At 65.3% G+C, this 111951-nt stretch carries 96 protein-coding genes and 2 pseudogenes; 57 read left to right on the top strand and 41 right to left on the bottom strand.

Annotated features, from left to right (window positions below; translation table 11 throughout):
- The 5 genes from N826_RS44415 to N826_RS26905 form a co-directional block, all read left to right on the top strand.
- A partial coding sequence (locus tag N826_RS44415) for a PAS domain-containing protein (RefSeq protein ID WP_044433868.1) occupies positions 1-278 on the top strand: 278 nt, incomplete at its 5' end.
- 280 nt (positions 279-558) lie between these two features.
- Positions 559-948, top strand: coding sequence for a photoactive yellow protein (gene pyp, locus N826_RS26920; protein WP_044433835.1), 390 nt, complete (start codon positions 559-561; stop codon positions 946-948).
- An 87-nt stretch (positions 949-1035) separates the two neighbouring features.
- Positions 1036-1791: a methyl-accepting chemotaxis protein gene (locus N826_RS26915; RefSeq protein WP_052832109.1), complete on the top strand. Its 756-nt coding sequence runs from the start codon at positions 1036-1038 to the stop codon at positions 1789-1791.
- A complete protein-coding gene (locus N826_RS26910) occupies positions 1788-3026 on the top strand; it encodes an AMP-binding protein (protein WP_044433832.1) in 1239 nt (412 codons plus the stop codon). The genes N826_RS26915 and N826_RS26910 overlap by 4 nt, the downstream gene beginning before the upstream one ends.
- A 49-nt stretch (positions 3027-3075) precedes the next feature.
- Positions 3076-4656, top strand: a complete 1581-nt coding sequence (locus N826_RS26905) for an HAL/PAL/TAL family ammonia-lyase (protein ID WP_044433830.1) — start codon at positions 3076-3078, stop codon at positions 4654-4656.
- A 34-nt stretch (positions 4657-4690) separates the two neighbouring features.
- Here N826_RS26905 and N826_RS26900 read toward each other — a convergent pair whose 3' ends face one another.
- Genes N826_RS26900 through N826_RS26880 form a run of 5 tightly spaced genes read right to left on the bottom strand, consistent with a single transcriptional unit; the run spans position 4691 to position 9558 of the window.
- Positions 4691-5662, bottom strand: a complete 972-nt coding sequence (locus N826_RS26900; protein WP_044433829.1) for a Bug family tripartite tricarboxylate transporter substrate binding protein — start codon at positions 5660-5662, stop codon at positions 4691-4693.
- A gap of 41 nt (positions 5663-5703) precedes the next feature.
- The gene (locus tag N826_RS26895) at positions 5704-6756 is read right to left on the bottom strand and encodes an SDR family oxidoreductase (protein WP_044433827.1); all 1053 of its coding nucleotides are present in this window, start codon (positions 6754-6756) and stop codon (positions 5704-5706) included.
- A gap of 22 nt (positions 6757-6778) precedes the next feature.
- Positions 6779-7828 carry an SDR family oxidoreductase gene (locus N826_RS26890; RefSeq protein WP_044433825.1) on the bottom strand — a complete coding sequence of 350 codons (1050 nt, stop codon included), beginning with the start codon at positions 7826-7828 and terminating at the stop codon, positions 6779-6781.
- Positions 7829-7855: 27 nt separating this feature from the next.
- Positions 7856-8200 carry an AtuA-related protein gene (locus N826_RS26885; protein WP_044433822.1) on the bottom strand — a complete coding sequence of 115 codons (345 nt, stop codon included), beginning with the start codon at positions 8198-8200 and terminating at the stop codon, positions 7856-7858.
- Positions 8201-8205: 5 nt separating this feature from the next.
- A complete protein-coding gene (locus N826_RS26880) occupies positions 8206-9558 on the bottom strand; it encodes an acyclic terpene utilization AtuA family protein (RefSeq protein ID WP_044433819.1) in 1353 nt (450 codons plus the stop codon).
- 293 nt (positions 9559-9851) lie between these two features.
- Between N826_RS26880 and N826_RS26875 the strand changes: the two genes are divergently transcribed.
- From N826_RS26875 to N826_RS26805, 15 genes are all read left to right on the top strand, one after another.
- Positions 9852-11048 carry an ABC transporter substrate-binding protein gene (locus N826_RS26875; protein ID WP_211099395.1) on the top strand — a complete coding sequence of 399 codons (1197 nt, stop codon included), beginning with the start codon at positions 9852-9854 and terminating at the stop codon, positions 11046-11048.
- A 35-nt stretch (positions 11049-11083) separates the two neighbouring features.
- Positions 11084-11944 (top strand): branched-chain amino acid ABC transporter permease, encoded by an 861-nt coding sequence (locus N826_RS26870; RefSeq protein ID WP_044433817.1) that lies wholly within the window; start codon positions 11084-11086, stop codon positions 11942-11944.
- Complete coding sequence (locus N826_RS26865; protein WP_044433815.1) at positions 11941-12954, top strand: branched-chain amino acid ABC transporter permease; 1014 nt, start codon at positions 11941-11943, stop codon at positions 12952-12954. The genes N826_RS26870 and N826_RS26865 overlap by 4 nt, the downstream gene beginning before the upstream one ends.
- Positions 12951-13706, top strand: a complete 756-nt coding sequence (locus N826_RS26860; RefSeq protein ID WP_044433813.1) for an ABC transporter ATP-binding protein — start codon at positions 12951-12953, stop codon at positions 13704-13706. The genes N826_RS26865 and N826_RS26860 overlap by 4 nt, the downstream gene beginning before the upstream one ends.
- A 3-nt stretch (positions 13707-13709) precedes the next feature.
- Positions 13710-14450, top strand: coding sequence for an ABC transporter ATP-binding protein (locus N826_RS26855; protein WP_044433812.1), 741 nt, complete (start codon positions 13710-13712; stop codon positions 14448-14450).
- Between the two features lie 30 nt (positions 14451-14480).
- On the top strand, positions 14481-15536 hold the full coding sequence (locus N826_RS26850; protein WP_044433810.1) for a cyclase family protein: 1056 nt from the start codon (positions 14481-14483) through the stop codon (positions 15534-15536).
- A 10-nt stretch (positions 15537-15546) separates the two neighbouring features.
- A complete protein-coding gene (locus N826_RS26845) occupies positions 15547-16356 on the top strand; it encodes an IclR family transcriptional regulator (RefSeq protein WP_044433808.1) in 810 nt (269 codons plus the stop codon).
- The gene (locus tag N826_RS26840) at positions 16353-17489 is read left to right on the top strand and encodes a thiolase family protein (protein WP_044433807.1); all 1137 of its coding nucleotides are present in this window, start codon (positions 16353-16355) and stop codon (positions 17487-17489) included. The genes N826_RS26845 and N826_RS26840 overlap by 4 nt, the downstream gene beginning before the upstream one ends.
- A complete protein-coding gene (locus tag N826_RS26835) occupies positions 17486-17857 on the top strand; it encodes a Zn-ribbon domain-containing OB-fold protein (RefSeq protein ID WP_044433805.1) in 372 nt (123 codons plus the stop codon). Before N826_RS26840 ends, N826_RS26835 begins: the two co-directional genes overlap by 4 nt.
- A gap of 9 nt (positions 17858-17866) precedes the next feature.
- Entirely contained in the window at positions 17867-19999 is a 2133-nt protein-coding gene (locus N826_RS26830) for an acetate--CoA ligase family protein (protein WP_044433802.1), read from the top strand.
- 1 nt (position 20000) lies between these two features.
- A complete protein-coding gene (locus tag N826_RS26825; protein ID WP_147040667.1) occupies positions 20001-20981 on the top strand; it encodes a tripartite tricarboxylate transporter substrate binding protein in 981 nt (326 codons plus the stop codon).
- Between the two features lie 694 nt (positions 20982-21675).
- On the top strand, positions 21676-23520 hold the full coding sequence (locus N826_RS26820) for a sensor histidine kinase (RefSeq protein ID WP_044433799.1): 1845 nt from the start codon (positions 21676-21678) through the stop codon (positions 23518-23520).
- A 130-nt stretch (positions 23521-23650) separates the two neighbouring features.
- Complete coding sequence (locus tag N826_RS26815) at positions 23651-24655, top strand: MDR/zinc-dependent alcohol dehydrogenase-like family protein (RefSeq protein ID WP_244619590.1); 1005 nt, start codon at positions 23651-23653, stop codon at positions 24653-24655.
- An 8-nt stretch (positions 24656-24663) separates the two neighbouring features.
- The gene (locus N826_RS26810) at positions 24664-25677 is read left to right on the top strand and encodes a Gfo/Idh/MocA family protein (RefSeq protein ID WP_147040669.1); all 1014 of its coding nucleotides are present in this window, start codon (positions 24664-24666) and stop codon (positions 25675-25677) included.
- A 91-nt stretch (positions 25678-25768) separates the two neighbouring features.
- Positions 25769-26077 carry a hypothetical protein gene (locus tag N826_RS26805; RefSeq protein ID WP_044433794.1) on the top strand — a complete coding sequence of 103 codons (309 nt, stop codon included), beginning with the start codon at positions 25769-25771 and terminating at the stop codon, positions 26075-26077.
- A 285-nt stretch (positions 26078-26362) separates the two neighbouring features.
- Here N826_RS26805 and N826_RS26800 read toward each other — a convergent pair whose 3' ends face one another.
- The gene (locus N826_RS26800) at positions 26363-27463 is read right to left on the bottom strand and encodes a TRAP transporter substrate-binding protein (RefSeq protein WP_308518243.1); all 1101 of its coding nucleotides are present in this window, start codon (positions 27461-27463) and stop codon (positions 26363-26365) included.
- 242 nt (positions 27464-27705) lie between these two features.
- Positions 27706-27840: pseudogene (locus N826_RS43390) on the bottom strand (IS3 family transposase); the annotation flags it as partial.
- 443 nt (positions 27841-28283) lie between these two features.
- Here N826_RS43390 and N826_RS42065 point away from each other — a divergent pair.
- The 13 genes from N826_RS42065 (at position 28284) to N826_RS26735 (ending at position 37653) form a co-directional block, all read left to right on the top strand.
- Positions 28284-28535, top strand: coding sequence for a beta/gamma crystallin-related protein (locus N826_RS42065; RefSeq protein ID WP_084721215.1), 252 nt, complete (start codon positions 28284-28286; stop codon positions 28533-28535).
- Positions 28536-28689: 154 nt separating this feature from the next.
- Positions 28690-29136, top strand: a complete 447-nt coding sequence (locus tag N826_RS26790) for a DUF4214 domain-containing protein (RefSeq protein WP_044433793.1) — start codon at positions 28690-28692, stop codon at positions 29134-29136.
- Between the two features lie 297 nt (positions 29137-29433).
- Entirely contained in the window at positions 29434-29898 is a 465-nt protein-coding gene (locus N826_RS42060) for a transposase (RefSeq protein WP_084721214.1), read from the top strand.
- Positions 29899-30096: 198 nt separating this feature from the next.
- On the top strand, positions 30097-30609 hold the full coding sequence (locus N826_RS26780; protein WP_044433789.1) for a peptidase associated/transthyretin-like domain-containing protein: 513 nt from the start codon (positions 30097-30099) through the stop codon (positions 30607-30609).
- 5 nt (positions 30610-30614) lie between these two features.
- The gene (locus N826_RS26775; protein WP_147040671.1) at positions 30615-31226 is read left to right on the top strand and encodes a ferric reductase-like transmembrane domain-containing protein; all 612 of its coding nucleotides are present in this window, start codon (positions 30615-30617) and stop codon (positions 31224-31226) included.
- Positions 31227-31438: 212 nt separating this feature from the next.
- Positions 31439-31690 carry a type II toxin-antitoxin system Phd/YefM family antitoxin gene (locus tag N826_RS26770; protein WP_044433786.1) on the top strand — a complete coding sequence of 84 codons (252 nt, stop codon included), beginning with the start codon at positions 31439-31441 and terminating at the stop codon, positions 31688-31690.
- A gap of 2 nt (positions 31691-31692) precedes the next feature.
- Positions 31693-32133 (top strand): type II toxin-antitoxin system VapC family toxin, encoded by a 441-nt coding sequence (locus N826_RS26765; RefSeq protein WP_044433785.1) that lies wholly within the window; start codon positions 31693-31695, stop codon positions 32131-32133.
- Between the two features lie 310 nt (positions 32134-32443).
- The gene (locus tag N826_RS26760) at positions 32444-32827 is read left to right on the top strand and encodes a helix-turn-helix domain-containing protein (RefSeq protein ID WP_211099394.1); all 384 of its coding nucleotides are present in this window, start codon (positions 32444-32446) and stop codon (positions 32825-32827) included.
- Positions 32824-33717: an IS3 family transposase gene (locus N826_RS26755; RefSeq protein WP_044433784.1), complete on the top strand. Its 894-nt coding sequence runs from the start codon at positions 32824-32826 to the stop codon at positions 33715-33717. The genes N826_RS26760 and N826_RS26755 overlap by 4 nt, the downstream gene beginning before the upstream one ends.
- A 482-nt stretch (positions 33718-34199) precedes the next feature.
- Positions 34200-34769: a rhomboid family intramembrane serine protease gene (locus N826_RS26750; RefSeq protein ID WP_052832105.1), complete on the top strand. Its 570-nt coding sequence runs from the start codon at positions 34200-34202 to the stop codon at positions 34767-34769.
- 197 nt (positions 34770-34966) lie between these two features.
- Positions 34967-35869: a LysR family transcriptional regulator gene (locus N826_RS26745; RefSeq protein ID WP_044433783.1), complete on the top strand. Its 903-nt coding sequence runs from the start codon at positions 34967-34969 to the stop codon at positions 35867-35869.
- A 130-nt stretch (positions 35870-35999) separates the two neighbouring features.
- Positions 36000-37112, top strand: coding sequence for an HPP family protein (locus N826_RS26740; RefSeq protein ID WP_211099393.1), 1113 nt, complete (start codon positions 36000-36002; stop codon positions 37110-37112).
- A 271-nt stretch (positions 37113-37383) separates the two neighbouring features.
- Positions 37384-37653: a hypothetical protein gene (locus N826_RS26735; protein WP_044433781.1), complete on the top strand. Its 270-nt coding sequence runs from the start codon at positions 37384-37386 to the stop codon at positions 37651-37653.
- Positions 37654-37988: 335 nt separating this feature from the next.
- On the opposite strand, the gene N826_RS26730 is transcribed toward N826_RS26735, so the two are convergent.
- Entirely contained in the window at positions 37989-38744 is a 756-nt protein-coding gene (locus N826_RS26730; RefSeq protein ID WP_147040673.1) for a hypothetical protein, read from the bottom strand.
- An 87-nt stretch (positions 38745-38831) separates the two neighbouring features.
- On the opposite strand from N826_RS26730, the gene N826_RS26725 reads away from it, so the two are divergent.
- On the top strand, positions 38832-39374 hold the full coding sequence (locus N826_RS26725; protein WP_044433779.1) for a hypothetical protein: 543 nt from the start codon (positions 38832-38834) through the stop codon (positions 39372-39374).
- 13 nt (positions 39375-39387) lie between these two features.
- Here the strand turns inward: N826_RS26725 and N826_RS26720 are convergent, their stop codons facing one another.
- The 10 genes from N826_RS26720 to N826_RS26675 all read right to left on the bottom strand — a co-directional run bounded on the left by N826_RS26720 (position 39388) and on the right by N826_RS26675 (position 47528).
- Positions 39388-40410 (bottom strand): TRAP transporter substrate-binding protein, encoded by a 1023-nt coding sequence (locus N826_RS26720; RefSeq protein WP_044433778.1) that lies wholly within the window; start codon positions 40408-40410, stop codon positions 39388-39390.
- A 79-nt stretch (positions 40411-40489) separates the two neighbouring features.
- Entirely contained in the window at positions 40490-41101 is a 612-nt protein-coding gene (locus N826_RS40525) for a hypothetical protein (protein ID WP_147040675.1), read from the bottom strand.
- 181 nt (positions 41102-41282) lie between these two features.
- Positions 41283-42044 (bottom strand): class II aldolase/adducin family protein, encoded by a 762-nt coding sequence (locus N826_RS26710; protein ID WP_044433777.1) that lies wholly within the window; start codon positions 42042-42044, stop codon positions 41283-41285.
- Positions 42041-42862: an MBL fold metallo-hydrolase gene (locus N826_RS26705; protein ID WP_052832101.1), complete on the bottom strand. Its 822-nt coding sequence runs from the start codon at positions 42860-42862 to the stop codon at positions 42041-42043. Before N826_RS26705 ends, N826_RS26710 begins: the two co-directional genes overlap by 4 nt.
- 37 nt (positions 42863-42899) lie before the next feature.
- The gene (locus N826_RS26700) at positions 42900-44021 is read right to left on the bottom strand and encodes an ABC transporter substrate-binding protein (RefSeq protein WP_044433775.1); all 1122 of its coding nucleotides are present in this window, start codon (positions 44019-44021) and stop codon (positions 42900-42902) included.
- Between the two features lie 40 nt (positions 44022-44061).
- The gene (locus tag N826_RS26695; RefSeq protein WP_084721218.1) at positions 44062-44517 is read right to left on the bottom strand and encodes a hypothetical protein; all 456 of its coding nucleotides are present in this window, start codon (positions 44515-44517) and stop codon (positions 44062-44064) included.
- 28 nt (positions 44518-44545) lie between these two features.
- Positions 44546-44998 carry a hypothetical protein gene (locus N826_RS26690; protein WP_044433772.1) on the bottom strand — a complete coding sequence of 151 codons (453 nt, stop codon included), beginning with the start codon at positions 44996-44998 and terminating at the stop codon, positions 44546-44548.
- Between the two features lie 38 nt (positions 44999-45036).
- Complete coding sequence (locus N826_RS26685; protein ID WP_044433770.1) at positions 45037-46041, bottom strand: dimethylarginine dimethylaminohydrolase family protein; 1005 nt, start codon at positions 46039-46041, stop codon at positions 45037-45039.
- Positions 46042-46102: 61 nt separating this feature from the next.
- Positions 46103-46846, bottom strand: a complete 744-nt coding sequence (locus N826_RS26680) for an SDR family NAD(P)-dependent oxidoreductase (RefSeq protein ID WP_044433765.1) — start codon at positions 46844-46846, stop codon at positions 46103-46105.
- Entirely contained in the window at positions 46839-47528 is a 690-nt protein-coding gene (locus N826_RS26675) for a TetR/AcrR family transcriptional regulator (protein ID WP_044433763.1), read from the bottom strand. The genes N826_RS26680 and N826_RS26675 overlap by 8 nt, the downstream gene beginning before the upstream one ends.
- Before the next feature lie 271 nt (positions 47529-47799).
- Between N826_RS26675 and N826_RS26670 the strand changes: the two genes are divergently transcribed.
- From N826_RS26670 to N826_RS26650, 5 genes are read left to right on the top strand one after another with little or no spacing between them, the layout of a single operon-like run.
- Positions 47800-48933 (top strand): ABC transporter substrate-binding protein, encoded by a 1134-nt coding sequence (locus tag N826_RS26670; RefSeq protein WP_044433762.1) that lies wholly within the window; start codon positions 47800-47802, stop codon positions 48931-48933.
- 14 nt (positions 48934-48947) lie between these two features.
- Positions 48948-49793: an ABC transporter permease gene (locus tag N826_RS26665; RefSeq protein ID WP_044433761.1), complete on the top strand. Its 846-nt coding sequence runs from the start codon at positions 48948-48950 to the stop codon at positions 49791-49793.
- Entirely contained in the window at positions 49793-50590 is a 798-nt protein-coding gene (locus N826_RS26660) for an ABC transporter permease (RefSeq protein WP_044433759.1), read from the top strand. The genes N826_RS26665 and N826_RS26660 overlap by 1 nt, the downstream gene beginning before the upstream one ends.
- Positions 50591-50640: 50 nt before the next feature.
- Entirely contained in the window at positions 50641-51561 is a 921-nt protein-coding gene (locus N826_RS26655) for a polysaccharide deacetylase family protein (protein WP_211099392.1), read from the top strand.
- Between the two features lies 1 nt (position 51562).
- Complete coding sequence (locus tag N826_RS26650; RefSeq protein ID WP_147040677.1) at positions 51563-52714, top strand: ABC transporter ATP-binding protein; 1152 nt, start codon at positions 51563-51565, stop codon at positions 52712-52714.
- 19 nt (positions 52715-52733) lie between these two features.
- Here N826_RS26650 and N826_RS26645 read toward each other — a convergent pair whose 3' ends face one another.
- Positions 52734-53624, bottom strand: a complete 891-nt coding sequence (locus N826_RS26645; RefSeq protein ID WP_044433756.1) for a LysR family transcriptional regulator — start codon at positions 53622-53624, stop codon at positions 52734-52736.
- A gap of 87 nt (positions 53625-53711) precedes the next feature.
- Between N826_RS26645 and N826_RS26640 the strand changes: the two genes are divergently transcribed.
- On the top strand, positions 53712-54782 hold the full coding sequence (locus tag N826_RS26640; protein WP_044433755.1) for an aldo/keto reductase: 1071 nt from the start codon (positions 53712-53714) through the stop codon (positions 54780-54782).
- 119 nt (positions 54783-54901) lie between these two features.
- The gene (locus tag N826_RS26635) at positions 54902-55453 is read left to right on the top strand and encodes a nuclear transport factor 2 family protein (protein ID WP_044433851.1); all 552 of its coding nucleotides are present in this window, start codon (positions 54902-54904) and stop codon (positions 55451-55453) included.
- 141 nt (positions 55454-55594) lie between these two features.
- Here N826_RS26635 and N826_RS26630 read toward each other — a convergent pair whose 3' ends face one another.
- Positions 55595-57568, bottom strand: coding sequence for a S9 family peptidase (locus N826_RS26630; RefSeq protein WP_044433754.1), 1974 nt, complete (start codon positions 57566-57568; stop codon positions 55595-55597).
- Between the two features lie 194 nt (positions 57569-57762).
- Here N826_RS26630 and N826_RS26625 point away from each other — a divergent pair, with 194 nt between their 5' ends.
- Positions 57763-57960 carry a hypothetical protein gene (locus N826_RS26625; RefSeq protein WP_044433752.1) on the top strand — a complete coding sequence of 66 codons (198 nt, stop codon included), beginning with the start codon at positions 57763-57765 and terminating at the stop codon, positions 57958-57960.
- Positions 57961-58039: 79 nt separating this feature from the next.
- On the opposite strand, the gene N826_RS26620 is transcribed toward N826_RS26625, so the two are convergent.
- From N826_RS26620 to N826_RS26595, 6 genes are all read right to left on the bottom strand, one after another.
- The gene (locus N826_RS26620; RefSeq protein ID WP_044433750.1) at positions 58040-59428 is read right to left on the bottom strand and encodes a M20 family metallopeptidase; all 1389 of its coding nucleotides are present in this window, start codon (positions 59426-59428) and stop codon (positions 58040-58042) included.
- Entirely contained in the window at positions 59425-60450 is a 1026-nt protein-coding gene (locus N826_RS26615; protein ID WP_044433749.1) for an ABC transporter ATP-binding protein, read from the bottom strand. The genes N826_RS26620 and N826_RS26615 overlap by 4 nt, the downstream gene beginning before the upstream one ends.
- Positions 60447-61415, bottom strand: coding sequence for an ABC transporter ATP-binding protein (locus N826_RS26610; RefSeq protein ID WP_044433747.1), 969 nt, complete (start codon positions 61413-61415; stop codon positions 60447-60449). The genes N826_RS26615 and N826_RS26610 overlap by 4 nt, the downstream gene beginning before the upstream one ends.
- Before the next feature lie 2 nt (positions 61416-61417).
- Positions 61418-62338 carry an ABC transporter permease gene (locus N826_RS26605; protein WP_044433745.1) on the bottom strand — a complete coding sequence of 307 codons (921 nt, stop codon included), beginning with the start codon at positions 62336-62338 and terminating at the stop codon, positions 61418-61420.
- A 3-nt stretch (positions 62339-62341) separates the two neighbouring features.
- Positions 62342-63259, bottom strand: a complete 918-nt coding sequence (locus N826_RS26600; RefSeq protein ID WP_044433743.1) for an ABC transporter permease — start codon at positions 63257-63259, stop codon at positions 62342-62344.
- A gap of 76 nt (positions 63260-63335) precedes the next feature.
- On the bottom strand, positions 63336-64874 hold the full coding sequence (locus N826_RS26595) for an ABC transporter substrate-binding protein (RefSeq protein ID WP_244619591.1): 1539 nt from the start codon (positions 64872-64874) through the stop codon (positions 63336-63338).
- 182 nt (positions 64875-65056) lie between these two features.
- Between N826_RS26595 and N826_RS26590 the strand changes: the two genes are divergently transcribed.
- The gene (locus N826_RS26590; protein WP_044433740.1) at positions 65057-65842 is read left to right on the top strand and encodes an IclR family transcriptional regulator; all 786 of its coding nucleotides are present in this window, start codon (positions 65057-65059) and stop codon (positions 65840-65842) included.
- Positions 65839-67014 (top strand): M20 family metallopeptidase, encoded by a 1176-nt coding sequence (locus tag N826_RS26585; RefSeq protein WP_044433738.1) that lies wholly within the window; start codon positions 65839-65841, stop codon positions 67012-67014. The genes N826_RS26590 and N826_RS26585 overlap by 4 nt, the downstream gene beginning before the upstream one ends.
- A 260-nt stretch (positions 67015-67274) precedes the next feature.
- Here N826_RS26585 and N826_RS26580 read toward each other — a convergent pair whose 3' ends face one another.
- The 9 genes from N826_RS26580 to N826_RS26540 all read right to left on the bottom strand — a co-directional run bounded on the left by N826_RS26580 (position 67275) and on the right by N826_RS26540 (position 89911).
- Positions 67275-67466 carry a hypothetical protein gene (locus tag N826_RS26580; protein ID WP_044433736.1) on the bottom strand — a complete coding sequence of 64 codons (192 nt, stop codon included), beginning with the start codon at positions 67464-67466 and terminating at the stop codon, positions 67275-67277.
- Positions 67467-67532: 66 nt separating this feature from the next.
- On the bottom strand, positions 67533-70706 hold the full coding sequence (locus tag N826_RS26575; protein ID WP_063772327.1) for an efflux RND transporter permease subunit: 3174 nt from the start codon (positions 70704-70706) through the stop codon (positions 67533-67535).
- On the bottom strand, positions 70703-71809 hold the full coding sequence (locus N826_RS26570; protein ID WP_044433734.1) for an efflux RND transporter periplasmic adaptor subunit: 1107 nt from the start codon (positions 71807-71809) through the stop codon (positions 70703-70705). Before N826_RS26570 ends, N826_RS26575 begins: the two co-directional genes overlap by 4 nt.
- Before the next feature lie 81 nt (positions 71810-71890).
- A complete protein-coding gene (locus N826_RS26565) occupies positions 71891-72823 on the bottom strand; it encodes an SGNH/GDSL hydrolase family protein (RefSeq protein WP_147040680.1) in 933 nt (310 codons plus the stop codon).
- A 58-nt stretch (positions 72824-72881) separates the two neighbouring features.
- Positions 72882-77000 (bottom strand): non-ribosomal peptide synthetase, encoded by a 4119-nt coding sequence (locus N826_RS26560; protein WP_052832100.1) that lies wholly within the window; start codon positions 76998-77000, stop codon positions 72882-72884.
- A complete protein-coding gene (locus N826_RS26555) occupies positions 76997-83392 on the bottom strand; it encodes a type I polyketide synthase (protein WP_063772326.1) in 6396 nt (2131 codons plus the stop codon). Before N826_RS26555 ends, N826_RS26560 begins: the two co-directional genes overlap by 4 nt.
- 793 nt (positions 83393-84185) lie before the next feature.
- On the bottom strand, positions 84186-86018 hold the full coding sequence (locus tag N826_RS26550; protein WP_211099391.1) for a hydantoinase B/oxoprolinase family protein: 1833 nt from the start codon (positions 86016-86018) through the stop codon (positions 84186-84188).
- 17 nt (positions 86019-86035) lie between these two features.
- A complete protein-coding gene (locus N826_RS26545; protein WP_044433729.1) occupies positions 86036-87838 on the bottom strand; it encodes a hydantoinase B/oxoprolinase family protein in 1803 nt (600 codons plus the stop codon).
- Positions 87839-87847: 9 nt separating this feature from the next.
- Entirely contained in the window at positions 87848-89911 is a 2064-nt protein-coding gene (locus N826_RS26540) for a hydantoinase/oxoprolinase family protein (RefSeq protein ID WP_044433728.1), read from the bottom strand.
- A 175-nt stretch (positions 89912-90086) separates the two neighbouring features.
- Between N826_RS26540 and groEL the strand changes: the two genes are divergently transcribed.
- From groEL to N826_RS26485, 11 genes are all read left to right on the top strand, one after another.
- Positions 90087-91658 (top strand): chaperonin GroEL, encoded by a 1572-nt coding sequence (groEL, locus tag N826_RS26535; protein WP_169789420.1) that lies wholly within the window; start codon positions 90087-90089, stop codon positions 91656-91658.
- A 189-nt stretch (positions 91659-91847) separates the two neighbouring features.
- Positions 91848-92984, top strand: a complete 1137-nt coding sequence (locus N826_RS26530) for an ABC transporter ATP-binding protein (protein WP_052832096.1) — start codon at positions 91848-91850, stop codon at positions 92982-92984.
- 81 nt (positions 92985-93065) lie between these two features.
- On the top strand, positions 93066-94271 hold the full coding sequence (locus N826_RS26525; protein ID WP_044433725.1) for a type 2 periplasmic-binding domain-containing protein: 1206 nt from the start codon (positions 93066-93068) through the stop codon (positions 94269-94271).
- Positions 94272-94398: 127 nt separating this feature from the next.
- Positions 94399-95337 (top strand): ABC transporter permease, encoded by a 939-nt coding sequence (locus N826_RS26520; protein WP_044433724.1) that lies wholly within the window; start codon positions 94399-94401, stop codon positions 95335-95337.
- Positions 95338-95363: 26 nt separating this feature from the next.
- Positions 95364-96209, top strand: coding sequence for an ABC transporter permease (locus N826_RS26515; RefSeq protein WP_052832094.1), 846 nt, complete (start codon positions 95364-95366; stop codon positions 96207-96209).
- Between the two features lie 25 nt (positions 96210-96234).
- Positions 96235-97662, top strand: a complete 1428-nt coding sequence (locus N826_RS26510; protein WP_084721212.1) for an aminotransferase — start codon at positions 96235-96237, stop codon at positions 97660-97662.
- Positions 97663-97811: 149 nt separating this feature from the next.
- Positions 97812-98459, top strand: coding sequence for a GntR family transcriptional regulator (locus tag N826_RS40520; protein ID WP_052832092.1), 648 nt, complete (start codon positions 97812-97814; stop codon positions 98457-98459).
- 35 nt (positions 98460-98494) lie between these two features.
- Positions 98495-98677 carry a hypothetical protein gene (locus N826_RS26500; protein WP_044433722.1) on the top strand — a complete coding sequence of 61 codons (183 nt, stop codon included), beginning with the start codon at positions 98495-98497 and terminating at the stop codon, positions 98675-98677.
- Positions 98678-98734: 57 nt separating this feature from the next.
- On the top strand, positions 98735-100753 hold the full coding sequence (locus N826_RS26495) for a hydantoinase/oxoprolinase family protein (protein WP_211099390.1): 2019 nt from the start codon (positions 98735-98737) through the stop codon (positions 100751-100753).
- Between the two features lie 25 nt (positions 100754-100778).
- A complete protein-coding gene (locus tag N826_RS26490) occupies positions 100779-102470 on the top strand; it encodes a hydantoinase B/oxoprolinase family protein (protein WP_044433720.1) in 1692 nt (563 codons plus the stop codon).
- 198 nt (positions 102471-102668) lie between these two features.
- Entirely contained in the window at positions 102669-102908 is a 240-nt protein-coding gene (locus N826_RS26485; protein ID WP_044433718.1) for an RNA polymerase sigma factor, read from the top strand.
- Positions 102909-102919: 11 nt separating this feature from the next.
- Here N826_RS26485 and N826_RS43385 read toward each other — a convergent pair whose 3' ends face one another.
- The 4 genes from N826_RS43385 to N826_RS26465 all read right to left on the bottom strand — a co-directional run bounded on the left by N826_RS43385 (position 102920) and on the right by N826_RS26465 (position 106315).
- Positions 102920-103114, bottom strand: coding sequence for an anti-sigma factor family protein (locus tag N826_RS43385; RefSeq protein WP_147040684.1), 195 nt, complete (start codon positions 103112-103114; stop codon positions 102920-102922).
- A 209-nt stretch (positions 103115-103323) separates the two neighbouring features.
- A complete protein-coding gene (gene nagA, locus N826_RS26475) occupies positions 103324-104463 on the bottom strand; it encodes an N-acetylglucosamine-6-phosphate deacetylase (RefSeq protein WP_244619592.1) in 1140 nt (379 codons plus the stop codon).
- The gene (locus tag N826_RS26470; protein WP_044433713.1) at positions 104463-105506 is read right to left on the bottom strand and encodes an SIS domain-containing protein; all 1044 of its coding nucleotides are present in this window, start codon (positions 105504-105506) and stop codon (positions 104463-104465) included. The genes nagA and N826_RS26470 overlap by 1 nt, the downstream gene beginning before the upstream one ends.
- Positions 105503-106315, bottom strand: coding sequence for a GntR family transcriptional regulator (locus N826_RS26465; RefSeq protein WP_044433837.1), 813 nt, complete (start codon positions 106313-106315; stop codon positions 105503-105505). The genes N826_RS26470 and N826_RS26465 overlap by 4 nt, the downstream gene beginning before the upstream one ends.
- Before the next feature lie 282 nt (positions 106316-106597).
- Between N826_RS26465 and N826_RS26460 the strand changes: the two genes are divergently transcribed.
- Positions 106598-107491 carry an N-acetylmuramic acid 6-phosphate etherase gene (locus N826_RS26460; RefSeq protein WP_044433711.1) on the top strand — a complete coding sequence of 298 codons (894 nt, stop codon included), beginning with the start codon at positions 106598-106600 and terminating at the stop codon, positions 107489-107491.
- Positions 107492-107533: 42 nt separating this feature from the next.
- Positions 107534-109009 carry an N-acetylglucosamine-specific PTS transporter subunit IIBC gene (nagE, locus tag N826_RS26455; RefSeq protein ID WP_084721210.1) on the top strand — a complete coding sequence of 492 codons (1476 nt, stop codon included), beginning with the start codon at positions 107534-107536 and terminating at the stop codon, positions 109007-109009.
- Between the two features lie 107 nt (positions 109010-109116).
- Here nagE and N826_RS26450 read toward each other — a convergent pair whose 3' ends face one another.
- Together N826_RS26450 and N826_RS42055 are read right to left on the bottom strand one after the other, a co-directional pair.
- On the bottom strand, positions 109117-109797 hold the full coding sequence (locus tag N826_RS26450) for a hypothetical protein (protein ID WP_147040686.1): 681 nt from the start codon (positions 109795-109797) through the stop codon (positions 109117-109119).
- Between the two features lie 175 nt (positions 109798-109972).
- Positions 109973-111336, bottom strand: a pseudogene (locus tag N826_RS42055) (ISKra4 family transposase); the annotation flags it as partial.
- Positions 111337-111951 lie beyond the last annotated feature (615 nt).

The raw sequence follows: 111951 nt of genomic DNA, 5'->3' as shown, positions 1-111951 counted from the left end.
CGACCTGCGCCGCTCAGGCAATCCACCCCGCCGCCAACTTGACGGTGCCCGCCGGCCGTCATGCCGAACTGATGATCGGCCGGGACTTCTTCCGTGAAATCGCGCCCTGTACGTTCACACCCGAGTTTCACGGCCGGTTCCAGGACGGCATGGAGCACGGCGATCTCAACGTCATCTTCAGCTACGTCTTTACCTTCACCCAGCCGGTCAGGGTGCTGATCGAGATGCGCTCCGGCCGCCAGCCGGGCACCGCATGGATCTTTCTGAGATGGGCTTAGGGGCACTTCGGATGGATGGGCCACGGCCCAACCGACGAAGCAGGAGCCTGTAGGTTGGGCCGTGGCCCAACAAACACTGTCCTCACAGGTCAATCTCTTCGACCCCTGGCATTATAGGCAAAATGGACTATCAAAAGATCTTATAGCATATGCATAAAGAATAATATTTAAATAAAATAGTTACCTATTTAGGATATTCATTATTTAAATAACGCTATATTGAAGTAGTGGCAGTGATGGTGATCTTGCCCCTGCACAGATAATAGTTTCGAGGGACCAAATGCTCAAAGATATTCAGCTTGTCGAGTTCGGTAAATCCGACATCGAGAACGTCATGGCAAAGATGTCCGGCAAGGATATCGACAATCTTGCATTCGGCGCCGTCCAGTTGGATCGCGATGGTCGCATAATCCAGTACAATTCGGCGGAAGGGCAGATCACCGGCCGCGACCCGAAGTCCACGGTCGGCAAGAACTTCTTCACGGAAGTGGCACCCTGTACCAATACCCCGGTCTTCAAGGGCGCCTTCGATGCCGGCGTCAAGGCCGGCAACCTGAATTCGGTGATCGAGTATACCTTCGATTACAACATGAAGCCGACCAAGGTGAAGGTTCACATGAAGAAGGCGCTGGTCGGCGACAGCTACTGGGTTTTCGTCAAGCGCCTCTGATCCAGATCGTCCACGCGCCGCACCGGCCCGTTCGTGAAAGGGCCGGTGCGGTCTAACCTCTGAGACCTTCGCCAAGAGATCAACGACATGGACCTTTCCAGCCGACAAGCCCTGCCGCAGGCATCGGTTCAGATGCAGGACATCGCCGAGCGGATCGGAGGAGTCGCGGGAGACGCCGAAGGCAAACTTTCGCTGATCTCAGCCTATGCCGAGCAATCGTTCATGAGCGTCGACGAAGCGGCGACGGCGGCCGATCAACTGTCGGGCGCCGTCCGGCAGATAGCTGGCGAGACCGCGCGAGCCGCCGGCGGTGCCCAGCAAGCGGCGCTCGACGTACGCCGCTCGGCACAGGTCATGGAGGACTTGCAGGACGCGGCGCAGAAGATCGGCGACGTCGCCTCGCTGATCCGCGAGATCGCGCGCCAGACCAATCTTCTGGCCCTCAATGCCACGATCGAGGCCGCGCGTGTCGGCGATGCCGGACGAGGGTTCGCCGTCGTCGCATCGGAAGTGAAGGCTCTGTCCTGGCGCACGGCGGAGGCTACCAAATCGGTGGCCGCCCAAGTCGCCGCGATGCGCCAATCGGTGTCGCAGGCCACCGAATGCATCACCGGCGTCGGGCGCACCGTCGCGGACTTCGAACAGATAGCCACCGGGATAGCTGCGGCGGTCGAGCAACAGTCGGCGGCGACCGAGTCGCTGGCGGGTTCGCTCAAGGAAGCTGCCGCCGGCACCCGCGAGATCTACACCGGCCTCGACGGCTTCGCCGGCGCGATCACCGCCATGATCGAGATCGAAGCTGATGTCCGGACCCTTGCCGCGACCGATCGAGAGGCATCATGAGCCTCACCCCTTCCGGACAGTGGTGGGCCGATCAGGACTTCCTTACGCGGGTCGTGACCGACCTGCTGACGGGAGAACTGCGGCGGCTGCGGCCGGGTAGTCCCGCACCTTTGTCGCGTGTCCTGGGTCCCGGCCTTCAGATCGGCGCACCGAGAACCGGAGCGGCCGGCCCGGAATCTGACGGCCTGGGAGCCGACAGCCTGGAACTTGTCAGCCTTGCGACGGCACTGGTCGAGGCGCTTCACCTTCACCGGTCCGGTATCGAGGACTACCTGCTGGTCCGCCGGACCCTGGGCGAGTGGATCGAAATCTGCGCCGCCGGTCTCGCCCGCTTCGACGAGGCGTTGACGTTCCGCACTTCCGGCAGCACCGGCAAGGCGAAGTCCTGCACCCACGCAACCTCGAGCCTGACCGAGGAAGCCGATTTTCTGGCCGGGCTGCTGGGACCCATACGGCGCGTCGTCACCCTGGTGCCCTGCCATCACATCTACGGCTTCCTGTTCACCGTGATGCTGCCCCGAGTAGCGGGAGCGCCGGTTGTCGACGCGCGGGGACGGATGCCTTCCCGGGTCTGCGCCGATCTGGCCGACGGCGATCTTCTAGTCGCGACGCCCGACATGTGGGCCGCCGTCGCACGATCCGGCGCCGTCCTGCCCTCCGGCGCGGCCGGAACCTCCTCGACCGCCCGTCTGGATGCGGGGGTCGCCCGCGCGGTCAGGGATCAGGGGCTTGGCCGGCTGGTCGAGGTCTATGGCTCCAGCGAGACGGGCGGGATCGGCTGGCGGGACGACGCGGACGGCCCGTTCCATCTTTTTCCCTATTGGGAGCTTTCCCAGGACGGATCAGCCGTCAGCCATGTGCGATCCGGCAAGGCAGGGACGCTGCCCGACCGCACCGTGATCGTTTCGCCAGGACGGTTCAGCCTGACCGGCCGCCTGGATGCCGCCGTCCAGGTCGGCGGCGTCAATGTCTTCCCCGGGAAGGTGGCTGACGTGCTGCAAAGCCATCCCGATGTCGCGGAAGCGGCGGTCCGGGCCTTTCCGGTCGAAGGGGGCGAGCGGTTAAAGGCTTTCGTGGTGCCGTCGTCGGGACGGTCCGACGAGGCCATCCTGGACGATCTGATCCCCTGGGCTCATGCCCGGCTCACCACGGAGGAGCGTCCCCGGTCCTGGACCGTCGGCATGGCGCTGCCTCGCGACCCCATGGGCAAGCTGGCCGACTGGCCGCTTGGCTGAAAGCCCGGCGACACGCTCAATAAGACGCCCAACGACGGGAGAGACGCGGATGGATTCCTATACGATCGCGGCGCCGCCGGTAGATCTGGGCAGCCAGTTAACCTTGCAGGACATCGGCCGGATAGCGGCGGGCGGGGCCGTCACGATCGGTCCCGCCGCCCAGCAGCGTATGGCGGAGGCCAGCGATGCACTTGCCCGCATGGTGAAGGAGCGGCGGCGCATCTATGGCGTCACGACGGGCTTCGGCCCGTTGGCTGAACATCATGTCTTGCCGGAGCAGGCGGAGAGACTTCAACGCAGCCTCGTCTACCACTTGGCGTCGGGTGTCGGCGCGCCGCTGCCGGTCGCCCAAGTGCGGGCCGTCATGGCGGCGCGGGCCGGCACCCTCGCAAGGGGCTTTTCCGGGATCGGGGCTTCGACATTCTCCCTCCTGCTCGACCTGCTGAACCAAGGCGTCTCGCCGGTCGTGCCGGAAATGGGGACCGTAGGAGCCAGCGGCGACCTGACGCCGCTGTCCCACATCGCCCTTGTCCTGCTCGGCGAGGGAGAAGCGTTCGTCGACGGCGAGCGTCTATCCGGCGCCGGCGCATTGGCGCGAGCCGGCCTGCACCCGATCCGTCTGGGCCGCAAGGAGGGGCTGGCGCTGGTCAACGGAACGGCGGCAATGACGGGAATCGCGGCGCTGAACGGCGTTCGCAGCCGCGCGCTGCTGGACCTGAGCCTGCGTGCTGCCCTTGCGAATGCGGAACTGTTCGGAGGACACCAGGAGGCATTCGACCCGCGTTTCGGCACTGTTCGCCCTCATCCGGGACAGCTCTGGGCACATGCCGAACTGGGACGGCTGGCCTGCGGAAGCACCCGGCTGACCGGTTCGGAGCAGCCGCCTCCGGTTTTGGAAACCTTGCCGGACGACGACGGCGTCCTGCACTACCGGGCCATGCCGCAGGACCCCTACAGCATCCGGTGCGTTCCTCAGTTGCTGGGGGCGGTGCGCGATCAGCTCGACCACCACGACCGCATCGTCGAAACGGAACTGAATAGTGCCACGGACAACCCGCTGGTCTTCGCCGACGACGGCCATGTCCTTCACGGTGGAAACTTCTTCGGTCAACATGTCGCCTATGCTTCCGACAGTCTCATGCTGGCCGTCATCGGGATTGCCGTGCATGCGGAACGCTGTCTTGCCCGGTTGACCGATCCGCGCCGAAATGAGGGATTGCCTGCCTTCCTCACCGGCGGGACGGTCGGACTGGACAGCGGCATGATGGGTGCCCAGGTCACCGCTACCGCACTGGTGGCGGAAATGCGGTCGCTGGCGATCCCGGCATCGATCCAGTCCATTCCGACCAATGCCGACAATCAGGACGTGGTTACCATGGGCACCATCGCGGCGCGCAAGACTGCGCGATTGGTCGAATTGTGCGGACACGTGTTGGCTATCCATGCCATTGCCTTGAGTCAGGCGATCGACTTCGCCGGCGGTCCGTCGGCCGGCTTCGCGGCGTCGAGCCGCACGCTGGCGGCACGCGTGCGGCGCACGGTTCCCCCACTCGGCCGGGACCGGTCCCTGGCGGCGGACATCGCTGCCTTGGCCGACGACTTCCTGTCGCTTGCCCCCGAGCGCGCCTGACGCTTCGCTCTGTCAGGACTTGCCCAAACCAGCCTCACTCCACCTTCACGCCCGTCGCCTGAACGACTTCGCGCCACCGCGTCACCTCGTAGGCGATGACCTCGGCAAACTCGGCGGGAGTGTTTCCGACCGGCTCGGCGCCAAGGTCCGCAAGCCGCTTGGCGCCTTCCGGGCTTTGCAGGATTTCGCCGACGGTTTGCTGGAGACGGTTCACGATCTCGGGCGGCGTTCCCGCCGGAGCCAGCATCCCGAACCATGCGGCGACCTCATAGTCCGGCAAGCCGCTCTCCCGCATCGTCGGGACATCTGGAGCGCTGGGGGCGCGTTCGGCCGTTGTCACGGCGATGGCGCGGACCTCGCCTGAACGAATATGGCCCATCGACGACGGAAGATTGTCGAAGGCCATCTGGATATGGCCGCCGATCAGGTCGGTCAGCATGGGACCGCCGCCCTTGTAGGGGACGTGGACGATGTTGACCTTCGCCATCATCTTGAAAAGCTCGCCGCTCATGTGCGGCGACCCGCCCAGGCTGGTCGAGCCGAAGTTCAGCTTGGCCGGCTCCGCCTTGGCGAGCGCGATCAACTCGGAAAGGTTCTTCGCGGGCACCGAGGGATGCACCATCAGGACGTTGGGCGTATTCGCCACGACCGTCACCGGGGCAAAATCCTTGATCGGATCGTAGGGAAGGTTGGGGAACAGGCTGGCGTTAATGCCATGGGTGTTGATCGTGGCAAAGACGAGGGTGTAGCCGTCCGGCTCCGCTTTGGCGACCATCGAGGTGCCGATGACGCCGCTGGCGCCTGGGCGGTTGTCCACGACGAACGGCTGGCCCATCCGCTCGCTGAGGCCGGTCGCGACGATCCGGGCGAGAACGTCGGTGGTGCCGCCCGGCGGGAAGGGAACCACGATCCGGACCGGCTTATCGGGGTAATCCGCCGCCAGCGCGGGGACGGTCATGGCCGTGGCCAAGCACAGGGCTAGGCCGAGATAAAGCTTGCCTATCATGTCGACTTTTCCAGTATGCATTTGACGAAATCGCGCCCCTGCTAGGGGATGATCCTGTGTTCCCGCAGAAAGCCGAGCTGACGCTCGAACATGCGGTAACTGTCCTCGCACCCGTCGAAGCCGCACCGGCGCAGCTTGGTCGTGTCGAGGATGTGGTCGTATTCCCGGTTGAAGCAGAAGTCGCCGAAGGCCCAGGAGACGATGTCGCGGTACCGATACGGTTTCAGCCCGTGCTTTGCCACCAAGCCGTCCCAGACGTGCTCATGCACCGCCATCTGTTCGACCAGCGGAATCCGCTGAGGCTCCGCCACCGCCATGTCGAGCAACTTCCCGAGCTGTGGCCACAGGCTCGACCACCGGAAAAGATCGCCGTTGGTGATGTTGAAGACTTCGTCGCGGGCCTGCGGGCTTTCGCCGGCCCAGAGTATAGCCTTGGCGATCAACGTGGCATCGACTGCCTGCGACAGGACCCGGTAGGCGGCATCGGTGCCGGGAAATCGGAGCGGTAAGCCCAGCTCGCGCGAGATCGCGGCGTAGACGGCGATCACCGTCGTCAGGTTCATCGGGTTGCCGACGGCGAAGCCGTAGACGAAGGTCGGGCGGAAGATCGTCCAGCTCCAGTCGCGGCGTTGCTGGAGTTCGGACAGGTAGTCCTGCTGGTCGTAGTAGAAGTTCGGCGGCATGTGGCGCGGGTCGGTCTCCCGCGCGGGTGTCCGGAACGGGCCGAGATGGCTGCCATAGGCCTTGGCGCCCTGGAGCAGCGTCACATGGCGCAGACCGGGCGCACCGTCGCCGGCCGTTTCCATCAGGTTCCGCAGCATGGTCAGGTTCGGCGCCACCTCCTCCCGCCGCGACGGCCGGGGCTGCCACGCGGCGTAGACGATGTGGCTGAGGTCTCCAAGGTCGGAGAGCTGGCGTTCGCAGTCGGCACGGTCGAGCAGATCGACGGACCGGAACTCGGCCCGCGTCGGAAACTCGGGCCGGCGGCGCGCCAGCCCGATCAGCTCGATATCGGGATCGTTTTCGCAATGATCCACCAGCGCTCGCCCGATGACTCCCAGGGCGCCGGCGATCAGGATTCGTTTCGGAGGCATGATCCGGTCTCCCACTCCAGCGTTATGGAATCATCCTCATCTCCCGCAGGCGGTCGAAGAGGCGGGTGAACATCTCTTCGTCATCGACGACATCGTGGAAGCCGAAGCGGCGGATCTTGGTCGTCTCGGAGATGCTGTCCCAGTTCTGGTGGAACTGCATGTCGCCGAACTTCCAGGAGACGATCTCATCGAACTTGTGCGGCTTCAGACCGTGGTTTCGCACGATCTCGTCCCAGACGGGACCTTTGTCCGCCATGGCATCGACCAGCCGCAAAGTCTGGAGCGGCGCCTCTTCCATGCCGAAGTACTCGGCAAAATGCCGCCACATATGCTGCCAGCGGAAGAGGCCGCCATTGGTGACGTTGAAGACTTGCGCGGAGCAGCGCGGCTCGGTCGCGGCCCAGACCGCCGCCCGCCCGAGCAGTTCGGCATCGACCATCTGCTGAAGCGCACCAAAGCAGCCGGGATTTCCGGGGAAACGCAGCGGCAGGCCGAGTTCCTTGGAAATCGTGGCATAGACCGCGATCGCCGAGACAAGGTTCATCGGCGTGTTCACGGCGATGCCGCAGATCGTGCGCGGCCGCAGCGCCGACCAGCTCCACGACTTGCCCTTGCTGCGCTCGGTCAGAAAATCCTGCTGGTCGTAATAGAAGTTGGGCGGCATGTGGCGCGGGTCGGTTTCCCGTGCCGGCGTCTTGTAGGGACCGAGATGGGTCCCGTACGCCTTGGTGCCCTGCATCAGGTTGACGTGTTCCAATCCTGGCGCCATCCGCTCGACGACCTCGACGGTGTTGCGCAGCATCGCAAGGTTTGGCGCCACCTCCTCCGCCGGGGTCGGCCGCTCCATATAGGCGGCGAAGAAGATATGCGTGACGTCGGTCAGGTCGCTCAGCTTCGCTTCCGCATCGGCCCGGTCCGCCAGATCGACCGAGAGGTGGCGTGCTGCGCCCGGTTCTTCCGGCCGCCGGCGCGAAAGCGCCGTTATTTTCCAGTCGGGAGATTGGGAGAGGGCCGCGACGATGCCGCGGCCGGCGACTCCCAGTCCCCCGACCACGAGGGCATGGTTGGTCATGGTGGCCTCCGGTCGAATGCCGTACGGTCAAAGGCCGCGTAGCTGGTTGGCGAGACGGTCCGGCACGTCGAGTTCGAAACCGAGGATCGCGGCGGACAGCGCCTTGCCGTAGTTGTCGAGGCAGAGGCTGCGCGATACGCCGCCGCCCAGTGCTCCCTGGGCCACGAAGTTGAGCGCCCACAAGTGGTCCACCGCGTAGCGGTCCACCGGCCCTTTGATGGCGCCGCCGTAATAGGCCTTGAACCGCTCGGCGGTCAGCTGCTCCTTGAGCAGCGGATAAAGGTCCTCGCTATAGGCGATGGCCATGATGTTGGATGTGTTGCCCTTGTCTCCCGAACGGACATGGGCGACGTGCTGCAATTGGACACGCATGGCGGTCAGCTCTCGTAGATGGCTATGCTGGACTGGACCTTCTCGCGCGGCACCAGCGACGACCAGACGCCGATGATCTCGCGGGTCCGGTCCTGGTGAGGCACCCGCTTGCCGGTCATGGCGATGCCGGAAACGGCCATGCCGTCAACCTCACGCCCGACCTTGACCGCTTCCGCGCGGGTCTTGGTGCGGGCGGCGACACGGACGGCGATCTCGTAGGGTTCCGGCAGGTCCTTCGGCGTCGCGTCGCCATGGATCGCGTTGAGGCCGAGGAAGTCGATGCGGACCTCCTCCGCGTCGAGACCGACGATCTTGAAGCGCTCTTCCAGGATCTGCTTGGCGAGCTTCGCCCGCCGCAACGCACCCGGCCCGGCGTAGAAGAACATATCTTCGCCGATGAAGCCTTCCATGCAGCCGATCGAGACCTTCAGAGTCGGGGTGCGCGGCTTGCCGCCGATGCCGGTCACGCGCACCCGGTCGGGGCCGATTTCTTCCAGCTGGGTGGTGGTGAAATCGACCACGACATCGGGGGTCAGGTAATTGGCCGGGTCATGGACCTCGTAGAATATCTGTTCCTTGACCGTCATCAGGTTGACGGCGCCGCCGGTCCCCGGAAGCTTGGTGATGACGGCGGAGCCGTCCTCCTCGACCTCGATGATCGGGAAGCCCAGGTTCCACGGCTCGGGCATGTCCTTGAAGCCCGGATCGGGGAAATAGCCGCCCGTCACCTGCGATCCGCATTCCATCAGGTGACCCAGGCCGATGCCACGGCCGAGCCTGACATGGTCGGAGGGGTCCCAGCCGAACTCATGCATCATCGGCGCCATGAACAAGGACGGGTCGGCGACGCGGCCGGTGATGACGATCTGCGCACCCTGGCGGAGGGCCTCGACGATCGGTTCGGCCCCGAGATAGGCTTCAGCCGAGACGAGGCTGTCCTTGAGGGTCGAGGTCGGCTTGCCGTTTTCCAGGATCGTGTCCGTCAGGTCGAGCACGCGGTCGGTGATGACGCTGCCGGACACGGCGGCGACCTTGACGCCACGGGCACCCAGTTCGCGCAGCCAGTGGGTGACACGCTGCGCCGCCCCATCCGGATTGATCCAGCCCTGGTTGCTGATGATCTTGGTGCCGCGCTTGATGCATCCGGGAAGGACCGCTTGCATCCGGTCGTCCAGATATGTGTCGTAGCCGGGAAAATCGGGATCGCGCCGTGCCCGGACCTGGGCTGCCGAAACCGTCGCTTCCGCCATCGTCTCGAAGCAGAGATAATCCAGGTCGCCGTGCTCGGCGTTAAGTCGCGCGGGTTCGACCCTGTCGCCCCACCAGGCCGAGCCGGAACCGATCCGGAGCCTCTTCATGGCATGTCTCCCATGTTGTCCGCCTCTTCTGGGCTGTCGTTGCCCGCCGCCGCCAAGCTACCGCCTCATTCGGATCCAGTAGTTCCATAAGATGGAACACATGACTTCTCTGAAAATCGGGTGACTAAGCTATACAGGCACGGGAAACCAATGTTGTACTCGAAAATTTTTAAAATCAAGGCTCTTCAACGCCAGATAATTGTTCCATCCATCGGAATCGTAACTTGACAGAGACGGCGAGTGGGGGTGAGAGTTACGGCCAGAGAAGATAAAAAAATTGTCCGGGAGGAAACATGAAAGAGCGAATGCTCCGCGTGGGGATCGTGCGTGCTCTGGCAGCGGCTGGCGTCCTCGCCGCATCGGGCCTCATCTCGCAGACGGCACTGGCGGAAGAGCCGATCAAGATCGGCTGGCTGTCTTCACTCACCGGTCCGCTCTCTTCGGCGGCGGTGGCCGAAAACCAGGGCGTGCAGTATGCGGTCGAGGAGATCAACAAGGCGGGCGGCATCAACGGCCGGCAGATCGAGCTTCTGACCCGCGATACCGCCGGCGATCCGACCAAAGCCGTCAACTTCGCCCAGCAACTGCTGTTCCGCGACAAGGTCAACTTCATCATCGGCCCGGTCAATTCGGGCGAGTCCCTGGCGACCGGACCGATCGCCGCAAAGGCCGGCGTTCCGAACATCGTCATCGGCAGCATCGATGAACTGACCGATTCGAAGAAGTTCCCGCTGGCGTTCCGCGCGATCAACACGAATACCCAGTGGATCAAGTCGGCCAACGACTACGCGCTCGACGTCCTCAAGCGCAAGAAGGTGGCGGTGATCGGCGACACCAGCGGCTACGGCACCTCCAGCGCTAAGACCGCCGCCGAACTGCTGAAGAAAGCCGGGGTGGAGCCGGTCTACTCGGCACTGGTCGATCCCAACAAGACCGATCTGAGCGACGAGATCAGCAAGGCGCGCGCGGCGGGGGCCGACGTGCTGATGCCGTGGTCGGCCGCCACCGGGTTGCTGGGGCGGCTGCTCAACACTCGCGGCAACATGCAGTGGGACGTGCCGGTCGTCGGCCACCCCGCCCTGATGGCGCTGCCGATCAAGGAATTGCTTAACAAGCCGGAATACTGGGATGGCGTCTACGCGGCCGGCTATGTCAGCACGACCTACGGCACGGACGGCAAGCTGCCGGAGCGGACGCAGGCGCTGATGGATGCGATGCGGCCGAAATTGGGCGGCGAAATCAACTTCACCTTCTGGTGGGTGGCGCTCGGCTACGACACGGTCAAGGTGATCGAGCATGCCGTGAAGAAGGCGGGTTCGACCGAGCCGAAGGCCTTTCAGGCGGCGATGGAGAGCACGACTGGGCTGGACGGCGTCTATGCGACCTATAGCTGGGGTCCCGACCAGCGCAACGGCTTCCCGGATTCAGGCATGGTCGTTAACCGCGCCAATACTTTCAAAGACGGCAGTTTCGAGCTGGCTCCGCAGTAATCGCTCTCTTTGAAACTCCCGTCCGGGAAGACATCATGCTTCTTGTCATCGTTTCCGGCCTTGCGGTCGGCGCGCTCTATGCCGCCACCGCCCTCGTCTACAACGTCATGTTCTCCACGTCGAAGGTGCTGAGCGTCACGACCGGCCATCTCTGCATGCTGGGCGGGGTGTTCGGAGCGTGGCTGGTGTCGGACCTCGGCGTCCCATCTGTGCTTGGCCTGGCGGGTGCGGCGCTGGTCGGCGCGGCCTTCGGCTTCCTGACGGAAATCGTGGCGATCCGGCGGGTCCTGTCCCGCCCGGTCGAGCATCTGTGGCTGCTGACCACGCTCGCCATGGCGACGATGGTCCAGCAGGCGGTCGGACTGTGGTGGGGCACCGAGCCCCGCCCCTTCCCCCGCCTGATACCACAGGACTTCTCGGCCGGAGTCATGGACCAGAAGTACTGGCTGCCGATCGTCACCGTCATCGTCATGGTGCTCGGGCTGGAGTTCTTCTATCGGCGCACGATGTACGGCAAGGTCTTCGTCGCCATGTCGGAAGACGTCTTCGCGGCGCAGGCGCGGGGCATCGCCACCAGCCGCGTCAGGAGCCTTTCCTACGTCATCGCCGGGGCGCTCGGCGCGGTGGCGGGCTTCGCCGCCGGACAGCTGACCTTCGCCTTCTTCGCGGTCGGCCACGGCTTGACCTTGTACGGCTTCATAGCGCTGGCCGCCGGCGGGCTGGGCAGCAATGTCGGTGCGCTGGTCGGCGGCTTGGCGCTTGGCCTGTTCAGCACCTTCGCCACGTATTTCTTTGGCGGTGAATATCAGCAGACCATCGCGGTCGGTCTGCTGATCGTCGTCCTGCTGCTCAAGCCCGAAGGCATCTTCGGCCAGCGACAGGTGCGCGCGGTATGACGAACACCCGCTCTCCAGCCGGCTCCGCCGGCCTTCTCGCCGGCGGCGTGGCGCTCGCCACCCTGCCCCTCTGGGTCGGCGACTTCTATCAGCTGCATCTGGCGCAACTCATCGGGGTCTACTGGATCCTGATCGTCGGCCTCAACCTCGTGGTCGGCTTCACCGGGCAGCTTTCGATCGGCCATGTCGGGCTGCTCGCCATCGGCGCCTATACCTTCGCCTTCCTGGCCGGAACGCACGAGCTGAACCCCCTGTTCGCCATCGCGATAGCAGGTGTGATCGGCGGGTTGTGCGGCCTGCTGCTCGGCCTGCCCTCGCTCCGGCTTCCCGGCTTCTACTTCGCCATGACGACCATGGCCTTTTCGCTGATCGTGACCGAACTGACGCTGGCGCAGGACGAGATCACGGGCGGCGGCATCGGTCTTGCCGTACCGGGAGTCAGCGCGCCGTTCGACACTCCGGACGGCCTCTATTGGCTGATCCTGATCGTCGGCGGGCTGGTCACGTGGCTGACCTGGAACGTGTCGCGCTGCATGTGGGGGCGGTCGCTGATCGCCATCCGCGACAGCGAGATCACCGCCATGGCGGTCGGCATCTCGCTGTTCCGCGCCAAGCTGATCGTCTTCGTCTTCAGCGGCGTTACCGCCGGCGTCGCCGGCGCGCTGTTCGCCTCCCTGCAAAGCTACATCACGCCCGATACCTTCGTGTTCGAACTGGGGCTGTTCTTCTTCGTCTGCATCATCATCGGCGGGCGCGGCAGCATCCTGGGGCCGTTCATCGGGACCATCATCCTGACGGCGCTGCCGGAACTGGTGGCGCCGCTCGCCAAGCTGGGCAACTTCTTCTACGGCCTGACGCTGCTGGCGGTCGTGCTGCTGATCCCCGAGGGGCTGCAACGGCTGTTCGAGGTCCTGGCCGAGAAGCTGCGGCCCCGGCGGATCGAGAGCCATGTCGTGACGCCCGACCTGACGCGGCTGGCCGCAGCAATCCGGGAGGGGCAAAGCTCGTGACAGCCTTGCAAGTGACCGACGTCACCAAATCGTTCGGCGGCCTGACCGCTCTGGATCAGGTCTCGCTCGAACTCCGCCCCGGCGAGGTCCACGGCCTGATCGGTCCCAACGGCAGCGGCAAGACGACGCTGCTCAACCTTCTCTCCGGGTACTACGAGCCGACCAAGGGCGATATTCGACTGGACGGCGAGGACCTGTCCCGGACGCGCGTCCAGCACCGGGCACGGCTCGGCATCGCGCGCACGTTCCAGAAGCCCCGGCTGCTCGGCACCATGACCGTGCTCGACAATGCGATGCTGGGCGCCTGGCGCGATGTCGGATCGAACTTCCTCGGCACCGCCCTGTCGCTCGGCCGCACCAGGCGGGAAGAGCGGGAGTTCGCAAGGCGCGCCGGGGAGCTGCTGATGGGCGTCGGGCTCGGCCATGCCGTCCACCGCCGCGCCGACCTGCTCGAACACGCGGAACAGCGCTTCCTGGAGATCGCCCGGGCGCTCGCGATGCGGCCGAAGTTCATCATGCTCGACGAGCCGGCGGGGGGACTGACCGCGCTGGAGACCGAGCATCTCGGCAGGATCATCCAGGTCATGCGGGATGCCGGACTGGGCGTCCTGCTGGTCGAGCACCACACGGATTTCGTCTTCCGCATCTGTGACCGGGTCACCACGCTGGACCTCGGCAAGGTCATCAAGCGGGGAACGCCCGACGAGGTCCGAAAGGACCCCGAGGTCATCCGCGTGTATCTGGGAGCCTGACCCATGCATGACATGATCCCGACCCAACCGGCCCAGACCCTGCTGAAGGTCACCGACCTTCATGTCGCCTACGGCAAGGCGGAAGTCGTGCATGGCGCCTCGTTCGTCGTCCCGGCCGGCAGGCTCGTCGTGCTGCTCGGCCGCAACGGCGCCGGCAAAAGCACGATGCTCCACGCCATCTCCAGCCTGATATCGAAGAAGGGCGGCAAGATCGAGTTCGACGGACAGGACATCACGGCGAGCGGCCCGATCGAGATCGTCCGTGCCGGAGTCGTCCAGGTCCTCCAGGGCCACCGGGTGTTCCACAGCCTCACCGTGGAAGACAACCTGCTGATCGGCACCTTCGCCCGTAACCCGCGCGGAGACCGTTCGAAGCTTGACCGCGTCTACACCCTGTTTCCGGAGCTGAAGGAAAAGCGCCATCAGGCCGCATCACGCCTGAGCGGTGGGCAGCAGCAGATTCTGGCGGTTGGCCAGGGCATCGTCGGAGATCCCCGGCTGCTCATCCTGGACGAACCCTCGCTTGGGCTGGCCCCGATCATCATCAACCGCATCCTGGATGTCGCCACGGAACTCTGCCGCGAGGGCATGGCGGTCCTGCTGGTCGAGCAGCTGGTCGAAAAGGCCCTTCAGCACGCCCATCACTGCTATCTCGTCGAAACCGGCCGCATCGCCTGGGAAGGCACGCCGGAAGAACTGCGCGGCGGCGACATGCTGCACCGCGTCTATCTGGGCGGCGGCTGAGGCCGAAGAATTCACGGGAGGAATAACGAAATGACGACGTCACAACGCTGGAAGAACCGGCCCGACGGGTCCAACTGGGGCGATTTCGGTCCCGACGATCAAGTCGGACGGTTGAATCTTTTGACGCCGGAGAAGGTCCGGCAGGGCGTCGCGGAAGTCCGCGAGGGGCTTGCCTTCTGCCTGAGCCTGCCGCTCGACTATCCCGGCGGCAACATCCTCAACCCGCGCCGCCATCCGCCGGCACTGCGGCCGACGGTGCGCAACGGCCGGCCGAACATGAACTACCGGCTCGGCGACGACGATCCTGATGTGACCGACGTCATCTGCGACGACCTCGTCATCCTGCACACCCAGTACTCTACCCAGTGGGACAGTCTGGCCCATGTCGGCCAGCTTTTCGACGCCGACGGCGACGGTAAACCGGAAGCGCTCTACTACAACGGCTTCCGCCCGGACGAGCATGTCAGGGGGCCGAGCGATCCGAAGGATGCCGGCGGAGCCAATATCGCGGAGGCACGCAGCACGTCGGAGGCGCAGGCGCTCGGGATCGAGAAGATGGCGGAAACCTGCGTCCAGGGACGCGGCGTCCTGATCGACCTGCACGCGCGCGTCGGCCGGGAGCGGGTAGCGGTCGGCTACGATCTGCTGATGTCCATCATGGAAGCGGACGGCGTCGAGGTCGAAAGCGGCGACATGGTCTGCCTGCACACCGGCTTCGGCCAGCTTCTGCTGGAAATGGGCAGAAAACCGGACCCGGCGAGCATGAGCAACGCCTGCGCGGTGCTGAACGGCCGGGACGGCCGCCTGCTGAACTGGATCACCGACAGCGGACTGGCGGCGCTGATCGCCGACAACTACGCCGTCGAAGCCCATCCGGCGGTGAACCATTCCGGCTGCTGCGCGTCGCTGCCGCTGCACGAGCACTGTCTGTTCAAGCTGGGCATCCATCTGGGCGAGTTGTGGCTGTTGACGCCCCTGGCGGACTGGCTACGGTCGCGGAAACGCCATCGTTTCCTTCTTACGGCGCCGCCCCTGCGGCTGCCGGGTGCCGTCGGATCGCCCGCGACACCGGTGGCGACAGTCTGATGGAAAGATCATGCCGATTACATCGTCGCCGCTCAATGCCATCCAGAAAGCGTGCGGCATCCTCCGCGCGCTGTCCGCCAAGGCTCCACTACGCCTCAGCGAGATCACCGCTGCGGCGGGACTGAACAAGGTGACGACGCTCCGCATTCTCGACACGCTGGTCCAGGAAGGCTTCGTCCGCCGCCTCGACGACGAAGCCACCTATGTGCTTGGCCCGGAAATCCAGGCGATGATAGCACCGCTTCAGCAACCCTCGGATATCCGGGAGATGGCGCGGCCCAGTCTGGTAAGGCTCGCCACGCTGTCGGAAGACACTGTCCTGCTGTCGGTCCGCAGCGGTAATGAATCAGTCTGCATCGACCGCGAGGTCGGCGTCTTCCCGATCCGGGCGAACTACCTGGATTTCGGAAGTCGGCGTCCGCTGGGCGTCGGCGCCGGCTCGCTGGCGCTGCTCGCTTGGGCACAGGACCCGGAAATCGACGCTGTTCTGGAAGCCCTGGCGCCCCAGTTGAAGTCCTATCCGAGGATGACGCCGGAGATCATCAAGGCGGAAGTCGCGACGGCGCGCGAACAGGGCTACACGCTGCTCTGCGACAAGGTCGTGGACGGCATGGCCGCGATCGGCATCCCGGTCTTCCAGGGTTCCAACCGTGTCCCGATGGCAGCCATCAGCATCGCGGCCCTCACCGACCGGATCAGGACGCGGGTCCCGGAACTGCTCGACGGACTGCGGCGCGAAGCCGAATTCATCGCCCGGGCGTTCGACCTGCCCACAACCCGCGCACCATCTAGACCATCCCAGCGGAGGAAAGCCAAGTGAGCTGGATAACCGGCGTCGGCCTGACACCCTATGGCCGGCTTGAAGGACGTTCCACCGTCGATCTGATGAGCGAGGCCGCGACTGCGGCGCTCGCCGACGCGGGACTGGAACGACGCGACATCGACGGCCTGATCTGCGGCTACTCGACCACCCTGCCGCACCTGATGCTCTCGACCGTGTTCGCGGAGCATTTCGGCCTTCATCCCCACTACGCCCACGCGATACAGCTTGGCGGAGCCACCGGCTGCGCCATGGGAATGCTGGCGCATCTTCTGGTCGAGAGCGGTGTCGCGAAGAACATCCTGGTCGTGGCGGGAGAGAACCGGCTTACCGGACAGACCCGCGACGCCGCGATCCAGACCCTGGCCCAGGTCGGGCACCCGGTCTACGAGGTCCCGCTGGGACCGACGATCCCGGCCTATTACGGCCTCGTCGCGTCGCGCTACATGCACGAGCGTGGGGTAAGCGAGGAGGATCTGGCCGAGCTTGCGGTACTGATGCGCCGTCATGCCCTGATGCATCCCGGTGCGCAGTTCAAGCAGCCGATCACCGTCGCCGACGTCATGGCCTCGAAGCCCATCGCGGCGCCGCTGAAGATCCTGGACTGCTGCCCGGTTTCGGACGGTGGTGCCGCCTTCGTCGTCAGCCGGGAGCGGACCGGCGAAACCGGCGTCCGGATCATCGGCGCCGGTCAGGCCCACACGCATCAGCATATCAGCGCGGCACCCAGCCTGACGCGGTTCGGCGCCGCTGAATCGGTCGAACGCGCCCGGACGGCTGCCGGGATAGCGCTTCGGGATATCCGCTACGCCGCCATCTACGACAGCTTCACGATCACGCTGACGATCCTTCTGGAGGAGATCGGCCTGTGCGGTCGCGGCGAGGCGGGGTCGCGCGCCAGGGACGGCTACTTCGATCATGACGGCGAATTGCCGCTCAACACCCATGGCGGGCTGCTCTCCTACGGCCATTGCGGCGTCGCGGGAGCCATGGCCCATCTGGTCGAGGCGCATCGCCAGATGACAGGCCGCGCGGAGTCCCGTCAGGCGAAGGATGCTTCGCTGACCCTGCTGCACGGCGACGGCGGCGTCCTTTCCTCCCATGCCAGCCTGTTTCTGGAGCGTGTACGATGAACCCTGAATCCAGGAACGAAGCGGCGGACTGGACGCGCGGCGGCGAGGCCGTCGTCTACCAGACTTGCGCCGATTGCGGCACCGCCTGGTATTTCCGCCGCGACTTCTGCCCGACCTGCGGCGGCGGCCATGTCACCGACCGGCAGGCTTCCGGCCGGGGGACGGTCCATGCGGCCAGCCTCGTGACACGGGCACCGTCGGAAGACCTGCGCGCGCTGGCTCCCTACCTGATCGTCCTGGTGGATGCCGAGGAAGGCTTTCGCATGATGGCGCATGGCGACAGGAGCCTGAAGATCGGCGACCCGGTGACGGTCCGCTTCGTCCGCTTCGCCGACCGTCTCCTCCCCTATTTCGATCCCAGCACCTGAAGGGGCGTCATGCCTGACAGCAGTCTCAAGGCCGTGCTCGATCCGAAATCGATCGCGATCATCGGAGCGTCCGACAACCCGAACAAGATCGGCGGCCGTCCGCTCGTCTATCTGTCCCGCTTCGGCTATCGCGGGAAAGTCTATCCGATCAACCCCAAGCGTACCGAGACGCTTGGTTACAAGACCTATCCGGCGCTGAGGGATCTCCCGGAAACCCCCGAGGTCGCCATCGTCGCCGTTCCGGGAGACGCGGCGCTGGCGGCAGTGGACGAGTGCGCCGACCTCGGCGTCAAGGCGGTCGTGCTGATGAGTTCCGGCTTCGGCGAGAGCGATCCCGTCGGCGGCAAGGAGAAGGAGCGCCGGATGGTCGAGCGGGTACGTGCCAAGGGCACGCGCATCATCGGCCCGAACTCCCAGGGTCTCGCCAATTTCGGCACCGGCGCGATCCTGAGCTTCTCGACCATGTATCTGGAAGCGGAACCGGCGGACGGTCCGGTCGCGGTACTGAGCCAGAGCGGAGCTATGGCCGTTGTGCCCTATGGCCTGATGCGGCAGCGCGGCATCGGCGTGCGCCACTCGCACGCGACCGGCAACGACTGCGACGTCACGGTGTCGGAACTTGCGGCGGCGGTTGTCGAGGACCCCGAAGTCAAGCTGCTCCTTCTCTACCTGGAAAGCATCCCTGATCCTGAAAACCTGGCGGAGGTGGCGCGGATCGCCCGCGAGCGCGACCTGCCGGTGATAGCCCTGAAGTCGGGGCGCACCGCAGCCGGTCAGGCGGCGGCCAGTTCCCATACCGGAGCGCTCGCCAACGAGGACCGCGTCGTCGATGCCTTCCTGGAACACCATGGCATCTGGCGCGTCCGCGATACCGCCGGACTGGTCGATGCCGCTGAGCTTTACCTGAAAGGCTGGCGGCCCAAGGGGCGGCGGCTGGTCGCCATCAGCAATTCGGGCGCCGTCTGCGTGATGTCGGCGGATGCCGCTTCCATGGCGGGAATGCCCATGGCGAAGCTCGCCGACGAAACCAGGGCCGAGCTTGGGCGCATCCTGCCGAGCTTCGCCACGACGACCAACCCGATCGATATCACGGCGGCACTGCTGACCAACAGCCGCCTGTTCGGTGATATCCTGCCGGTCATAGCGAAGGACCCGGCGGCCGACGCCTTCGTCATCGGCGTGCCGGTGGCGGGGGTCGGCTACGACGTCGATGCCTTCGCCCGCGATACCGCGACATTCGCGGCACTCACCGGCAAGCCGCTGGTCGTGGCGGCGCCGCAGCCGAACGTCATGGCCCGCTTCAAGGCCGAGGGGCTGCCGGTGTTCACCACCGAGACCCAGGCGGTCGATGCGTTGAACCAGTACATATCGCACCTTGAGCTGATGAATCGCGCCAAGACGCACCGCGCCGATGCTCCCTTCGTCGCCAAGCCTCGGGATCGTGCTTCCGCGTCCTCCACCCCGGTCATGCTCAACGAGGCGGACAGCCTCGCTCTTGCCCAGTCGCACGGGCTGCCCGTCGTAGCGCACCGGCTTTGCCGATCGGCGGAAGAATGCGTCGAAGCGCTTCAAGCCATCGGCGGCCCCGTCGCGGTCAAGGGATGCTCGGCCGACATCGCGCATAAATCCGAGCTAGGCCTTGTCCGCCTCGGCCTGAATACGCCTGAGGAGGTGACCGACGCCTGGCACGGGATGGAGCGGATCATCCGAGACAGCGGCAAACGCTTCGACGGCGTCATTGTCGCCGCGATGCGCAAGGGACGGCGCGAGATGATCATCGGCGCGCACCGCGACCCGGTCTTCGGCCCGGTCGTCATGGTCGGCGACGGCGGCAAATACGTCGAGGCGCTGCCCGACCTTCGGCTGCTGCTGCCGCCTTTCTCGGCGGACGAGGTCGCGGAAGCGCTGGCGCGCCTGCGGATCGCGCCGGTTCTGGGGGGCGTGCGGGGAGAGCCGCCGATGGACCTTGCAGCATTGTCGGAAGCGGTCGCCGCCGTCGGCCGGCTGATGATGGACCCCGCCGCCAAGATCGTCAGCCTCGACCTCAATCCGGTGCTGGTCGGGAGCGCAGGCGAAGGGTGCGCCATCGTGGACGCCGTGATTTTTCGCGAGAGCGCCAACGATACCATGGGAAACAAGTGACATGCTGACACGCAGGGATTTTCTTGCCGCCGCCGCCGCCGGGCTGGTCGTCGCGGGCACAGGCGGCGTAGCGTCGGCGCAGTCCGCATATCCGGCCAAGCCGATCCGCCTCATCGTGCCCTATCCGCCGGGCGGTTCGACCGATATCGCCGCCAGGGTCGTGGGAGAGCAGATTTCCCAATCGCTCGGCCAGCGGTTCGTCGTCGATAACCGGCCGGGTGCCGGCGGGAACATCGGCATGCAGCTTGCGGCCACCTCCGACCCGGACGGCTACACCGTCGTCGTCGGCACCACCGCCCACGCGATCAACATGACGCTGTTCAAGGACCTGTCCTACGACACGGTGAAGGACTTCGAGCCGATCGCCCTGCTGACCGAAGTCCCCCTGATGCTGGTCGTAAACCCGTCCGTCAAGGCGCAGACGGTCGAGGAACTGATAGCGCTGGCCAAGCAGGAACCGGGGAGCCTGGATGTCGCCAGTTCCGGCAACGGCCAGTCGACCCATCTTGCCGCCGAACTGTTCAACGCCATGGCCGGCGTCAAGATGACCCATGTTCCTTATAAGGGCAGCGCCCCCGCCATCACCGATGTCGTGGCTGGACATGTACAGCTGATGTTCGACACCGTCATGTCGGCACTGCCCCATGTTCAGGCGGGTAAGCTGCGTGCGCTCGCCGTCACCAGCGCCAAGCGGGCTCCGGTCGTCCCGGACGTCCCGACCATCGCCGAAGCGGCCCTGCCCGGTTACGAGGCGATAGCCTGGAACGGCCTGTTCGCCCCCAAGGGCACGCCGCGCGCCATCGTCGATCAACTCAATGCCGAGACCGTCAAGGCCGTCCAGTCGGACAAGGTGAAGGAGCAATTCGCCAGCATGGGCGCTACGGCGCGACCGACCACGCCCGACGAGTTCGGAAGCTATGTCCGGAACGAGGTTACCAAGTGGGCGAAGGTCGTGAACGAATCCGGTGCCAGGATCGAGTGATCGTTCCGGAAGCTGTTTGCAGACGGGCCGCTTCGCAACGGCGGCACCGGCGCGGGGATGAAGTCTTGCGCGAACCGACAGCTGACATGGTGAAAAACGAGTTCGATCCTTCCCGGCGAAACGAGGGACCCGTTGCTCGATAAGTCATATGCGGCCTAAGACTAAAATCCCCCGCAGTGTCAGGAAGAATACTTCCTGGCACTGATGCCCATCAAATTGGCGCAAAGGAAACCCTCATGGTTATTGTATGACTTTCAGATGAATACGTGACGAAGCTAGGAATGTTCTCGCCTTAAAGGAAGATTTTAGCTCCATAATCTAAGTTGTTGATTTATATAACATTTTCAGCCATCTGTTTGATCGGCCCTGCGGCTGGAAGATGCCATGAAATCTTCTCCCAGGGCTTTTCAAAACATATATCTATTTTCTAGCTGTCATTCCAAGTAAAGAGTTATTAATTTATTGAAGACAAAACATCTTAGGTCTCAGGTGTATTTGGTTTTTAGGTAGCATCATGTTCGTTGCAGATGTCCGTGAACAATCCCCGTCCTTGTTCGATGATGCCGAGGATACCTCCCCTTCGATGCGATGCGGAGCAATCCCCGAAGGACCGCCAGCGCCTGTCCGGGGAGCCATGGACAGACCATCCCCATACCGGGACATTTCGGCTTGGGCCACTTTGACAGGCTCCATCATGGGGCTCGATGTCGGCAATGATCGCGTCGAGTTCATCTGGGCGAGCGACGTCGGGGCTCGACAAAAAGCGGATGCCACGCCGCCTGCCGCCCAGGACTACCGCCGTCATTCCTATCATGCCAGCTGTCACTGGATTCAGGTAGATGCCGGTGCGAAACGGTGCGATCCCCTGGGACAAGGCGAAGAATCGATCCTCGACGCGCTGGTGCGCGGGAATCCTCTGGAAAGTGTCCTCGAAGACATTTGCCGTCTGGTCGATGTCTCGATCGTGAGGGGCCGCTGTTCGGTTCTGCTTGTCGGCCATGACAGCGGTCCTCTGCGGTGTGCGGCCCGCCCTGGTCTGCCTGCCGGGTACGGGATGGCAACCGGTGAGATCCCTTTCGACCCATCGGCCGAAGCTTGGCGCTCCGACGCCGTCGGGAAAGAAGCACCGACCGTTGCCGACATCTTCTCCGATCCTGCATGGGGTGCGTTCCGCGAGTTTGCGCTTTCCCAAGGCATCAGGACATGCTGGTCGTTTCCCCTGCTGGCCGATGACGTTGTCCATGGCATCCTCGCCATCCACCATGAAGAGAAGCGGCGTCCGGATGAGAGGGAAATCGCCGTCGCCCGGCGGCTGGCGAGACTGGCGGCCGTTGCCGTCTTGCGGCGGCCGGCTGATGAGCCTCTCCGACGGAATGCGGAGCGGCATGCCCTGGCGGCGCAGGGGGCCGATATCGGCATCTGGGACTGGGACATCGAACGAGACACGCTGTACTGGTCGCCGCTTCTGAAAACCATGGCCGGATTGAGCCCGGAAGACGAGCCGGTTCCAGGCACGACGTTCAACGACCTCCTGCATTCCGAAGACCGGGAGCGGGTCGAGGAAGTGCTCGAGCGACATCTGGCCGAGCGTCAACCGTTCGATACCGACTGTCGTCTCCGGCTGCCGGACGGCGGCCACCGCTGGGTCCGGATCAAGGCCCAGGCGACGTGGAACGCGGATGGGCAGCCGGTCCGCCTTGCGGGATGCCTCTACGACATCACCGACCAGAGACGGGCCGAGGACAAGCTGCGAGCCGCATGGGATGCAGCGGAAACGGCGAGCCGGGCGAAGTCGCTGTTCCTCGCCGCCGTTTGCCAGGAACTGCAAACCCCCCTCGACACGATCCTCGGCATGGAGGAGATCTTAAAGGATGCCGTTCCCAATCTACCGGGTACACGCAGGCAGGAGAGTAGCGCCACCGTGTTCCGCAGCGGCCAGCAGCTTCTCGGACTGATCGACAGCATCCTCGATATGGCCAGACTTGAAGCCGAGCAGGTGGAGTTTCACGAGGAAACGGTCGCCTTGGCCGCGGTTCTCGATGAAGCCATCCAGTCCGTCCGCTTATCGCAGCGGGAGCCACGGCACCGGTTGACGCTTGACCTTCCAAGCCCGCTGCCTGTCCTGTCAGCCGATCGGCGAAGCTTGAAGCAGGTGCTGATCAACGTTCTGAGTGACGCCGTCAAATCCACGTCGAACAATGGCCGCGTCGCCGTAAGGGTCGGCAGGATCGGCGAGGACCTTGAAATCGTGGTTGAGGATGATGGCACCGGACGTATCCATGACGTCGCCCCCAGTGTCCTGCACCCGCTCTATCGTATCGAAGACATCATGGCCCGGAGGCGGCAGGACATTACCCTCGGATTGTTCGTCGCGAAAGTTCTGGTCGAGCGGCATGGCGGGACCATCCAGGTAGAGAGCAAGCCGGACCGGGGCAAGATCGTCTACATCAAGCTACCGGCCGAGCGCTTGCCGGGCGGCATGGTGAGGCAGGTCGATGGACCAAGGGCTTGGCGCCATATCGCCAGGCATGTGATCTGACGACAGGCGCCGATCCTCCGGCTTCGGCTTCGACGCGACGGCTGCGGCGACGCCGCCGACGACACAATGATGAACATATAGGCCCATCAGACCTTGTCTAACCGTGCCGTGTGCATTGATGGAGAGGGATTTGACGGGTAGTGCTACGATGGACGGGAATGTCGCCTCGACGGGGTCGATGCGTGCGGTGGTTGTGGCCGCCGCCGGACAAATCCAGGTGAAGGAATCAGAGCTTCCCCATCCCGGCACCGGTCAGGTGCGCGTACGGCTGGAGGGATGCGGCGTGTGCGCTTCCAACTTGACGCCGTGGTCCGGACCGGACTGGATGCAGTTCCCCACCGAACCGGGCGCCCTCGGACACGAAGGATGGGGCGTGGTGGACGCGGTCGGGGACGGGGTCGAAGGCATATCGGTCGGCGACCGGGTTGCGGCTCTCTCGTACAAGAGCTACGCCGAGTACGATCTGGCCGATGCGGACGCAGTGGTCGTCCTGCCGGACAGCCTCGCGGGGCAGCCATTCCCCGGCGAGCCTCTCGGCTGCGCCATGAACATCTTCCGCCGAAGCGAAATCGAACCGGGGCAGACGGTCGGCATCGTCGGCATCGGCTTCCTCGGCGCTATCCTCACCCGGCTGGCCACCGACGCCGGCGCGCGGGTCATCGCGATCTCGCGCCGCCCCTTCTCGCTGGACGTGGCCCGCGCCATGGGGGCCGCCGAGACCGTCCTGATGGACGACCATAACAGGATTATCGAGCGAGTGAAGGAGTTGACCGGCGGCGTCTTCTGCGACCGCGTGATCGAGGCGGTGGGCAAGCAGTGGCCGCTCGACCTCGCTGCCGAGCTGACCCGCGAGCGCGGCCGGCTGATCGTCGCCGGGTACCACCAGGATGGACCGCGCCAAGTCAACATGTGGCTCTGGAACTGGCGCGGCCTAGACGTGATCAATGCGCACGAGCGTGACCGCGAGGTCTACATGCGGGGTATCCGCGAAGCCGTGGCGGCGGTGGCATCAGGGCGTCTCGACCCAAGATCCCTTTATACCCACAGCTTTCCCCTGGACCGGCTGGACGACGCGCTCGATGCGACCCGCGACCGGCCGGATGGGTTCCTCAAAGCTCTGGTTACCATGCGATGACGCGGATCATGCCTGAAATTCCGCCTGTCAGTCACACGGCCCGCCCGCGCCTTGGCTTCCTGGGCGTGGGGTGGATCGGCCGTCATCGCATGAACGCGATCCTGAAGACGGACAAGGTCGACATCGTCGCGATAGCCGATCCGTCGCTGGAAACGGCAGCGGAGGCCGGGCGGTCGGCGCCGGATGCTAAGCTCGTTTCCACGCTGGACGAACTTCTGGACATGGAACTGGATGGGGTGGTGATCGCGACGCCCAGCGCACTGCACGCGGAGCAGTCCATACGGGCGCTGGAGCGCGGCGCCGCGGTCTTCTGCCAGAAGCCGTTGGGACGAACGGCGGAGGAAGTGAAAGCCGTCGTGGCTGCGGCGCGGCGGGCGGACCGCCTCCTCGGTGTCGACCTTTCATACCGCTTCACGGAGGGGATGCGCCGTATTCGCGAGGTGGTGCGCTCCGGGGAACTGGGGCATATCTACGCGGTGGATCTTACCTTCCATAACGCCTACGGGCCGGACAAGCCTTGGTTCTACGATCCGGTGCTCTCTGGCGGCGGGTGCGTCATGGACCTGGGGGTGCATCTGGTGGACCTTGCCCTGTGGACATTGGATTATCCGCTGGTCTCCGATGTCTCCGGAAAGCTGTTCGCGGGCGGTGAGCCGCTCGGTGGGCGTGCGGACCGGGTGGAGGATTATGCGGTTGCCACGGCGGACCTGGCGACCGGAACCACGATGCGGCTCGCCTGTTCATGGCGCCTGCAGGCGGGCTGCGACGCCATGATCTCCGCCACGTTCTACGGGACGGACGGCGGCGTGGCGCTCCGCAACGTCGACGGCTCCTTCTACGATTTCATCGCGGAACGGTACCGCAGCACCGCCCGCGAAACTCTTGCGACCCCTCCCGACGACTGGGGTGGGCGTGCTGCGGCGGACTGGGCGGAGCGTCTGGCCGCGGGGGAACGTTTCGACCCGGAGGCGGAGCGGCTGGTCGATGTAGCCTGCGTCCTGGACCGGATTTATCAGCGGTAGGGTCCTTCGGCCGCGAAGCCGGTGCGGCTTCGCGGCGGTCGGATGCGGAACGATAGAGGGTGTGGCGGCATCTTGCCCGGGGACTGGCGCTATGCTTGAGCTGAGGGATTTTGCCCTGAAGATCGCGGCCACGCTTCAGGCCGTGAAAGAGCCCGATCCCTTGCGCCTGGAGCTTTGGAACCACACGCCGGCAACCGCGGCTTACCTGATAGCCGCGGTGATCGAGGAGTGCGGCGATGCGGACATCGCGCTGGCGAAGGTGAGGATCGATCCCTACGTGGCGGTCGCCATGGACAATCCCGCCACCGGGGCCCGCCGGTCATACGGGAACGTCACGATAGAGGCCGATGCCGCCCTGTTTCAGCGCGTGGAGTTCCACCGCTCGGCAGGCTGTTCGTAGGCGTCCGGCCCCGCTCTCACCGATTGCCGGGCGGCGTCCATATGGGCATCGAGGCATCGTCACGGTAACTTGGATCGGACGTGCGACGACGCTGGTGAATGGGGCCATGAGCGGACAGGAACTGCTGGGCTGCGGATCTGTTGGCTATCTACGATAACCGCAGGCATACCCTGCCGCCCTCCGGCGCGGCTGACGCCTAGCAATGCTTGCAAGGGTTTGAATCCTGAGATGCTTCTGATGGCAACAGCAGGTGCGCTTGATGTCAAGCGCACCCACGAAGCATAATCAGCTGCGCCCGCGTGCCCGGATCATGAAGGTCTCGTAGCTGTATTCTGCTATCTGCTGCCACAGATACTGATCGTTGCGGAAAGCCGACATGTGTTCATGAAGGCGTTTAAACAGCGGATTTTGGGAGCTGATCTCCGCGTACATCTCGTTCGCGGCCTTGTAGCAGGCTTCCATTACGTCGGGAGGAAAGGCACGCAGTTGCGTGCCGGCAGCGACGAGGCGGCGAATGGCGGCCGGGTTGACCTGATCGTACTTGGCGATCGTCATGGTGTTCGCCTGATGCGCCGCTGCGGTTATCAGGGCGTGGTCGAGAGGGGTGAGTTCATCCCATTTCTGCTTGTTGATGAACAGGAAGATAGCCGATGCTCCTTCCCACCACCCCGGATAATAATAGTACGGTGCTACCTTGCTGAACCCGAGGCGTTCGTCGTCATACGGCCCAACCCACTCGGCTGCATCGATCGTGCCGCGCTCCAGCGCCGGGTAGATGTCGCCGGCCGGAATTTGCTGCGGCACGGCACCGAGCTTGGCGATGACCTGACCGGCGAGCCCTCCGATCCGCATTTTCAGACCTTGCAGGTCTGCGACGGATTTGATTTCCTTGCGGAACCAGCCCGCCATCTGCGCATTCGTGTTGCCGATCGGAATCCCGACCACATTGTACTGGCTGAACAGCTCGTTGAGGAGTTCCAAGCCGCCGGCCTGGAAGAACCAGGAGTTCTGCTGGCGCGTGGAAAGGCCGAACGGCACGGAGGCGCCGAAGGCGAAAGAAGGGTCCTTGCCGATATAGTAGAAGGGCGCCGTGTCGCAGCACTCCACCGTCCCGTTCTGAACCGCGTCGAGCGCCTGGAAACCGCCGACGATCTCTCCGGCGGCGAAGTGCTGGATCTGGATGCGCCCCTGCGAGATTTCGCCCAGGACCTTGATGAAGGTGTTGCCTGCGCCATAAACTGCATCCAGGGACGCGGGATAGCTGGACGTCATGCGCCAGCGATGCTCCGCGCCTGGGGACTGCGCTATCTGACTCTGCGCCAGCACGGGACTACCGGCCATCACGGCGGCCAAGCCGCCTGTCATCATATCACGGCGTTTCATCATGAGGATTCTCCCCTTCCGGGCATTTCTGGTTTGCGGCCGGCTGCCCATCACCGGGCCGCATTGGATGTCAAAAGGACATCGTCACATTAACTCGAAATGCGAATGGATCGCATAATAACTTGCCCTTGCAGGATCTTTCTACGCAGCGATAGGCGGTTTTGTGGCATAACGTGCGCATGAAAATTTCAGGTGCGGGTGCCGGCGGAAGTTAATGCAACAGTGCCGTATAGCTCCGCCTGGGCGAAATACGGCGATGCCTTGCGCAGAATCTCGTTTGCCTGACGCTGCTCCCGGTCGTCGCTTGTCGGACCGGCCCGCTTGCCCTGGTCGCGCTCGGCCTGTCGGACCCAGCCCCGCAAGGTCTCCGCAGGAGATCCGTCGTATTACCCGGCGTCTGATCCAGCGTCGCATCGAACCAGCTTTCGTTGTCGCCCAGTCCGTCTGGCGCCGATGTCATCAGGCCATGGGCCAGAAATCATACTTCAAACGGAAATCGCAACTGTGATGCTATTCTTATTACAAACTATGGTGAATTAAAAATTCGGCATATCGATATCTGCGCGTATCGTCTCATGTGATGCAATTTTTTAAAGAGCAGCATCATAAAAACTCTATAAGTGCGGATCAATTTCGATGAGCGATCGGCGTACTGCCTTCAAGTTATAAGTCTGTTGAGTTTGACGACTATCATGTGTAAATATGTTACTGTATATTCCAAAATAATCAGTTAGAAAATACGCCTTCAACAGCAAAGTGAAAATGCATTATAATATGATAATCCTTCGTGGTATCTTCTCAGTCATAACCAAGGAGATGTGAGATGACAATAGCAATCCTATATGAGCACGCAAACTTCGAAGGTGACTTCTTCGTTCTGAGGTCAGATGAAATGAGTTTAGCGGACGAGGGCTGGGACAACAAAGTTTCATCAATGATTGTAATCGGGGGAGATCTGAATGCATACAAAAATGCCGATTATACAGGAGAAACAAAGTATTTTTCAGAAGGAAAACACTACTGGGTAGGCAGTTTATGGGATAATGAGATTTCATCGGTGGATCTCTGGGGGTAGCAAACAGCATTAGATAACGTTTTCATATTACAAAACAGCATAATGAAGGTTGTTAAAGTAAAAATACACTAAATGAAGAATAATAAGATCGATCTCATAGGCGATCATCCTACCCATAAACAGGGCAATCTACTGTCACAAGGTGCTTTTACAAATGTCAGACATTCGCGAGTTGAGGATCCGCAAGGCTGCGGATGGTACCTTAGCGTCAGACACCGGACACATGGTGGCGCAAGTCTGCCGACTTTACGACGCAACCCTTGATCGCATACCGGATCCAAGTGGTCTGAAACACTGGGTGAATGTAATTGAAAGCAAAAGCCTTAGCCTCGAGCAGGCTATTGACGGCTTTACCTCGTCACAGGAGTTTCAGAACAAGTACGGAAGACAGGACAGTGCTGATTGGGTGCAAATGCTTTATGAAAATGTGCTAGGTCGACAGCCAGATGAGGGTGGTTACCAGAACTGGCTGGACGCGGTAGACAAAGGCATGAGCCGTTCCGATGCGATGATGGGTTTCTATGAGGCGACCGAGTACGTCGAACTAGCACGGCTGGCGCAAACAACGTCCGATGGTGATGATGGGATTTGGCTGAATTAAACGTGAAGCGACCGCTAAATGCCGCGCAGGTTTTACGGTGTATCACTGCGCTGCGGGTGGCTGTACTACTTAAATATTCTCGAAATAATGCTGAATATTTGGCTCCGACCTGTCTGATCACTCAGTTGTTTTGTCGAAAATGGACCCAGATCAAGCAATGCTGATCGAGCATCTGAACGGGCTTTTTCTTTTGGCTCGCTCGACCTGACAGGCTTCCTCAGGGAAGTATGCCGACATAGCACGAACATTTCAACTTAGTGGTGTGTTCGGCAAATAGACTGAGATTGTCGTGCTTGCATGCTGGACTCTGGATCGGCTGGTGGGCTACCTGTCCGACCACGGCATCGCCATGCGGCGCGGCCTTGGACGCACCCTTACGATCGCCGCACCACGGCCAAATGGGTTGACTTCCTCGGCGAGGTCGAGGCCCGGATCGATCCCACCGTCGAGCGGATTTATGCCGTGGTAGACAATCTCAGCACTCACCGCGCGCCCGGCGTGCTGCTGTTCAGCCTGCTCCATCCGCACTGGGAGTTCGTCTTCCAGCCCAAATATGCAGCCTATCTCAACCTGATCGAACCGTGGTGGAAGGTGCTCCGCTCCTTTGCCTTGACCCGTAGGGCAGCGAAGCAAAAGGCCGCCGGATCGAAACCTGGGCCGAGATCGAGCAGGCCGTTGAACGTGCCACCACCTACTGGAATGAGCACAAGCATCCTTTCATCTGGGGACGCCGGCGGCGCCTCCGCCAAGCCCGCCGTCTAGGTGTCGCCTCTCTCCCAGTAATCTCATTGATTTAGCGGATGCACCACTTAGTGGCCGGCTTCGTCAGAATACATAGGCGAAACGCCACCGTTGCCATGACAATGCCCGACTCAGGCTTCACCCTGCGCCTCGATCACCTACATAGGTTTTGTGGACGAGGAGGCGTACGCGCCATCCATGACGAGAGGAGACATCGGAATGAACTCTGCCCCGCAGACACGCCGGACCTTGCTCATGGCAGGAGGTTCCGCCGCTGGAGTGGTGCTTGCGACTGGCGTCTCGGCCCTTTTCGCGCCTGCTCGCGCGCAGGGCCTCGCGCCGACGCCGACGATGCAGGGCGGCGCTAACAACTACCTGCCCGGTGCCTCCGTCGTGGAGCGCATCGGCCGTGGCGGTTTTTGGATGACGGGTACGGTGCGGCGTGCGGGCGACGGTGCCCCACTCCAGGGCGTGCGCATCCAGATCTGGGCGCATACGACCGAGGGGCACGAGCGCGACCCGGAAAGCCATGGGGCAACCCTGACAGATGCCGACGGCGTGTTCCGGATGGAAATGCCGCAGATTGTACCGGCTTTCGGCCAGCCCCACGGACATCTCGCCTATGACGCGGACTTCGACGACAAACGGTTCGAGACTGTCTTTCTGCGCCCGGTGATGCGCAGCGCACGCGAGACGAACCTGAGCGCGCACTTCGTCCTGCGGCCGGCGTGACCCGCTTGCCTTCCTTTCGCGCGATCTTCATCTGGGCTGCCCTCGGGGCCGCCCTCGTCCTGCCGATCGCAGTGGCGGTGACGAGTCCGCTGCTTGCATGGCGCCAGCCAGTCTACATCGTGGCCGGCCTCGCGGGGGTGGTCGCGCTCGCACTTCTCCTCCTGCAACCTTTGCTGGCGGCGGGATACCTGCCGGGCCTGCGTGCTAGACACGGGCGCCGAGCGCACGCCTTGATCGGGAGCGGGCTCGCGGCGGCGGTCGGCATCCATGTCGCGGGCCTGTGGCTGACGAGTCCGCCGGACGTGATCGACGCCCTCCTCTTCCGCTCGCCGACGCCTTTCTCCGCCTGGGGCGTGATCGCGATGTGGGCGGTGTTCGCCGCCGCACTCCTGGCCGCGCTGCGACGGCGGTTGCGCATTAGGCAGAGGGTTTGGCGTCTGATCCACACGACGCTTGCGATGGTCGTCGTCCTTGGCAGTGTCATCCACGCGTTGTTGATCGAGGGGACGATGGGGACGTTGTCGAAAGCCGCGCTTTGCGTCTTGGTGGTGGCGGCCGTCGTCAAGGCAATCTTCGATACGCGGTCCCAAATCCTGCCGGCGCGCCGAAAGGCTTGAGCGGGCACCTGACCTTGCCCCGCCAGATAACGTGTTGCGTGGAGGGGGAAGAGGCAAAAGAGTCCCCATTCCCGCTGTTGATCAGGCAATGCGGATGGAGTTCGAGCATCCAAGGTGCATGCCAGATCAGCAATCTCCAACACCCTTGGTTCGTGCTTGATCAGGACAGACGAAATAAATTATGACTATCGGTAGTCATTTGGAGATGCACTATGAAGCAGATTCAGCTCAAGGACGCCAAAGCGACGCTTTCCGCCGTGGTCGATCGGGCCGTGGCCGGCGAGCCGACCGTCATTACCCGCCACGGCCGTAAGGAAGCCGTGCTCGTTTCTTTTGAAGAATGGGAGCGGGTTTCCAAAGTTCCGAGCTTTGCCGATCTGCTGCTGGCTTTCCCCGGCGACGCGGAAGACATTCCCGAACGGTTGCGGAAGCCTGCCCGTACGTTGACTGAAGACAGCCTCTGACCGTGTATCTCCTGGACACGAACATCATATCGGCCGATGCGCCGACCAAGCGCCAGGTCGGCGTGGAGGCCTTCGCGGCTTGGATGCGTGCGTATAGCGACCGGCTCTATCTTTCGACGATCACTATTGCCGAGATCGAGGCGGGCATCGCCCGCGCCGTCAGACTCGCCGCAACGGCCAAGGCGGAGAAGCTGCGCCGCTGGCTTGGCGCCGTCGAGCATTTCTATGCCGGACGCATCCTGCCGTTCGATATCGAAGAAGCACGTCACGCCGGCTTGATTCTCGACCGTGCGCGCGCCCATGATCCCGGTTTCGAGGACATCGCCATTGCCGCCACGGCCGCCACGCACGGACTGACCGTTCTGACGGCCAATGAGCGCCATTTTGAACCACTGGGCATTGCCTTCGTCAATCCCTTGAAACAACTGCCCTCCACGCAATGACTTGGCCGGCATTGCTGTTAGGCCAAGACAATGGAGTGCCACAAAATGCGCGACCTGTTCCGGCCAACTAGGGTTATGACCGTAACGGCTGATTCCCGCCAGCAATGGCGAGTTATCGTTGGGCCGTGGCCCAACAACGGCCCGCATGTGAACGGGAATCATTCGTTTGGATCAGAACACTAGCCGGTGCCGATTCACAACTCGGAACACCATGCGATTAAAGACTATGTCCAGAGTCACCTGACCGGAATGACCGAAGCGTTGACCCGACTGATCTGCCGTCGATGAAGTTGGACACCGGATTGTCCATATGGAAGAACCGATGGGAAATCCGAAGAACAACCCGAAGCTGCCGACGGACTCTAGCGAGAAGGCTGGACCGACGGTTATTCAGCGCTGGAGCGCCACTCGCAAACGCGAGGTGGTCCTCCGGCTGTTGCGCGGCGAGTCCCTCGATGCGATCTCGCGCGAGATCGGCGTCGAGGTCTACCGGCTGGAGCGCTGGCGTGACAGGGCGCTGGCGGCAATGGATGCTGGCCTGAAGGAGCGTAGCGACGATGATCCTCTCCAGGCTGGTCTCGACGCCGCCCACAAGCGGGTCGGCGAACTGAGCATGGAGAATGAACTGCTGCGCGCCAGGATCGGACGCCTAGAGACCGGCACGCCTTTTCCTCGGGCGAGGTCGCGCAGATGAGCGCGGCGATCTCGCCTTCGACCCACCGGCCCTACGGCGTGCAGCGGGTCTGCCGCATCTGGGCTGTGCCGCGCTCGACCTTCTACCGGGCAAGTCGCCCGACCGACTGCGCTCCCGCCAAGCCACGAGGACCCAAGCCGCCGGTCGATGACGCCAGTCTGCTCGCTGTCATTCGGGCAGACCTCGCCGCCTCGCCATTTTCCGGCGAGGGGCATCGCAAGGTTTGGGCCCGCCTGCACTATGGCCTGGGTCTGCCGGTCGGTCGCAACCGCGTCCTGCGCCTGATGCGTGATAATCAGCTGCTCTCGCCGTTCCGGCGGCCGCCACGCCCGGCCAACGATCATGACGGCACCATCCTGACCGAGGCTCCGGACGTGCTGTGGGGAACCGACGCCACCCTGGTGCAGACGGCCGAGAAGGGCCGGGTCTGGGTGTTCGCCGCCATCGACCACTTCAACTCCGAGGTCGTCGGGCATCATGTTTCGACCGACGGCTCGCGCTTCTCGGCGCTCGAGCCGATCAGTCAGGCGGTGACATCCCGGTTCGGCGGGATTGCGGCCGATGCCGCCCGCGGCGTGTCGCTGCGCCTGGACAGCGGGCCGCAGTATACGTCCCACCACTTCTCTCGCCAGATCAGCCACTGGGGCATGGCGCTGAGCTACGCCTTCCCGCACCAGCCACAATGCAATGGCGTCATCGAGCGGTTCTTTCGAACCCTCAAGGAGCAGGCGATCTGGGGCCAGACCTTCCGCACCGCCGCCGAGGTCCAGGCAGCGGTCAGCAACTTCGTCGCCCGCTACAACGCTGCCTGGCGACTGGAGCGGCTGGGCTATCTCAGCCCCCTCGACTACCGCGCCCGTCATCTTCAGCAGGAAAGCCTTGCCGCATGATCCATCCCGATGTTCGATTACGGGCTGACCATCCCGCCGTCCCGACCTGCCACTCGGCAGGCCGCCGCGCGCAGAACCGGTCAAGCAGGGCCGCAGGCCCCCGCGATAGCGGCTTGTGCTTGACCGGGCCGAGCACGGTGGCATTCTTCCCTCAGGTCGCAAGCCCACAACCCAAACCAGCCACACCGTAACCCTTCTCCGGTGTCCAACTTATTGGGGGCGGTACAAGCGTTGACCCGACATGGTCGATGAAAGCGTGGATGTCGCACTTCGGATTGCGCCGTTGCCCCAGTCGACCTTGATCGCGCTGCTCATCGGTGAGGTTCGGCGTCTGCTGTGCGCCTCTCCGGATTATGGCAAGAATGAATAGTTCATGCCTTTGCTTCCAACCGGGTATCGTGATTTTCCATCTTGACCCGGATGCGGTGGCGGCGTCATGCCCACATGTTTTTTCCGCCGAATCCCACTACCCAGGTATTGCCTTGCCCAGGATCGAGTTCAATGCGCCGGTGACGGTATGCTACGCGCTGGCGGCTTTAGCAGCGACAATCTTGCCGGTGCAGGGAAAACTGGCGATCCACGGACCGATCCGGCTGCTGGATGGCGACTTCCTCCTGTCGCTGTGCACCTGGACACTGGCCCATGGCGGCATGACCCACCTGCTGTCCAACTTCGTGGTGATCCTGCTGGCGGGGCCACTTCTGGAGGACCGTTTCGGGTCATTGCGGATGCTCGGCGTGCTGATCACGGCATCGGTGCTGGTCGGCTTGGCGCACTGCGTCCTTGATCCCGGCGGCGGTCTCATCGGCGCCAGCGGCACCGTGTTCTGCCTGATCATGCTGACCGCCATGCTGGCCGGACGGTCGGGCACGATCCCGCTCACGATGCTGCTGGTAGCGGCACTCTACCTCGGCCGCGAATTGATGGGGTTGTTCGCTAACGACGGCGTATCCCAATCCGCCCATATCCTCGGCGGGCTCCTTGGCATCGTGCTGGGCTTGGTCATGCGTGGCGGCTCTTCCGCCCGCTACCCTGCATCTCCTCGCTCCTGAACCTCGTCCAAATGCGAAACCGCTCATCGGTTGAGATGTCAGCGGACAGACCCTCGCCCTGGTCTTGCTGGATCAAGAGCTTCAAACCGCAGGAAAAATAACCAATTCGATAATGCCGGAGCGATGACAATCGCATTGACTCTCATTCCAATATTGAGAATGTTGACACATGTATCGTTCTCGGTTTGAGATTTTCAGTGGATTTATCGGATCTCCATATCTTCCGCACCGTCGCGACGGAGTGCAGCGTAACGCGCGCCTCGCAGACCCTGGCGCGTGTGCCGTCGAACGTGACGACGCGGGTCCAGCGGCTCGAACAGGATCTCGGCGTACCGCTCTTCAGCCGGGACGGCAAAAGAATGACCCTGACACGCGAGGGCTTGGCTTTTTTGCCCTATGCCAGTCGCATTCTGGATCTGGTGGCGGAGGCGCGGCAGGTGGTCAACCCCACCGAACCGTCCGGCCTTTTCCGCGTCGGAACGATGGAGAGCACCGCGGCCAGCCGCTTGCCTGATCTGCTGGCGCGGTTCCATGCTCTCTGGCCATCCGTGTCCCTTCAATTGACCTTGGGTGCAACGCGTGATCTAACGCAGGGCGTGCTTGCCCATAGGCTCGATTGCGCCCTGATCGCACGGCCGATGAAAGGACTGGGCGACGAGGAAGCCGGCTTCGACCCCGATCAGTTGCAAACGGAACACGTCTTCGTCGAGAACCTCCTGATCGTTCTTCCGCCTGATCATCCGGAAATATTGAGCCCTGCTGATCTCCGTGTCGACACCCTCGCGGCTCTGGAGCCCGGCTGCACCTATCGGCGCATCGCAGAGAAATGGGCACGCGGGGGAAAGCCCGTGCGAACGCTGGAGCTCAATTCCTATCATGCCGTCCTCGCCAGCGTCGCGACGGGAAACTCGATCGGCGTCATGCCTCAATCGGTACTCGACCTGATGCAGCGGCCAGACGGCACCAAAACTTATCAGCTTGGTCCAGTCGATACTTTGCTGGTGCGGCGCAAGGATAGCCGCTCACCGATCTTCAACGCGTTTCTCGACGTTCTTACCAAACGTCACAGTCGTGGAAGCGTCGCCGAACGCGATTCGTAGACCTCGCCAAGCACCTGCAGCAGTACCGGGGCCGCCTTGCGCCGCCTCGCCCAGCTTTCGGCCCGCCTCAATGAAAAAAACGACGAACCCGCATCCGGGCTCAAAGCCCCCTAGCCGTTCCCGCCTGTTCATGCCCATCCTTGCCGGTGCGACGCTGCGGGAGCGGATCATCGGCTGCCTGGGAGCGTTGATCGGCATCACCCTCACCGGTCTGATTTGCAGCCGTCTTCCAGGCAACAGTTCGTATTGGCCCTTGATTGTCGCGCCGATCGGAGCCTCGGCCGTACTCCTGTTCGCTGTCCCCGCCAGTCCGCTTGCCCAACCCTGGCCGATCATCGGCGGCAACACGATTTCTGCGCTGGTCGGTGTAGCCGTGGCTCATGCGGTTCAGGATCCGGTCCTGGCGCTCGGAGCGGGCGTCGCCCTGGCCATCGCCGCGATGTCGGCCACCCGCTGCCTGCACCCGCCGGGCGGTGCCGCCGCTTTGACCGCCATTCTGGGCGGTCCGGTCGTTACCACGTCGGGCTTCCTGTTTCCTTTCATACCGGTGGCGCTCAATTCACTCATCCTGGTGGCCCTCGGGATTCTCTTCCACAAGTTCTCCAGGCGCAGCTATCCGCATGTTCCGGCACCGGCGCCAGCAAACACGCATCATACGCTCGATCAGCCGCCACAAAGGCGTGTCGGCTTCCGCAGCGAGGATGTCGACGCGGCATTGGAAGCGCTGGACGAGACGTTCGACATTGATCGTGACGATCTCGATCGCCTGCTGCGGCAGGTCGAGTTGCAGGCCATGGTCCGGTCGCATGGCGTTCTCAGGTGCCGGGACATCATGTCCCAGGATGTCGTCAGGATCAGCCTCGATGAATCCGCCATCGCGGCGCGCACCCTGTTGCTGGCCCACAACATCAGGACTTTGCCGGTCGTGGACGAAGAAAATACCCTGGTCGGGACCGTCGGCCTCCGCGAACTGGCGACCGCGGCGGATCGGATCGCCCGCCTTCTCTCAAGTGCGGCGACGGCATCGCCGGACGACCCCGCCCTGAAGTTGATTCCCGTCCTGACCGGCGGCCATGCTCACGCCGTGATCATCGTCGACGAACGGCACTGCATCCTGGGCCTTATCACACAAGCGGACCTGCTGGCGGCAACGGCACGGACGCTGGCCGAGAATTCACTTTTCGAGGCGGATTCGGACAATGAGCACGTCAAAACGGAGATTGCCGGCATGCTTGGCCCGTGAGGATCGAACTATACCCTTCGTAACAGGGCTATTCAATGCAGCAGGATCCTGTCATCCATGCAACGGCATAGCAGTCGACGGCATTAAAAAGCCTGAGCCGCTGTTCGCAGATGTTTTGGACGATGACGATCCCGGACCGCTCGCTGGAACCGCTGCCTTCTCCACCGGTTGGATGTCGCGTGTCGAACGTAGCAGAGCTGGTCCGACCGTCCTTCCAACTGTCGGCTGCTGATCTCGCCCGTTTCAGAATCTTGTAACCAGGAGTAAAGCCATGAGTATTCGCTGCCGTTGCCTGCTTGTACGAGAGGGTAACAAGCCTGTCTGGAGCGACAAAGACCTGAGACTCGATCCGAGCATCGGGGAATTGATCCAGTTCGAGGAGGGCGGTGCGCTCTCTACGTTCCGTGTCGGCGAGGTGATGCACACGCCCGGCTTGGAGGGCGTCGATTTCGCCCTGGTGCTGACGGAGCAGCCTGGCACACGGGGCCGGCCGTTCCGCGAATTGTTCGAGGAGTGGGCGGCTACGGGCTCGACGCGTTAACGGGCCCGTTTCAGGTGAACGCCGCATGGCTCGACCCCATCAAGGTTCGAGGATGTGGCCGAACAGGTTCCACCACTATAGCTATGTCAGGTTTCGCGCCAGCTTGCCGTCGGGCGGGTGATTGGGGGTAGAGGTGCGCCTCCGATCAGGGGAAATCACCAGTGCCGGGTCTGCGGGCGGACTCTTCCGCTGCGTCCTTGATGAAGTGCGCGGCTTCCTCCCACCAGCTACCCATTGTGATGAGCACGTGCCCGTCGGCGGGCCACGTGTACGTGCTCATCACGATGGATCAATCTGGCCTCTCGGCCCCGACGCTTGCGCACCTTGTCATCGACTCAGCCATTGCCGTCCAGCAGATCGACCGCGCGGGCATAAACGTCGTCATCGACCTTGCAGCCGATCCAGCTCTCGCCGCGCGGCGGCTGGGGGCAATGACTGGCGCCCACTTCCTGGGTCACGACGGCGTCGATAAGCGCCCTCACGCGATCCGGGTGTTTGATCTCTCCATTGGGACCGAACAGGTCGAGGTCGTCGCTCGGAGCGAGACCGACGGCGCGCGCCGCACGCGTCGCGGTGACCGGGGCATTCGTCTGGTTCTCGACGCAGCCGCCACCATCCCGCCGCTCGGCGGGCGGCAGGGAGGGAGCGCCCGAACAGTCACCGGATGGCGAGTAGCGCCGAAGGATCTCCGCCGCCGATTTCGCGTTGTGGCGATCGTGATAGACCCGCATCAGTTCGATGAAGCTGCTGATCGAGTAGGCCGGATCGTCGAACCGGGCGAAGCCGTGCCGATTGGCGCCGGTCTGCCCAGGCCATTCACCGGTGATGTTTGGACCCTTGATGGCGACCCAGTTGTTGTTGCGGAGGGCGAAGGGAGCATTGTCCGGCTCGTATGTCACGGGTCCGAATGCATTCCCGCCCTGCCGGGCAAGCAAGCCCCTGGCGGTTTGTTCTTCAGCGGTTCGTTCATCGGCGGATCGTTGCTGCGCTCCCGGCATTGCAGCGTCCTGCTGGGCCAGGGCAGCGCTGGCAGAAAAAAGCGTCAGGGCCATCACCGCCGCGCAAGTAGCCTTGTTTGGTGAGTATGCCATGTGATTTCCTTCAGCGGAGCGAAGACAAGAATGCGGTTTCTTCGGCGATCACGAACCCAACAGGAGGTGCAGTGTGTCAGTTCCCCGATGGGGCGCCAGCGGCCGAATGCGCTGCTGGTTCTGACTTTCCTTGCGATCCTTACCGCTGGAGCGCCCAGCCCGCGCGCGGCGGACTGTCCAGCCGGCAGCAACGACTACAAGACCTACCAAGGAGATCTCGCATTCGAGCGCTTTAGCCACCAGAGCCTTGGAGCCAACGTCTGTTATCCGATCCGGGTGTTTCCCGTCATGAACCCGACGGCGGGCGGCTTCCGTTTCACCTCCGACGACGGCCTGTCGTGGTTTTCGGTATCGAGCGCTGCGCTGAGCCAGGAAACCTCGATCCGCGACGTGATGGATCGCGCCAAGCGAAACCTGCTGGCCAAGGCGGCGTCGATCACGTACGAGCGCTCGAAGGAAAACTGGTTCGTGCTGAGCGGCCATGACGGCGACCGCATCTACTACCAGCGCACGGCGATCAGCAGCGCCTCGTCCGAGGCCAGCACCCTGTTCATCGATATTCCGACCGAGCAGAAGCCCTTCTACCAGGACATCATCGCGCGCATGTCCTGGTCGTTCCGTCCGCGGTGACCGGCTGTGCGGATCAGTTCCGGGTACCGACCTTCTCGATTTCCTCATAGGTCCGGGCCACCAGATCCTCGCCGATGGTCTTCGTATGCTTGTCGATTACAGGCTGGAGCTGCTCCTTCATTCGAGCCGTTTCCTGTGCATCGATCTCGTTGATCTGCATTCCCTTGGCCCTGAGTTCATCGACGATCTTCGCGTTGGTCTCCCGCGTCAGGCCGCGCTGGTAGGCACGCGCCTCGACGCAGGATTCCGTGAGAATGCCCTGTTCATCCGGTGACAGCCCATCCCAGAACTTCTTGCCGATCATCACGACGTAGGGGGCGTAGGAGTGCCTGGTAACGCTCAGGTACTTTTGAACTTCGTCGAACTTGCTGGCATGGATGATACCAAAGGGATTTTCCTGCGCGTCCACGGCCTTCATTTCCAGAGCCGTGAAGAGTTCGGTGAAGGACATCGGAACGGCATTGGCGCCCAGGGTATTGAAAGAGTCTATGTACACGGGGCTCGTCATCGTCCGGATCTTCAGTCCTTGGAGGTCCTCGGCCTTGGTGATCGGGTGCTTGCTGTTGGTCACATGCCGGAAACCGTTTTCCCAGAAGCACAGACCGACGAGATTGCTGCCCTTCAGCTTGTCGAGCAGTTCCCGCCCGACGGGGCCGTCCAGGACCGTATCGGCCTCTTTTTCATTCGCGAACAGAAACGGCAGGTCGAACAGGGCGAATTCCTTGACGTTCGAGACGACCGCCGCCGACGACGGGATGACCATCTGCTGGACGCCACCGATGGTCGCCGAGATCATCTGCGTTTCGGAGCCGAGCATGGTTGCCGGGTAGCCCTTCACCTTGATCTTGCCACCGCTCTTGTCGCTGACGAGCTGCGCGAACCGGTTCACGCCCTGCCCCAAGGGATGCTCTTCGGGAATACCGTAGCCGAGCTTGATCGAGCGTTCCTTGATGTCGGCTGCGTTTCCGGCATTCGACGTCAGGAGCATTGCCGGAATGCTCAAGCCTAGCAGCAGGCCTTTGATGGACATATTCATGGTGTTATCCTCCCGTATATTTCTTCTGTTATTGCGGCCGGTTTGAAAACCTAACCTTGCTTCAAGGACCGCCCAAGGGTCAGATGTTCGTGGATCTGTCGGCCCATGCGCCCGTGCGCACCGCGTCGTCCTTCGCCTCCGACCATCCGCTTTCCCAAGCGATGTGCATCGGCGTGTCGCGGGAATACGGATTGTCATTGATGTCCAGCCCGTCGTTGAAGGCGGCGATGCCCCGGTCGAACTCCGCTATCCGGGGGTCGTCGCCAGGAGGGCTCTCGTCGCCGACCGTCTTCATCGGGTGGCCGGCTCTCGCCTCGACGAAGGCGCGGAACTCCGGGTATTCCATTAGAACGCTGTCGTCGATCCCTCCGGGATGATCGCTCAGGGCTTGCATGCCGCGCGGTGTGATGGCCAGCCGGCCATCATCGAGAGGCGCCAGCAGAACCGCCTGGACGAGATGTTCTTGCACGTCCGACAAGTGGGTCCGGAACTCCTCGTCGGAGACCGGAGGCGACTCACCCACGGATTTCAGGTTCTGCTTCAGCCTCTTGATCGCGTCTTCAAGCGAAGCCGGTCCCTGGGCTGCCACCTTCAGCAAGGTCAGCATCAAGTCGGCTTTATGAAGCAGCGGATAATCGGTGAGTTCCATCGTTTCGGCCCTGCCCTGTGTCGGCTTTCCAACCTCGGTCACGGCCGGGAAGTTCCCGAACGCATCCGTACGTCGTTCCGGTCCGGAACTCAGGGAATCCGGCGCACCGAGCGCTATTCCGGCATTCTGCGCCGTCGCCGGGCCGGCTTTTCCGCCATCCGCAGCTGCTCGACAAGTATGTTCTTCAGGGCCAGCGCGACACGCCCCGTCCGCAAACAGACGGTCAGTCCCGATAGCCGGGATCAAGGCGATCGAGTTTCCGCAGCAGCGCCGGCCACATACGCGTTCCCTTGGGCGTGGCGCCGGCCTCGAACTGGGTGGCGGCGTGGGCCACCAGCGGTTCGGGCGGAATCGCCAGTTCGGCGCCGGTCTGCATCGCCGCGACCTGGATGCGGCAGCTCATCTCCAGGTAATACATGTGGTAGAAGGCCTCGGCCACCGAGCGGCCGACCGTCAGCAAGCCATGGTTCGCCAGGATCATCGCGGGCTTGCCGCCAAGATCGCGGGCGAGGCGGTCGCGCTCCGACAAGTCGAGCGCGATGCCCTCGTAGGCGTGGTAGGCGACGTCGTCGTAAAACTCCATGCTCATCTGGTTGAGCATCAGGAGCGGGCTCTTGAGGGCGGCGACCGTCATCCCGGCCAGGGTGTGGGTGTGCATGACGCAGAGCGCGTCGGACCTGGACATGTGGATCGCGGAGTGGATGGTGAAGCCCGCCGGGTTGACCCGCTGGCTGCGGTCTTCCGCCAGACCGGGCTCGGCCCCGGGCTTGGCGAGGTGGCCGTCCAGATCGACCGTGACGAGGTCGCTTGCCCGGATCTCGTCAAAGGTCATGCCGTAGGGGTTGATCAGGAAACGATGCCCCTCCCCCGGCAGCCGAACTGACGTGTGGGTGTAGATCAGGTCGTCCATGCCGTAGTGGGCCAGCAGCCGGTAGGCGGCCGCCAAGTCGATCCGCAGTTGCCGTTCGTCCGCTTCGTGCATCATGTCGGTGCCATTTCCGATGTTGGGGACTGATTGGTCCGTTGCCGCCCGGCGATGTAGAGGGACGCGATCTCCCGCATCCGGTCGCCGCCGAACTCGCCGCGGTGGCCGCCGTGGACGACGCGGACCGGCAGGTCGATCAGGCGGCGCATGGTCTCCACATAATCCCGTATGTCAGAACCTGGCAAGTCATCGATCAGGATGCCGTCGTAGATGACGTCACCGGCGAACAGCGTTCCCGTGCCCTGTTCCCATAAAGCGATGCCGCCGGGCGAGTGTCCGGGCAAGTGGAGCACCTGGAACCGGCGGTCGCCGATGTCCACCTCGTCACCCTCCCCCACCAGCCGCGTCGGTTCGACCCCTTCGGAGCGGCAGGCGGCGATATCGAAGCCGGGCCATGGGACCGCGTCCACCAGCAGGCCGCCGGTGTCGAACCCGGCCTCGGCCAAGCCGCGCAGGGTATCGGGGTCGAACTGGTCGAAGGTCAGGCTGCCCACCGCGGCGGTGGTCCGAAGCGTTTCGGCTTCCGCCGGGTGGACCAGGATCTCGGCGTCGCGGAATTCCGGATGGCCACCCCGGTGATCGACATGGGCGTGGGTGGTGAACAGGACGAGCGGCTTGTCGATCAGGGGAGCGATGGCGTCGCGCAGCCGGCCGACGCCCATGCCGCTGTCGATCAGGAGATCGCGCGCGGAGCCCTTGACCAGATGGCAGTTGGCCCGGACCAGCCGGTGGCAATGGGGCTCGGTGATCCGGTGGACGCCGGGTTCGACCTCCTCGATCGTGAACCAGGGATCGGCCACCGGCGGCGTTCCGGTCATCGCGGTTTCCTTCATTGGGAATGATGTCGAACGGGCGTCAGCCCGCGATGGCGTCGATCCACTTGTTGAGCGCGTCGTCGTAGTGGTCGGCGTACCACAGCTCGTCGCGGATCACCTGCTTGGCGAGGTTTTCCGGATAGCCGGGGTCGATCCGGCGCTGCTCTGCGGTCAGGAGCGCCGACGCCGCCGGATTGGACGGCGAATTGCCCAGCTTGTCCAGCAGCACGATCTGGCGTTCCGGGATCAGGGTCGAGGCGATGAACTTCTGGACCTTGGCGCCGGCCGGGTTGCCCTTGGGAACGACCCAGGCGCCCGGACAGTAGTTGGCCCCTTCCCAGATCCACTTGACCCTGCCGCCGGTGTCGCGTTCCAGCACGCTGGAGCGCGTGCTGTAGATGCAACCCATCACGATCTCCCCGTCCAGGAACATCTGCTGGGTCTCCGACCCGCTGTCCCAGAAAATCAGGTGGTCCTTGATGGTCCGCATCTTGGCGATGGCCCGGTCCATGTCGAGCGGATAGAGGTTCTCCGGCGCCACGCCGTCGGCCAGGAGGGCGCCCTCGGCGGCTCCCATCATGTATTTCCACAGGGTGCGCTTGCCGGGATACTTCTCGACGTCATAGAAGTCGGCCCAGCCGGTGGGAGTTCTGCCGCCCATCTTGCCGGCGTCGTAGGCGATCACGAAGCTGAAGCCGTAATTGGCGATGCCGTGCTCCCAGGCCCAGCCCTCGCGGATCATCGACTTGTCGACGACGGAATAGTCGATCGGCTCCAGGTAGCCCTTGCGTCCGAGATCGATGGCGATGAAGCCGTCGGCATCGCAGACGTCCCAGATGACGTTGCGCTCATCGACCTGAGCCCGGATCTTGCCCGGCAGCGGAGCGCCGCCGACGATGCTGACCGGCGTGCCGCTGTCCCGGGTAAAGGGGGCGCCCCAGGCATCCGCCATGAAGGTGGCGGCGTCGCCGCCGAAGTTGGAGACGACGATCTCGTTGGCTTGGGCCAGCGCGTCGCCGGCGCCAAGGCCGGCCCCTGCCAGCGGCACGGACAAGCCCAGGGCGCCGGCGAGCTTGAGAAAATCGCGGCGCTCGATGCGCCCCGCCTTGAGGTCGTCCAATCCGATCTGGAGCCTGTCCAGCTTGAAGGCCTTGAGTGACATGGGGCCGGTCTCCTTGTGGTGAGCGGTGGGCGTCGGGAACTCAGCGATGGTCCTTGGAATCGCCGCGGGTGACGTGCGGGACGATGGCGACAGCACCTGCGGCGTCGACCGCGTAGCCGCGCACGCCCGCGAAGGAGATCTTGTGACGGTCGAGCAGGGCGACGGCGGCGTCCTCCTGACCGGCGGGGACATAGAGGAAGAAGTGGCGCTCGCCCGTCTCCGTCAGGTTGTCCGCCGTCAGCGAACAGGTCCGCCATGCCGCCACCGGGGCGTCTTCCAGCGTCTCCACGACCTCGCCGATCTCGCGAACCTCGCCCTTGGTGTTGACGATGACGATGTCCGGGAAGTGCTCGGCGCCCTCGAACGGGATCGAGCGGGTCGGACGGTCGACATTGGTCAGCGTGACGTAGTCGGTGGGCCAGTCGGTCTGGTCGTGGAAGGGAAAGCGGGTCCGCGCCACATGGCGGACGACCGCGTCGTGCTGGGTGCTGGGCATGTCCTCTCCGATCTTATTGGTGGCCACTTTATTGATGATCGTAGCGGTCACCCCGGGTCAGGAAGGGCGTCACCCGCACGGTCTCGCCATCGACTTCCCACTCGCGCAGGCCGGCGAACGAGATGCCGTTGTCGTCCAGTTCTTGGAGCGCGTCGGCCGCCAAGCCCTTCGGGACGTAGACGAAGAGGTTCTTGACGCCCGTCTCGTTCAGGGTGTCGGCGACTGCCGAACAGGCGGCCCAGCGCGCCACGGCGGCGGCGTCGATCGCGGTCTCGACCTCGCCCAGGCGGCAGGGTTGGCCCCGTTCGTCCAAGATGACGATGTCGGGCGCGATCGGACCGTCCGGGGTGTCGATGACGTGGGAACCTGAATTGGCGATGGTGGTGTAGCCGGCGGGCCAGTCAGTCTGGCCCGGAAACGGAAAGCGGTTGGCGGCGACGAAGCGGACGACGCGGTCGTGGTCCGTGGATGTCCAGGGCATCGGCCCCTCCTTCGAAGTCAGGGGATGAGCCGGCGGGATCAGACGGGGTCGCGGATCAGGGGAGCGGTCGAGCAGTGCGGCCCGCCGCCGCCCGAGCACACCAGATCGTACTGGACCGTGATCACCTCGACGCCACGGGACGCGAGGCGGTCGAGCGTGTAGCCCGATGCTCCTTCCGTGATGATCACGCGCCGGGGAGCCACCGCCAGACCATTGATGATCCAGGGGTTGTCCTCGTGGTGGACCTCGATCGTCTCGATGCCGAGCGCCTTGAGCTTTTGCAGGAAGCTGAAGGGAAGCTGCGTCGGATTGATCAGCGCCAGATCGGGCGCGATCATCAGGAAGACGCCGTCGATGTGCAGGCGGTAGCCGGTCAGGTCGATCCGGATCAGCTCGACGCCCTGCGAGCGCAGCACCTCCGCGATCTGGAGCGCGCCCTCCTCGTTGCCGCGCGACGAGACGCCGAACACGGCGGTCTTGTCATTGAGCCAGGCGAAGCCGCCGCCCTCGGCCACGGCGGTGCCGGACAGCGTCCGCAGGATGGGACAGCCAAGCGCGGCCAGCGTCCGCGTCGCCGGCACCTCCTCGCCCCGCCGGATGCGCGGCCCGAGCCGAGTCACGATGGCGCCGCCGCCGACGCCGATCACGGCGTCGCGGGTGTAGCAGGACTTCATCCGGCCGGGCGCCGGGCCGTCGAGCATGACGACCTCGACCCCCTCGGCCTTCAGCACCGCGACATAGGCATCGTGCTGGGCCCGCATGCCGGCGAGGTCGGGGCCTTGGGCGCCGCGCCAGTACCAGCCTTCCTGGATGTCGCCGAAGGCGCCCATCTCCAGGCGCTTGGAGGTGTCGACGATCCCGACCTCCGGGCCGGGCCGGTGCATCAGCACGACGCGGAGGCGTCCCACGTCGTTGGTGCAGCCCCACGGCCTGCCCCACCAGCGCGTCAGCTGGTCCGGATCCTCGAAGGCCGGTTCGGCCTCCGACGGGAATATCTTGATCAGCTGGTTGTAGCGCCAATCGTTCTCGGTCATCACGCTCATGGCACGGGATTTCCCTGTTCGGTCGCTCCGGCGATCCGCGCGGAGTCACAAGTGTTGGATGTCAAATGCCGACGATCGGATCGCCGCCGTTGGGGCAGACGAGCTGCCCGGTCATGAAGCCGCCGCGCGGACCGGTGATGAACAGGATCCAGCCCGCGATCTCGTCCGGTTCGGCCCAGCGCTTGACGAGGTTGAGCTGGGCTTCCTCGTCAAGCGCCTCCTGGCCATAGCGGAGCGTCATGCCGCTGCGGACGACACCCGGCGCCAGCGCGTTGACGAGGATGCCGTGCGGGGCGAACTCGCGCGCCCAGGACTTCGCGAAGCCGATCACGGCGGCCTTGGCGGCGGCGTAGTGGCTGGAACGCTCGAACCCGACCTGACCGCGGTTGGAGGCGATGTTGACGATGCGGCCGTAGCCCTTGGCCTTCATGCCGGGCAGCACCGCGCGGGTCGCCGCCAGCGTGCCCCAGACATGGATCTCGAACAGGCGTTCGTAGGCGGCGCGGTCGATATCCTCGATGACGGCGTTGAAGCCCGGCACGCCCGCGTTGTTGACCAGGATATCCACCCCGCCGGTCTCCTCGACGCTGCGGCGCAGGCTGGCCTCGTCGGCAACGCTGTAGGCGGCCCCGACCGCCTCGCCGCCCGCCCGCTTGATGGCGGCGACGGTGGTGGCGACACGCTCCGGATCGATGTCCTGGACGATGACGCGGGCCCCGGCGGCGGCGAACAGGCGGGCGGTCGCCTCTCCGATCCCGCTGCCAGCACCCGTCACCATCGCGACCCGGCCAGCGAATTCACTCATCCCGTTGCTTCCTCTTCGATGCTGGTTTCGGCCCTGTTGATTTGGGCTTGGGCGCCTTGGGGTTTGGTTGGGCGATCACCCCGGCGAAGACGAGGTCGAGGTGCCGCTCCACCGCCTCCTTGAGGTCGTCGATCGTCATCTCGTCGTCGGAGACGAGGCGGCTGAAGTGGTAGGTGCCGATGGCGGTCACCAGATCGGCCAGCACCTCGAGGTCAACATCCTTCTTGATGGTGCCGCGCTCCTGGAAGCCGGTCAGCATCAGGACGTAGTGGCGCTTGATCAGCCATTGGAAGCGAAGCGACACGCGATGGGCGGTGCCGCGCGGCTCCCGGTAGGGGGCGGACAGGATCGCCCGCCAGCATTCCCGGCTGAGGGTGCGCAGCGCCTGGTCCGCCAGCAACTTCTCGAAGGCGCGGATGGCGTCCATCGGATCGGCGGGCGGATCGCGCACCAGCGCCCGCCGTTCCGGCAGGGACGCCCGGACGTGGCGCACCGCCAGCGTCGTCAGGATGTTCGCCTTGGTCGTGAAGTAGTTGTAGACAGTGGCGGGCGCCACCTGGGCCGATTCCGCGATCTCCTCGATCCGCGTCGTCTCGTAGCCTTGGGAGGCGAACAGCTCGGACGCGACGTTCAGAACCTGCTCGACCCGGGCTTGCCGGTGCCGCGCCCTCAAACCAGCCATCGGAAAAAACACCCTCGATCCGCCGCCAACACGAGGAATGATACGCGACGCGAACTTGGAGTCGACTCTTTTTTTAGACTTGACTTCAAATTGCGCTCACCCGAGCATTGTCGCTGAAAACACCCCTCGCGGATCATGACGGGGGGAGCCCGCCGGACGCTCGCGATCCGGTCGGCGCCAAGCAATTGCTACAGGGAACGGGTTCGTCCGTCGGGAACCACGCGCGGGGCGTCGATCAGGGTGACGTCCGCTGGGAGATGAGGGAATTCACATGACGAGATCCACATTCAACGACGACCTGGTCGAGATCGCCGCCGACGAGCTACGGGCTGGCCGCCTCGCCCGCCGCGACTTCCTGAAGGTGCTGGGCGCCGCCGGACTCCTGCCAGCGGTTGGGGCCGGTTTGGGAACGCTGCCGTTCGGGTCCAGCCCGGCGGCGGCCAAGGCGGCGGAGCTGGTGCTGTGCAACTTCGGCGGCGATGCCGTGGCCGGCATGGGCGAGGCCTGGGGCAAGCCGTTCACCGCCGACACCGGCATCCCGGTACGGGTCGATGGCGGCAGCCCGCTGGCCGGCAAGATCAAGGCGATGGTCGAGTCAGGCTCGGTCAGCTGGGACATCTGCGACGGCGACGGCTTCCTGTGCAACCAGCTGGGCAAGCAGGGCCTGCTGGAGGAGGTCGACTACGGCGTGGTCGACAAGTCGCTGGTGCGGGACGGCTGGGCGTGGCCGCACGGCATCGCCAACTACACCTACAGCTTCGTGCTGGCCTACCGGAAAGACATATTCCCCGACAAGCCGCCGACCTACGCCGACTTCTTCGACACCGCTAAGTATCCCGGCAAGCGGACCATGTGGAAGTACCAGATGGGCGCCATGGAAGCTTGTCTGCTGGGAGACGGCGTCAAGCGGGACGCCCTGTACCCGGCGGACCTGGATCGGGCCATCGCCAAGGCGCGCTCGCTTGGGGACGACGTGATCTATTGGGAATCCGGGGCCAGCAGCCAGCAGATGTTCCTGGATGGCGAGGTGGTCATGGGCAACATCTGGAACACGCGGGCCAGCATCCTGGAGCGCGACACCAAGGGCGCCGTGACCTGGACTTGGAACGACGGCGTCTTCTGCCCGTCGTCCTTCGTGATCCCCAAAGGCAACCCGGCCGGCTCGGAGGCGGCGCAGAAGTTCATGGCCTCGATGCTCGACCCCGCCCGTCAGGTCAAGCTGCTCCAACTGCTCGGCAACGGCCCGTCCAACCCGGCGGCCTCGGCCATGCTGCCGCCCGAACTGCGCCGGATCGATCCCGGTTACGCCGACAATGTCGCGGTCCAGGCGATCCGCAGCGAGGAGTGGTACGAGATGAACTACGACGCGGCGGTCGAACGCTGGATCGACGGCATCTCCGGCTGACGGAGGACGCTGAAGTGGCGAAGAGGCCCTTATCCGGGGAGCCTTATGTCGGGTTCCTCCTCCCGGCGGCGCTGCTGGTCTGCGGGCTGTTCCTGATCCCGATCGGGCAGCTGGTGGCGCTGTCGTTCGGCGGGCTGGACGCCCCGACGCTCCGCTGGTACGAGCAGGTCGCGGCGACCGACAGCATCCACCGCATCCTGCTGACGACCTTCCGGATCGTCGGGCTGACCACGGTGATCGCGGTGGTGCTGGGCTATGCCGTCGCCTATGCCATGGCCCACATGGGCGAACGGCAGCGGCTGGCCCTGCTGCTCTGCGTGCTGGTGCCGTTCTGGCTGTCGGTGCTGGTGCGGGCTCTGGCGTGGCTGATCCTGTTGCGGAACAATGGGATCGTCAACGAGGCGCTATTGGGATCGGGGCTGATCGCGGCGCCTCTGCCGCTGGTCCGCAACGAGCTTGGGGTCGTGATCGGCATGGTGCACTACCTGGTGCCTTATGCCGTCTTCCCGATCTTCGCGACCATGCGCGGGCTGGACGGCCGCTTGATGATGGCGGCGCGCAGCGTCGGCGCCTCGCCGTTCCGGACATTCATCGACATCTACCTGCCGCTGACGCTGCCAGCCCTGTTCGGGGCCGGGCTGCTGGTCTTCGTGTTCGGCCTGGGCTTCTTCGTGACGCCCGCCATCCTGGGGGGTGGCCGGGTCGTGATGCTGAGCGAGTATGTCAGCATCTCCGTGCTCCAGACGCTGCGCTGGGGCTTGGCCGCCGCCTTGTCGGTCGTGCTGCTGGTGGCGACGCTGGCGCTGATCGCGATCGTCAGCCGCGTCACCGGCGTGCGCCGGATGCTGGGAGCCTCGTGATGGATCTTCGGGGCTGGGCGAGGCCCATGATCTTCGCGGTCGCCTGGGTGATAGCGCTGTTCCTGCTGCTGCCGGGGCTGGTCACCATTCCGGTGGCGTTCAACGACAGCCGCTTCATCGCGCTGCCCCAGGGGGCGTGGTCGCCGCGCCACTTCGAGACGCTGTTCACCTCGGCGCCGTGGCTGTCCAGCATCGCCGACAGCCTGGGCGTGGCGCTGGCCTCCACCGTGCTGGCGGTCTGCCTCGGCACCGCCTGCGCCGTCGGGTTGTGGCGGGTGAGGCCGTGGCTGGCCGGGCTGGTCGGCGCCATCATGCTGGCGCCGATGATCTTCCCGCCGATCGTCAGCGCGCTGGCGCTGTACCGCGCCTGGGTCGCCATCGGGCTCTACGACACCTGGGCCGGCGTCGTGCTGGCCCACACCATCCTGGCGATCCCCTATGTGATCATCGCGGTCACGACATCGCTGTCCATGCTGGACGCACGGCTGGAGCAGGCCGCCCGCAGCCTGGGCGCGACGCCGCTGCGCACGATGATCGACGTCATCCTGCCCAACATCCGCACCGGCGTCGCGACCGCCGCCGTCTTCGCCTTCATCGTGTCATGGGACGAGATCGTCGTCACCATGTTCGTGTCGAGCCGGGCCGTCTACACGCTGCCGCGCCGCATGTGGGACGGCATCCGCGAGAGCGTCGACCCGACAGTGGCTGCAGTGGCGGTGGTGCTGATGGCGCTGACCGCGCTGGGCGTCCTGGCGGCGATCGTCGTCTCGCTCCGCCGTCCCGCCCGAAACCCCTGAGCCCGCAAAGCCTGCCCGAAATACCTGCCCGTGGATACCTGAAGGACCCCATGCTTCCGCCCCTGATCCAGAACCCGCCGCCCTGGCCCAACGGCGCCCGCTGCGCCGTGTGCTTCTCGTTCGACATGGACGTGGAGAGCCTGCTGCACCTCAACCACCGGGAGGCGGCGCCGTCGCGGCTGGCGACCTCGTCGGCGCTCCGCTACGGCCCGTTCGTGGCGATCCCCCGGATCATCGACATCTTCCGGCATTACGGTATCAGGCAGACGGTGTTCGTGCCGGGCTGGTGCATCGAAGCCTATCCGCACGCGATCGAGGCGCTGGTCGAGGCGGGGCACGAGATCGGCCATCACGGCTGGCTGCACGAGCGGCCCAACACCCTGTCGCCCGGCGACGAGGCGCGCGTGCTGGACCGCGCGCTGGAGGCCTTCGACAGGATCGTGGGCTCCCGGCCGACGGGATACCGGGCACCGGCCTACGCGCTGTCGGAACACACGCCGGACCTGCTGGTCGAACGGGGCTTCACCTATGACGCCTCGCTGCTGGGCGACGACGTGCCGTACCTGCTGAAGTCGTCCAAGGGGACGCTGGTGGAGCTGCCTTCCGACTTCGCGCTGGACGACTGGGTGCAGTACGTCAACATGAAGGAATTCGGCTTCATGATGCCGATCCAGGCGCCGGAGCGCGCCATGGAGGTGTTCCGCGCCGAGTTCGACGCGGCGTGGACCTATGGCGGGTTATGGGTCTCCGTCTGGCATCCGTTCGTCTCGGGCCGGCTGGCGCGGGCCGACGCGATGGCCCGGCTGATCCAGCACATGATGGACAAGGGCGATGTTTGGTTCGCGCCGATGACCGAGATCGCGGCCCATGTCCAAGGCTTGGTGGACCGGGGCGAGTGGACGCCCAGGACCGACGAGGTGCCGTTCTGGGCGGCGCCGGTCGATCATCTCGTGACGCCGAGCCGAGGCTGACATGGCGATGACGTCGAGCGTTCCGGAAGGCACTTCCCCGCCCTCCCCCATGGCCGGGCCCCGTATCGAGCCGCGTGTCGCGCTGTCGATCCGTGAGCTGACGAAGCGGTATGGCTCGGTCGCCGCGATTGACCGGCTGTCGCTGGATATCGCCTCGGGCGAGTTCCTGAGCCTGCTGGGACCGTCGGGCTCGGGCAAGTCGACCATCCTGATGGCAATCGCCGGCTTCGTCGATCCGGACGGTGGCGACATCCTGCTGGACGGGCAGCCGGTCGGCGGATTGCCGCCGGAGAAGCGCGGCTTCGGCGTGGTGTTCCAGGGCTACGCGCTGTTTCCGCACATGACGGTGCGGGGAAACATCGCCTACCCGCTGAAGCTGCGGGGAATCCGGGGCGCCGAGCTGGACCGGCGGGTCGAGCGCGCGATCGACCTGGTGCATCTCCAGGCCTTCGCCGGGCGGATGCCGAGGCAACTGTCCGGCGGCCAGCAGCAGCGGGTGGCGTTGGCCCGCGCCCTCGTCTTCGATCCGGCGGTGGTGCTGCTGGACGAGCCGCTGTCGGCTCTGGACAAGAAGCTGCGGGCGGAGCTTCAGTTCGAGCTGAAGAGCCTGCACCAGCGGCTGGGCACGACCTTCGTCAACGTCACCCACGATCAGGAGGAGGCGATGACGATGTCCGACCGCATCGTCATCCTGCGCGACGGCCGCGTCCAGCAGATCGGCACGCCCGACGCGCTGTACAATACGCCGGCCACGCGCTTCGTCGCCGACTTCCTCGGTCGGGCGAACTTTCTGGAAGGCGAAGCCGGGCCGGTCTCCGGCGGCTGCCTGACGATCGGCATCGACGGCGCCGGCGTGCGCCACCGCCTGCGGGACAGCGAGCCGCGGATGGGGCGGACGGCGCTGCTGGCGCTTCGCCCGGAACGGCTGTCGGTGCTGGCGCCGGATGCGGCGGTCGGCGACCGCAACCGGGTGGAGGGCCGCGTGGTGACATCAGCGTTCGTCGGCAGCCAGCACATCCACGTGGTCGAGACGCCGCTCGGCGTGCTGGAGGCGCACACGCCCGCCTTCGGGGCGGGAGTGCTGAGGAAGCCCGGTGAAGCGGTGGCGCTGGCTTGGCCCTGGGACGGCGGCGTGCTGGTCGAGGATCGGTGATCCGGATAAGGCGGGCGCGCTATCGCCACCGCCGTACATGCTCGACCAGAGCGCGCAGCTTCGGGGCGAGGTTTCGCCGGTTGGGAAAATAGAGGAAAAAGCCCGCGAATGGCGGACAGTACTCCTGGAGGAGAGGCACCAGCTGACCGGACGAGACGTAGGGCCTGAAGGTCTCCTCCATCCCGAACGTGATGCCTCCCCCCGCGCAAGCCGTGCGGATCATCAACCACATGTCATTGGTGGTGATCTGAGGATTGACCGCCACATCGAACTCACGTCCGTCTTCACCGAACTCCCAGCGATAAGGTGCTGTGTGGGGTGCGGGACGCCAGCCGATACAGCGATGCCGGGCCAGGTCGGAAGGGTGGGAGGGCTTCCCGAAGCGCTCGATATAGGAAGGCGCGGCAAACGCGCCCTGACGTTGCTCGCCGGACACCGCGACGGCGATCATATCCTGATCGATCACTTCACCCAGCCGGACCCCTGCGTCATATCCCTCCGCGACGATGTCGAATTCCTCGTCCGTGACGGTCACATCGATCTGAACGGCAGGATAGGCTTCCGCGAAGCCCGACAGCAGCGGCCCTGAGATGAATCGCTCCGCGATCGAGGACACGGCCAGCCGCAAAAGGCCGCTCGGCGCACTCATCCGATCGGCGGTGGCGTCCAGGGCCAGACCGACCTCGGCAATGGCGGGCGCGACGCGCCGGTAAAGCTGCTCGCCAGCCTCCGTCAGGCTGACGCTCCGTGTGGTTCGCTGAATGAGTGCTACACCCAACCGATCTTCGAGGCGGCGGATCGTCTGACTGATCGCAGGCCGTGTGACGCCCAAATGCTCGGCCGCCGCGCGGAAGCTTCGTGCCTCCGCAACCGCCAGAAAAACCGAGATGCCATTCAAATCCATAGCCATTGGTTAGTCAAGCTTACCAGCGTGGTCATCATTGGGCAAGTTGTCCACCCATCTTAGAGCATCTATTCTTGGCTGGAAGAACTGGAGATGGTGAACAATATGAATCTCGACAACTACAAGCTATTGGGACGCTCAGGACTGCGGGTTTCACCGATTAGTCTTGGCACCATGACCTTCGGGGCGGATTGGGGATGGGGCGCCGACAGCGGCGAAGCCCGTCGCATATTCGATCTTTATGTCGATCGGGGCGGCAACTTCATCGATACTTCGGTGAACTACACCAACGGCGCCGCCGAACGATTCCTCGGAGAATTCCTCGGCGACAAACGCGAGCGGCTCGTCCTTGCGACGAAGTTCACGATGTCCCGCGACCCCGGCAACCCCAATGCCGGCGGGAATCATCGCCTCAACATGGTACGGTCCGTCGAGCAGAGCCTCAGGCAGCTCGGAACGGATCGAATCGATCTCTTCTATCTGCACGCATGGGACATGACGACCCGACCGGATGAGGTAATGCGGGCTCTGGACGATCTCGTCCGGTCCGGAAAGATCCTCTATCCCGGCATCTGCAATACATCCGCATGGCGGGTCGCGGAAATGCAGACGCTCGCCGACCTGCGCGGCTGGTCGCCCTTCGTAGCGCTCCAGATCGAATACAGTCTCGTCGAGCGCACCGTCGAGCATGAGCTCATGCCGATGGCCGCGGCCTTGGGGCTCGGCGTGCTTCCGTGGTCGCCGCTAGGCGGCGGCGTGCTGACCGGCAAATACTCGCGAACGGACGTTCAGGATTCACGCGAGGCGGCCGTGTCTTCCAGCCGCAAGGGCGTCATCGCCTCGTCCGGGCATCTCACCGAACGCTCGATCGAGATTGCGCACGAGGTTCGCGCCGTGGCCGAGGAAGTGGGCTCGACGCCGTCCCGGATAGCGCTCGCATGGACGCTGACGAACCCCGCTGTCGTGTCACCCGTCATGGGTGCCCGCACCCTTGCCCAGGCGGAGGACAACCTGGGCGCCTTGGACGTCGTGCTGTCGCCGGACCAGCTCGATCGCCTGAACCGGATAAGCGATCCGGACCCGATTTTCCCGGCCCGCTTCATCGATCGGCCCCTGGTCCAGCAACTGATCTTCGGCGGTGCTTCGGTAGCTCGCCGCACCTGACCTTTGAAGGAGACCAGCATGGAAAGGAGACCGGCATGCGGCTCCTTCCAGGCTCGACCATAGCCGCCACGAGCGCGGGCCTACCCATCCTTCAGCAACCTGACGAAAGGATCGATCCCATGGCTATCCTTCCCCTGACCGGCCGCCTCGCCGGTGCGAGCCGCAAGCTGCTGATCGCGTCGGCATTCCTGGCCATCATCGGGCCGGCGCATGCCGAGACCACTGCTCCGGACGCCGGTATCGAGATCCAGGACACGGTCATCGAGACGCAGAACAAGGCCATCGTCGGCGAAGCGTTCGAGAAGTGGCGGGCAGGCGGTAACGTCTTTGCGGAGCTTCTCGCGCCCGACGTCGTCTGGACGATCCATGGCTCCGGCCCGGTCGCCGGCACCTATCGTGGTCTCGATCACTTTGTCGAACGAGCCGCCACCCCCCTGAACAGCCGTCTCACGACCCCCGTGACGCCGGAGGTCCATTATATCGTCGCCGATGGAGAAATGGTGATCATCCGCTTCAGCGGATCGGCCACGACGACCTCGGGCGCGCCTTATCGCAACCAGTTCGTCTGGATATTCCGGATGAAGGACGGCTCTGTCGTAGAGGCCGAGGCCTTTCTGGATCTCGTCGCTTACCAGCAGGTTGTCGAAAACAACGAGCCGCGTGCGCGATAGCCGCCGGTCGCGAACTCAGCCGAGGTTCAGTCCCCCATCGTCAGCCGGCCCCCAGCCCCCCGCACGGTGGCCCGGCCGGCGAGGAGCCATGCGTATCCAAACAGGTTCTGCGATGCCCCCCAAAACACTATGCTGGCGCCCTTACGGCGGTGCCCAATTATCGATTTCGACAGGCTCGATCACATCAGCCGGATCGAAGCCGAAGATGCGGCCATAGAACCACAGCTCGGCCTCCAGCGTCCGCCTGATGGTCGCTCCTTGCCGGAAGCCGTGCCCCTCGTTCTCGAAGGTGAGAAGCGCGACGGGGAGGCTCTTGGCGCGAAGCGCAGCCGCCATCATTTCGGCCTGATTGGGCGGCACCACCTTGTCGTCCATCCCCTGGAACAGGATCACCGGGCAATCGATCAAGTCGAGATGATGGATCGGCGAGCGCGCCCTGATGATCTCGCCCGACGTTTCCAGAGGCCCGATCAGGCGGTCGAGGTAACGGGATTCGAACTTGTGGGTGTCGTCATACAGGGCCTTCAGGTCCGAAATGCCGTAGTGGCTGGCACCCGCCCGGAACCGGTTGGTGAAGGTCAGGGCGCATAGCGTAGTGTAGCCGCCGGCGCTGCCGCCGGTGATCGCGATCCTGTCGGGATCGGCCAGACCCTGGTTCACCAGATACGTGGCCGCGGCATTGCAGTCCTCGACATCCGCCACGCCCCACAGGCCGTCGAGCGCCCGGCGATAGACCGTGCCGTAGCCGCTCGATCCGGCATAGTTCACGTCCACGACCGCGAAGCCCCGGCTGGTCCAGTACTGGATGGGCAGGCTCAACTGGGAGGATGCCGACGCGGTCGGCCCGCCGTGACTCTTGACCAGCAGCGGCGGCAAGGCACCTTCCGGGGCCTGGTGGTCCGCGTTTGTCGGTGGATAGTAGAAGCCATAGCCGGTCCTGCCGCCGGCGCCGGTGAACTCGATCGACTGCGCCAGCGAGATCATGCCTTCGGGGAGATCGACCGGTGCCGAGCGGCGCAGCACCCGTACATCGCCCTGGGGCGGCACAAGGGCGATGGAAGCGGGCTCACGTCCGCTGCCCGCCAGCAGAACCAGGGTGCCGTCGGACATCGCCTTGACCGCTCCGATCTGATCGAACGGAATCTGCGCCGGCACGGGTGTCAGCCCGTCCCCGATGCCGGTCAGCAGGGACCAGACGCCGTTCCGGGTGCAGGCGGCGGCGATCCGGTCAACGCCGGTCCCGGTGAAGGCATAGGTCGCCTGCCCGAAATTCCAGTAGGGCCGGGCGAATTCCGCCGCCATGGGAAGCAGCCCGACGCCGGCGCCGGAGCCGTCCCAACGGGTCAGGTTCCACCACCCGCTCCGGTCCGAGACGTAATGCAGCGCTCCGGACGGCGACCAGGACGGCTGCACGATCGCGATGTCATCCCCGCCATCGACCACCACGCTCTCCCCCAGCATGCCGGAGGTCAAAACGCCGGCCACCATCAGCCTCGTCCCGTCCCAAGGCATGTTGGGATGGTTCCACTCGATCCAGGCAAGCCGGTCCCCGTCGGCGTCAAGCCGGGGAGCGCCGTAGAAGTCGGCTCCCGTCGCGATCGCGACGGGGGCTTGCGGTGCCGCGGGCCGCGCCGCCACCGACACAAGGACGTTGAGCGGTTCCGCATCGCCCTGCCGTCCGTGAAGTTCGCCGACGGCGATCAGCCTGTCACGGCGCGCATCGAAGATGAGATCGGCGAAGCGCCAGCCGCTCCCGACAGGGCCGCCCTCATCGCCTTCGAGTGTCACGGGCACCGGTTCCGCGTCCTCATCCAGCCTCCAGATCCGCTGGTCGATGAAATTGACGAACCAGACCGTGCCGCCGGCCGCCACATAGCTGGCGCCGCCATATTCGTGAACCCGGCTGCGGCAGGCGAACGGCGATGCGAGAACGTCGCGGATGACGCCGTCCTTCGTCCTCTTCACGATGACGCTGCGGCCCTTCTCCGAGGGCCGGCTCTCGATCCAGTAGATATCGCTGCCATCGACGCCGGGTTCGGCCAGCCCGACGGCCTCGCCGACGATCAGGTCCGTCGTAATGGGCGACTTCCAGGCTCCGTAAGGGGCAGTGCGCATCTCGATGAAGTTCCTCGCCGGTGAAACGGGGTGGAAAAGGCCGACCCTATTGGAAATTGCCGGAATGCAAAACACCCGAACCTTCCAACAGGGGAAATGCTGGCGGAATTCGGGCATCTTCCCGACGATTGACTTCCCATTCCAGCTCACGCGGCAAGCGTCAAAAATCATAATCGGGGGAAGGACACCGAGCCATGGCAAGCGTGACCCGCATGATCGTCGCTATCGCCGATGCCTACCCGGCGCAGCCGGTCATGATGATCGTGCCCTACCCGACCGGCGCGGACCGGGAAACTGCCAGTGCCGTGAACGAGCAGGAGATTAGGTCGAACCCGGAACCATGGCGAGTTGTCGTTGGGCCACAGCCCAACCTACAGGCTCTTGCTTCGTAGGTTGGGCCGTGGCCCGACAACGGCCCGCATGTGAACGGAAATTATTCTTTTGAATCAGAATGCTAGCGGCCCGTCGGTGTCAGCGGGCCGGCACTTCGGCTTCCCCCAGGTCCCAGTACAGCCCGGCCATCATCGCCAGACCTTCCCGGGCGATCGCCACCGGCAGGTGCTCGTTGGGCGCATGCTGCGAGCAGGACGGATAGGAGTGCGGGACCCAGACGGTCCGCATGCCGAGGATCTCGGAGAAGGTGTCGTTCGGCAGGGAGCCGCCCAGGTTGGGCAGGATCGCCGGCTTCTTCCCCGTCGTCCGGGCGATCGAGTCCACGGCCCAGGTCACCCAGGGGTCCTCCGGATCCAGGCGCGTCGCCCGGAAGATCTCCTCCCGCGACAGAGCGGCCTGCACCATCGGGAAGCCGTGCCGGTCCAGGTGCCGGCGCACGGCGGGAAGCACGGCCTGGGCATCGACCCCCACGACGAAGCGGAGCTGAAGGCGCGCCCAGGCGCGCGGCGGGATGGCGTTGACCGGCGTCTTCGGATTGCCGGTCTCATAGGCCAGCACCTCCAGCGAACACCAGCCGAACACCCGCTCGGCCGGAGTCAGGCCGGGCTCGCCCCACCAGGGCTCGACGGCGGGACCGTCCGGTCCGCCGTCCACCTCGCAGTCGGCAAGCGCCCGGCGAACGCTCGCGGGCACCTCGGCCGGCACCAGCTCGGGCACCCGGATCTGACCGGTCGGGCCGACCAGGCTGGCGATGGCGTGGGCGAGCTGGATGCCGGGGTTGGACAGCAGGCCGCCCCAGTTGCCGGAATGATGCCCGCCATCCCGCGCGTCGATCCACAGGTCGAAGGTGACGCCGCCGCGCGAGCCGAGGAAGACGGTCGGCCGCTCCGCCGAGAGCCGGGGACCGTCGGAGGCGATCAGCACGTCGGCGGCCAGCCGGTCCCGGTGCTCGGTGCAGACTTCCCGCAGGCCCGGCGAACCGGTCTCCTCGCCCATCTCGATCAGGTACTTGGCGTTGAAGCCCAGTTTCCCCCGGGTTTCCAGCACCGCCTTGAGGCCGCCGAGATTGATCGAGTGCTGGCCCTTGTTGTCCACGACGCCGCGCCCGTACCAGCGGTCGCCGACCTCGCGCATCTCCCAGGGCGACAGCCCCTCGCTCCAGCCGTCGTCCAGGCCCCGGATCACGTCGCCGTGGCCGTAGCCAAGGACGGTCGGGCGCGACCTGTCCTCGATCCGCTCGGCGATCAGGAACGGCCCCCCGGCGCGCTCGTGCCGGACGGTATCGCAGGTGAAGCCCAGGGCTTCGAGCGCCGGCCGCATCTCCTCCTCGACATAGGCGTCGAGCAGGGGCTTCCGCTCGGGGTTCTGGCTTTCGGTCCGCAAGGCGACACGGCGGGCGAGGTCCGTGCGGAAGGCGCCGGAATCGAAATAGTCTGTCGCACGGGCGATGGCGGCGTCGCGGCTCATGACGGGCGGTTTCCCTGGTTGTTGGCAGTGTTGTAGTCCGGATCGTGCAGGTGGCAGGCGACGAGGCCCGCCGGGTGCTGCCCCAGCGCGCGCGGCACGACCGTCGCGCAAGGGCCGAAGGCGTTGGGGCATCGCGGATGGAAGACGCAGCCCGAAGGCGGGTTCAGCGGGTCGGGGAAGGCCAGGCCAAGCCCGGTCTCGGGGATGCCCAGCCCCGGCTCCGGCGTCAGGATCGACGCCAGCAGCGCCGTCGTATAGGGGTGGCGCGGATTTGCGAACAGCTCGGCAGTCTCAGCCAGTTCGACGACGCGGCCCAGATACATCACGGCGACCCGGGTGGCGATGTGCTCGACCACGGCCAGGTTGTGGCTGATGAAGACGTAGGTGAGGTTCAGTTCGCGCCGCAGGTCCAGCAGCAGGTTCAGGATCTGCGACTGGACGGAGACATCGAGCGCCGAGGTCGGCTCGTCGCAGACCACGATCTCCGGCTTCATCACCAAGGCCCGCGCGATGGCGACGCGCTGGCGCTGGCCGCCCGACAGCTCGCTGGGATAGCGGTCGGCGAAGCGTGCCGGCAGGCCGACCAGGTCCATCATCTCCAGCGCCCGCCGCCGCCGCTCGGCGGCGGTGCCGATGCCGTGGACGTCGAGCGGGAACGACACGATGGAGGCGATCCGCCGGCGCGGGTTCAGCGAGGAGTAGGGGTCCTGGAACACCGGCTGGACCTGACGCGCCACGGCGCGGCGGTCCAGTGTCGACAGCTCGCGCCCCTGGAAGCTGATCGTCCCGGTCGAGGGCGGCAGCAGGCCCAGCAGGATGCGGGCCAGGGTGGACTTGCCGCAGCCGGACTCGCCGACGATCCCCAGCACCTCGCCCTTACGGATGGTCAGGTCGATGCCGTTGACCGCGTGAAGCGTGCGCTTCCGGTTGAACAGGCCGGCGCCGACCTTGAACGAGCGGGTGACGCCTTTTGCTTCGATAAGGGGCGCTTCGATAAGCGGAGTCTCTGCAAGTGCGGTCATGCGTCCTCCAGGATGCAGCGCCAGGCGTGCTCGCCCTGTGTCTTCACGGGCGGGGTCTCGGCACAGACGGGCCGGGCGTGGGGACAGCGATCGCGGAAGGGGCAGCCCTGGATCCCGCCGACCAGCGACGGGACCACGCCGGGGATCACGCCCAGCCGCTCGCCGGGTTTGGTCCTGCCCGGCAACGGGATGCAGTCCATCAGCCCCTGGGTATAGGGGTGGCGCGGGTGGGTGAAGATCTCGGCCGCCGTGCCGTTCTCCACGACCTCGCCGGCATACATCACGGCGACCCGGTCGGCGATGCGGCCGACCACTCCCAGGTCGTGGGTGATCAGGACCAGGGCGATGCCCAGCTCGCGCTGCAATTCGGCGAGCAGGCGCAGGATCTGCGCCTGGATCGTCACGTCCAGCGCCGTCGTCGGCTCGTCGGCGATCACCAGGTCGGGGCCGCACATCAGCGCCATGGCGATCATGATGCGCTGCCTCAGCCCGCCGGAGAGCTGGTGCGGATACTGGCCCAGCCGGTCGCCGGCCGCGGCGATGCCGACCTTCTCCAGCAGGTGGACCGCCCGCTCGCGGGCCTCCGCAGCACCCGCCTTCTTGTGGCGGCGATAGCCCTCGGTCAGCTGGTCGCCGATCGTGTAGGCCGGGTTCAGCGCGGTCATCGGTTCCTGGAAGATCATCGCCATGCGGTTGCCGCGCAGCGCGTTGACGGCGCCCTTGCCGCTGCGGGCGAGATCGACGCCGTCGAACGCCAGCCGCGAGACGCGGCGGGTCGCCGCCCGGGGCAGCAGGTCCATGATGGCGAGCGAGGTTACCGACTTGCCGCAGCCGGATTCACCGACCAGGCACAGCGTCTCGCCGCGCCCGACCGAGAACGACACGTCGCGGACGGCTTGCAGGGTTCCCCCGGCGGTCCTGATGTCGACCGACAGGTTCGCCACTTCCAGGATGGGACGGGTCATGGTCAGCCCCGTCCTTCCGGCGCCACGACGTCGCGCAGCCCGTCGCCCGCCAGGTTGATCGACAGCACCAGCAGCGCCAGCAGGGTTCCGGGTATCGCGATCAGCCAGAACGAGAAGAACATGTAGGTCTTCGCTTCCGAGATCATCAGACCCCAGGAGGGCAGCGGCGGCTGCACGCCCAGGCCGAGGAAGGACAGCGCCGCTTCCAGCAGGATGGCGCTCGCCGCTTCGAGCGTGGCGACGACGATCAGCTGGGGGAAGACGTTGGGCAGGATCTCGCCCAGGATGATCCGCGGCGTCGAGGCGCCGGCCGCCTCCGCCGCCGTCACGTAGTCGAGCGCGCGGGCCTGCTGGGTGGCGCTCCGCATGACGACCGCGAAGCGGTCCCACTTGAGCAGGCCCAGCACCAGGATCACCACCGGCAGCGAGCCGCCGACCATGGCGACCACGGCCAGCGCCACCAGGATCACCGGCATGGCGAGCCGGGTCGTGATCAGGAAAGTCACGATCAGATCGGCCTTACCGCCGAAATAGCCCGCCAGCAGCCCCAGGGTCGTGCCGATCAGGCCGGAGATGACCATCACCGACAGGCCGATCAGCAGCGAAATGCGGGCGCCGTAGAGCAGGCGGGAGAGATAGTCGCGGCCCAGGTTGTCGGTGCCGAGCAGGTGTTCCCAGCCGCCCTTGGCGTACCAGAACGGCGGGACCATGCGCTGCGACAGGTTCTGGGCATAGGGATCGTGCGGCGCCAGCACGGGCGCCAGCAGGGCCACCGCGACGATGACGAGCAGCAGCCCGACGCCGAAGACGAAGCTCTTCTGGCCGAACATGCGCCGGCGCAGCCGGGCTCCGGCGCTCAGCTCGGCCACCGCGGCGGCGCTGGATGGGGCGGAGGTGGCGGGAGGAAATGCTGTTCCGGTCATGGCTCAAGCCACCCGAATCCGCGGATCGAGCCAGGCATTGGCGATGTCTCCCAGAAGCGTGAGCAGCACGTAGATCACCGACAGCATCACCACCACGGCCTGGATCACCGGGAAGTCCTTGTGGGTGATGCTCTGGTAGGCGAGGAACCCCAGCCCATCCAGGGCGAAGATGGTCTCGATCACCACCGACCCGCCGAGCAGGTATCCGAGCTGGACGGCGGACAGCGCCACCACCGGGACGATGGCGTTGCGCAGCGCGTGCTTGAACACGACCGTGCGGGTCGGCAGTCCCTTGGCGCGCGCCGTCCGCACGTAGTCGGCCGACAGCACCTCGACCATGCCGGCCCGGACCAGCCGCATGAAGGCGGGCGCCGCGTAGTAGCCCAGCGCCACCGTCGGCATCACGAAATGCAGCCAGCTTCCCGAGCCGGAGACCGGCAGCCAGCGGAACGTGATCGAGAACAGCATGACCAGCAGCAGCGCGAAGAAGAAGTTCGGCATGGCCTGCCCGAACACCGCGACGGCGAGCGCCGCCCGGTCGATCCAGCTGTTGGCGAAGACCGCCGCCAGCACGCCCAGCGGGATCGCGACCAGCAGCGCGAACGCCAGCGAGAGCAGCCCCAGGAGCAGCGTCACCGGCGCCTTGGCGAGCACCAGGTCGACCACGTCGGTCTTGAAATAGAGCGACTGCCCGAAATCGCCGCCCAGCGTCTGCCCCAGCCAGATCAGGTATTGCACCGCCAGCGGCCGGTCCAGCCCGTAGGCCTGCCGGATCGCCTCGATATCGATGTCCCGTGCGCCCTCGCCGGCGATGGCGATGGCGGCATCGCCCGAGGTGCGCAGCAGGACGAAGGATATGATCGAGACGGTGAGCGCCACGAGCAGCGCGAGGCCAAGCCTCTTGATGATGAAAAGTGCCAAGTCGAGGTCCTTTTCTGCGAAAGGCGGACGGGACGCCGTCCAGGCTCCAGTCGGCGCCCCGCCCGACGGAGGGGCCTCAGTTCCAGGTCATCTCCCAGAAGCGCGGCATCTCGTCGGCGTAAGCCTTGAACTCGAGGTCCTTGGCCGCGACGTAGTAGACGGGAAGCGAGTAGAGCGGCACCGCGTAGGCCCGCTCGGCGATCAGCGCCAGCGCCTTGCCGTAGGCTTCCTTCCGCGCTTCCGGATCGACGCTGGTGTCGCCCTTCTGGAGCAAGTCGCGCACCTCCGGGTCGCGCGTGATGTCGTCGCTCTCGAACTTGAAATAGACCGGCGTCGAGGCGGACACGTCGTTGACCGAGAACGAGCCCCAGGTCTGGTGCGTCAGCATGGCCTTGTTGCCGCGGATCTGTTCCCGCATGGCCGCGTATTGCAGGAAGTTGAGGTTCGCCTTGATACCGGCAGCCTGGAGATAGCCGATCATGGCCTCGGTCTGGTTGCGCTCCCGATAGGCCACGATGTTCAGCTCGATCCCGTTGGGGAATCTGGCCTCCTTCAGCAGCTGCCGGGCCTTCGCCGGATCGTACTCGTAGCGCGGCGCGCCCTCGTCGGTGCAGCCGAACTGCTCGGGGAAGCAGATTGTGTGGATCACCCGCGACCCGGCGCCGACGATCTCCTTGACCATGGTCTCGCGGTCGATCGCGTGGATGATCGCACGGCGCACCCGCTCGTCCTTCAGGGCCGGCGCCGGCGTGTTGTCCAGGGTGTTCATCTGCATGAAGACGATGCGCATCGTCTCGCCGCTGACGACCTTCAGGTGCGGCACCATTCCGATCTGATCGGCCTGGTCCTTGGGCACGTGCATGATCAGGTCGACGCCCTCGGACAGCACCTCGGCCATCTGGGTCTGGCGGTCGGGGATGAAGCGGATCTCGACCGTCTCGATCGGCCCCTGCTTCTTGGGCGAGTCCTTGAAGTAGTCCGGGTTCTTCTCCAGCGTGATCGACTTGCCCATCTCGTGCGCGGCCACGCGGAAGGGGCCGGTACCGACCGGCTTCTGGTTCTGGCCCTGCGGGCCGACCTTGGCGTAATACTCATTGGGGTGCATGACCACCGGGCCGGACAGGTACTCGATCGCGGCCGGGAAGACCTGCTTGGTCGTCACCCGGACCTTGTACTTGTCCAGCTTCTCCGCTTTCTCGATCCAGGCGACGTTCTGCTGGGTCGTGACGCCGCTATCCGGCTTGGAAACGAAGTTTAGGGTATAGACGACATCGTCGGCGTCGAACTCCTCGCCGTTGTGGAACTTGACGCCCTCGCGCAGGTCGAACTCCAGCGTCCGGTCGTCGACCTGCCGCCAGGATTTCGCGAGCTGCCCCTTGTACTCGCCCGTATCAGGGTCGCGGTAGATCAGCGTGTCCCAGACATGCTGGCCGATGATGACGCCGATCCGGACGTTGTTGAAGAAGGGATCGACGTTCTCCGGAGCCTGGTCGTAGGCGAGATGGACGCTGTTGTCGGATTTTCCGGCCAGGGCCGGCTGGGCGAGCAAGCCGGTGCCCGCCAGAAGGGCCGCCGCGAGCAGGCCGATACGCATCTTCCCAGTGCCTATTGTCATCGTCGGTCTCCCTCCGTTGCTTGCTGTGCGCATGCCGATGAAGTCTCCCTGGGGACGTTTTCCGTCCGTTGCCTTTTCGGGTAGCCGTGCGATAGCGTATTGCATGGCGATACGGATTTGTGATCATTTAATACCGTATATTATTTGCGGGCAACCCCAATAATCAGCCCTATGGAGCATCCATGACGCGGGACGCATTGCTGGTGCAGTCGGTGGAGAAGGCGCTGCGCGTCCTCCAGGCGTTCGACGGCGGAAACCGTTTCCTCGGGCTGACGGAGATCGCGGCCCGCTGCGGCGTGGACAAAAGCGCCGCCCAGCGCTTCGCCCACACGCTCCATCTCGCGGGGTATCTGGAGAAATGCCCGGAAACACGGCGCTACGGCCTCGGCAAGCGGCTGCTGGAGGTCACCTACAACTATCTCCGCTCCAACCCGCTGATCGAGGCGGCGACCCCCGCGCTGATCGAACTGCGGCGGTTTTCCGGGCAGCACATCAAGCTGTCGCTGTTCGACGACACCAGCGTCATCTACGCGATCCGGCAGCAGAGCGAGCGGGAGTATTTCGCGGCCTCGCTGGTCGGCCGCCGGGTGCCGACCTTCTGCGCCGCGGGCGGCCGGGCAATCCTGGCGGAGCTGGAGCCCGCCCGCGCGGCCGACATCGTCGCGCGCTCCGACCTGGCTCCGCTCACGCCCAAGACGCTGGTGGACCCAAACCTCCTGCTGGAGGAAATCGCCGCCGTCCGGCGCCAGGGGTACGCGGTGGCGGCGGAGCAGGTGCTGCTGGGCGAGGTGGTGATCGGCGCCGCCGTGATCGACGCCGGCGGCAGCCCGGTCGCGGCGGTCCATATCGCGGGCTCGCTGGCGGAATGGACGCCGGAGGAATACGCCCGCAAATTCGCCGGTCCGGCGATCGAGACGGCCCAGGCGCTCAGCCGGGCCACCGTCAAACGAATCAGGGAAGCATCATGAAAGACGCGAACGAACACGAGATCCGGGCTTGGCTGGCCGAGCGGGAACCCGCCATGCTGGCGCTGCTGGCCGAATTGGTCAACATCGACAGCGGCTCCTACGACAAGCCCGGTGTGGACGCCGTCGGCGCGCGGCTGGTCCAATTCTTCCAATCCGTCGGGATCGCCGTCCGGACCGAGCCGGTCGCGGAACGTGGCGACGCCATGCGCATGGCCACGGTTCCGGACCATGCCGGCTTGGACCATGCCGGCCGGAATTTCCTACTGATGGGCCACCGCGATACCGTGTTCCCCAAGGGCGAGGCGTCGCGCCGGCCCTTCCGCATGGAGGGTGGCCGGGCCTATGGCCCCGGTGTCGCCGACATGAAGGGCGGGCTGGTCATGAACGCCTTCGTCATGGCGGCCTTCAGGCAATTAGCACCCGGCATCCCGCTGGTCGCCCTGATGACCGGGGACGAGGAGATCGGCTCGCTCGCCTCTCGGCCCTTCATCGAGCGGGAAGCCAGAAAAGCCCGCGCGGTCTTCAACGCCGAGCCGGGGCGCGTGTCCGGCAACGTGGTCACCGGGCGCAAGGGTGGGCTCCACTTCACCTTCGAGGTGACGGGGAAGGCGGCCCATTCCGGCGTCAACTTCACGGACGGCGCCAGCGCCATCGGGGAGATGGCGCACAAGATCGTGGCCCTGCACGGCCTTACCCGCGTGCCCGAGGGCATCACCGTGAATGTCGGGCTTGCCGGCGGCGGCCAGTCGCACAACACCACGGCTCCCCATGCCAGGGGCGAGATCGACACCCGCTACGTGACCAACGACCAGCGCGACCATCTCGTCGCCTCGGTGGAGCGGATCATGGCGGAGGTCCAGGTGCCCGGCACCCGCTCCCGCGCGACCCTGCTGAGCGAGTTCCTGCCGCTGGTGCCGACGCCCGCGAGCGAGGCGGTGACCGGCGCCTATCTCTCCGTCGCCGCCGAACTCGGCCACCCGATCTCGGGCGAGTTCACCGGCGGGTGCGCCGATTCCGGTTTCACCGCCAGCCTGGGAGCGCCTACCCTCTGCGGCACCGGCCCGGTCGGCGGCAGGGCCCATACCGCGGACGAGTATATCGAGGTTCCCTCCCTGCTCGCCCGTGCCCAGATCCTTGCCACGACCGTTCTGAGGATGGCCCGCCCTGCCTGACCCGGCGGCTATCGCGGAAACGATGTGTACTCCGCTTTGGAATTCCCCTCCTCATGAACCCAGGTATCGGTGAAATCCTCTGGCGGGACATCCAAGATGAAGCATTGTACAGAAGCCGGTGGGTCAAGTCGGTGTCGCTCGATAAGGATGTACTCCACAGCGACCCCTGGCGATCATCGCCATCCTCTCGCCGACCTTGCCCGGCTCTGAAAGCCGCTTCACGCGGGCAAGATCGAGCTACGCTAATCCGCGCAGTCTCTTCACCTCCTGAGAGTGATCGGAGCCCGAGGGTGCTCCATCGGGAGGACGCCCTCCTGTTCCGCCATCTGTTCCATCCTGCGGGCGGCGGAAAAGAAGGTGGCCGCGGCTTGGGCATCGCCCTGGTTCAGCGCGCGCAGACCCAGGCTTCGGGTCGCCTTCGCATGCATTATCCAGTCGTTGTGCGTGAGCATGTCTTTCACCGGACAGGGAAGGTGGTTGCTTGATCTTGGGCGGGCAACAAGGCTCGGGTACGGTCCTTATTCGGCTGGTGACTGGCCCGGCAGCCAGTCGCCGGTCTCGAACGGTCGCTGTGGAGTAGCCTTTACAGCCGTCGGCGCTTGCTGCGGGCGTACTCGGAAAGCGGCGGCATAAAGCGCCGGGACGAAATACAAGGTCAGCAGCGTGGCGCTCGCCAGTCCACCCATGATCGCGACCGCCATGGGTCCCCAGAAGGCGGTGCGGGCCAGCGGGATCATGGCGAGGATGGCGGCTGCCGCCGTCAGAAGGATAGGGCGGGCGCGACGCACGGTCGCGTCGATCACCGCATCCCACGGAGCCATGCCCGACTCCCTGTCCTGCTTGATCTGATCGACCAGAATGACGGAGTTCCGCATGATGATCCCCGACAGGGCGATGGTGCCGAGCGTGGCGACGAAACCGAACGGCATGCCGGTCAGCAGCAGGCTGGCCGTCACGCCGATCAATCCCAGCGGCGCCGTCAGCAGCACCAGCGCCACCAGCGAGAAGCGCTGAAGCTGGATCATCAGCATGCCAAGGATCGCCAGCAGCATCAGCGGCAGGACCTTGACCAGCGAGGCGTTGCCCTTGGCGCTCGCCTCGGCGGCGCCACCGACCTCGATCCTGTATCCGTCGGGCATGACGGCGCGGATGGCGTCGAGTTGGCGATCTATGGCGGCACTGACCATGGGGGGCTGAAGTCCGCCCGTCACGTCGCCCCGGACGGTCATCACGGTCTGGCGCGATCTCCGCCACAGGACCGGCTCCTCCAACTCATAGTGAATTGTCGCAATCTGTCCGAGTGGCACCCAACCCCCTTGCGCGGTCGGGATGGGAATGTTCAGGTCGCGCCATTGGCCCAGGTCCAGGCGTTCTTCGGGCGCCGCCCTCATCACGACATCGATCAGTTCGGTTCCTTCGCGATATTGCGTGGTCACGGCCCCCGACAGCAGCACCTGGAGGACACGGGCCAGATCGTCCCGTGTGAACCCCAGCGCCTGCGCCTTTGCCGGATCGACCTGGATGCGGACGCGCTTCGCGAGTTCGTCCCAGTCCAGGTTGACGTTGGTGAGGTTGGCGTTGCCGTGCAGGGTGTCGCGGACCCGGTAGGCAAAGTCGCGGAGCATCGCCGGATCGCCGCCGATCACCCGGAATTGGACCGGGTATCCGACCGGCGGGCCGACTTCAAGCCGGCTGACCCGGATGCGGGCGGCCGGGAAGTCCTGCGGTGCCCGCGCCATGATCTCGCGGGCAAGCGCGTCGCGCTCGGCGATGCCTTTCGCCATGATGACGACCTGCGCGAAGTTGGCGTTCTGAAGCTGCTTGTCGAAGGTCAGGAAGAAGCGGGGCGACCCGGCGCCGGTATAGACGGTCCAGTCCGCGACGGCGTCCCGGCTCTCCAGGAACTTCTCCATCCTCGACACTTCGGCGGCGGTCGCCTCGAACGAGGAGCCTTCCGCCAGACGGATATCGACAACCAGTTCGAGGCGGCTGGAACTCGGAAAGAACTGGCGCGGCACATGGCCGAAGCCGATCACCGAGGCGATGAAGGCGGCGACGGTCACGCCGATGGTCACCCAGCGCGCCCGGACGCAGATCTCTATCGAATGCCGCAGCCAGCGGTAGATCCTGGTGTCGTAGATGCCGTCCTGGTCGCCGCCGGAATGCGTCCTGCCGGAATGCGCCTTGCTCCTGCCGCGCGGCAGCAGATGGTATCCCAGATAGGGCGTCACGAGCACGGCGACGACCCACGACAGCAGCAGCGCCACCGTCACGACCCAGAAGATCGAGTTCGTGTATTCGCCCGACGACGATCTGGCCAACCCGATGGGGAGGAAGCCCGCAGCCGTGACGACGGTGCCGGTCAGCATCGGGAATGCGGTCGAGCGGTAGGCGAAGCTGCCGGCTTCCATCCGACTCCAGCCCTGCCTCATCTTCACGGCCATGATCTCGACCGCGATGATCGCGTCGTCCACCAGCAGTCCCAATGCGATTATCAGCGCGCCCAATGAAATCCGGTGCAGGTCGATGCCCATCCACAGCATCGAGACCAGCGTCAGGCCAAGCACCAGCGGCACGGCGAAGGCGACGACGACGCCCGCCCGCCAGCCCAGGCTGATGAAGCTGACGACCAGGACGATGGCGACCGCTTCCACCAGCGACCGGACGAAATGGTCGATCGACGTGTCCACCACCTCGGCCTGATTGGCGACGGCGCCGACCTCGACCCCAGCCGGCAGGTTGGCCTTGATCTGCTCCATCGCCGCATCCAGTGCCGATCCCAGCGCAAGGACGTTCCGCCCCTTGGCCATGACGATGCCAAGCCCGATCGCGTCGCGGCCCCGGAACCGCATGGTCTCGACCTTGGGATCGACATAGCCTCGCCTGACCTCCGCGACGTCGCCGACGGTCATCAGCCGGCCGGCGGATTCGATGGGAATCGCGCGGATGGCCTCCACGCCGGCGAAATCGGCCTCGACCCGGACGAAGACGCGGGCGGCACCCGCATCGACCGACCCCGAGGGCAGGACCGTGTTGTTGCGGCGGATCGCCTGGATCACCTGCTCGCCCGAGACGCCGTAGGACGCCAGCCGGCGGCTGGACAGCTCGACATAGATCTTCTCTTCCTGGACGCCGAACAGATCGATCTTCTCGACCCCCTCGACCTTCAACAGTCTGGCCCGGACCTCCTCGACGATCTTCTTCATCTGCGCCGGAGAATAGTCTTCGCCCATGAAAGCCTGGATGAACGAATAGACGTCGCCGAACTCGTCGTTGAAGAACGGCCCGGCGATCCCCGCCGGCAGTGTGTCGCGGATGTCCCCGACCTTCTTCCGCGCCTGATACCACAGGTCCTGGACCTGCTCGGCCGGCGTGAAGTCCTTCAGGGTGAGGATGACGACGGATTCACCCGGCTTGGAATAGCTGCGGGTGAAGTCGTAATAGGGCATCTCCTCCAGCTTCTTTTCGATCGGATCGGTAACCAGCCGCTCGACCTCGTCGGCGGTGGCGCCGGGCCACGCCGTCCGGATCGTCATGGCTTTCCAGGTATAGGAGGGGTCTTCGGCACGTCCCAGGCTGAAATAGGCCAACAGGCCGGCGGCGGCGGACGCCAGGATCATGAAGAGCACCAGCGTCTGGTGCGTCAGTGCCCAGGCCGACAGGTTTCCGCGCATCGGGATCTTGCTGTTCATCGCACCGGCTCCGTCCAGACGCGCACTTTCTGCGTCTCGTAAAGCTTATGGACGCCCGCCGTGACGACGCGGTCGCCCTGCTCCAGCCCGTCCAGCACGGTCACCCGGTCGCCGGAATAGCCGCCTATGCCGATCGGCCGGAGCGCCACGCCGTTACCCTCGGCGTTCAGCACCCACATGGCGGGTTTGCCGTCCTGCTTGGCCAGCGCCGTCATCGGCAGCCGCGCGACATCGCCCTGCCCCGCCGTCGTAACGACCAGGCTGGCGGTCATGCCCAACTGGATGCCGGGGGGTGGAGCGTCAAGCGCGATCCTCGCCTGATATGTCCGCGTCGCGGCATCGGCGCTCGGCGCCAGTTCGCGAAGCCGGCCCTTGATCGAAATGCCAGGCATCGACCACAGCTCGGCGGTCAGATCGGACTGATCGAGCATACCGACCTGGGATTCCGGAACGTTGGCGAGAACTTCCAGTTCGCCGGCTCTCGCGATCCGGAAGACGGTCTGTCCCTGTGACACGACCTGCCCCGGCTCGACCAGCACCGAGGTCACCCGTCCGGGACCGTCGGCTATCAAGGTGGCGTAGCGGGCGTTGTCCCGTGCGATGCCGAGCTGCGCATCCAGTTCCCGGATCGCGGCATCGGCCGTTTCGACCGCGGCCCGGCGCTTGTCATATTCCTGGGCGGTAGCCCAGCCCTTCGCGTGGAGCTTAGCGTAGCGAGCGAACTCGCTCTTCGCGTTGGCGGCCAGGGCAAGGGCCGATCGCCGCTGCGCCTCCGCCGCCCGGACGCGGGCGTCCAGATCGGCGGGATCCAGTCGTGCCAGCGGCGTTCCCGCCTGGACCGGGGCACCGACATCGACAAGCCGTTCGACGACTTTGCCGCCGACGCGGAAGCCGATATCGGCTTCGATCCGCGGACGGATCACGGCGGCATAGCGCTGGACGCGCGAGGCGGGCTCCAGTTTCACCGTCTCGACCCGGACCGGCGTGGGCGGAGCCGCCGGCGCGGCGACTGTCGTCTGGTCGCAGCCAGTCAGCGCCAATGCCATGCCGACAAGCGCCGCCGCGGGCGCCGCGAAGGGGCGTCGCAGATAATGAACTCGCATGTCTCTCAATCCGGGCAAGGGAGGAACGGTCGCCTCGCCTCCCCATCCACGGTGGAACGGGAAGACGAGGCGCTGGACAGCCTATTTCGCGGCCACCGCCGCTTCGGTTTCGCCATCGGCGGGACGCTCCAGCACCGCAAGCGCCATGGCCGATCCCATCAGTTCGTGGACCCTGGCGGTCGGATACTGTTCGTTGAAGAAGACGAACTTATCGAAGTCGCATTTCCCGGCCGGCTTCAGCGCCATGCAGCTGTCGGTCATGTTGGTGAAGCCGAATTCTTCGCCATGGGCCGCCACGTTCTTGACGAAACGGCTGAATTCCCAGCGGATCAGCTCGAACGACTTCTCCTTCTCGACCTTGTCCAGCATCGTGTTGAACTTGGCGTTGTAGCTGTCGGACATTCGGGTGGCCCAGGCCTGCGGACCCGCTCCCATGCCGCGCACCGCCGGCGCCATGCCGACATCGATGAAGTCCGGCGCCATGATCGTCCTGGCTCCCGCCGCCACAAGCTCATGGATCGCGGTCTCGATCCCGGCGACCGCCTTGTCGAGCATCGCTTCCGCCTTCTGCGGGTCGGGCGTCATCGCCGCCATGACGACGTCGTTGCCGCCGATGAACACGAAGTACAGCGCGTCCGGATCGGCCTTGCCGCCCCGGCTGTCGAGATGGGCGCTGATCTGGGCCGGCAGGTCATGGGGACCGTTGCCGCCGGCCAGCGCGTCCACGACGGCGTAATTGGTGCCCTGGGGCTTCTTGGCCTGCTTGACGAGGTGCATGGACGGTTTCGCCTCCAGTCCGAGCCGTTCCGCCAGCACGTCGATGGCCACCGGGCCGTTGGTGGTGCGGTTCTTGTAGAACGGCGCCGGCATGTCGCCCTTGACCGAGCTGAAGTTGCCGGTGTCGGTCAGAGCACCGCTGAAAGCGACGAGCTGCGTGAAGGGCTTGGCTTGCGCTGTTACCGGCAGCAGCAGGAGTGCTAAGGCGGAAACGGAGACTTTCAGGAACGCATTCATGGTTTCTTCCCTTTCGATGAAAAGAACGGTGTGAAGTCTCGGATGCTCGGCTGGGATTTCAGGCGAGATGAGCGGCCAGCCGCCGGGCAAGCTCGGCCGCGTTGGGTCCCGACAGCATCGTGATGTGGTTGCCGGGTACCTGGTGGACGGCGACGCCGCCCTTGGAGAAAGCGTGCCAGCCAAGGCCCGCCCCGTGCCGCTCCGCCGCCGAGTAGTCGTAGTCGGCGTGGAATTCGCCGGCCTGGAACAGGGCTATCGGCACAGGCCGGAAGTCGCGCGGCGCGTAGCGCGCCTTGCTGTTGGCGACGAAGACCTTCAGGAAGCCCCGGACCTGCGCGATGCCGCCGCCGGGTGGCAGCAGGCCCGCGTCGTTCATGCGCTCCTGCACATAGGCCAGTTGCCAGTCCAGCGGCAGGGTCCGCAACTCGTCGGGGTCGATGCCAAGGTCCTGTCCGGTCCCTTCCGACAGGACGCTGCCGATCTTCGCCAGCCAGTCGGCATCATCCATCGCGCATATCGTGTTGAGGCGGTCCTGGCAGCCGACCGGCGCCGGGGCGTCAAGGATGGCGACGAGCGCCACTTCCTCTCCCAGCGCGTCTAGCCGCTGGGCGATCTCGAAGGCGACCAAACCGCCGAAGCAGTGGCCGCCGATCCAGTAGGGTCCATGGGGCTGAACCTGCCGGATCGCCGCGACGCAGTCGGCGGCGATGTCCTCGACGCTGGTCAAGGGCTCCGCCAAGCCGTCGACGCCGCGCAACTGAAGACCGTAGAAGGGCCGGTCCTGCGGCATGTTCTGGGCAAGCTCGTGGAAATACAGGACATTGCCGCCGCCGCCGGCGACGCAGAAGAACGGTGGCAAGTCGCCCGATATCTGGATGGGGACCAGCGGCGACCAGGGCCTCGCTTCGGCGTCCTCGCGCAGGCATTGGGCAAGCTGCTCGACCGTGGGATGCCGGAACAGGGCGGAGATCGGCAGTTCCCGGCCGAACTCCTTCTCGACCTGGGCCATCAGGTTGACGGCCAGCATCGAATGGCCGCCCAGCTTGAAGAAGTCGTCCTGCATCCCGACAGGACGCAGCTTCAGCGTCTTCTCCCACAGCCCGGCCAGCCGTTGCTCGACCGCGTCGCGTGGCGGCACGGCGGGCGCGGCGCCGGTCCGAAGGTTCTCGGGTTCCGGCAGCGACCGATAGTCGAGCTTGCCGTTGCCGGTCAGCGGCAGCTTGTCGATCTTCACGAAGCTGGCCGGAACCATGTATTCGGGCAGCCTGTCCGCCAGTTGGCCGCGCAGCGCCGTCACGTCGGGAACGCCCGCTCCCCTGGTCACGATATAGGCGATCAGCCTGATGTCGCCCCCATCCCGCGCCGATGCCACGACGATGGCGGCGGCGATGCCGGGATGGGCGCACAGGGCGGCCTCGATCTCGCCCAGTTCGACCCGGAAGCCCCGGATCTTGACCTGCTTGTCCAGCCGGCCGAGATATTCGATATCGCCGTCCGGCAGGTAGCGGGCAAGGTCACCGGATTTGTAGAGACGACCCCCGAAGCTTTCTTCCAGACAGCCGTCCTCCAGGAAGCGTTCCGCCGTCAGATGCGGCCGGTTCAGGTAGCCGCGCGCGACCCCTGCCCCGCCGACATAGATCTCGCCCGCGACCCCGATCGGCACCGGCTTCATGTGCCGGTCCAGCAGGCGGATTTGAAGATCGGGGATCGGCGCGCCGATGGTGCTGCGGGTCCGGACAAGGTCTTCGGCTCGGACGATCCGGAATGTCGAATGCACCGTCGTCTCGGTGATGCCGTACATGTTGACCAGCACCGGCTTCCTGTCGCCATGCCGGGCCACCCAGGGCTTCAGGCTTTGCAGGTCCAGCGCTTCGCCGGCGAAGATGATGGTGCGGAGGGTGGTCAGTTCGGGCAGCGGCTTCCGCTGCTCCGCCTGGACGAACAGGCGGAAGGCCGAGGGGCTCTGGTTCAGCACCGTGACCCGGTGCCGGGCCAGCAGGTCGATGAACTCCGACGGCGAGCGCGACACCAGATAGGGCACGATGACGATCCGCCCGCCATGCAGCAGCGCGCCCCATAACTCCCACACCGACACATCGAAGGCGAAGGAGTGGAACAGCGTCCAGACGTCGTCTGGGCCGAACCGGTACCAGTCCCGCGTTTCGCTGAACAGGCGCGCGACGTTGCCATGGGTGAGCTGGACGCCCTTCGGCTTGCCGGTCGTGCCGGAGGTATAGATCACGTAGATCAGGTTGTCCGGACCGACGCCGCTGCGGGGCCGGTGGGCCGGGCTGCGGGCGATTTGCGGCCAGTCGCCGTCCAGCAGGATCGTCTCGACCTCCACCTCCGGGACGACGTCGAGCAGGTGCGCCTGGGTCAGCAGCATGGATGCGGCGCTGTCCTCCACGATGAAGGCCAGCCGGTCGGGTGGACTTGCCGGATCGAGCGGCAGATAGGCGGCTCCCGCCTTGAGGATGCCGAGAATGCCGACGACCATCTCGAACGACCGCTCGACGCAGAGCCCGACCAGTATTTCCGGACCGGCGCCGCGGGCGCGCAGGTAATTGGCGAGCCGGTTGGCGCGTTCGTCCAACTCGCGGTACGTCATCTCCCGGTCTTCGAAGATCAGCGCCACGGCATCCGGCGTCTCGGCGGCGCGCCTTGCGAAGCCGTCATGGACGCATTCGTTCGCCGACGCCTGAACGGAGCGGGCGGGATTGCGCTGGGCCAGCCAGTCGCGCTCGGCTGGGCTCAGCATGTCGATGGACATCACGGGACGGTCGGCGTCCTTGACGACGTTCCGGAGCAGCTCAGCGAAGTTGTCGGCCATGCGGCCGACCGTCGCCGGATCGAACAGGTCGCTGTTGTACTTGAACGATCCCGTGAAGCGGCCGGCGACCTCCATCAGCTCCAGTTCGAGGTCGAACTGGCCTTCCTGCTGAGGCAGGTCGTAGTATTCCAGCTTCAGTCCACCCCAGTCGAGACTGCCGCCGGCCAGCTCCAGCGTGCTCCCCGCGCGCTGCGCCTTCTGCAACACGAAGGAGGCCTGGAACACCGGCGAATAGCTGGGGTCGCGCCGCGTCTTCAGCCGCTCGACCAGCAGCGGGAACGGATAGTCCTGGTGGTCGAGCGCTTCGAGGACGCCGGCGTGGCAACGCTCGAGGAAGGTGCGGAAGGTCGGGTCGTCGCTCAAATCGGCCCGCATCACCACAGGATTTACGAAATACCCCACGGTGTCGGCAAAGGTTCTGTCGGACCGGCCGCTGACCGGCGTGCCGACCAGGATCTCGTCCTGGCGGGAATACCGGGCGAGCAGCACCTGATATGCCGCCAGCAGCAGGGTGAAGGGCGTCGTGCCGGCGCCCTGCGCCAGTTCCTTCAGGGCGAGGCTAAGCGGCCGGTCGAGCTCGACCCTGCGGGACGCGCCGTTGAAGGTCTGCGACGGCGGGCGCGGCCGGTCGGCCGGCAGATCGAGCAGCGGCAGATCGCCGGCCAGCCGCTCCTTCCAGAAGGCTTCGAGCTGCAAGCCGCGTGGACTGTCAAGCAGACGCTCCTGGGCGGCCACGTGGTCGCCGTATGCCGGAGCGAGGCGTGGCGGCGGCAGCGGCGATCCGCTCGCGCAAGCGGCATAAAGCTCCTTCAGCTCTTCCAGGTTCACCCAGAGCGACCAGCCGTCATAGACGATGTGGTGGACCGTCAGCAGCAGCACGGCATCGTCGGCGGACCGCTCCAGCAGGCTGGCGCGGAACAACCCGCCTGCCTCGAGGTCGAACGGTCGCCGGTAGGCGGCGGTCACGCGTTCACGCAGTTCTTCGTCGGTCAATCCGGCGCAATCGACGATTTCAAGGCGTGCTTCGCGGTAGCCGGGGATGTCCTGGACCGGTACCCCGTCTTCCAGGCGGAAACTCGCCCGCAGCAGGGGATGGCGGTCCATCAGCGCCTGGAGCGACCGCCGCAGCGCGGATATGTCCAGCGGTGAAACGATGCGCGCCGCGAAGGCGACATGGTAGGCGGCGCTGTCCGGAGCGCTCCGGTGCAGGAACCACAGGGCTTCCTGCCCTCGGGACAGATGGTGTCTGGTAACCTGCTCCGCCGCCTTCCGGCGCAGCAGGTCGGCCAGCATGGCGCGGCGGTCCAGAACCTCTGGAGCCGGCCTGACGTCGATGACGGCGGTCATGCCTGAACCTTCTCCTCGGATGAAAGCTTTCTGATTTCTTCTTCGATTTCGTCGTCGCTGAGATGATCAATGCGGGCCAGCAGCCCGGCGGCCGACTGGGTGAACCGTTCGGCGTCGTCCGGCTCGTCGGATCGAACGGGGGCGGCGGGAGCGGCGTCCGGACCTGCCGAAGTCTCACCGGCCAGCATGTCGGCCATTTGCCCGGCCAGATCGTCCATGCTGTTGCCCTTCATCAGCTCCAGTACCGAGATCTTGATGCCGATCCGCTTATCGATCGCGACCTGGGTTTCCATCGCCATCAGGCTGTCGATCCCCATGTTGAGGAGCGACAGGCCGGGATCGATCCTCTCCGGCGGCAGGCGCAGGATTTCAGAGAGCAGTTCGGCCAGGATCTCCCGGATGCGCGCGTGGCGTCCGGCGGGATCGAGCCGGCACAGCGCACCGCGCTGTCCGCCGTCCGTCTCCTCGGCCACGCCGGCCGCCGGCATCAGGTGGCGATACCGGGGCGATGCCGCCCAGGCCGGGTAGGCGCCGCCCCACAGCCGCCAGTCCACGTCGGCGGCTCCGATCTGGACGGGGTTCCAGGACAGGATGCGGCCAAGGGTGTTCAGCACCCGCTCCGGCGTGAAGCTGCCGACGCCGACGCGGGCCAGATACTGCTCGACCCCTTCGTGTCGGGCCGCCATGCCGACCTCCGACACTGCTCCCAGGTTGACGCTGATCGCCGCCATGCCCTGCCCGCGCCTGTGATGGGCAAGGGCGTCCTGGAAGGCGTTGGCGGCCACGTAGGTCGCCTGACCCGGACTGCCGAGCACGGAGGCGATCGACGAGAACATCACGAAGCAGGTCAGTTCCAGGCCCTGCGTCGCCAGATGCAGGTTCCAGGCTCCCAGCGCCTTGGCCCGCATCACGGTTGCGAACTGGCTCGGCCGGATCGTGTAGATCGGTCCGTCGTCCAGCACGGCGGCGGTGTGGAAGATGCCCGTCAGCGGCGGCATTATCCCGGCGATTTGCCTGAGCAGGCCCTCGACCTGGGCCTTGTCCGCGATGTCGGCCGCCGCCGCGTGGACCCGCGCGCCCAGCGCTTCCAGGCTTCGGATCGCCTGATCGGCGCCCGGAGCATCGGCCCCGCGCCTGCCGACCAGCACCAGATGGCGCACGCCCCGCCCGACCAGCCAGCGGGAGAGTTCCAGCCCCAGCCCGCCGAATCCGCCGGTGACGAGGTATGTCCGTTCCGGATCGAACCGGACCGGCGGCAGGGCTGTCCGCGCCGACGGGTCCAGATGCGCCTCGCTGAAATCGACCACGGCGGGCGCGCCGTCCGCCGCCTGCAACGGCGGCGGTATCAGATGGCCGCTGTCGATCCGGTCGGCCACGCGTTGCAGCAGGCCGCCGAACGCCGCCGGGACGTCCGACATCAGCTTGGCTACATCGATGCGGGCCAGCGACTGGTTATGCGCCGGATGCAGGGCGCGGGACTTCGAGCGGCTGGCGTCGATGAAGCGTCCGGAGGACGTCAGCACCTCCTGAAGCCTGCCGGCGGTCTCGCCCTCCAGCGTGTTGAACACCACGTCGAAACCGCCGCCGCGCGTCCTCTCCCTGATGTCCGCGACAAAGGCCGGCGAGCCGCAGTCGAGCACCGGTTCGATGCCGAGGCCGGCAAGGTCGGGTCTCTCGCCGGCGCCCTTCGCCGCGACCGTCACCGCCGCTCCGGCCGACCGCGCCACCTGGACGGCGGCAAGGCTGAGCGGACCCGAGCCGGCGACGAGGATGCTCTCGCCCTTCGTCAGGCGCGCCACCCGAAGCAGCGCATGGTGTGCCGCCGCCAGGGGGGCTAAAACGAGACCGCTGGCCGGGGCCGAACCGATGCCGGCGTCGATCAGCATGTCTCCGCCGTGCCGGGACCGCTTGAAGCGGTTGATCGCCCGCAAGGCTTCCGACAACGACCCGCTGATCCCTCCGAGCGGCCGGGATGGACCGGTATCGCGTTTGGGCACCGGCTGGAGGCAGCGCTCCGATATGACGGCGAAGGGCGTTATCGGACCGTCGATGGGGAGGATCGCCTCCTGCCCGGTGCCGATGCCGACGCCGGCGCCGCGCCGAGTGACGACGCCGATGGCGGCGGCGCTGCCCGGCGCGAGCATGACGGCCTGCCGGATTGCGACCTCAACCTCGCCGGGGCCGGGATCGTAGCGGCGCAACTCCTTCGATCCGCCGGGCGATCCGCCGGGCGCCAAGCCGCTTTCAAGCTGGGCTGCGGTGGTATGTTCGAAGCGGCTGACCAGTCGCCGCGCGCCCCGGAGCGCCACGTCGTCGTTCTCGTCGCCGCCCAGGATTTCATGGACCAGGGCGCTTTCGGCATCGGTCCCGCCGTCGATGTCGATCATGCGGAAGCGGTGCTCGGCGAATTCGTTGACGGCGACACGGACCAGACCGGCGAGCGGAGCCTGCGATACGGCGACTTCCGCCCCGGATATCCCCGCCGGCTGGGCCTGCCGCGTCACGAAGAACACCGGCGCCTTCAACCCCAGCTCCGTCACCGCCTGGATCAGGTCGAGTGCCGTGAGGGTGTTGGATAGTCCGGCCGGATCGGCCGGGCCGTCGAGCGACCGGAGATGCACGATGGACCCGACGGGTCCGTCCGCCAGCATGCGCTGGAGCGCCGCCTTGTCGTCGGGGCCGATGACCGGATCGGCGCCGGCGGCAGTCAGATCCGCCGCCAATCGTTCGCCGACGCCGCCCTTGTCCATCAGAAGGACGAAGCGGCCCGGCGCCGGGCGGGAGGCCGCCGGCGCCTCCGGACGGGCTTCCTCGTGCCAGACGAACCGGTAGAGGTGTTTGTCCATCTCCCGCTCGTCGTCCGAAATGCCCCGGCTCAAGGCTTGCGCCTCGATGCCCCGGAACTCGGCCAGGATCCGGCCGTCGTCATCGAGCAGCCGGATGTCGCCTTCCAAGGCGCCGCCGTCGTGCCGGAGCAGCTTGCCATGGCACCAGAAGCCGCTATCGGGCGACGTGTGCAGCCGGGCCTCCCGGATTCGCACCGGGACATAGACGCTGGGGTCGTCTGTGATCCTGATCGCCGCCAGCAAAGCCTGGAAGCACGCGTCGAGCAGCGTCGGATGGAGCAGGTTGCGATGGTCCTTCAGCCCCAGCGCCTCATGGCCCTGGATGAACGCCAGCACCTCGCCGCCGTCGGCGGCACGCCAAAGCTGCCGGACGCCGTTGAACCACGGCCCGTAATGCAGCCCGCGCCCCTGCATCTCCGCGTAATGCGCGGCGGCGGTCACCTGGCAGCCGCAACGAGCCCGGATCCCAGCCAGATCGGCTGCGGCGGGCCGATCGAACGGCAGGAACGACAGGCGGCCCCGGGCATGGACGGTCCAGGGCGCCGCCTCGCGCGATCGGCCATGGACCTCGTATTCCCGCCGCTCCTGGTCGTACGTGACATGGATCAGCGGTTCGTCGGCGGGATCGATCACCATCGCCTTCGAGAACTCGAGATGCTCGATCAGGTGCGGGCCGGCACCGCCAAGGTCGCGATGCACCGCGAAGCCCAGTTCGACATAGGCGGCGCCCGGCAGCACGATCGAGCTTTCGACGCGATGGTCGTCCACATAAGGCAGCAGGTTGCGATTGATCCTGCCCTGCCACGACGGGTTTGGCGCCGCCGCCCGGCGGCCGAGCAGGGCATGGTCGAGGCGCTCCAGCCGGTCGGCAAGGGCGCCGTCCGTTTCCTGCCAGTGGGACTCCCGCTGCCAGGGGTATGCCGGCAGCCGGACGAAGGCGCCGGCCTGGGGATAGAACCTCCGCCAGTCGACCGGCGAGCCGCAGGCATGGAGGCCCGCCAGCGCCTCCGCCATGGTATCCAGCTCCGGGTGGCCCCGGCGCAGCGACGCCAGCACGTGGCCCTGGACGCCGCGATGGTCGAGGCACTGCTTGATCGATGCCGAGAGCACCGGGTGCGGCCCGATCTCTAGAAAGACGCAGTGCCCGTCGGCGATCGCCGCATCCATCGCCCCGGCGAAATAGACCGGCTCGCGGACATTCCTGAACCAGTAGCGGGCATCGAATTCGCCCTCGACGGTCTGCCTGCCGGTGACCGTGGAGTAAAGCCGGACGGCAGCGGTCGCGGGGGCAAGGCCGGCGAGGGAAGCCATCAGCTCCGCCCTGAGCGGGTCCATATAGGCGCTGTGGTAGGCGACCTCGACCTGAAGGAAGCGGTTGAAGACACCGCTGGCGGTGAGATCCAAAGATATCGCCTGGAGTTCCGCCGCATCGCCGCTCAGGGTCAGGCTCGACGGGCTGTTGATCGCCGCGATGGAAACGCCGCCACGGGACCGCAGCAACGCCGTGGCATCGGCTTCGCCCAGCCCCACCGCCAGCATGGTTCCCAGGCCAGCCGCCTGCTTCTGGACGCGGCTGCGGTGATAAGCGACCCGGATCGCATCCTCCAGGGAGAGGACGCCGGCGACATAGGCTGCGGTCACCTCGCCGACGCTGTGCCCGAGGATGGCTGCTGGTTCCACGCCCCTGGAACGCCACAAATGGGCAAGGCCGGCCTGAACGACGAAGTTGGCGGGTTGGGCGATCTGCGTTTCAAGGATGCGCGAGTCCGCCTCGTCCCGCGTCATCTCGGCCAGGATTGACCATCCGGCCAGTTCCTTGAAGATCCGGTCGCAATCCTCCGCGAATTCGCGGAATTCCGCTTCGCCGGCCAGCAGATCGCGGCCCATGCCCCACCATTGCGGCCCCATGCCTGTGAAGACGAAGACCGGCTTCATGCCCCGCGCCGAGTTGTTGCCGGCGATCGCACCGGGCGCCTGTCCGGTCGAGCGATGGAGCCGGAGCGTCGCGGCCAGTTCTTCCGAGCTTCGTCCGAAGACGACGAGGCGGCTGTCATGATGGCTGCGGTGGACGGCCGCGGATCGGCAAAGGTCCGCCAGCGCATCTCCGGACAGGATATCGAGCTGCTCGGCATAGGCTTTCGCCATGGCCTTGAGCGCGCCGTCGCCGCGTGCCGAGATCGGCAGCACGTAAGGACCGGGCCGCTTCTCCGGAGCGACCGCATCGCCGGCTTGCCGGCACGGCGCTTCCTGGAGCAAGGCATGCGCGTTGGTGCCGCCGTAGCCGAAGGAATTGACGGCGGCCAGCGCCGGGCCTTTCCCAGCCGGCATCGGCTCCAGCGCGACCGCCAGCTTCAGGCCGAGCTCGTCGAACGGGATGTCGGGGTTGGGTGTCTCGAGGTTGGCGACCGGCGGAATGGCCCCATGCTTGAGGCAAAGCGCCGCCTTGATCAGGCCGGCGATGCCGGCGGCGGCTTCCAGATGCCCGATATTCGCCTTGACCGAGCCGACCACGCACCGGTCCCCCGGTCCGCGCCCCTGCCCCAGCACGGCGCCCAGCGCCGCCGCTTCCAGCGGGTCGCCGACGGCGGTGCCGGTACCGTGGGCCTCGACGTAGCGGATGTCGCGCGGGTCGATGGCCGCCTCCACGCAGACCTGTCTGATGAGCGCTTCCTGAGAAGCCGGATTGGGAACGGTGATGCCGTCGGTGCGACCGTCCTGGTTGACGCCGGTGCCCCGGATCAGCGCGTAGATTTCGTCACCGTCGCGAATCGCGTCCGCCGCCTTCTTCAAGACGACGACGCCGGCGCCTTCGCCCCTGCCGTATCCGTCCGCCCGCGCATCGAAGCTCTTGGACCGGCCGTCCGGCGCCAGGAAGCCGCCCTTGCACATCGCTATGACCGTTTCGGGCCGGTACATGACGTTGACGCCCCCCGCCAGGGCGATGCCGCATTCGCCCCGCGCCAGCGCACGGCAAGCCTGATGCACGGCCACCAGGGACGACGAGCACGCGGTGTCCATCGTGATGCTGGGACCGCGAAAGTCGAAGACGTAGGACAGCCTGTTGGACAGGATCGACAGGGTCGAACTGACCGCGCTGTGCGATCCGATCTGATCCCGGTTCAGCGTGCCGAACTGGGTCAGCATGTTGTCGAGCATGAATCCGCCGATATAGACACCGGTGTCCGATCCGGCCATGGCGGCGGGGATAAGCCGTGCGTCTTCCAGCGCCTCCCACGTCACTTCCAGGAGAAGCCGTTGCTGCGGGTCGAGATAGGCGGCTTCGCGGGGGGACATGCCGAAGAACTGCGCATCGAATTCATCGATCTTCTGCTGCAGAAAGCCTCCGGCCCGCACATACATCTTGCCCGGTGCCGATTTGCGGCGGTCGAAGAAGGTGTCGATGTTCCAGCGGTCTTCGGGAACTTCGACGATTCCGTCACGCCCTTCCACAAGCATGGTCCAGAACGAATCCGGACACGTCACTCCACCCGGCAGCCGGCATCCAATGCCTACTATCGCGATAGTTTCGTCATGATTTTCAGCCATTTTCCTGGCGCAGCTCCTCTGCATCCGGCATCGGAATACCGGGTTGTTGCTTGCGGGAAATGTCAGGTTTTAAAAATAGATGATTATTTAAACATCATCTTCATTTTCAAATATGGATAGTTCATACAGTAAATACTGGAAATGATTTTTCTATCATCTGAACACGAAAAGGTTCAGATCTCACAAAGGCCGACCGATACAGGCAGATTCATGGGATTTCCTCTTTGAGAAACCTTGGAATAGCCGTTTTCTCGGGGATCGACGCAGAGTATGGATGGTGTTCACATTCGATACTGTGAACATCTTCACAGTTTTCGCAGTTTGCAATATGCGGTTGTTATAGCTCAGTCGTACAGGGGATGTTCAACTTTTGCGTTTTTTTGGATTCTCACCGACTGCGATATCCGAAGGAAATTTCAGTATCTTTGGGCCCGCACCACGGTGCAGGACAAGACCGCATCCCTCTTCACCAAACCGACGTGAACTACTGTTCCGCAGCCAAGTATTGTGATCTAAATTCGCACGACACGTGAGGAAATTCACATTAATCAGTTTTTTTGATGCCGTCAGATCGACCGGCATTAACAAGGCTTCGTGCGTATGATTCCTGTTCGTCCGTCAACGACATCGACGTCTTGACCGTCATGCTTACCTCCGGAAAAACTGATGCCACTGGGTAGCACCGACGGCAAGGTGCTCTCGTCACCGCCACCGCCAAAGCTCCGGCCCGCTGACGGACGGTCTCCACCGCATCGACGCTGCGGCGGAGACTGTCCGGTGCTGCGTCTTCCCTTTACGCGGAGCGCTCTTGCGCTTTCAGGCTGGCCCTCATCGCCTGTGTCGCGGACCGGTCGACGGCGAGCGGACCGACCGCATCGGCGCCTGTCGTGACCAGACCATAGACCGTCCGCGCCCGCTCGGCCGTGATCAGCCCTTCGCGCAGATCGCTCAGGACGCGCTCGGGATCGCGCTCGACCGGGGAGCCGTAGCCGCCGCCTCCGGCGGAATGGGACACGATGAATTCACCGGGTTCGAGCATGGCGCCATGGCAGGCCGGCAGGCTGGTCAGCGTTCCGTCCAGCTCGCGCTTGAACGCCTTGGAATTGCCGCCCGGACCGCCGCTGCGGGCTCCCAGGGCGGGGTTCACCGTTCCGTCCGCCGTGTAGATGACCTGCATGGTGCAGTCCTCGATCGGACCGAACTCCGCATAGATCGACGGCGCTCCCCGGAACTTGCCGGCACCTTCGGTATCGGGGATCAACCGGCGTTCGCTGACGAACAACGGATGGTGCAGTTCGTCCACCTCGATGCTGTCCTGGCGGCACAGGCCGGCGTTGCCGGCATGGATGATCGTCAGGAACCCGTCGGTGACGGGAGTGCCGGCGCCGCCGGTGATGCCCAGGAAGATCTGGTTCACGAAGGCTTCGCCGGTACGGGGATCGCGGCCCGAGATGACGCCCATGGCCGGCGGCATGATCGGTCCGGTCTCGGCCATGCCGAAACCAGGGGCGATCTCCGCGATGGCGCGCTGGACGGGGGTCGAGACCCGGTCGGCAAGGTTCGTGGTCGCGACGGAGCAGGAATAGGGGTGACGCGGAATGCCGACCACGCAGTTCTCCCGCAGATCGACCTGAATCCGCCGGAAACTGCCGGCGTTGGGCGGCACGCCGTGGTCGATCAGGCCGTTGTAGATGCCGATCATCGCGGCGGTGCGAGCACAACCTTCCGACAGATTGAGGCCGCAGGGCTGGCAATCGACGTTGTCCCGCAGATCGACGCTGATCCGTCCCTCGACCGAATCGACGTTCACCGTCACCTTCACCGGGATGCCGTCCGGCACGCCGGGGAGCGGATCGTGGGCCGAATGGACCGTCGCTTTTCCGGATGGCAGGCGCTGGATCGCCTGGATCATCTTCTGTTCGGAATAGTCGAACCAGCCATCCGCATAGTCTTCGAGCGCTTCCCAGCCGACTTCACGGCCCAGTTGGAGCAGTTCGCGCTCACCGATCCGGACGGCGCCGAGCGTCGCCAGATAATCGCCCCACCATTGCTCGGGAACGCGGATGCGGGTGCGACACATGCGGATGAGATCCTGGTTGTCCTTGTACTCGGACTGGATCTTGGCCGCCGAGAAGATCAGCGCGCCTTCTTCGTAGACGTCGGCAGCCTGCCCCATATAGGTCGTCGGCTTGGAGTTGCCGCAGTCGGCCTGATGCGCCTTGGCAAGCACGAAGAACCGCACCACGCCGTCCTCGTCCACCACGGGCACGATCAGGCAATGGTCGGCGGCGTGGGAATCGCCTTCATAGGGGCTGTTGTGCAGGAAGCAGTCGCCCGCCTTCATCTCCGGATGGTACTTGCGCACGGCCTGGCACATCAGGTCGGGGCCGATCAGAGTATGGATCGGCAGGCTTTCCGCGGAGGCCAGCAGTTCGCAGTCCGCCGTCAGGATGACGCAGGAGAAATCATGGGCGGTGTTCAGCACGCCGGAACGCGCCGTGCGGAACAGCGTGTTCTGCATCTTCCGCGCGATGCTTTCCATGCGGTTCGAGATGATCGCCATGCGCACGCCGGTCCGCGTCATGCCCGCCGCCTGCTTCTTATCGTCGAGGGATTCTGATTTCATCGGTGGAGCCTCCCTATTCAGGTGGAAGTCGTCAGGGTCATGCGCAGCGCTTCGGTCGCGGCGCGGTCGATGCCGAGTGAATCGTCGTCGGCGGCACCGGTCGTCACCAGCCCATAGATGGACCGTGCCCGTTCCGGCGTGATCCAGCCCTCGCGCAGGTCGTGCAGCACGCGCTCGGGGTCTCGCCGTAACGGAGCGCCGTAACCGCCGCCACCGGACGAATAGGACACGATCCACTCGCCGGGTTCGAGGACGGCGCCGTGGCAGGGCGGCAGATCGGTAAGGCTGCCGTCCCGCTCGCGCTTCTGCGCGCGCGACTTGCCGCCAGCGGTGCCGCCCCGTGCCCCCAAGGCCGGCGTTATCGTGCCGTCGGCGGTATAGAGCACCTTAAGCGTACAATCCTCCGCCGGCCCGAATTCCGCGCGGGCGGAGGGAGCGCCGCGGAAGCTGCCCGCCCCTTCGGTATCGGGAACGAGGCAGCGGCTCTTGATGATGATCGGGTGATGCAGTTCGTCCACCTCGATGCAATCGATCCGGCACATCCCGGCATTGCCGGCGTGGATGATCGACAGGAAACCGTCCGTCACGGGAGTGCCGGCGCCACCGGTGACGGCGACATGGATCTGGTTGACGAACGGTTCGTTCTCGTTGCGCGGATCAAGGCCGGATATGACGCCCATGCCGGGCGGCTGGATCGGCCCGGTCTCGGCCATGCCGAAGCCGGGCGCTATTTCCGCTATCGCCCGCTGGACCGGGTTGGAAACACGGTCGGCCAGGTTGGTGGTAGCGACCGAGCAGGAGAAAGGATGCTTCGGGATGCCGACGCAGCAGTTCTCCCGCACCTTGACGTCGATCCGCCGGAAGCTGCCGGCGTTGACGGGTACGGTGTGGTCGATCAGGCCGTTGTAGATCGCCACCATGGCGGCACTCATCGAGGTGCCCTCGGTGAGATTGAGGCCGCAGGGCTGGCAGTCCGGGTTATCGGTCAGATCGACACCGATCCGCCCGGCCTCGGCATCGATCACGACGTCGACCCGGACCGGGATGCCCACCGGCACGCCGGGAAAAGGATCATGGGCGCTTTCCAGGACGCGGCGGCCGCTCGGCAACCTTGAGATGGCTTCCGCCATCTTTTCCTCGGAGTAGTCGAACCATGCTTCCGCATAGGTCTCCAGCTCTCCCCAGCCGAAGCTCCGTCCGAGTTCCAGCAGTTCGCGTTCGCCGATCCGCACCGATCCCAGGGTCGCCAGATAGTCGCCCCACCACTGTTCGGGTACGCGGATGCGTGCCCTGCACATGCGGATGATGTCCTGGTTGTCCTTGTAGGCGGTCTGTACCCGGGCCGCCGAGAAGATCAGGGCGCCCTCTTCGTACAGATCGGCGACGTCGCCGAGATAGGTCGTCGGACGCGAGTTGCCACAATCGGCCTGATGCGCCTTGGCCAGTACGAAGAAGCGCAGGACACCCTGGTCGTCGACCACCGGTGCGATCAGGCAATGATCGGCCGCGTGGCTGTTGCCCTCGTACGGGCTGTTGTGCAGGAAGCAGTCACCCGCCTTCAGGTGCGGATGGTAGTCCTTGACCGTCCTGCACATGATGTCGGGACCGACCAGCGTGTGGCTCGGCAGGCTTTCGGCCGCCGCCAGCAGGCGGCAGTCGGCGGTGAGGATGACGCAGGAAAAGTCGTGCGCCGTATTGAGGATGCCGGAGCGGGCGGTGCGGAACAGCGTGTTCTGCATCTTCCGCGCGATGCTCTCGAACCGGCTGGCGAGGATCGCGGTCTTTACGCCGTCGCGGCGCGGCGGGCTTTGGCCGTGCATGCCAGCTCCTTATTGAAAGGTGATCCGCAGACCGCCGCCCTGGGTGCGCACGGCGTTGGTGTCGGGATCGACGACGACGGTGGTGAAGGACGATTCGATGATCGCGGGACCGGCGACCGGAGCGCCGGACGGCATGCTTTCGAAGCGGACGACTTCGGCATCGACCCATCCGGTCCGGCTGAAATAGATGTCACGCCGCTCAAGTGCCGCACCGTCTGCCTTCTGGATCGGCAACTGCCCGGTGCCGCCTTCGCGGAGCTGGCACTGCACCTTGGCGCGCCATGTGACGAATTCGATGTCGGAACCGGGATCGTTGATCTCGAAGATCGACTGATGGGTATCGTGGAACGCCTGCTTCAAGGCTTCGAGATCGGCGGGACTGTCGAGGCGGCCCGACGCCATCGGCACCTCGATCTCCCAGATCTGGTGCGCATAGCGCGCTTCGACCGAGAACTCCACCGTGACCTTGAGAGCGCCGGCGCCCGGCCCCTGGGCAAAGACGCGGCAGCGTTCCTCCAGGCCCGCCAGGACGCCGTTGACCTCGTCGAAGGCAAAACGGCGGCTGGTCGTGAACAACATCTGGGCATAGTCCGATGAGACGTCGGACATCAGGGCTCCGGCTGCGGATAGGACCGAACCCGCTTCGGGGATGAGCACCCCGGCGCAACCGAGCCGGCGGCCGACCGCAACAGCGTTCAGTCCGGCAGCGCCGCCGCCGCCGATCAGGACGGCGGTCGCGGGATCGATGCCCTGGTTGACGGTGATCTCGTCGATGGCTCCGACCATCTTCTCGGTCGCGAGGGTGAAGACGGCGGCAGCGGCTTCCTCGACCGACAGACCGAGCTTGTCGGCGACCTTGGTCTTCAGCGCCGTCGCGGCGGCGGCACGGTCGAGCACCATCGTTCCGCCCAGGAAGAAGTCGGGGTCGATGTAACCCAGGATCAGCGAGCAGTCGGTCACGGTCGGCTCGGCGCCGCCCTTGCCGTAGGAAACCGGACCGGGGGTCGAGCCGGCGCTTTGCGGACCGACGCGCAGCAGGCCGCCGTCGTCGACCCAGGCGATCGAGCCGCCGCCGGCGCCGATGCTCTTGACGTCGACCGACGGGAAGCCCGTCATGTGGCCCCGGAAGCGCTGGCCGATCCAGGTCTCGCGCGTCCAGGGAATCCGTCCGTCGCGCACGAGGCTGACGTCGTAGGTGGTGCCGCCGGTATCGGCGACGATGGCGGCCAGTCCGTCGAAGTCGCGGTCGGAATAGTAGCGGCCGGCCACAGGCGCCATGGCGGGACCGGAATTGATCGAATGGATCGGGGCGCGGGCTACGGCTTCGGCATCCATGATGCCGCCGCCCGAGGTGACCATCAGCGTCCGGCCGGTGAAGCCGGCTTCGCGCAGCCGGTTCGTCAGGCTGTCGAGATACTGGAACATCAGCGGCTTCAGGGAGGCGTCGATCACCGTCGCGGAAGCGCGCCGGTACTCGCGGAGAGTGGGATTGAGTTCGTGCGAGAGCGTCACCGGCACGCCGGGCAGGTGCTTGGCGAGCAGGTCTCCGACCCGCTTCTCATGCTCCCCGTTGACGATCGACCACAGCAGGCAGACGCCGACCGCTTCCACCTTGAGCGCCTTCAGCTTCTCGGCGATGGCGATGACCGCCGCTTCGTCCAGCGGCTTCCTGACCGTGCCGTTGGCTTCGATCCGCTCCGGGACCTCGAAGGTGAGGCGGCGCGGCACGTAGGGTTCGGGATAGGGCACGGTGAAATTGAACGGTTCGATCCGCCCGCCCTCGCGGATCACCAGCACGTCGGGATGCCCCTCGGTGGTCAGGAACGCCGTCCTGGCTGTGTTCCCGGTCAGGATGGCGTTGATCGCACGCGTCGTGCCGTGGATGAACATCTCGGCCTTGCCGAGGAAGCTGCGCTGCTCTTCGCCGTAATGCTCGGCGGCGAGTGCCAACGCATTGAGCACGCCGCGCACCGGATCGTCGGGCGTAGTCGATGCCTTGAACAGGCGGATTTCGTTGCCGTCCTCGACGACCAAGTCGGTGAAGGTCCCGCCGGTATCGCATGCCAGTCGCATTTTCCCTGTTCCCTTGCCTGGATGATGGAGCGGAGAGCAGCGCGGATTGAGATCACATTTCTCCGCTTATCTGTGATCACAAGGCAAATCCCATGCCAGCCCGGATGTTTGGTACAGGCCTTGCACCGCCCGAGGGCGCACCACCCTCCCCTCCCTTCACTTTCGAGGCATGGACATGACAGCGCGGATCGTGCGGTTGAACGGTGCGGCACTGGGGCCGCTGATGCATGGGGTCGACCTCGTGGCGGACCTGGTCAGCGCCACCATCGGGCCGGCCGGCCGGGCCGTGCTGACCGGACGGACCCACACCGCGCCGATCATGCTGCGGGGCGGCTACGCCGTCGCCCAGGAGGTCGAACTGGACGAGCCCGGCTACAGGGCCGGCATATCGGCAATGCGCGACGTCGCCTGGCGGACCAGCGACAAGGTCGGCGACGGCACCAGCACGGCGATCCTGATCGCCCGCGCCGTCATGAAAGGCGGCATCCAGGCGCTTCGATCCGGCGTCTCGCCCGTCGAGCTGGAACCAGCCCTATGCGCCCATGGCGAGGCGGTCGCGGCCGAGCTTCGCTCGCTTGCCCGTCCGCCCGCCGGGGACGGCGACCTGCTCGGGCTGGCGATCCGGGCCGCCGGCGGCGACATCGTGGTCGGCACGCTGGCGGCGGAGGCGCATCGCAAGGTCGGCGAAAGCGGCGTCGTCATCGTCCAGGAGGGCCAGGGAGCCGAGGATCACCTGGACATCCAGTCCGGCCTCCACTTCGACGAGGGCTGGCTGTCGCCGCATTTCGCGACCGATCCGGAGGGTCGCGGCGCTGAGATCGACGATGCCCTGATCCTGCTGCACCACGGCCGGATCGAGGCGCTTAAACCCCTGCTGCCGGTGCTGGAGATGATGGCGAAAGCCGGGCGGGGGCTGGTGATTTGTGCCGGCGGGGTCGGCGGCGAAGCGCTCGCCACGCTGATCCTCAACAAGGAGCGCTCGGGTCTGAAAGTCGCCGCCGTGCAGGCGCCGGGGGCCGGGCCGTGGCGCATGCCGATGCTGGAAGACATCGCCGCCGCCACGGGAGCCACGGTGATCGCGGACGAACTCGGCGCCAGCCTGGACCGGCTTCGCCCGGCGATGCTGGGCCGCGCCCGCAGCGTCCGCGTCTCCGGCAAGGGCGTGACCATAACCGGCGGCGCCGGCGATCCCGAAGCCGTCCGGGTCCGCTGCCAGTCGATCCGCCACGATATCGAACGCGCGCGGTATCTCAGCTTCGACCGGGAACAGCATTGCCGCCGTCTCGCCCGGCTGTCGGCCGGGGTCGCCAAGCTGCATGTCGGCGGACGGACGCCGCTGGAAATCCGCCAGCGGGCGGAGCGGGCGACTGCCGCATCGGCGGCGATCCGGGCGGCGTCGGGCGGCGTGCTGCCCGGCGGCAGCGCCGCCCTGCTCCATGCCGCCCAGCGCGCGCGGGCTGTCCTGCCGCCGGGCCTGATCGGCCGTCTGGTCGATCGCGTCTTTCAGGAAGCGTTGCAGGCGCCGACCGAAGCCATCACGGCCAATGCCGGTCTGGATGGACGGGCCGTAGCCCATCGGCTGGCCGAGGATGGCACCGACCATGGCTTCGACGTCGTGCGGCGCAGCTTCGTTCCGGGCGAAGAGCTGTTCGAGGCCGCCGATATTTTGATTACGGCCTTAAGAACAGGTGTCTCGGCAGGCGCCAGACTGTCCGGGGTGGGCGCATCTGTCGCAGAATGTGCCTAAAACAGCGATGAAATTTCCGCCGCATGCGTAATCTGTGATCACAATCAGGTCTGGACCGATATCTGCCGAACCGCCAGTTCAGGGGTTTAAGTGCTGAATTCGGCCTAGGCCATAGTGGCACATTGCTTGCTAGCTGTGATCACAGGTGCTGACGAGTACCTGGATCGCAAATCTGCTGGTGAGGTGCCCATGTTGACTGATCCGATCACCCGTCCATCGTCCGCACCGGCCCGGGATGCTGGAACGAAGCCGGCCCAGCCGATCCTGGAGGTCATCGACGCGACGCATGCCTATGACGGGGTCGTGGCGCTCGACAACGTCACGGTCAGGGCGGCTCCCGGCGAGTTCCTCACGATCCTGGGCGAAAGCGGCTCCGGCAAGACCACGCTGCTCCGGCTAATTTCCGGACTGGAGAAGCCCTACAGGATCGGGGCGCTGCGCCTGGGCGGCGTCGATGTCAGCGAGGTCCCGGCGTTCCAGCGCGATTGCACGACTGTCTTCCAGAACTACGCCCTGTTCCCGCACCTGACGGTCGGGGAGAACGTCGAATACGGCCTCAAGATGCGCGGCGTGCCCGTCGCGGAGCGCCGGACGCGCGCCCGGAACGCACTGGAACTGGTCCAACTGGCGGACAAGTACGACCGCAGGATTCACCAACTCTCGGGCGGCCAGCGCCAGCGCGTGGCGCTTGCCCGGGCACTGGTCCCGCAGCCGGCGATCCTGCTGCTGGACGAACCGCTTGGCGCGCTGGACGAGAAGCTGCGGGTCGACATGCAGGTCGAGCTGCTGGAAATCCAGAAGCGGCTCGGCATGACCTTCATCTACATCACGCACAGCCAGGAAGAGGCGCTGACCATGAGCGACCGCATCATCCTGATGCGGAAGGGCAAAATCGACCAGGAAGGTCCCCCCACCGCCATCTTCGACCGCCCGGTCAGCGCCTTCGCCGCCCGCTTCATGGGCGTCGAGAACTGCTTCGAGGGCGAGTTGATCGAGCTTTCCGGCGGGCAAGCTCAGGTCCAAGTCGGCGAACGCCGGCTGAGGGGCCGCTGGTCCGGCCGCTCCATTCCCAAGGTCGGAGCCAAGGTCGCGGTCGGCGTCCGGGCCGAACGCCTGCATCTCGGCCCCGTCGCTCCCACCGCCCCCGACCACAACGTCCTGCCCTGCGGCGCCGGCGGTGCGATCTACAAGGGCAAGTATCTCGACCGGACGGTCACGACGGACATAGCACCGATCAAGGTGCGGATCTGGAACGCCTCGGCCGTCACCGACCAGCCGTCACGGGTCTGGTGGCACAAGGACGACTGCATCGTCATGGACCTCTAGTCGGCGCCCCTCACCAGGAATTCTCTCTTATCCCAGATCTAACCCTCAACCATCCGCCCGAGCAACTTGAAGGAGATGACAATGGAGCATGACAAGATCGGTGCCAATGGCCTCCCCATGTCCCGTCGCGGCTTCATGGAAAGCGTCCTGTCGGTAACCGCGCTCGGAGCGGCGGCGTCCGTGCTGCCGGGCCTGTCCCAGCAGGCCTGGGCGGCGGGGTTGCCGGTCAAGGGCTATGGCGTCACGACGGCGCAGCCCAAGGACTGGTCGAGGGTGACCCAGTCCATCGGCATCCAGGTCGATTACACGCCGACCAACGCCGACATCGGCGTCTTCATGCGCGACGTCATGGGCAACGACCTGACCTCGACCCACGACGTCTTCATCTTCGACGGCGGTACGGAGGACCTGCTCGGTCCGGAAGGCTACTATGCCGAGATCGACGAGAACCATCCCGAGCTGAAGCTTTGGGCACGGACACCCGACTCCTGGAAGCGGTCGAGTTTCCTGCGCGCCGACGACAAGCAGTACGCGGTGCCGGTGATCGGAAACGGCGACGCCTTCGGCTATTTCCCGGCGGCGATCGACGCCAACCCGAACGGCCTGGACGAAGTGCCCTGGACGACCTTCTTCGAGGGCGAGAACGTCAAGGGCCGCGTCGCGATCGACCGGAGCTGGCTGCAATCGATGGCCGAGACGGCCAACTACCTCAAGCACCACGGCCGCATCACCGTCGAAGATCCGGCGGACCTGCCGGCCGAACAGGCGCGCCAGGTCGCCGATTATCTGGTCGAGCGCAAGCGGGCCGGCCAGTTCCGCACGATCTTCACGGCCTTCGAGGAACAGGTCCAGCTCCTGTCCAACAAGGAAGTGGCCATGATCAACTGCTGGGAGCCGGCGACCAAGGAAGCCAACAACGCTCTCGGCCCCAACTCCGTGATCTACGCCTTCACCGTGGAAGGCTATTACCTGTGGGGTCACGGCGCCTGCGTCGCGGCGGCGGCGATGGATCGCGGCAACGTCGACAACATCTACAAACTGCTGAACTACTTCCTCGACGGCGAATACCGGGCGTTCCAGGCCAAGGAGCGCGGCTACGCTGGCCCCAACATGGATCTCGGCGTCCAGTACGCGATCGACCACGGCTGGTCGAAGGAAGACATCGACGGCCTGAAATGGGCCGAGGAGAAGGTCCGGCGCAAGTTCCAGAAGCCCTTCTTCTGCAAGGTGGTGCCCGAGCACGCTGACGTCATGGAAGAGGAGTGGCAGCGCTTCCTCAACGCGTGAACGACACGGACCAGTATGGGGACCCCCATAGGGACCAGTTTGGAGACCGGCGCGGGGACGACGCGGTCCCCGCACTTTCCCGCTCAGGCCGGAACCCGCAGATCCGGCACAGCTCGAGGCCGCCGCCATGACGATGCAAAGCCGATCCGATTCCCCTGCCCTGCCCCAGCGCCGCCCCTTCGCCAAGCGCCTGCTCGACGGGTTGAAGCCGTCGCGGCTGACGGTGCCGACCTTCCTGCTGGCCTGGTCGTTCCTGGTCATAGCGCCGCTGGTCGTCATCGTCCTCTTCAGCTTCCTTCAGGTGAAGGCGTACCGGGTGGTCTACACGCCGTCGCTGGATACCTGGATCTCGCTGATCGATTCCGGCCGGTGGATGGCGGCAGTCAGGACGCTGCGGATCGGCATCACGATGACGATCATCGAATTCGTCCTGGCCTTTCCCTTCGCGCTCTGGCTCGCCAAGGGCTGCCGCTCCAAGACGGTCAAGGCGATGATCATCACGCTCCTGACCATCCCGTTCTTCCTGGACGCCGCCTCCCGCATCATCGTCTGGCGCTCCATCCTGGGCCAGACGGGCGCGGTGAACACAGCGCTCATGTCGCTCGGCATCACCGACGCGCCGATCGACTGGCTGCTCTATTCGGAATTCGCCGTCCATTTCGGCCTGCTCGGCACCCACTTCCCGACCATGGTCTTCCCGATCTTCATGTCCATCGCCCTGATCGACGACGACTATATCCAGGCCAGCCAGGATCTCGGCGGCGGACCGGCGCAGACGCTGTTCAACATCATCATTCCCATGGCTCTGCCGGGCATCGTCGCCGGCATCGTCTTCACCCTGGTCCCGCTGATGGCGGCCTTCGTGGAACCGCAGCTCCTGGGCGGCGGCTTCGTCGATCTGCTCGGCAATTCGGTCAACTCGGCCTTGCAGCAGCTCAAATACCCGACCGCCGCGGCGCTTTCGACCGTCGTCGTGGCCTTGCTGGGCATCTGCCTCGCCGTTCTCGTCCTCGTCACCCGCCGACGCTACGACATGGCCTCCATGTTCGTCGCGATCCGGCGCTGAGCTTAGGGAGCCGCCCTGTGTCGACCATGACCCTCGCTCCCGCCCGGGAAGACCGCGCCGCAGCCAGGCCGCAGGGGCGGCTCGGACAATCCGCCGGCTGGAAGACCATGGCCAAGGCGTTCGGCGCCTTCGCGCTCGCGATGATCTACATACCGCTGATCTGGCTGGCGGTGATGTCCTTCGCCGCCAGTCCGCTGTCGGGCATCCCCTATCCCCTGACGCTCGACAACTACCGGCAGCTCGGCGGCGATGCGCGCTGGGTGACGCCCATGCAGACCAGCCTGTGGCTGAGCGCGCTCGTCGCCTTTGTCTGCATGGTGATCGCAACGGTCGTGGGGCGGGCGATCACCCGGCTCGAACGGCCCGGCGGCGTCATCCTGCTGACGCTGCTGCCGCTGTTCGTGCCCGGCCTGACGATGGGCGCCGCCCTGTTCATCTTCCTGCGCAGCATCCTGGAACTGAAGCTCGGCATCTGGTCGATCTTCCTGGGCCAGCTCGTCTGGGCGCTGCCCTTCTGCATGCTCCTGGTCCTGGTGATCGCCAGCCGGTTCGACCTGCGCCTGCTCGAGGCGGCGGAGGACCTGGGCGCCTCGCCGTGGCGGCGCTTCTGGGATATCGAGATGCCGATCCTGCGGCCGGGCATCTTCGGCGCCGGCATCTTCGGCTTCCTGCTGTCGTTCAACGAGTTGCCACGCTCGCTGTTCCTGCGCGGCATCGAAACCACCATGCCGATCTACAACTGGGCCATGGCCGCGTCGCAGCAGTCCCAGATCCCGATCATCTTTTCGCTCACGACCCTTCTGGTCGCCGTCACCCTGCCGGTGATGGGCGTCTTCTTCTGGTTCCTGTTCGTGAAACTCGACAAGAACTGAACCGTATCTGAAAGCGAACCGACACATGCTCGACCTCGATACGACCCGCGACCGGGCCAACTATTCCCTGGAGGACATGGACCGGAACAGCCTGTTCCATCCGCTCACTCCGATCGCCCTGCACCAGCAGAACGGCCCGAAGATCATGGCGGCGGCGCAGGGCGTCCGCCTGCGCGACCACGCCGGCCGGGAAATGCTCGACTGTTCGGGCGGCCTCTGGTGCGTCAATATCGGCTACGGCCGGCCGGAGATCGCGGCGGCGGCTAGCAAGGCCATCCTGGACCTCAACTACTGGCACCTGTTCGGATCGTCGTCCAACGAAATGACGATCCGGCTGGCCGACCGCGTGCTGAACCTCCTGCACGACCATGCCGGCGCCCGGCACCTGAAGCGCGTCTTCTTCGGCACCTCCGGCTCGGACGCCAACGACACCAACTACAAGCTGGTGCGCTACTACGCCAATCTGCGCGGGGTGCCGGAGAAGCGGAAGATCATCTCGCGCAAGGGCGGCTATCACGGGCTGACGGCAGCGGCGGCGACCCTGACCGGGATCGAAGCCTACCATACCGCCTGGAGCCTGCCGTCAACCGACGTGATCCATGCCGAATGCCCGCACCAGTACCGTTTCGGCCTCCCGGGCGAGAGCGAAGCGGCCTATTGCGACCGGCTGATCGCCGATATCGAGCAGATCATCGCGCGCGAAGGCCCGGAGACGATCGGCGCCTTCATCGCCGAGCCGATCATGGGAACGGGCGGCGTCCTGATCCCGCCCGCCGGGTATTTCGAACGGGTCCAGAAGCTGCTGGACCAGCACGACATCCTCCTGATCGCCGACGAGGTCATCACCGGTTTCGGGCGCACCGGCGAATGGTTCGGCAGCGGGCTCTTCGGCCTGAAGCCGGACCTGCTGACCCTGGCCAAGGGCTTGACCAGCGCGTATTTCCCGGTCTCCGCATCGGTGGTTTCCGAGCGGATCTGGAAGGTGCTGGAAGCCGCATCGCCGGAGCACGGGCCTGTCATGCACGGCTTCACCTATTCCGGCCATCCGGTCGGCGCCGCGATCGCGATGGCGAACCTGGACATCATGGAATCCGAAGGCATGGTCGCCAACTCGGCCGAGGTCGGCGCCTATCTGCTGGAGAACCTGAAGGCCCGGATCGGCGACCATCCCTATGTCGGCGACGTGCGCGGCCGGGGATTGATGATCGGCGTCGAGTTCATGGCGGATCGGGAAACCCGGAAGCCGTTCGCGGCGTCGCAGAACGCGCACCGGCTGGTCGCGAACCAGGCGGTGGAGCACGGCCTGATGGTGCGGGCGCTGCCCTTCCTTGAGGTCGTGGCGTTCTCCCCGCCGCTCTGCATAACCAAGAGCGATTGCGACGAAGCTGTCGACCGCTTCGCGCAGGCCCTGGATGCCACGACGCCGGCATTGCGGCAATTGGCCAGGACATAAACCGATCGGGAAAGGGAAACGACGTTTTTGGGTGAAGCCACGGCCCCGATGCATTACGCCCTGCACCAGAACGGCTCAGTCGAGGCAAGGACGTGATGCAACTCGCCCAACCAGTGGAACCCGCAGGCAGGATCGCCGAAACGTCGACGATGGCTCGCCAGATATATTCGGATATGGAAGCCAACATCCTCGATGGAAGCTGGCCGCCCGAGACGAAGATGAGCCTGCGAAAGCTCGCCAAGTCCCTCAACACCAGCATGCAGCCGGTGCGGGAGGCGGTAGGCCGGCTGGTCTCCGCCTCGGCGCTGGAGATCACCCGCAGCCGTTCGATCCGGGTGCCTCGCCTGAGCCGGGAGCAGGCGGACGAGATCTGGGGCCTTCGCCTTCTGCTGGAAGGAGAGGCGGCGGCACGCTTCGCGGCGCGCAACCGTCCGGAGGAAGCGCGCAAGCTCTACCGCCACACGCTGGCCCTGCGGGAGCACTTCCGCGACCGCGACGTCCGGGCGTCGATGCGGCGGATCATGGAATGGAACTGCGACCTGACCGATGGATCGGGGTCGCCGATCCTGGTGGAAATGGTGATGCGGCTGCGCCTGCGCTACGCGCCGTTCATCGCGGAAACGCTGGCGATGAACGTCCCGGACGACAAGGAATTCCTCCAGTTCACCCTGCACATCCAGGACGAACTGGTGCTCGCCATCGAAGAGGGCGACAGCGCCGCTGCACGGCATCTCCGCTGCTCGGACCTGCGGTCGTTCCAGCGCTATCTCTACTCGCGGCGCGGCTGGACGCCATGACTGGATAGACCGACCAAAGCGAAAGGGGGAACGACATGAAATTCGCTCCGAACAAGCTCTACGTCGAAAGTTACGTCAAGTGCCGGAACTGCGGCGTCCTGATCTACGACGCCGGTCGCGCCGACGCCGTCACGAAGGACGATGCGATCTACTGCTCCGAGTGGTGCGTCGATTGGGAAGCCGACCGCGACAGGCGGCGGGCTGCTGCGGCGGAATAACCGCCCGCCGGAAGGCGGCTCGAACAGTGAGCGCATCGCATGGAAGGGAGCAGTCGCATGCAGTACCGCCTCGGCATCGATATCGGTGGGACCTTCACCGACTTCGTCGCCTATGACGAGAACGACCTAGCCTTGAAGGGCTGGAAGAACCTCTCGACGCCGGCCGATCCGGTCGAGGGCATCATGACCGGCCTCCGCGCCTTCGGCGCCATCGACGACATCGCGACGATCCGGCTCGGCACCACCGTCGCGACCAATGCGCTGCTGGAAGGCAAGGGCGCCCGGGTCGCCTATGTCAGCACGCGCGGTTTTCGCGACGTGCCGTTCATCGGGCGCGGCAACCGCAAGCACCACTACGATCTTGCCTGGGTCAAGCCGAAGCCGTTCGTGAAGCGCCGCGACACCTACGAGGTGGACGAACGGATCGGCCCCTCCGGCGAGGTGCTGGAAGCCCTGGACGAGGCCGGCGTCCGCGAGATCGCCGGTCGGATCAGGGCCGACGGCGGCATCGAGGCGATCGCGGTCATGCTGCTGCACTCCTACCTTTCCCCTGGCCACGAACGGCGGATCAAGGAGATCTTCGCCGAGGAACTGCCGGACATCCCGGTTTCGATCTCCTACGAAGTGCTGCCCAAGTGGAAGGAGCATTTCCGGTCCTCCACGACGATCTGCGACGCCTTCATCAAACCGGTCGTGAAGAGCCGCATCGGTTCGATGCAGGAGCGCCTGCGCGCCGAGGGGGTCGACGCCAAGCTGGTGATCATGCGGTCGAACGGCGGCGAGATGAGCGCCGAGGCCGCCGCCGACAGCCCGATCCAGCTCGCCATGTCGGGACCGACAGGCGGCGTGATCGCCGCGAAGCAGACCGCCCGGCTGCTTGGGCTGAACAACCTGGTGACGTTGGACATGGGCGGCACCTCGACCGACGTCTCCACCGTCGTCGGCGGCAAGGAGAAGTTCACCACCGATTTCGAGATCGAGTGGGGCCGGCCGATCCAGGTGCCCATGATCGACATCCGGTCGATCGGCGCCGGCGGCGGCTCGATCGCCCGAATCGATGCGGGCGGCATGCTGGTCGTCGGTCCCGAGAGCGCCGGCGCCGACCCCGGCCCGGCCTGCTACGGCAAGGGCGGCGCCCTGCCGACCGTCACGGACGCCAACGTCGTGCTCGGCCGCATCAGCGCCGGCAACTTCCTGGGCGGCGCCATGTCCCTGAACGCAGAGGCGGCTCACGCGGCGGTAGCCCCGATCGCCGAAGCGCTCGGCCTGCCGGTCGAGCAGGCGGCGCTCGCCATCGTGCGGATCGCCAACAACAACATGGTCGGCGCCCTTCACACCGTCCTGACCGAGCAGGGCCTCGATCCGCGCGACTTCGTGCTGGTCGCTTTCGGCGGAGCCGGCCCGCCGCATGTCAGCGACCTGATGACCGATGCATCGATCCCGCGCGGTCTGGTCCCCAACTTCCCGGGCCAGTTCTCCGCCTTCGGCTTCACCATGGCCGACGCCCGGGTCGATCGCTACCGCACGGTCCAGCTCAACTCGCGCTTCTTCGACCGCGACCGCGCCAGATCGTCGATGCGCGCCCTGATCGACGAGTGCCGGGCAGACCTCGCGGCACAGGGGCATGAGAAGGTCGAGATCATGCGGAGCGTCGAGATGCGCTATCTCGGCCAGAACTACGAACTGGAAATCCCGATCGAGGCGGAGGAGTTCACCGACGAAGAGGTGTCGCGGGTCTTCGACTCCTTCCATGAGCAGCACCGGGCGCGGTTCGGCTTCCGGCTCGACGACCATGTCGAACTGGTGAATTTCCTGGTCACCGGCATCGCCCGCACCGGCGAGATGACCCTGCCCGAGATCGAAGCCTCGATCGCCCCGTGCGAGCCGAAGACCCGCCGTCCGGTCTGGTTCGCCGGGGGCTGGAGCGACACTCCAGTCTACTGGCGGCCCGATCTGCGGGCCGGGGACAGGATCGCCGGACCGGCTCTGGTCGAGGAGGACGCCTCCGTCACCGTGCTCGACCCCGGCAAGACCCTGGAGGTGGACAAGTTCGGCAACCTGCTGATCGCAGCCTGATCCGGCAATATCAAGGAGCTTCCCCATGGACATGGTTTCCCTGAACATCGCCGGCGGCATCCTCGTGTCGATCTGCCGCGACATGGGCGTCACGCTGATGCGGACCTCATACTCGACCATCTTCAGCGAATCGCTGGACTTCACCTGCGGGCTGGCGCTGCCGAGCGGCGAGCTGGTCGCCACCGGCGACTTCTGCCCCAGCATGATCGGCGGCATGCCGCTGCTGCTGCGGTCCTGCGTGCAGGAAATCGACTTGGCCGAGCTGGAGGAAGGCGACGTCATCCTGCACAACGATCCCTACCGGGGCGGATTGCATACCCCCGAGCACACCTTCTTCAAGCCGGTGTTCGTGGACGGCGCGCTGATCGGCTTCTCGGTCGCCATCGGCCATATCTGCGAAGTCGGCGGCATGGCTCCGGCCGGCTTTGCCGGCGAGGCGACGGAGGTGTTCCACGAAGGCTTGCGGGTGCCGCCGGTCAAGATCAAGCGGGCCGGCAAGGACGTCGACGACGTCTGGCGGCTGCTGCTCGCCAATGTACGGACGCCTCGCTACAACTACGGCGATTTCCGCGCCATGATCGCAGCCGTCGATCTGGGCGAGCGCCGGATGGCGGACCTTGCCCGGAAACACGGGATCGAGAGCTTCCGCGAACATGTCGCGGCGCTGATGGACTATTCCGAACGCCGCATGAGGGCGGAGATAGCACAGATCCCAGACGGGCGCTACACCTTCGAGGATTACATGGAAGACGACGGCATCACGGCCGACGCCTACAAGATCCGGGTGGAGGTGGTGGTCGAGGGCGACGGACTGATCGTCGACTACCATGGCAGCTCGCCGCAGGCGAGAGGGCCGATCAATGCGACGCTGGGCGTCGCCTGGGGTGCCGCCTACAACGCGATCCTGCAACTAACCGACGCGTCGATCCCGAAGAATTCGGGCTGTTTCCGGCCGATCCGGGTGCTGGCGCCGCCGGGCACCGTGGTCAACGTCGATTTCCCCGGCCCCTCGGTCGGCGGCAATACCGAAACCCATTGCCGCATCGCCAATACCGTGATGGGAGCGCTGGCACCCGGCCTGCGCGACCGGTCGGCGGCGACCGACGGCGCGTCGCACTCCAACTTCCTGTTCGGCGGCACCGACAGGCGGACGGGCGAGTTCTTCTGCTGCTACGACCTGACCCCCGTCGGCTGGGGCGGCCGCAGCTTCGCCGACGGCAACGACGCGGTCGGCGGCATCAACGGCAATTGCCCGCACATCCCGGTCGAAGTCTTCGAGTTCCGCTACCCCTGGCATGTCGAGGAATTCAGGCTGGTCGACGGCACCGGTGGTCCCGGCCAGTTCCGGGGCGGTCTGTCGATGAGCAAGACGGTGCGCTGCACCGATACCGAAATGACCTTCAGCTACATGAGCGACCGGCAGAAGCTGTCGCCCTGGGGCATCCACGGCGGTCAGGACGGCGGCAGGGCCGAGTTGTTCATCAAGCGCGCCGGATCGGAGGACTGGCTGACCATAACCCAGGCCTTCAACAAGCCGTCGCCCAGCAAGTTCGCCAACGTGCCGATCCATCCGGGCGACACGATCAGGATCACCTCGCCGGCCGGCGGCGGCTGGGGACCGGTCGAGAAGCGGGACGAGGCGAGTGTCCGGGAAGACCTGCTCGACGGCTTCATCACGCCCGAACAGGCGGTGGAAATCTATGGGCTGCGGCCGTAGCGGAGGCGGCACACAGGATCTGCAAAACCCTCTCTTATGCATATGATCCTTTTGCCGAAGGATGCCCTGCGGGAGGCTATCTTTAGGGAGTATAAACTATGCCTAAATATGTTCCTATCCCAGGGAATATCTGTGTATCAATGACATTCAATTGATGTTCAATCGTTTGGGCTGACACTTACCGTTGAGCCAATAACTATGATTAACGCGATCAAAATGCCGATAGGAAGTCAACAGTCTCAGCCTAGTACAGGTGAAGTCCACGAGGGCATGGCAACCCTGTTACCGGCTGAACAAGAAGCCATCATGCTGGTCTGCGTCAAAGGATTCAGCTATCGCGACGCCGCATACAAGCTTGGGATTTCATCTGAAGCGCTACAGGAGCACTTGCTTCGTGGTCGATTGGCGCTGATCGCCAAGCTTAAGCTGAAAGGTTGATCTGGCGGGAGTCAGGTCTTTTCTTCGCCGTCCTCGTCGTAAGCCGCCTTGAGCAAGGCGTTGATTTCACGCATTTCCGCGACCCGCTGACGAGCATCCGGATCTTGGGCAAGCAGATCTTCGACAAGACGCCGTTGGTCTTCGTCCAGTTCTCCATCCACGTAGGAAAACAGCAGAAGATCTCGGATTTGGTCGTCTGAACTCACAACACTTCTCTCTTCAGCCAGTTCAACCAGTTCGTCGGAACGGGAAACGACGCTGCCTATGGGTAAAAACCATGTACGCTCCTTCCATCAACATATCGAGCCAGAAGTTATTTTGCCTATGGGTAAAAAGGTCTACACGCTTAGGGCGTAATTTATTGTTCCTTTCTCACCAAAGATGTTCAACGCCTCGGCCTTGAGGAGGAGCCGTGTCAGCTGCCGACCCAGGTATCCAGCACCTCGAGATCCGGGCCGAGCAGTACGAGATCGGCCCGGTAACCCGGGGCCAGCCGGCCGCAGCGGTCATCCAGGCGCAGGAACTCCGCCGGGCGGAGCGAGGCCATCGCCAATGCGTCTTCCAGCGGCAGCCCCAGCATCCGGACGCAGTTGCGGACCGCCGTCGCCATGTCGATGTCGGCTCCGGCCAGCGTGCCGTCCTCCGTTACCAGACGCCCGTCCCGCCTCAGGATGCGCTGGCCGTAGAGTTCGAAGCCGGTGGCGTCGGTCCCGACCGGGGGCATGGCGTCGGTGACCAGGAAGAAGCGGTCGGCTCCCTTGGCGGCCAGCGCCATCTTCAGCACCGCCGGGTGGACATGGATGCCGTCCACGATGATCCCGCACCAGGTTTCCCGGCCGGTCAATGCCGCCGTGGTCACGGCGGGCTGGCGGCTGGCGATCGGCGGCATCGCGTTGAACAGATGGGTGAAGCCGCGCAAGCCCTGTCCGACGGCTTCGCGCGTGCGCTCGAAGCTGGCGATCGTATGTCCGGCGGACAGGACGATGCCGGCTTCGGCCAGCCGCGCGATCGTGCCGTCTCCGACCTCTTCCGGTGCGATGGTCAGCAGCACCCTGCCCTGCGGCATGCGCTCCGGCAGGCCGGTCAGGAAGACGATATCCTCCTCGTCAAGCGGGCGGATGTACCGGGGATCGTGGACGCCGGGGCGGTTCGGGCTGATGAACGGCCCCTCGAAGTGAATGCCCAGGACGCCGCTGCCCGGAACCCGCGACGCAGCGATCACCGCTTCGGCGGCGCCTGCCATCTTGGCGCGGTCGTCGGTGATCAGCGTCGGCAGCAGCCCGGTCCCGCCGGAACGGCGCAGCGCCCCGGCGATGGCGAGCACCGCCGCTTCCGTCGGCTCGTCGTTGAACAGCACGCCGCCCGCCCCGTTGGCCTGGGCATCGATGAAGCCGGGCGCCAGCGTGCTGCCATCCGGACAGCGGACGATTTCGGCATCCACGGGAACCCGGTCGTCGGGCACCAGATCGGCGATCCGGCCGCCGTCGACGATCAGCGAGACCCCGTCCAGCATGGTTTCGCCCGTGAACAGCCGGGCTCCGGTGAGGGCTCTCATCACATCGTCTCCGTTACTTTGCGCAGGTGGATGGGCGCATCGGGATCGAACCCGCGCGCCTTCGCCAGACGGTGGACCGCCATGTAGAAGCTCTGCACCGCGCAGAGCGGCATGGTGACCGCGGGGCAGTCGCGCAGCACCGGCAGCGGCACCGTGCCGGCTTCGCGCCCCGTTGACAGGACGCTGGCGCCCAGGGAGACCAGCCGTTCGGCCACGGCCCGGCTGCCGTCGGCGGATTCGTCGTCCTGGCTCAGCGCCAGCACCGGAAAGCCGGGTCCGACCAGGGCCAGCGGACCGTGCATCACTTCGGCGGAGCTGAACGCCTCGGCATGCAGGCGGCAGGTTTCCTTGAACTTCAGGGCGATCTCCTGCGCCGCCCCGAGGCCGACGCCCCTGCCGGTCACGAACATGCTGTCGGCGGCGGCCAGCCGGTCCAGCGCCGGGCTCCAGTCCAGGTCGCGGGAGGCGGCCAATGCGGCAGGCAGTCCTTCGACCGCGCGGTGCAGTCCGGCGTCGCCGCTCCAGTGTGCCGCGATCTGGAGGAAGGCCAGTCCCGACAGGATATAGGACTTGGTGGCGGCGACGCTGATCTCCGGCCCGGCGCAGAGCGGCAGGCTGACATCGCACAGGCCCGGCAGCGGCGATGTCTCGTCGTTAACGATGCCGACCACCAGCGCTCCGCCCCGGCGGGCGGTTTCGGTCAGGCGCAGCAGGTCCGGGCTGCGGCCGGACTGGGAAACGGCGATGAACAGCGCATCGCGCAGATCGAGGTCGGTGCCGTAGACAGACGCCACGGATGGCCCGACCGAGGCGACGGCGCGGCCGAGATGCGTCTCGATCAGGTACTTGCCGTAGCCGGCGGCGTGGTCGGAACTGCCACGGGCGCAGGTCACGACGAAGCGGGGCGGCGAGCGCCCAAGGCGCTCTCCAAGCTCACGGAGGGCGGCGCCGCACCGCTCGATCTGGAGGGCGGCCGCCTCGGCGGCCTGCGCCGCCTCGACCGCCATCCTGGGGACCGGGGCCGATGTATCTGGCTGTATCATGAGCGATTCTCGCTGCTGGGTCGGGAGCCACCGGATTCCCGGGTGGCTCCCGACAGGTTGAGTTCGACGACGAAATCATAGGCATCGCCCCGGTACTGGGAGCGCACCAGCTCCAGCGGGGTATTGTCTTCAAGAAAGGTCCGGCGCTCGATCAAGAGGGCGGCGGCGCCCGCCGGCACATGCAGCAAGTCCGCCTGATCGGCCGTGAGCTGCACGGCGCAGAGCCGCTGCAAAGCGCGGAACGGCGGATAACCCGCTCCGCGCAGGACTTCGTACAGGGATTCGGTCACGATCTCGGGATCGGCAAGGAAGCGGCAGGGCACCGTCGCCAGCTCGATCGCCATCGGCGTGCCGTCGGTCGTGCGCAGACGGCGCAAGCGGCTGACCTTCTCGCCGGGACGAAGCCCCAGGGCCAGCGCTTCCTCCGGCGTCGCGGCGCTGATGCCGCGATGCAGCCACTGCGATGCCGGGCGCATTCCACGGGAACGCATGTCGTCGGTAAAGCTGGTCAGGGCCGACAGGGGCTGCTCGACGCGCTTGCCACGGTTGACGAAGTTGCCGGAGCCCTGCCGCTGGTCCAGCAAGCCATCCTCCGCCAGGATCTGGAGCGCCTTCCGGACGGTTACCCGCGACACCCCGAAGCGTTCCGCGATCTCCCGCTCGCCCGGCAGGACATCCTGGTCGGCCAGAGCGCCCTGGACGATGAGCTGACGCAGATGATCGGCCAATTGCAGGTACAGGGGCAGCGGCCGGTCGCTGGAAACGGCGGTCGGGTCGAATGGATACCGGTCGTCCGATACCACCGTCATGAACAGGCACTCCTCAACCGCGTCTTCGATCGCTATCAGCATAATACCAAAACAATGCCAATTGGCAATACGGGGTGTTAAGAATCCTGAAGAAACTTCATGTTCACGCCAAGCTTAACGGGCGAAAACACAGGCTTAGCTACCGTTTTTCGACGCCTACAGAGCGCAGGACGCCGAAAACATGGTTAATTGATCGTTACTTTTCTGTTGAACCCGTCCCGGATTCTGGTACCATCGAACAATACCAATATAAAACCACTTTAAGATGGAGGAGGAAACGCCATGCCGGCAGCGACCGAGGCCGCAAGCGAGCGGTTCCAGGGGCTGGACCAGTGGAACACCACGGGCATTCTGGAAGCCTTGTGGGCGGGGCAGTCGCGGGCGGTAGCCGCCTGCCTGCCCGCACTTCCGGCGATCGAGCGGGCGGTCGAGGATGCGGCGGCGCGGCTGGGATCGAGCGGTCGGCTGATCTATGTCGGGGCGGGTTCGTCCGGACTGATCGCCGCCCTCGACGCGCTGGAACTCGCCTCGACCTTCGACTGGCCGGACGAGCGGCTGGCGATCGTGCTGGCGGGCGGGCTGGATTTCAGCCGTGGGCTCGACAGCGGGACGGAGGACGATCCCGAGGCGGCCCGAACCCGCATGCGCGGCCTGGACTGCACGGCCGCCGATGTGGTGATCGGGGTCTCCGCCAGCGGAACGAGCCGCTTCACCGTGGCGGCGCTCGAGGAGGCGCGGCAGGCCGGGGCCGGTACGATGGCCGTCGCCTGCAATGCCGGCAGCGCCCTGCTCGCCGCCGCCCTGCACCCGGTCCTGATCGAAACCGGTGCCGAGGTGATCGGCGGATCGACCCGGCTGGGGGCGGGGACGGCGCAGAAGCTGGTTTTGAACCTGTTCTCGACTGCCCTGATGGTGCGGTTGGGAGCCGTTTTCGACAATCTGATGGTCAATGTCCGGCCGGAGAATGAAAAGCTCCGGCAACGCTGCGTCGCCATGGTCGCCCGCATTGCCGGCTGCGGCCCGGAGACCGCCGCCGATGCGATCGCCCGCACGGGAAGCGTCAAGCTGGCCGTGCTCGCGCTTGCCGGCGTCGACGGCGAAAGGGCCGGCGCCGCACTGGGAAATGCCGGCGGGAACCTTCGAAAAGCCTTGGGCACCTGTCCGAAACCCGAATGAAGAACGACGCCGGACGAGTTCGAATACAGGGAGAATGAAGTCGTGTTGGGAAACAAATTCGCAGGAATACAGCAGCTTGGCCGCGCGCTCATGCTGCCCATCGCGGTCCTGCCGATCGCCGGCCTGCTGCTTCGGCTGGGCCAGCCGGACCTTTTGAACATCGCCTTCGTCGCCGCCGCCGGCGATGCGATCTTCTCCAACCTGGGCCTGCTGTTCGCCATCGGCGTCGCGGTCGGTTTCGCCAAGGAGAACCATGGCGCCGCGGCCCTGGCCGGCGCCGTCGGCTACTTCGTCGCGGTCAAAGGTGCGGAAGCGCTGATCGCGGTCCCGCCGGCGGTGCTGGGCGACCTGACCGGAGCTGCCCGCGATCTGGCGGTGATCAACTTCACCGCCAAGCTGGGGGCCAAGATCAGCGTGCCGATCGGGCTGCTGTCCGGGATCATGGCCGGCCTGCTGTACAACCGGTACAAAGACATCCGGATGCCGGAATACCTGGCGTTCTTCGGCGGCCGGCGTTTCGTGCCGATCGTCACCGGCTTCGCCTGCCTCGGTCTGGCAGTGGTGTTCGGCATCGGCTGGCCCTATGTCGAGATCGGGCTGGACGCGCTGAGCCGGTCGGTCTTCGGCGCCGGGGAGGTCGGGCTGTTCGTCTACGGCGTCCTCAACCGGGTGCTGATCATCACCGGCCTGCACCACATCCTCAACAACATCGCGTGGTTCCTGCTGGGCGACTTCAACGGGGTGACCGGCGACCTGAAGCGCTTCTTCGCGGGCGATCCTTCCGCCGGCGCCTTCATGAGCGGCTTCTTCCCCGTCATGATGTTCGGCCTGCCGGCTGGATGCCTTGCGATCTACCACGCGGCTCGGCTGGAAAAGCGGGCCGCAGTGGGCGGCGTGCTGCTGTCGATGGCGCTGACGGCGTTCCTGACCGGGGTTACCGAGCCGGTCGAGTTCTCCTTCATGTTCCTGGCCCCGGTCCTTTACATCATCCACGCCCTTCTGACCGGCCTTTCCATGGTGATCATGGACATGCTGCACGTGAAGCTGGGCTTCGGCTTTTCCGCCGGTCTGTTCGACTATGTGCTGAACTACGGCAAGGCCACCAACCCGCTGCTTCTGCTGCCGGTCGGTGCTGCCTACTTCGCGGTCTATTACGGGCTGTTCCGCTTCTTCATCGCCAAATTCGACCTGAAGACGATGGGCCGCGAGGCGGACGGCGCCCCGGCTGCGGCCACCGTCCAGGCCCCGGCGGCGGACGGATCGTCCGGCAGCCTCGGACCCGCCTATGTCCGGGCATTGGGTGGCCGCGCCAACCTGCTGGCGGTCGATGCCTGCACGACCCGCCTTCGCCTGTCCGTGGCGGACAACGCGGCCATCGACGAAGCGGCGCTGAAGTCCCTGGGCGCTCGCGGCGTGATCAAGCCGGCGCCCGGAAGCGTCCAGGTCGTCGTGGGGCCGATCGCCGACCAGTTGGCCGGCGAAGTCAACGCCGCCCTGCGCCTTCCGCTGGCGAGCTGAACTCCCTTGCGGGCCGACCGCTGTCATGAGGCGGCCCTCGCAGGTCCGACCGCGAACCTGACCGCGACCCCGAAGATGCCGATTGCGTGACGGGTCAGGCGCCGCGATCACGGCGAGAGTGGTTCTTGGGGATCGCCTGGGCAGACCGTCGGGAAGGCTTTCGGGTCGATGTCGAACGTCTCCAGCACGCGGGCCGGAACAGGGGGGATGCGGAGGACGGGCGCTGTAGCGGCTGGGGCCGGTACGGCAGCTGGCGCGGTGCTGGTATCGGCGGCGGCGGTGGATGCGGGTTCGGATACGGGCTCGGGCGGGGTGGCCGGCGGTTCGGCGGGAGATGCGGGTGCTTCGGGGAGCGGTTCCAGCGGCGGGTCCTCGTCCTCGCGCGGGTCGAACAGGCAGGTGCTGAGATCGTCGTCCGGGCTTTCGGTGTAGAGGCTGAAACGGCGGTCATGGATGAAGCCGCGCAGCTTGAGCTTTAATTCGATCGCCATCAGGGCTGCGGTTGGACGCTCCAGGCGGATCGCCATCTCCACGACCTGCCCCGTCTCCTCGACGGCCTCCGCGATGGAGGCGTCACGCTCCGCCATCCAGCTACGCCGAAATTCTTCCACCCGTAATCGAATGTCACTATTCGCCATTAGGACACTGCCCCGCTGCCGCGCGCCCTGGGGCGAATACCCGGCCAGCCGGGACGCCTGCGCAAGGCTGGCGCCGCGCGAGGCGTGATAGGCGAAAAGCTCCTGGCGGGGGAGGAGCTGGCGATGGGTTGGGGTAACGGGTGCGGGCACGGCGGGGGCTTTCATAGACACAACAAGAATAGCAATTATGTCCTATTAATTAGGAATTTTCAGTGAATTTTATCATATTTAAATAGTGTCTTCTGGTGCGGGGTACCTGTTTTTGTACGGGAGCATGGCAAGGCGTGGGAGATGGTAAGGCTGCCACGGCGATAATCGGGACTTGATTGTCGTTGGAGGCCATGGCCGGATACCACTGGGCGAACAAGTGGGGCAGCGTGCCGTCGAGAGTTTTGGTCCGGGTCTGCAGGAGCCGGTGGGTGCCGAGCTTCGACCACTGCATCTGCTGTTTCTTGGCGAAGCGCCGGCTAATCACTAGGTTGACAGTAGACTCAGCGAATGCGGTCGAGATCCGTTCGCCGTTATTCCAGCGTCGGCTGTAGTTGACGATCGCCGCGGCGTTGTTGGCGATGTAGGTGGCCAATCCGGCGGCCGCCTTGACCAGCCGCTTCAGCCCGGGATAGCCGGTGTTCAAGGCGGCGACATCCGCCGCCAAGGCTTGTGCCCGGATCAGGGCCTCATCGCCGTCGCTATGCCAGAGCCGCCACTTGATCCGCTCCAGCCGGTACTGCAACGCCAGCGCCTCGACGGGATTGTGGTGCGCCAGGCCCTTGGCGTACTGCTCGAGGCCGGTCAGCCTCATGGCGATATGGAACCAATCCAGCATCATTACGGCGCCGGGTGAGAGTTCCCCCGCCAGTGCGCGTATGCTGTCGCCGCCGTCGGTCAGCATCGTGACCGGCTGGGTCACCGGCAGGTCCTGAGTGCGCAGAACCTCGCGGAAGCGGCGCCCGGGCTGCTCATCCTGGCTCTGGACAAGGCCGAAGGAGCGGTCACGCGGTCCGCGGCCATGCATTTGCCAACCACGACCTCGAAGTTGTGCTTTTTGTCGTGCCAGTTCCGGACATAGCCGCCGTCGATGCCGACGATGACCGCCGCCCGCAGGAGCGGCTGGCCGTTGACCGAATCCTCGTCATGCCCACCCGGCTGGTCGCCGCTGAGATCAGCTTCGTGGCGGGCGGCGACCTTGTGCAGGTGGCGGCGGATGGTCGAGGCGTTAGCGGCACCGCCGACCGGCAGAACATCCTTCAGCAAATCCGCTGTCATGCCATAGGACACCAACGAGGCCCAGCGGGTCTCCAGGTAAAGTAGTTCCGGGGCTATGTGCTCGGTCAGGAGCAGGTTCAACGGGCTGAAGGTCCAGGCCGCCTTGGGCTGGCAGCGGCAGCGGTGAAAGCGCGGACTGGACAGCGCGATAGTGCCGAAGGCGGTGCGGAACTGGGTCCTGCCCGACCCCTTGCTCAGCAATTGGCTGCCGCAGAGATCACAGCTCCGATGCCGCGCCAGAAAACTTGCCGCCTGGGCGGTGACCACGCCTCCCTGGATGCCGGCCATTATCGCCTTGGCTTCGTCGAACGCCAGACCGACCACCTCCAGCCGGTCGTCGCCCTTGTCGAGATGCAGGATCTCGCCCTCGCTGATCACGCTGTTGTCGTCGGCGATAATCCGGAGCTGGATCTCAATAGGCATGCTCGTCCCAAAGGCTGCCACTGTCGAAGCGACTACCTATCCGCCGATGGCGCCGCAGACCACCCCCGACCTCCTACACTTTACCATGGTCCCGATTGCCTCCGCGGCACGGGGAACCCCAACGGACGCAAAATCCAAACCCTGAGTCACTACGCTGAATTCTCAGCGTAGAAATGGCCGCCCCAGGACCGTTCATCAACCGGAAAAAGCTGAATCTCTCATGATATCATAGGGTTACACGAACAGATCTTGCGCAACCCATTGAAATCCAACGCTTTCCAGATCGGCACTTTTGGCACGCAGGTTACGGGAAGGCCATAGCCTATGCGCCGTCAGCCGCGGTCAATGAGGAACTTCGTGGACGAGCCAACCGATGGAAGCCGGCCCGTATTTGATCATGGTACCGCATGAGGGATTTGTGCATAGTCGTCACGTCCCCTCAGTTCAATTAAGCAAGGGGACGTGATTACTAATTCCAATCAACTTTTTTCAAGCAAACCACCACGACGTATAGATGCGGCCGTCATTACCCGGAATGAAAACATCCAGATTGTTACCGGTTCGGGCGACCGCTGATAGCGGGGCACCCGCCGGGAAAAAGCCGCCAATCGCGAA

This window comes from Skermanella aerolata KACC 11604 (assembly GCF_000936425.1).
GTDB classification, from domain to species: Bacteria; Pseudomonadota; Alphaproteobacteria; order Azospirillales; family Azospirillaceae; genus Skermanella; species Skermanella aerolata.
This window is presented reverse-complemented; position numbering and strand designations above follow the sequence as displayed.

Excerpts from the sequence above, each read along its gene's own strand:
- pyp (WP_044433835.1), top strand. The coding sequence starts at position 559 with ATGCTCAAAGATATTCAGCTTGTCGAGTTCGGTAAATCCGACATCGAG.
- N826_RS26915 (WP_052832109.1), top strand. The coding sequence starts at position 1,036 with ATGGACCTTTCCAGCCGACAAGCCCTGCCGCAGGCATCGGTTCAGATG.
- N826_RS26910 (WP_044433832.1), top strand. The coding sequence starts at position 1,788 with ATGAGCCTCACCCCTTCCGGACAGTGGTGGGCCGATCAGGACTTCCTT.
- N826_RS26905 (WP_044433830.1), top strand. The coding sequence starts at position 3,076 with ATGGATTCCTATACGATCGCGGCGCCGCCGGTAGATCTGGGCAGCCAG.
- N826_RS26900 (WP_044433829.1), bottom strand. The coding sequence starts at position 5,662 with ATGATAGGCAAGCTTTATCTCGGCCTAGCCCTGTGCTTGGCCACGGCC.
- N826_RS26895 (WP_044433827.1), bottom strand. The coding sequence starts at position 6,756 with ATGCCTCCGAAACGAATCCTGATCGCCGGCGCCCTGGGAGTCATCGGG.
- N826_RS26890 (WP_044433825.1), bottom strand. The coding sequence starts at position 7,828 with ATGACCAACCATGCCCTCGTGGTCGGGGGACTGGGAGTCGCCGGCCGC.
- N826_RS26885 (WP_044433822.1), bottom strand. The coding sequence starts at position 8,200 with ATGCGTGTCCAATTGCAGCACGTCGCCCATGTCCGTTCGGGAGACAAG.
- N826_RS26880 (WP_044433819.1), bottom strand. The coding sequence starts at position 9,558 with ATGAAGAGGCTCCGGATCGGTTCCGGCTCGGCCTGGTGGGGCGACAGG.
- N826_RS26875 (WP_211099395.1), top strand. The coding sequence starts at position 9,852 with ATGAAAGAGCGAATGCTCCGCGTGGGGATCGTGCGTGCTCTGGCAGCG.
- N826_RS26870 (WP_044433817.1), top strand. The coding sequence starts at position 11,084 with ATGCTTCTTGTCATCGTTTCCGGCCTTGCGGTCGGCGCGCTCTATGCC.
- N826_RS26865 (WP_044433815.1), top strand. The coding sequence starts at position 11,941 with ATGACGAACACCCGCTCTCCAGCCGGCTCCGCCGGCCTTCTCGCCGGC.
- N826_RS26855 (WP_044433812.1), top strand. The coding sequence starts at position 13,710 with ATGCATGACATGATCCCGACCCAACCGGCCCAGACCCTGCTGAAGGTC.
- N826_RS26850 (WP_044433810.1), top strand. The coding sequence starts at position 14,481 with ATGACGACGTCACAACGCTGGAAGAACCGGCCCGACGGGTCCAACTGG.
- N826_RS26845 (WP_044433808.1), top strand. The coding sequence starts at position 15,547 with ATGCCGATTACATCGTCGCCGCTCAATGCCATCCAGAAAGCGTGCGGC.
- N826_RS26835 (WP_044433805.1), top strand. The coding sequence starts at position 17,486 with ATGAACCCTGAATCCAGGAACGAAGCGGCGGACTGGACGCGCGGCGGC.
- N826_RS26830 (WP_044433802.1), top strand. The coding sequence starts at position 17,867 with ATGCCTGACAGCAGTCTCAAGGCCGTGCTCGATCCGAAATCGATCGCG.
- N826_RS26825 (WP_147040667.1), top strand. The coding sequence starts at position 20,001 with ATGCTGACACGCAGGGATTTTCTTGCCGCCGCCGCCGCCGGGCTGGTC.
- N826_RS26820 (WP_044433799.1), top strand. The coding sequence starts at position 21,676 with ATGGGGCTCGATGTCGGCAATGATCGCGTCGAGTTCATCTGGGCGAGC.
- N826_RS26810 (WP_147040669.1), top strand. The coding sequence starts at position 24,664 with ATGCCTGAAATTCCGCCTGTCAGTCACACGGCCCGCCCGCGCCTTGGC.
- N826_RS26805 (WP_044433794.1), top strand. The coding sequence starts at position 25,769 with ATGCTTGAGCTGAGGGATTTTGCCCTGAAGATCGCGGCCACGCTTCAG.
- N826_RS26800 (WP_308518243.1), bottom strand. The coding sequence starts at position 27,463 with ATGATGAAACGCCGTGATATGATGACAGGCGGCTTGGCCGCCGTGATG.
- N826_RS42065 (WP_084721215.1), top strand. The coding sequence starts at position 28,284 with ATGACAATAGCAATCCTATATGAGCACGCAAACTTCGAAGGTGACTTC.
- N826_RS26790 (WP_044433793.1), top strand. The coding sequence starts at position 28,690 with ATGTCAGACATTCGCGAGTTGAGGATCCGCAAGGCTGCGGATGGTACC.
- N826_RS42060 (WP_084721214.1), top strand. The coding sequence starts at position 29,434 with ATGCTGGACTCTGGATCGGCTGGTGGGCTACCTGTCCGACCACGGCAT.
- N826_RS26780 (WP_044433789.1), top strand. The coding sequence starts at position 30,097 with ATGAACTCTGCCCCGCAGACACGCCGGACCTTGCTCATGGCAGGAGGT.
- N826_RS26770 (WP_044433786.1), top strand. The coding sequence starts at position 31,439 with ATGAAGCAGATTCAGCTCAAGGACGCCAAAGCGACGCTTTCCGCCGTG.
- N826_RS26760 (WP_211099394.1), top strand. The coding sequence starts at position 32,444 with ATGGAAGAACCGATGGGAAATCCGAAGAACAACCCGAAGCTGCCGACG.
- N826_RS26755 (WP_044433784.1), top strand. The coding sequence starts at position 32,824 with ATGAGCGCGGCGATCTCGCCTTCGACCCACCGGCCCTACGGCGTGCAG.
- N826_RS26740 (WP_211099393.1), top strand. The coding sequence starts at position 36,000 with ATGCCCATCCTTGCCGGTGCGACGCTGCGGGAGCGGATCATCGGCTGC.
- N826_RS26735 (WP_044433781.1), top strand. The coding sequence starts at position 37,384 with ATGAGTATTCGCTGCCGTTGCCTGCTTGTACGAGAGGGTAACAAGCCT.
- N826_RS26730 (WP_147040673.1), bottom strand. The coding sequence starts at position 38,744 with ATGGCATACTCACCAAACAAGGCTACTTGCGCGGCGGTGATGGCCCTG.
- N826_RS26725 (WP_044433779.1), top strand. The coding sequence starts at position 38,832 with ATGGGGCGCCAGCGGCCGAATGCGCTGCTGGTTCTGACTTTCCTTGCG.
- N826_RS26720 (WP_044433778.1), bottom strand. The coding sequence starts at position 40,410 with ATGAATATGTCCATCAAAGGCCTGCTGCTAGGCTTGAGCATTCCGGCA.
- N826_RS26710 (WP_044433777.1), bottom strand. The coding sequence starts at position 42,044 with ATGATGCACGAAGCGGACGAACGGCAACTGCGGATCGACTTGGCGGCC.
- N826_RS26705 (WP_052832101.1), bottom strand. The coding sequence starts at position 42,862 with ATGACCGGAACGCCGCCGGTGGCCGATCCCTGGTTCACGATCGAGGAG.
- N826_RS26700 (WP_044433775.1), bottom strand. The coding sequence starts at position 44,021 with ATGTCACTCAAGGCCTTCAAGCTGGACAGGCTCCAGATCGGATTGGAC.
- N826_RS26695 (WP_084721218.1), bottom strand. The coding sequence starts at position 44,517 with ATGCCCAGCACCCAGCACGACGCGGTCGTCCGCCATGTGGCGCGGACC.
- N826_RS26690 (WP_044433772.1), bottom strand. The coding sequence starts at position 44,998 with ATGCCCTGGACATCCACGGACCACGACCGCGTCGTCCGCTTCGTCGCC.
- N826_RS26685 (WP_044433770.1), bottom strand. The coding sequence starts at position 46,041 with ATGAGCGTGATGACCGAGAACGATTGGCGCTACAACCAGCTGATCAAG.
- N826_RS26680 (WP_044433765.1), bottom strand. The coding sequence starts at position 46,846 with ATGAGTGAATTCGCTGGCCGGGTCGCGATGGTGACGGGTGCTGGCAGC.
- N826_RS26675 (WP_044433763.1), bottom strand. The coding sequence starts at position 47,528 with ATGGCTGGTTTGAGGGCGCGGCACCGGCAAGCCCGGGTCGAGCAGGTT.
- N826_RS26670 (WP_044433762.1), top strand. The coding sequence starts at position 47,800 with ATGACGAGATCCACATTCAACGACGACCTGGTCGAGATCGCCGCCGAC.
- N826_RS26660 (WP_044433759.1), top strand. The coding sequence starts at position 49,793 with ATGGATCTTCGGGGCTGGGCGAGGCCCATGATCTTCGCGGTCGCCTGG.
- N826_RS26655 (WP_211099392.1), top strand. The coding sequence starts at position 50,641 with ATGCTTCCGCCCCTGATCCAGAACCCGCCGCCCTGGCCCAACGGCGCC.
- N826_RS26650 (WP_147040677.1), top strand. The coding sequence starts at position 51,563 with ATGGCGATGACGTCGAGCGTTCCGGAAGGCACTTCCCCGCCCTCCCCC.
- N826_RS26645 (WP_044433756.1), bottom strand. The coding sequence starts at position 53,624 with ATGGCTATGGATTTGAATGGCATCTCGGTTTTTCTGGCGGTTGCGGAG.
- N826_RS26640 (WP_044433755.1), top strand. The coding sequence starts at position 53,712 with ATGGTGAACAATATGAATCTCGACAACTACAAGCTATTGGGACGCTCA.
- N826_RS26635 (WP_044433851.1), top strand. The coding sequence starts at position 54,902 with ATGGCTATCCTTCCCCTGACCGGCCGCCTCGCCGGTGCGAGCCGCAAG.
- N826_RS26630 (WP_044433754.1), bottom strand. The coding sequence starts at position 57,568 with ATGCGCACTGCCCCTTACGGAGCCTGGAAGTCGCCCATTACGACGGAC.
- N826_RS26625 (WP_044433752.1), top strand. The coding sequence starts at position 57,763 with ATGGCAAGCGTGACCCGCATGATCGTCGCTATCGCCGATGCCTACCCG.
- N826_RS26620 (WP_044433750.1), bottom strand. The coding sequence starts at position 59,428 with ATGAGCCGCGACGCCGCCATCGCCCGTGCGACAGACTATTTCGATTCC.
- N826_RS26615 (WP_044433749.1), bottom strand. The coding sequence starts at position 60,450 with ATGACCGCACTTGCAGAGACTCCGCTTATCGAAGCGCCCCTTATCGAA.
- N826_RS26610 (WP_044433747.1), bottom strand. The coding sequence starts at position 61,415 with ATGACCCGTCCCATCCTGGAAGTGGCGAACCTGTCGGTCGACATCAGG.
- N826_RS26605 (WP_044433745.1), bottom strand. The coding sequence starts at position 62,338 with ATGACCGGAACAGCATTTCCTCCCGCCACCTCCGCCCCATCCAGCGCC.
- N826_RS26595 (WP_244619591.1), bottom strand. The coding sequence starts at position 64,874 with ATGACAATAGGCACTGGGAAGATGCGTATCGGCCTGCTCGCGGCGGCC.
- N826_RS26590 (WP_044433740.1), top strand. The coding sequence starts at position 65,057 with ATGACGCGGGACGCATTGCTGGTGCAGTCGGTGGAGAAGGCGCTGCGC.
- N826_RS26585 (WP_044433738.1), top strand. The coding sequence starts at position 65,839 with ATGAAAGACGCGAACGAACACGAGATCCGGGCTTGGCTGGCCGAGCGG.
- N826_RS26580 (WP_044433736.1), bottom strand. The coding sequence starts at position 67,466 with ATGCTCACGCACAACGACTGGATAATGCATGCGAAGGCGACCCGAAGC.
- N826_RS26575 (WP_063772327.1), bottom strand. The coding sequence starts at position 70,706 with ATGAACAGCAAGATCCCGATGCGCGGAAACCTGTCGGCCTGGGCACTG.
- N826_RS26570 (WP_044433734.1), bottom strand. The coding sequence starts at position 71,809 with ATGCGAGTTCATTATCTGCGACGCCCCTTCGCGGCGCCCGCGGCGGCG.
- N826_RS26565 (WP_147040680.1), bottom strand. The coding sequence starts at position 72,823 with ATGAATGCGTTCCTGAAAGTCTCCGTTTCCGCCTTAGCACTCCTGCTG.
- N826_RS26560 (WP_052832100.1), bottom strand. The coding sequence starts at position 77,000 with ATGACCGCCGTCATCGACGTCAGGCCGGCTCCAGAGGTTCTGGACCGC.
- N826_RS26555 (WP_063772326.1), bottom strand. The coding sequence starts at position 83,392 with ATGGCTGAAAATCATGACGAAACTATCGCGATAGTAGGCATTGGATGC.
- N826_RS26550 (WP_211099391.1), bottom strand. The coding sequence starts at position 86,018 with ATGAAATCAGAATCCCTCGACGATAAGAAGCAGGCGGCGGGCATGACG.
- N826_RS26545 (WP_044433729.1), bottom strand. The coding sequence starts at position 87,838 with ATGCACGGCCAAAGCCCGCCGCGCCGCGACGGCGTAAAGACCGCGATC.
- N826_RS26540 (WP_044433728.1), bottom strand. The coding sequence starts at position 89,911 with ATGCGACTGGCATGCGATACCGGCGGGACCTTCACCGACTTGGTCGTC.
- groEL (WP_169789420.1), top strand. The coding sequence starts at position 90,087 with ATGACAGCGCGGATCGTGCGGTTGAACGGTGCGGCACTGGGGCCGCTG.
- N826_RS26530 (WP_052832096.1), top strand. The coding sequence starts at position 91,848 with ATGTTGACTGATCCGATCACCCGTCCATCGTCCGCACCGGCCCGGGAT.
- N826_RS26525 (WP_044433725.1), top strand. The coding sequence starts at position 93,066 with ATGGAGCATGACAAGATCGGTGCCAATGGCCTCCCCATGTCCCGTCGC.
- N826_RS26520 (WP_044433724.1), top strand. The coding sequence starts at position 94,399 with ATGACGATGCAAAGCCGATCCGATTCCCCTGCCCTGCCCCAGCGCCGC.
- N826_RS26515 (WP_052832094.1), top strand. The coding sequence starts at position 95,364 with ATGACCCTCGCTCCCGCCCGGGAAGACCGCGCCGCAGCCAGGCCGCAG.
- N826_RS26510 (WP_084721212.1), top strand. The coding sequence starts at position 96,235 with ATGCTCGACCTCGATACGACCCGCGACCGGGCCAACTATTCCCTGGAG.
- N826_RS40520 (WP_052832092.1), top strand. The coding sequence starts at position 97,812 with ATGGCTCGCCAGATATATTCGGATATGGAAGCCAACATCCTCGATGGA.
- N826_RS26500 (WP_044433722.1), top strand. The coding sequence starts at position 98,495 with ATGAAATTCGCTCCGAACAAGCTCTACGTCGAAAGTTACGTCAAGTGC.
- N826_RS26495 (WP_211099390.1), top strand. The coding sequence starts at position 98,735 with ATGCAGTACCGCCTCGGCATCGATATCGGTGGGACCTTCACCGACTTC.
- N826_RS26490 (WP_044433720.1), top strand. The coding sequence starts at position 100,779 with ATGGACATGGTTTCCCTGAACATCGCCGGCGGCATCCTCGTGTCGATC.
- N826_RS26485 (WP_044433718.1), top strand. The coding sequence starts at position 102,669 with ATGATTAACGCGATCAAAATGCCGATAGGAAGTCAACAGTCTCAGCCT.
- nagA (WP_244619592.1), bottom strand. The coding sequence starts at position 104,463 with ATGAGAGCCCTCACCGGAGCCCGGCTGTTCACGGGCGAAACCATGCTG.
- N826_RS26470 (WP_044433713.1), bottom strand. The coding sequence starts at position 105,506 with ATGATACAGCCAGATACATCGGCCCCGGTCCCCAGGATGGCGGTCGAG.
- N826_RS26465 (WP_044433837.1), bottom strand. The coding sequence starts at position 106,315 with ATGACGGTGGTATCGGACGACCGGTATCCATTCGACCCGACCGCCGTT.
- N826_RS26460 (WP_044433711.1), top strand. The coding sequence starts at position 106,598 with ATGCCGGCAGCGACCGAGGCCGCAAGCGAGCGGTTCCAGGGGCTGGAC.